Source organism: Paralimibaculum aggregatum, from assembly GCF_030270585.1.
GTDB classification, from domain to species: Bacteria; Pseudomonadota; Alphaproteobacteria; order Rhodobacterales; family Rhodobacteraceae; genus Thermohalobaculum; species Thermohalobaculum aggregatum.
This window is the reverse complement of sequence record NZ_BSYI01000006.1, coordinates 1-115,343: the sequence shown is the minus strand read 5'-3', so window position 1 is coordinate 115,343 and position 115,343 is coordinate 1. Positions and strand designations below refer to the sequence as shown.

Below are 115,343 nucleotides of genomic sequence, written 5' to 3'. Positions count from 1 at the left end.
CGCCGGCGAGGCGCAGGAAGGCGTCCTCCGGGCAGGCAAGGGTGACCGTGTTGGCGCGCCCGGCCCCGGCAAAGCGCCCGGCGCCGCCCTGGAACAGCCCGGCCGTCAGCCAGCCCGGCGCGCCGCTGCCGGCGAGATCGAGCGCGAGCCGCGCGGCCGCGCCCGGCGCGGCTCCCGGCAGCGCGAGCTGCGCGCCCTGATGCACCAGCCGGTGCCGCGCATCGGCCCAGTCGAGACAGAGGCTGACCGCCCCCTGCCCGTCGGCCGGCCAGGCGCTGCGGGCGTGGTTCTCGGCGCGAAGCGTCACGCTGGAGCCCGCCCGGCTCTCCGCCACCAGCCGCCCGGTGAGCGCGCGCGGATCGCCGTGATAGACCGCCGCCGGCACCGGGCCCGGGCTGCCCGCCTTGCGGCCGAGCCAGAAGATCGTCTCGCCGCGCAGATGCAGATCGCCGCGGGGCCCGAGCAGCGCCGCCGCCTCCGGCTCGACCCGGCGGTCATAGACATCCGCCGTGGTCAGCCGCACGGTCTCGAAGCCCGCCGCCTCGCCGAGCGCCGCGACCTCGCGCGGCACGTATTCCCGGTTGTGCCGGCCATGCACCCCGCCGACCGGCACGAAGAGGCCGAAGCTCTGCGGCGCCTCGCCGCGCAGCGCCTTCAATGCGTTGCGGTGGCTCGCGATGTTGGGCGTGGTGACGAGGACATGCCCGCCCGGGCGCAGCACCCGCGCCGCCTCCTCGAGGAAGAACAGCGGGTCGATGGCGAGATGCTCGAGGATCTCCATGGCAAGCACCAGGTCGCGGCTCGCGCTCTCCACCGGCAGGGCGTCGCGCTCGACATCCGCCGGATGCAGGCGGATCGTGAGGTCGCGCCCCGGCTCGGCCCTGGCCCGCACCTGCTGGGCATGGGGGCGGGGGTCGGACCAGATGCCGTCGATCTCCGCCTCGGGGAGCGCCGCCGCCAGCAGCCCCTGAAAGAGGAAGGGCGGCACGATGCCGATATCGAGCACGGCGCGGGGCGAGAGCCCCTCGAGCAATGCGAGGGTCGAGCAGTAGCGCTGCCAGTGGCTCTGGAAATAGGGCCGGTGCAGCGGCTCATGCGCCGCCCATTCGCCGGGATAGGTGCCGAAGTCATAGGCTTCGAGCAGCGCATCGAGGCTGGCGAAGGGCAGATGCTCCGGCATCGGCGGCGCGACGGCGGCGGCGATCGCGCCCGTCTCCGCCCGGTCATCGACGCTGCGGGTCTCACCAGAGGGGGGCACGGCGAGCGACGCGGGCTCGGCGCCCTCCTCCGGCTCGGCGGGATGCGGCAGGGGCTCGCCGGTCAGCGTCTCGACCACAGCGTCCCAGCCGATGCGCTTGTCGTGATAGGCGGCGCGGGCGGCGGAGCCCATGGCCTCGGCATCGGCCTCCATGGCGCGGCAGAACGCTGCCCCCAGCGCCGCCGGCTCCGGCGCCACCACCCAGCCCTCCTGGCCGTCGCGGATGAACTCGAGCGGCCCGCCCGAATCATGCGCCGTGACCACCGGCTTGCCCGAGAGCATCGCCTCGAGCGTGATGTAGCCGTAATCCTCGTCGATCGGCACGAAGACCACCGCCCGGCACTCGGCATAGAGCCGGATCATCTCGGCATCGCTCACCGCGCCGAGCACCTCGCAGCGGTCCTCGACCCCGAGATCGCGGGCGAGCTGGCGCAGCTCGTCGTCATAGCCCGGCGCATCCGGCGGTCCGGCCAGCTTGAGCCGCACCCCCGGCGCATGCGGCAGCGCCTCGATCATCAGCCGCTGGCGCTTGTTCGGCCCGAGCCGCGAGGGCGCGTAGAGATAGTCTCCGAAGCCGCCCTGGCGCAGCCGCCTGGCATTCGGCGGCGGATGGTAGAGCGGCGTCGAGCCGATCCCGAGATAGCGCTGCAGCCGGTCCGCCACGTTGCGGCTGTTGGCATAGACCCGTGCCCCCGGCGCGCCGATCGCCGCCCGGTCCTCGGCGCGGATCAGCTCGCGCACCGCGGCGCCGTCCGGGTCGCGCTGCAGCTCGGAGGTGCCGGCCTCCCAGATGTCATAGGCCTGGCGGTGCTGGTGCAGGATCCAGAACACCCGGTTCGGATGGCGCGCCAGATAGGCGGGGAACTTCAGCCCGACCATCATGTCCACCGGATAGCCGAGATCGGCAAGGTCGATCAGCTTGGCGGCCAGCACATGATCGACCAGCGCGCTGCCGGGATACCACTTGTAGGGGATCGAGATCTCCACCGCCTCGTGCCCGCGCGCCTTCAGCGCCGCCACGAGATTGGCCGAGTGCCGCTCGGCGCCGCCGATGATGAACGGCGCCTGGGTCGTCACCACGCCGACGCGCATCAGCCGAGTCCCGGCTTGGTGGCGATGGCGGCGAGGTCCTGCGGGCCGAACAGCAGCTCCGCCAGGTAGGGATCGGCGCGGTTGTCTCGGGTGAAGCTGTCGAGCGTCTCGGAGGGATGCAGCGGGCGCATCTCCACCGGGTGGAAGCCGACGCTGTCGAGCAGCACCGAGAGCAGCTCCGAAGGCAGCGGCTTGTTGTGCGTCGGGTCGATGTTGAAGGTGCGCGCGCCGACGATCAGGTTGTGGCAGTTCGGCGTCTCGTAGATCAGCACGCCGCCGGGCGCCAGCGCGCGCAGCGCCTCGCGGGTCATCCAGGTCACGCTCTCGAAGGGCAGGTGCTCGATCAGGTGATGCGCCGTGATCGCGGAGAAGCTGTCGTCCGGCGCCTCGGCCAGCGCCTTCAGCGCATCGCCGACCTCGACATCGAGCCCCGCCGCCCTGGCCTCGGCGATCTGCACCGGGTTGAGGTCGATGCCGCGGCCCGGATGCCCGGCCTCGCGCACCACCTCGAGCCATTCGCCGCGGCCGCAGCCGAGATCGAGCACCGGCTTGCCGCCGGTCGCCTCGGCGGCGCGGGCGAGATCCGGCAGATAGACCGTGAGGCGGCGTCGGATCTCCTCGCGCGAACCGCGATAGCGGTCCTCGAGCCGGCCGTAGAAGGCATCGAGCAGCGCCTCGAGCCCCTCGCGCGGCGGCCTCGCCTCGGCCGGGGGCGTGTCCCCGGCCGCCTCAGAGGCGCCGCGGAAGCGCATCAGGTCGATCCGCCGGGTCAGCTCGGCATAGGCGCGCCCGGCCTGGGCGATCTCGGCAGTGGCGCGCGTCGCCTCGCGCACCGCCCGCTCGGTGCCGGGGCGGATATGCGCGGACATCTCGCCCTCGAGATCGTCGAGCCGGCGCGAATTGGTCTCCTTGGCGTCGCGGAACGCCTCCTCGAGCCGATAGAAATAGCGCTCATAGGCGGCGAGCCGGCCCGACAGGCTCTCCAGCGCCGCGAGATGCGGCTCGGCCGACTGCATCCACTGCTCGAAGCTGTCCATCCGGCCCTGCAGCGCGTCGAGCTGGCGCTCCACCGCATCGAGCCGCGTGCCGTTCTGGGTGCCGGAGACGCCGTCGCGCAGCGCCCGCGTCTCGCCCTCGACCCGGCGCACCATGTCGCCGATCTCGTAGAGATCCTGGGTCAGCCCGTCGATGCGCGGCTCGATCACCGAGATGCTGTGCGCCGTGGCCTTGGTGGTGCGCGCCAGCCGCCCGAGCTTGAAGAAGGCGGAGAAGTAGCGCTCGAGCCGCTTGAAGGGGTTCAACCGTTTGGCCTCCGGGCTGGGTTGGGGCGCCGGGCCGGAACGGGCCTGCGGCGAGGATGCGCCGCCACCCGCGCCCGCAGACGGGGCGCCGGCGGCGAGCCGGGTCGCCATGTCGGGGCGCTGCACTCGGAGCACCGCTTTGTCATCGCTGGGCATGCAGGCTGCGCGGTCCGGACGGGGCTTGGTGCGGCGGCGCGACGGCTCAGACGAAGCCGTCGAAATCCGCCGCGTGGCTGTAGAAGGTCAGCTTGGTGTTGTCCTCGAGATAGATGTACTCGGCATGCAGGTTCTGCGAGCCGAAATTCACGCTGCCGCGCTCGTAGAGCGAGCCGTCGAAGAAGGTGGTGTCGTGCCCGCTGGCCAGCAGGCCCTCGATCAGGTCGTCGAGATCCTCGGCGCCGGCGACCGACTTGCCGTCGGCCGTGAAGATGCCGGTGTCGCCCACCGCCTCCATGAACTCGAAGACCAGCGCCTTGGCCTCGTCGACCGAGACCACCCGGTCGCTGTCGAGCGGCTCGGGCCGCGCCAGACCGCCGCCCGCATACTGGCCGGGCATGACGCCGTGGCCGCCGGCATGGGCGCCGTCGCCGCCGCTGACGGCATCGTCGGTTCCCTGCAGGGGCGTATCGAGGTCATCGACCACCACCCCGTCGATCGCATCGGCAAGCGCCAGATCGGTGTCGCCCGAGATCTGCTCCAGCAGCGCCGCCTCGAAGCGGGCGAAGACCGGCTCGGTCAGCAGCACCACCTCGATCTCGACCACCCGCTCGCCCATGGCATAGGCGAGGCTCTCGAGAAACTGGACACCGGGCAGCTCGGCAAAGAGCTGGAACAGCTCGCCCCCGATGCTGTCGGAGAGCGAGCCCTCCGCGGTGCCGCCGTCGCCGGCCTCGGCGATACGGGTCTCGTCGGCCAGCGTGGAGAAGAGATCGAAGGCCGCCGAGGGCATGATCGCCGCGAGCATCGAGCCCGCCGCCTCCGACATCTCGGCAAGCCCCGTCAGCATCGCGTCGATCTCGAGATCCGCCGCCTCGCTGAGCGCCATGGCTCGCGCGCTCGCATCCTCGGCCTCGGCCTCGGCCTGCTCGGCGCCGCTCAGCGCCGCGAGATCCGCATGCAGGCGCGATTGCTGGTCGTCCTCCGCGGCGGGGTCGGTCTCGGCATCGGCGACGGCGACGACCGGGGTCTCCTCCTCCGCCCTGCGATTCTCGAGCGCCAGCAGCGTCTCGTCATCCTCGAGGAACTGGCCCGTCTGCTCGGCATGGGCGAGATCCTGCGCGATCGCGATCACCGCGAGCGCCATGCCCGCCGGAATCGCCGCCAGCGCCGGGTTCACATAGCCCTGGCCCTGCTGGTTGCCGCCGCTCTCGGAGGAATGGGCGAACTCCGCCACCTGCTGCGCCAGCGCCTTCAGCTTGATCGCGAAGGGATTCGCCGCGGTGACCGGGGCGTCCGGATCGTCGGCATCCACCGCGTCGGCCTCGAACAGCGGCACCTCGGTCGTCGCCTGCGCATAGAGCAGCACGGTGATGAAGAGGCTCGCGAGCAGCGAGGCGGGATGCATGTAGACGCGGCCCTTGCGATCGGACAGCGGCATCGGCAGCGACACGTCCTCGAAGAAGCGCTCGGCGCAGCGCTGGAAGCTGGCACCCTCGATCGGCCGCGGCAGCGTGGTGCTGTCGAACATGAAGCGGCCGTCGATGCAGGCGACATGGATGATCACGTCGCCGGTGATCGCCGAACAGAAGACGCACCAGGGCTCGCCCTCGTCGGAAAGCCCGTGCTCGACATCCACCGCGAAGCCGGCATCCTCGAGGATGCGCTCGATGCGGGCAAACTGGGCCCGCTCCTCGTTGGTCCAACCATGCCGAGCCTGGAACAGCGAAACGAGCGATGCGGTCATCCGGGCCCCCTATGGTCTAGCCTGTATGTCGTCGGCCTTCAGGTCTCTCGTCGTCACGCCCCGGGCCGCAAGGCCCCGGCCGCCACGTCGCGTCCGCCGGTCCGTCCCCTCGGCCGCCATGCGGGGCCCGGGGCCTGCCGACACGACGTTCCGACCCTCAGGACAGGATCTCGAACCGCTCCGCCTGATTAGCGTATTCGCCGTCCTTGCCAAACAGGATTTCGAAGGTCACCGGGTCATAGAAGCGCATAATGTTGAAGACAAGAGTCCAAACGGGCACACCCAGCGCCTCGGCCCACTGGTTGTAGCGGTCCGGCGGGATGCGGCCACGGCCGTTCTCCAGCTGGGAGATGAAGGTGTAGTACTCCGCGCCCACCGCCGTGGCGAGCTCGCGCTGCGACAGGTTGCGCTTGTTGCGAAGCGCCTTGAGCCACTGGCCGCCGGCCCGACGCAGCGCCTGGACATCGGCTTCGCTGGTCTTCTGGTTGTGCATGTACATGTGTTTCGGCCCGCATCCCCGGGAATCGTACAAAAAGGGTGTCGGACTCACGCTACACGAATTTGCGCCGGTGTAAAGTTCACTGTATCAAGTTTCCGAGAGAGCGCCGCGGCGGCGATCGCTGCCGCGCGCGATTGAGCTTGGCCCGGCGAAGGGCTAGAGGTCCGCTGACTGTCAGCGGCGAAGGAGACACCGATGTTGGCGCAAGAGGCGATCCTGTCGGAGCGGGAGGTGCGCGATGCCTTCCGCCTGATCCTCGGGCGGGAGCCCGAGACCCCCGAGGTGCTCGCCTTCCATCAGCGCTACGAGAGCGAGGCGGCGCTGCGCCGCACGCTGCTGAAGAGCCGCGAGTTCGCCACCCAGTTCGCCCAGCTCGCCGCCGAGGACCTGACCCGCCGGGTCGTCGCCGCGCCGGAGACGCCCTCGGACGAGGACCACGCCAAGCATCCGGACGAGCGCCCCGGCACCGTGCCGCTGATGCTGGCCCGCGGCATCCTGCCCGAGATGGGGCCGGTGGAGACCCGCGCCGAGGGGCCGCAGGCCAGCCAGCTCTGGGCCCGCGTCGAGGAGAGCTGGCGCGCCATGGGCGAGACCGCGGCGCACTGGTCGGTGCTGACCCATGATCTCTTCCGGCCCGAGAGCCTCGAGGAGAACCGCGCCGCCTTCGAGGCCACGGCGGAGGTCGAGGGGGTGCTGGTGGATGCCGCGCTCGAGCGCGTCGGCAACCCCGCCCCGGACGGCATGCGCGCGGTGGAGATCGGCTGCGGCGTCGGCCGCGCCACGCGGGCGCTGGCGCGGCGCTTCGCCCATGTCACCGGGCTCGACATCTCCGCCACGCATCTCGCGGTGGCCGAGCGCGAGCTCGCCGCCGCCGGAATCGACAACGTCACGCTGCGCCGGGTTGCGGCGGTGGAGGACTATGCCGGGCTGGAGGACTACGACTTCGCCTTCTCGCGGCTGGTGCTGCAGCACAACCCGCCGCCGGTGCAATGCGCGATCCTGGCGCAGATCTTCGGCGGGCTGGCCACCGGCGGCCTCGCGCTCTTCCAGGTGGTGACCTATGCCCGGCACTACCGCTACGGCTTCGCCGAGGATCTCAAGACCGGCTCCGGCGCGATGGAGATGCATGCGCTGCCGCAGCCCGAGGTGTTCCGCCTGATGTCGGAGTGCGGCATGGCGCCGCTCGAAGTGCAGGAGGACTTCGCCGCCGGGCGCGACGGGCCGTTCCGCTCGCATCTCTTCCTGGGCCGCAAGGAATGAGCTCTCCGCCCCGGAGACCGCGCAACCGCGCCGCGCCGCGACGGCACGCACCAGGGCGCACCGGCGGCAGCCGGGCGGTTGACAGCGGGGCCGGGGCGGCCTCAACTGCTTCCGCACCGCCGCAGCGATGCATCGGGCAGGGCGAGACAATGAACATGCCGCCGCACGCGCACCCAGCCGCCGAGCCTGGCTCGCCGCACCCCGCCGCTGCGCCGGGCGTGCGCGGCGTGGCCCCGAGCCCGGTCCGGGCCCCGGCGCGAAGGGCGGCCGCGTGCTGATGGCGCGCCCCGATGCCGCCGCAGCGCCCGACACGGCCGGCCCGCCCGCCGCGGAGGCGGAACGCCCGCGGATCGCGCTCGTCGCGCCGCGAAACATGCGCTTCTCCCCCACCGCCGCGACCTCGATCGACCTGCACATCCACGAGACCGCCCGCTGGAGCGGGTTCCGCGCAAACATCACCGTCTTCGCCGAGGAGGTGGAGGCGCCCTTCACCGATGTCCGCACGCGGTTCTGGCCGCAGGGCCGCTCCAAGGGCCATCTCGAGCGGCTGCTCGAAGCGGAGAAGCCGGACCTGATCGTCGCGCATCAGCACCTGCCCACCGCGGCGCGCCTCGCCGCGCGGTTCCGCCAGGTGCCGGTGGCACTGGTGCGGCACAACTTCCAGAACCCGCCGCGCAACTTCGTCTCGGGCTGGTGGAAGCGGCGGGTCTTCAACCGCCTCTCGGCGATCGCCTTCGTCTCCCAGCGCTGCCGCGAGAGCTTCGAGGCGCACTGGCCCGGGCTGAAGCCGCCGGTCTGGGTGACGCCGAACGGCGTCGACAGCCGGCTCTGGTCGCCGGCACCGGAGAAATCGCCGATCCTGCTCTTCGCCGGGCGGCTGGCGCCGGAGAAGGGCGTGCTGGAGGCGGCGCTCGGCATCGAGGCCGTGCTGGCCGAGCGGCCGGACTGGCGCGCGGTGTTCATCATCGCCTCCTCGCCGGACCATGCCGACTATGCCGCCGAGGTGCACCGGGTGCTGGCCCGCGCCGGCGACCGGGTCGAGATCGTCGAGGATGCCCGCCACGAGCAGGTCCGCCGCTGGATGGCGCAGGCGGCGATCGCGGTGGCGCCGACGCAGGGCGAGGAGAGCTTCGGCCGCGTCGCGGTGGAGGCGATGGCGAGCGGCGCGGCGGTGGTGGCCTCCCGTGCAAGCGGCTTCATCGAGGTGGTGGGCGATGCCGGCATCCTGCTCGAGGCGCCGCAGGCCGAGGCGATCCACACCGCATTGCGCGCGCTGATCGACGACCCGGCGCGGCGCGAGGCGCTCTCGGCGGCGGGGCGCGCGCGGGTGGCCGAACGCTACGACCTCGCCCGCTCGGTGGTGGCCTTCGACCGCATGGCCGAGGCGCTGCTGGTGGCCTCCGGCGCCCTGCCCGCGCCGCCGCCCGGCACCGCGCCGGAGGATTGAGGCCGGCGCTGCGGCGCCTGCGCCACACTGCGGCACATGCCCCACATGCCGGCGGCAGGCCCTTGCGCGGCGGGGGCTTTCGCCGTAAGGCCCCCTCACGCACTGCGCCGCATTGAACGGACCGAGCGCTTGACCGAACCGACCGACGATCCCGAGCGCATCTTCCGCCGCTGGCCCCGTGTCCGCGCCCGGTGGACGCTCACACAGCTCTGGCGCCGCGTGCGCATGCCCGCCCGTCGCCGCCGCTGGCTGCGCGAGAACACCCAGCGTCTCGCGCCCTATGCCAAGCCGGCCGCGCCCACCGGCACCGGCCCGGCGCTGGCGCTCGGCGACTTCTCGGGCTGCAGCGGGCTCAGCCGCGCCGCGCTCTACGAGCTCGACCGGCTGCGGCATGACTATCCCGATCTCACCACCCTCGACCTCGCCGCGGTGAAGCGCGGCGGGCCGAAGCCGCTGGCGGTCGACGGGCCGGAGATCGGCACGCTGATCCTGCTCTCGCCGCCGGACAGCTACGCCACGCTGCTCTCGGCGGTGCCGCCGGCGCGCATCGCGCGGGCCCGGCGCATCGGCCTCTGGGTCTGGGAGACGCCGATCTTCCCGGCGGACTGGCGCTTCGGCCTCGACATCGTGCACGAGATTTGGACGCCGTCCGAATACAGCCGCCGCGCCATCGCCGATGCGGCGGGCGACATCCCGGTGCTGCTGCGCCCCCATGCGGTGACCGCGCCCACCAGGGTGCAGCCCTTCGACCGCGCCGCCTACGACGTGCCGGAGGACGCCTTCCTCGGCGTCGCGATCATGGATCTCTGCTCCTGCCCGGCGCGCAAGAACCCCTGGGCCCATGTCGCGGCCTGGCAGGCCGCCTTCGGCGACGATCCCAGCCGCGTGCTGCTGATGAAGGTGCGCGTCTCCAAGCGCACCCGCTGCGTGCGGGCCGAGCTCGACGAGATGGTCGCCGGCGCGCCCAACATCCGCGTCTTCGAGAAGGAGATGGAGCCTGCCGAGATCGCCGGGCTGCAGGCGGCGGCGGATGTCTATCTCTCGCTGCACCGCGCCGAGGGCTACGGGCTGAACATCCGCGAATGCCTCGAGGCCGGGGCCGAGGTGCTGGCCACCGATTTCTCGGCCAATGCCGAATACGGGCCGGCCTATCCCAACTATCACCCCCTGCCCTACCGGCTGACGCCTTATCGCGACTGGACCGGACACTACCCGGACGGCGAGTTCGAATGGGCCGAGGTGCGCATCGACGCGGCCGCCGAGGCGCTGCGCGAGCGCGCCGCGGCCTGGGCGGCGGCCGAGCGCGCCGCCCCCGCCACGCCGCCGGCCGCCCGGCACGCCTGAGATGGGCGTGGAGCCGCCCGAACCGCCACGCCCGCCCGAGCCGCCGCAGCCGCCCGGGCCTGCCGCCGGCGCCGGAGCGGTGCCAGGTGGTCAGCCGGATGGCCAGCCGGGCGAGAAGCCGAAACCCGATCTCGAGCGGCAGAAGCGGGTGCTGACCCGGCTCTTCCTCGAGAACGGGCTGCAGCACTGGAAGGGCTATGGCGTCGCCCTCGCCTTCATGAGCGTGGTGGCGGGCATGACCGGGCTCTCGGCCTGGATCATGCAGGACGTGATCAACGACATCTTCATCGACCGCAAGCCCGACATGGTCTGGAAGATCGCCGGCGCGGTGGCCGGGATCTTCATCATCAAGGGCATCGCCAGCTATGTGCAGCAGGTGATCCTCAGCCGCATCGGCAACCGCATCGTGGCGGAGATCCAGATGCGGCTCTTCGACCATGTGCAGCGCCACCGGATCGACTTCTACGAGAAGATGAACACCGGCCAGCTCGCCATGCGCTTCAGCCAGAACGCGCGCTCGGCGCGGGAGGCGCTGAACCTCGTCATCACCTCGATGGGGCGGGACATGTTCTCGCTGGTGGCGCTCTGCATCGTGATGATCGTGCAGGACCCGCTGCTCGCCGGCATCGCGCTGCTGGTCGGCCCGCCGGTGGCCTATGGCGAATGGATCCTGGTGCGCAAGGTCAAGGCGGTGGCGCGGGCCGAGCTGCTCTCGATCGCCAGGATCATCACCACGATCCAGCAGACCGCGCAGGGCGCCCGGGTGGTCAAGGCCTTCGGGCTCGAGCCGGTGATGCGCGCCGAGATGGACGCCGCGGTGCAGGACGTGCGCCAGCGCGCCGACCGCATCGCCCAGGTCGGCGCGGCAACCAACCCGCTGATGGAGAGCTTCGGCGGGCTGGCGATCGCCGGGGTGATCCTCTATGGCGGCTGGCGGGTGATCTATGGCGGCGGCGACCCGGGCGCCTTCTTCTCCTTCATCACCGCGCTGCTGATGGCCTATGACCCGGCCAAGCGGCTGGCCCGGCTCAACATCCAGCTCCAGGCCAGCCTCGTCGGCGTCGAGATGCTCTATGCCCTGCTCGACCGCAAGCCGGCGATCGAGGAGGCCGAGGACGCGGTGCCGCTGAAGGTCGGCGCCGGGCGGGTGCGGCTGCGCAACATCCGCTTCCGTTACGGGCGCAAGGCGCCGGCGCTCGACGGGCTCGAGCTGATCGCCGAGGGCGGAAAGGTCACCGCGTTGGTCGGACCGTCGGGGGCCGGCAAGTCCACCGTCTTCGCGCTGATCGAGCGGTTCTACGACCCCGACCACGGCAACGTGCTGATCGACGGGCAGAACCTGCGCGGGGTGACCTTCGAGAGCCTGCGCCGCAACATCGCCTATGTCGCGCAGGACGCCTTCCTGTTCGAGGGCACGGTGGCGGAGAACATCCGCATGGGCCGGCTCGACGCCACCGAGGAGGAGATCCGTGCGGCGGCGAAGGCGGCCAATGCGCATGCCTTCATCATGGCGATGCCGCGAGGCTACGAGACCGAGCTCGGCGAGAACGGCGCGACCCTCTCGGGCGGCGAGCGCCAGCGCATCGCGATCGCCCGGGCGATGCTGCGCGGCGCGCCGATCCTGCTGCTCGACGAGCCGACCTCGGCGCTCGATGCCGAGGCCGAGGCCGCCGTCGGCGAGGCGCTGGCGCGGCTGATGAAGGGGCGCACCACCATCGTCATCGCGCACCGGCTGGCCACCGTGCGCCATGCCGACATGATCCACGTGATCGAGGGTGGCAAGGTGGTCGAGAGCGGCAGCCATGGCGAGCTGCGCGAGGCCGGCGGGCTCTACAGCCGGCTCTACGACCTGCAGTTCCGCGACTGACGCAGGCCGCTTGAGCCGGCTGTCGCGCAGGTCTAGGCTCATGGAAAACCATACCCATGGGAGAGCGCGCGATGAACCACATCCTGCCGAGGGCGGAGGGTGTCCGCCTGCCGGTGGTCGCCGGCGGCGAAGGCTGCTACCTGATCGACACGGAGGGCAGGCGCTATCTCGACGGCTCGGGCGGCGCCGCGGTCTCCTGCCTCGGCCATGGCGACCCAGACATCATCGCCGCGATCAAGGCGCAGCTCGACCGGGTCGCCTTCGCCCATACCGGCTTCTTCACCTCCGAGCCGGCCGAGGCGCTGGCGGATCTGCTGGTCGAGACCGCGCCCGGCGATCTCTCGCGGGTCTATTTCCTCTCCGGCGGCTCGGAGGCGGCGGAGACCGCGATCAAGATCGCGCGGCAGCACTGGGTGGCCCGCGGCGAGCCCGGCCGGCACCGGCTGATCGCCCGCGAGCAGAGCTATCACGGCAACACCCTCGGCGCGCTCGCCGCCGGCGGCAACCCGGCGCGCAAGGCGCCCTATGCGCCGCTGCTGGCCGAGATGCACCACATCCCGCCCTGCCACCACTACCGCCACGGCGAGCCCGGCGAGAGCGCCGAGGACTACGGCCGCCGCGCCGCCGACGCGCTGGAAGCGGAGATCCTGCGACTCGGGCCGGAGACGGTGATGGCCTTCATGGCCGAGACGGTCTCGGGCGCCACCCTCGGCTGCGTGCCGCCGGCGCCGGGCTATTTCCGGCGCATCCGCGAGATCTGCGACCGGTACGGCGTGCTGCTGATCCTCGACGAGGTGATGTGCGGCATGGGCCGCACCGGCACCCTCTGGGCCTGCGAGCAGGACGGCGTGGCGCCGGACATCGCGACCATCGCCAAGGGCCTTGGCGGCGGCTACCAGCCGATCGGCGCGATGCTCTGCACCGAGGCGGTCTATGCCCCCATTGTCGAGGCCCATGGCGCCTTCCAGCACGGGCACACCTATATTGGCCACCCCACCGCCACCGCGGCCGGGCTCGCGGTGCTGACCAAGCTGACCCGCGGCGGGCTGGCGGCGCGTGCCGCCGAGATCGGCGCGGTGCTGCGCGAGAAGCTCGAAGCGCGCTTCGGCCAGCATCCCAATGTGGGCGACATCCGCGGCCGCGGCATGTTCCAGGGCATCGAGATCGTCGCCGACCGCGAGAGCAAGGCCCCCTTCCCCCGCGCCAGGGGCGTGGCGCCGAAGATCAAGAAGGCGGCGATGCGCGCGGGGCTGATCTGCTATCCGGCCCAGGGCACCGCCGATGGCCAGGCCGGCGACCATGTGCTGCTGGCCCCGCCCTTCATCATCGAGCCGTCGCAAATCGATGAATTGACCGACAAGCTGGAGACCGCCATTACCGAGGCGATCTGACTTCGGGGCGCGCCTCAGGGGGGCGGGCGCGCGCCCGTCCGCCGCTGCCTGCCCCCTCGGGGCGCGGATCCGAAACCATACCGGACCCATTCCGAAACCATACCGAATCCATATCCGTCGACCCGCCGCCCGGAGGCGCGCCGCGACGGAACCCGAGGAGGGACCGCCCGTGGAGTTCCTGGCCCGCCACCAGCGCTACGGCTTCTTCGCCGGCACCGTGCTGCTCGCCGTCATCGCCGCCATCGCCAGCGCCATCACGCTCTGGGCGCTGCCGCTCTTCCTGGCCTTCGCCGCGCTGTCGCTGGTCGGCGTCTGGGACCTGACCCAGCCGAAGCATTCGATCCTGCGCAACTACCCCGTGCTGGGGCACATGCGCTTCATCTTCGAGGGCATCCGCCCGGAGATCCGGCAATATCTGCTGGAGGGCGACGAGGACGAGCTCCCGTTCTCGCGCGAGCAGCGCTCCATCGCCTATCAGCGCGCCAAGGATGTCGAGGACAAGCGCCCCTTCGGCACCCGCGAGGACGTCTATGCCGACGGCTATGCCTGGATCACCCACTCGATGAACCCGGTGCACATCACCGACACCGACTTCCGCGTCGCCATCGGCGGGCCGGACTGCAGGAAGCCCTATGCCGCCTCGGTCTACAACATCTCGGCGATGAGCTTCGGCTCGCTATCGGCCAATGCGATCCTGGCGCTCAACACCGGGGCCAAGGCCGGCAGCTTCGCCCATGACACCGGCGAGGGCGGCATCAGCCGCTATCACCGCCAGGGCGGCGGCGACCTGATCTACGAGATCGGCTCGGGCTATTTCGGCTGCCGCGGCGAGGACGGGCTGTTCTCGCCCGAGCGCTTCGCCGAGCAGGCGGCGGAGGACCAGGTCAAGCTGATCGAGGTCAAGCTCTCGCAGGGCGCCAAGCCCGGCCATGGCGGCATGCTGCCGGCGGCCAAGATCACGCCGGAGATCGCCGAGGCCCGCGGCATCCCGATGGGGGTGGACTGCATCTCGCCGGCCGCGCATTCGGCCTTCTCGACCCCGATCGGCCTCGTCGAGTTCCTCGGCCGGCTGCGCGAACTCTCCGGCGGCAAGCCGGTCGGCTTCAAGCTCTGCATCGGCCACCGGCGGGAGTTCATGTGCATCGTCAAGGCGATGCTCGAGACCGGCATCACCCCGGACTTCATCGTGGTCGACGGCAAGGAGGGCGGCACCGGCGCCGCGCCGCTCGAATTCGCCAACCACATGGGGATGCCGCTGAACGACGGGCTCAACTTCGTGCACAACACGCTGCGCGGTGCCGGGCTGCGCGGCCGCATCCGCCTCGGCGCCAGCGGCAAGCTGATCTCCGCCTTCGACATCGCGCGGGCCTTCGCGCTGGGGGCCGACTGGTGCAACTCCGCCCGCGGCTTCATGTTCGCCATCGGCTGCATCCAGGCCCAGGCCTGCCACACCAACAAGTGCCCGGTCGGCGTGGCGACGCAGGACCAGGTCCGCGCCCGCGCCATCGACGTGCCGGACAAGGGCGCCCGGGTGGCCAATTTCCACCGCAACACCCTGCGCGCGCTCGGCGAGCTGGTGGGCTCGGCCGGGCTCGACCACCCCGCCCGGCTCACGCCGCGCCATTTCAACGTCCGCTCGCGCAAGGGCGACACGGTGGAGGGGCACCTCGTCTTCCCCTGGCTGCCCGAAGGCTTCCTGATCGAGGGGCGCGATCTCGGCCACGGGCTGCTCGACCGCTGGGGCCGCGCCCGGCCCGACAGCTTCGAGACGCCGGCGGACATGCCGCTCTCCTGAACCCTGCGATGCCCGCCCCCGCCGCGCGACCGCCGAGCAGGGCGCGGGGTGGGCGGGTGGGCGCGCCCTGCGAGCCGGTCGCGCGGCGGGGGCGGCCCGCAGATCAGGCCCGCGATCAGGCGCAGCGCACGCAGCGCGCGGCATGGGGCACCGCCTCGAGCCGCCCCGGCGCGATCGCCTCGCCGCAATTGACGCAATAGCCGTATTCGCCAGCCTCGATCCGCCCCAGCGCCGCCTCGATCATCCGCAGCTCGGACAGCCCGGCGCTGCCGAGATCCTCGAGCACCTCGTCGCCCTCGCGCTCGCTGGCACGATCCTCCCAATCCTGCGGCGGGGTCTCGTCGAGGGCATGCTCGATCTTGCCGAGCCGCCTGTTGAGCTCGTCGCGCCGCGCCAGCAGGCGCGCCTTGAACTGGGCGATATCCATTCGGGCTGTCCTCCCTGATCTGCAGCCATCCGGTCAGTCTGAGCGTAGCCCGAGCAAAGCGCAACGCCGCCGCGTCCTGCGCTGACCCAGATCAAGCGGCCCGAATCGGGCGCAGCCGCCGGCGAGCGTTGCCAGCGGCCGACAAGGCGGCTAGCGTCTCACCCTCAGGGACAATCACAGCCAACAGGGAGACACCCGATGCGCCTTACCCGGAGACTGGCCGGACTCGCGCTCGCCGCGGCCGCTGCCATGCCCTTCGCGCTCGCGCCCGCCCCGGCGAGCGCCGAGACCCCGCCGAACATGCTCGTGATCGCGGCGACGATCGACGATATCGTCTCCCTCGATCCGCAGGAGAGCTTCGAGTTCTCGGGCTCCGACATCCTCAACAACATGTATGGCTCGCTGGTCAGCTTCGACCCGGCAGACCTCTCCAAGGGCTATGTGCCCGACATCGCCGAGAGCTGGGAAATCTCCGGCGACGGCAAGGTCTACACCTTCAAGATCCGCGATGGGCTGAAGTTCCATTCCGGCAACCCGGTCACCGCGAAGGACGTGGAGTTCTCGCTGCGCCGCGCGGTCGCGATGAAGAAGACCCCGTCCTTCATCCTCACCCAGTTCGGCTTCACCGAGGACAACATGGGCGAGACGCTGGTGGCGGTCGACGACAGCACCTTCCAGCTCACCACCGACAAGAAATACGCCACCTCCTTCGTGCTCAACTGCCTGACCGCGACGATCGCCTACATCGTCGACAGCGAGACGGTTAAGGCCAACGAGCAGGACGGCGACTGGGGCAACACCTGGCTGAAGACGAACTCGGCCGGCTCCGGCGCCTACAAGCTGGTGAACTGGAAGCCGAACGAGGCCTATACCCTCGAGGCCAATGCCGACTACTGGCGCGGCGCGCCGGCGATGCAGCGCGTGATCGTGCGCCACATCCCCGAATCGGCGACCCAGCGGCTGCTGCTCGAGCGCGGCGATGTCGATATCGCGCGCAACCTCAACCCCGAGGACATCGCCGCGGTCGAGGGCGCCGAGGGCATTGCGGTCGACAGCGACCTGCGCGGCCGGATCATGTATTTCTCGATGAACCAGAAGCACCCGATCCTGAGCAAGCCGAAGGTGCGCGAGGCGCTGAAATATCTGGCCGACTACGAGGGCATGGCGAACAGCTTCCTGCGCGGGCAGTACACCGTGCACCAGGCCTTCCTGCCGCTCACCTACATGGGCGAGCTGAAGGACCAGCCCTATTCGCTGAACGTCGAGAAGGCCAAGGCGCTGCTCGCCGAGGCCGGCCATGCCGACGGCTTCGAGGTCGAGATCATCGTCCGCACCGCGCAGGAGCGCGTCGAGATTGCCCAGACCCTGCAGCAGAACTTCGCCAAGGCCGGGATCACCGCGACGATCTCGCAGGCCACCGGCAAGCAGACGCTGGCGAAATACCGCTCGCGCGAGTTCGACATCTATGTCGGCGCCTGGGGCCCGGACTATCCCGACCCGCATACCAATGCCGACACCTTCTCGCACAACCCGGACAACTCCGACGAGGCCGGCCTGACCGGCAAGCTCGCCTGGCGCAACGGCTGGGACATCCCCGAGATGACCGCCATGACCGAGGCGGCGCTCGTCGAGGGCGACCGCGAGGTGCGCGCGCAGATGTATGTCGACATCCAGAAGGAGTGGCAGCGGACCGCCCCCTTCGTGCCGATGTTCCAGAAGATCGAGCAGATCGCCCGGCGCGACAGCGTCTCGGGCTTCGTGACCGGCTCGGCGATCACGGCAGCCTTCTACTGGTCGGTGACCAAGTAACCGGCCGGCTCAGGTGAGCGACACCGACAAGATCGGCGGACAGGGCGGGGCCGGCGCTGCGGCGCGGGTCTCGCCCTGGCTCGTAACCCGGGGCGGCGGGCTGCTGAGCGCGCTCGCCTCGGTGCTCATCACAATGGTGGGGCTGCTCTTCATCACCTTCATCATCGGGCGGGTGATGCCGATCGACCCGGTTCTGGCGGTGGTCGGCGACCGTGCCAGCCAGGAGGTCTATGACGCGGCCTACAAGGAGATGGGCCTCGACAAGCCGCTGCTGGTGCAGTTCGGCATCTTCCTGCAGGACGTGGTGCAGGGCGATTTCGGCCGCTCCAACCTCACCGCCCGGCCGGTCTCCGAGGACATCGCCCGGGTCTTCCCCGCGACGCTCGAGCTGGCCACGCTGGGGGTGCTGATCGGGGTGGTGCTCGGCGTGCCCTTCGGGGTGATCGCCGCGGTGCATCAGGGCCGCTGGCCCGACCACCTGGTGCGCCTCTTCGGCCTTTTCGGCTATTCCATGCCGATCTTCTGGCTCGGGCTGATCGGGCTCGTGATCTTCTACCGCCAGCTCGACTGGGTCGGCGGCCCGGGCCGGCTCGACATCTTCTATGTCGACATGATCCCCTCGGTGACGGGGATGATCCTGATCGACAGCCTGATCGCCGGCGACATGACCATCTTCCGCAATGCCGTGCACCACATCGTGCTGCCGGCCTCGATCCTCGGCTATTACAGCCTGGCCTACATCTCGCGCATGACGCGGAGCTTCATGATCGAGGAGCTCGGCAAGGAATACATCACCACCGCGCGGGTGAAGGGCCTCTCCGAGGGCGCGGTGATCTGGCGCCATGCGCTCGGCAACGTGCTGATCCCGCTGATCACGGTGATCGCGCTGTCCTATGCCAACCTGCTGGAGGGCTCCGTGCTCACCGAGACGATCTTCGCCTGGCCCGGGCTCGGGCAATACATCACCACGGCGCTGCTCTCGGCCGACATGAACGCGGTGCTCGGCGGCACCGTGGTCGTGGGGCTCTGCTTCATCCTGCTCAACAAGCTCTCAGACGTGCTCTACCGCGTGGTTGACCCCCGTGCCCGCTGACACCGGGGCCGAGATGGGCTGGCGCGACTGGCTGACCGCGGAGGCGCCGACCTCGCGGCTGCAGGCGCGGCTCGGGCAGTTCTGGCTCGGCTGGAAGAACTTCTCGGCGAACCCGCTGGCGATGGTCGGCTTCGTCATCATCGTGGCGCTGGTGCTGATGGCGGCGCTGGCGCCGCTGCTGGCCACCCATGACCCGCTGCAGCAGGACCTTCAGGCCCGCCTCACCGCCCCCGGCGAGGGCGGCTTCCTGCTCGGCTCCGACGAGCTCGGGCGGGACATCTGGTCGCGCATCGTGCACGGCGCCTCGATCACCCTCCTGATCGTCGGGCTGGTGGCGGCGACGGCGCCGGTGATCGGCCTGCTGGTGGGCACCGCCGCGGGCTATCTCGGCGGCTGGATCGACACCGTGCTGATGCGGGTCACGGATGTCTTCCTCGCCTTCCCGCGGCTGGTGCTGGCGCTGGCCTTCGTCGCCGCGCTCGGGGCCGGGATCGAGAACGCCATCCTGGCGATCACGCTGACCGCCTGGCCGCCCTATGCCCGCATCGCCCGGGCCGAGACCATCACCATCCGCAATGCCGACTACATCGCCGCGGTGCAGCTTCAGGGTGCCGGGCCGATGCGCATCATCACCGGCCATATCTGGCCGCAATGCATGAGCTCGATCATCATCCGCGTGACCCTCGACATGGCCGGCGTCATCCTCACCGCCGCCGGGCTCGGCTTCCTAGGCCTCGGGGCGCAGCCACCGACCCCGGAATGGGGTGCGATGATCTCGTCGGGCCGCAAGTTCCTCGATGCCTGGTGGGTGGCGACCATCCCCGGCCTCGCGATCTTCATCGTCTCGCTCGGCTTCAACCTGCTGGGCGACGGGTTGCGCGACGTGCTCGATCCGCGGAGCAAGGGCCGATGAGCGCGCCGTTGCTGAGGGTGGAGGATCTCTGGGTCCGCTTCGCCAAGCCCACCGGCGGCGAGGTCGAGGCGGTGCGCGGGCTGTCCTTCGAGGTCGGCCGCGAGCGCGTCGGCATCGTCGGGGAGAGCGGCTCCGGCAAGTCGATGACCGGGCGCGCGATCCTCCGGCTGATCCGCCCGCCGGGGCGCATGACCGCCGCGGCCATGCGCTTCCAGGACACCGACCTGCTGGCCGCCTCGGAGCGGCAGATGCGCCGGATCCGCGGGCGCCGCATCGCCATGGTGCTGCAGGACCCCAAGTTCTCGCTCAACCCGGTGATGACCGTGGGACGGCAGATCGCCGAGGCCTACAGCATCCATACCGGCGAGGGCCGCGGTGCCGCCGAGGCCAAGACCCTCGAGATGCTGGAGGCGGTGCAGATCCGCGAGCCCGAGCGGGTCGCCGGCCTCTACCCTCACGAGGTCTCCGGCGGCATGGGCCAGCGCATCATGATCGCGATGATGCTGGCGCCGGGGCCGGAGCTGCTGATCGCCGACGAGCCGACCTCGGCGCTCGACGTCACCGTGCAGATGCGCGTGCTCCGGATCATGGACCGGTTGGTGCAGGACCGCGGCATGGGGCTGATCTTCATCTCCCACGACCTCAATCTCGTGGCGAGCTTCTGCGACCGGATCCTGATCATGTATGCCGGGCGGATCGTCGAGACCTGCCGGGCAGGCGAGCTCGCCAATGCCCGCCACCCCTATACCCGCGGGCTGCTGAGCGCGCTGCCGCGGCTCGACGAGGGCCAGCAGCGGCTCTCCGCCATGACCCGCGACCCGGCCTGGAAGGAGGCGCCCAGTGTCCCCGCCTTCCTCTGACGCACCGGCCTCGCCGGAGGCGCCCGAGCTCGCAGTCTCCGGCCTCACCGTCACCTTCGGGCGGGGCGCAACACGCACCGTGGCGGTGGACGACGTCTCCTTCGATATCCCGCGCGGCGGCTCCTTCGGGCTGGTCGGCGAATCGGGCTCCGGCAAGTCCACCGTGCTGCGCGCCATCGCGGGGCTGGTGCCGGCGGCGGCGGGCACGATCGCGATCGCCGGCAAGACTCTCGGGCCGCGGCGCGACATGAACTTCTACCGCACCGTGCAGATGGTGTTCCAGGACCCCTACGGCTCGCTGCACCCGCGCCACACCGTCGACCGCACGCTCTCCGAGCCCGCGCGGCTGCACCGCGCCGGCGACACCGATGCGCGCATCGAGGCGGTGCTGGAGCAGGTCGGCCTCGGCCACGGCTTCCGCTTCCGCTACCCGCACCAGCTCTCCGGCGGGCAGCGCCAGCGTGTCGCCATCGCCCGCGCGCTGATGCTGGAGCCGGAGATCCTGCTGCTCGACGAGCCGACCTCGGCGCTCGACGTTTCGGTGCAGGCGGAGGTGCTCAACCTGCTCGCCGATCTGCGCGCCGAGCGCGGGCTGACCTATCTGATGGTGAGCCACGATCTGGCGGTGGTCGCGCATATGTGCGACAGGGTGGCGGTGATGCGCCAGGGCCAGGTGCTGGAGGTTCTCGGGGTCGAGGAGCTGCGCGCGGCGCGCCCCGCCCATGCCTATACCCGCGACCTCATCACCGCGAGCCGGGGCTACAGCCAGGAGGAAGGGGCCTGATGTCCGACCATTCCGTCACCCATCCCGGGATCGCCGCCGAGACCATCGACGAAGCCCCCGTGGCCGTCTTCGACGGGCACAACGACACGCTGCTGAAGCTCGAGCTCGAGGCCCGCGGCGGCCGGCTGCTGGATTTCGCGGGCGGCGCCGGCGGGATCGACATCGACCTGCCGCGGGCGCGCGCCTCGGGCTTCGCCGGCGGGCTCTTCGCGATGTATACCCCCTCGCGGCCCGAGCGCTACGAGGCGGGGCGCCCGCGGCGCGACGAGGAGACCCGCTACGACCCGGTGGACCAGCCGGCGGCGCTCGCCTTCACGCTGGCGCTGTTCGCGCGGATGCGGCGGCTGGCCGAGGCCGCCCCCGACAGGCTGGCGATCTGCCTCTCGGCGGCGGAGGCGCGGGCGGCGATGGCGGCGGGGCGGCTCGCCATGGTGCCGCATGTCGAGGGGGCGGAATGCATCGACCCCGACCTGAATGCGCTCGAGGTGCTGCATGCGGCGGGGCTGCGCTCGCTCGGCCTGGTCTGGTCGCGGCCCAACCAGTTCGGCCACGGCGCGCCGATGGCCCGGCAGGACGAGCCCGAGCCGGGCGAGGGGCTGACCGAGGCCGGCCGCCGGCTGGTGGCCCGCGCCGAGGAGCTCGGCATCATGGTGGATCTCTCCCATCTCAACCCGGCCGGCTTCTGGGAGGTGGCGAAGATGGCGACGAAACCGCTCGTCGCCTCGCATTCCAACGCCCATGCGCTCTCGCCCAATGCCCGCAACCTGACCGACCGGCAGCTCGACGCGATCGCCGAGTCCGGCGGGCTGGTGGGGCTCAACTTCCACGTGGCCTTCCTGCGGCCCGACTGCGCGACCGACCGCGACACCCCCCTGATCCAGATGCTGCGCCATCTCGACCACCTGATCGAGCGGCTCGGCGAGGACGGCGTGGCGCTCGGCTCGGACTATGACGGCTGCGAGCTGCCCGCCGAGATCGGCGATGTCACCGGCCTGCCGCGGCTGATCGCGGCAATGCGCCAGGCCGGCTATGGCGAGGCGCTGATCGCCAAGATCGCCCGCGAGAACTGGCTCGCCGCGCTCGAGCGCGCCGCCGGCTGAGCCGCGCCCCGAGGAGACGTCGCGAGGAGACCGCCCCGATGCCCGATCCCGAGACTGCATCCGAAACCCCGGTGGGGACGCCCCGCGGCGCCACGCCCGAGCCGCCCGCCCTCGCCCCCGAAGCGCCGGAGGCCCTGCCGACGCCGGAGCCGCGGGAGCGCTACATGCCGGTGCGCAAGCGCGCGCTGCTCGAGGCGGCGCTCTCCGATCCGGCTCTGGACGCCGCCGAGCGGGACAAGCTCCGCGCCCTCGGCCGCCGGCTGGCGCTGCTGTTTCACGTGGTGTTCTTCGCGCCCCGCGAGCAGCTCAAGGATCTCTACGTGCATTTCAACCCGGACCAGCCGGGAACAGCGCCGATCCCTCCCGCGCCGGAGGAGCGCCAGGCCTTCCTCGAGGCGCTCGACACCGCGCTGAAGGCCGCCAATTTCCGGCGCATCGAGGCGCAGGACCTCGAGCCGGAGGCGGAGTCCCGCGGCCGGGTGCGCGCCAAGGTCGACGTGCCGGTGGATGTCTTCGACGAGGTGCGCTTCTACGGCCGCGGCCGGCGCGAGCGGGAGTTCACGCTCTCGAGCTGGTTCGGCTTCCGGAAGGACGAGATCCGCGCCCAGTTCTGGGACCATGTGGTGTTCCTCGCGGCGCTGCAGGAGGAGATCCCGCGGCGCGCCCGGCGCGACGGCCGGCTGCGCCCCGGCGCGATCTATCTCAAGCTGTTCCGCGACATCCCGCGCGCCGATCTCAAGACGCTCTACCCCAATGCCCGGGTGGTGATGGGGCTGAAGGACAAGCTGATCCTCGGCGTGCCGGCGGTGGCCGGCGGCATTCCGATCCTGCTCAACATCATCCCCGCGCTCACCGTGCTGTTCCTGGTGATCGGCGCCTATCTCGGGATCACCGGCGCGGTGGAGGAAGACCAGACCAAGAAGGCGCTGGCCGCGCTGTCCGGCCTCGCCGCGCTCGGCGGCTTCCTCGGCCGCCAGTGGATCAAGTATGAGCGGCAGAAGTTCAAGTACCAGAAGCAGGTGGCCGAGAACGCCTATTTCAACAACCTGAACAACAACGCCGCCTTCTTCGACTACCTGATCGGCGCCTCGGAGGATTCGGAGGTGAAGGAGGCGTTCCTCGCCTATCACTTCCTGCACCGCGCGGGGGCGCCAATGACCCGCGAGGCGCTGGACGGCGAGATCGAGAGCTGGCTGAAGGCGACCTTCTCGGTGGATGTGGATTTCGAGATCGAGGATGCGCTGGCCAAGCTCGAGCGTTTCGACCTCGTGGTCGAGGACGGCGAGGGCCGGCTCGCCGCCCGCCCGCTCGACGATGCGCTGGACGCCGCCGAGGCCGCCTGGTCGGAGCTCGCCCGCGAGAGCTTCGGCTGAAGCCGGGGGGCGCCACCCCAGGGCGGCTCAGATGAAGATGTCGCCGAACACCGTGATGTCGTCGGCAAAGGAGGTGTTGTTGGCCTCGTTCGACTCGGTGATGTCGTCGATGTCGTCGGCGATGGCGGCGATCCAGTAGGTGCCGGGCGCCAGCCCGTCCGGGATGTCGAAGGCGACCTCGCCGTCGAGGATCGGCGGGTTGGCGGTGTCGATCGAGCCGAACTCGCCCGGCCCGACCACGCCGACATCGACGAAATCGAGGAAGATGTCCGAGGTGGTGACATTGGCATCCGGGGAGAGGTAGAAGCCGATCTCCAGATCCCCCGGCTCGCCGCCGAGATTGCCGTAACTCATGGTGAGGAAGACCGGGTCGCCGGGGAAGAAGCTGTCGCCGCTGGTGCCGTCGGTGATATCGAAGAAGTCGATCACCATGTCGGCGAGGCCGCCGCCCGCGCCTTCCACCGCCACCACGACACTGGCCTCCTCGATGGTGAAGCCGTCGGTCACGGAATAGCTGAAGCTCTCGAAGATCACCTCGCCGGGGGCCAGGAAGTCGAAGGCGTCCTCTGTGTCGTAGAGGATCGTGCTGCGATCCTGGCTGATCGAGATGGAGCCCAGGAGCCCCGAGCCGTCGACGCCGATCACCGCAAGGTCGAGGAAGTCGGCACCGGGGAGATCGTTGGCCAGCACGTCGAGCGCGAAGACATTGCCGGCGACCAGGGCAAACTCGTCCTCGATCGCCTGCACCGGGGAATCGGGCAGCGTCAGGAAGACATCGGCGAATTCCAGCAGCTCGATGCCGATCAGCTCGTCGAAGCCCGAGGGGCCGTCGATCAGCGCGAGGCTCGCGGTGCCGACCACGATGTATTCGGAAAAATTGCTGGCAAAGACCGCGGTATCGAAACCGGAGCCGCCGTCGACGGTGTCGTCTCCCTCGGCACCAACCAGCGTGTCGCCGCCGCCGAAGCCGAGCAGCACGTCGTTGCCCGCAAGCCCGTTCAGGAAATCCGCACCGCTGGTGCCCTGCAGGGTGTCGTTGCCGTTGGTGGCGCCTTGGCCGCCGGAGCCGATCTCCCAGGTGCCGGGCTCGACTTCCTCCAGCGCCAGCGGATCGAAGGGCGGGTCCACGGTCTGGTTCTCCGGCGATTTGGCGAACTCGGCGAGCACGACATGCCGCGGCAGCCCGGCATCGAGCGCGCTCAGCCAGAAGGCCCGCCCCAGCGGTTCCGGCTCGCGGCCGAGAATGTTCTCGTAGAGCAGGTCGAGATACTGCGCATTGCTGATGTTGTCCGGCGTCGCGTTCAGGCCGTAGGCATCGCGTACCAGGGCAGCGAACTCGGCCGAGTCGAAGAAGAACAGCGCGATCGCGTTGAAGCTCAGCCCCTGGCCGTGGAGGTTCGTCTCGGCGACATAGTCGCCCTCGAAGACATCGATCCAGAAATTGAGCCCGCCGGAGTCGATCGCGCCGTTGCGGTTCAGCCCCGCCTCGTAGAGGAAGGCGATATCGACGGCGCCGATCTCGCGGTTTGCCTCGGCATCGACGAGGCTGAAGCCGGAGCGGATCCGCGCCGTGGTGAGGAAAACGGTGGCGCCGTCGGCAAACTCCAGCGTGTCGACACCGGTCAGCGTGTCGATGCCGCCGGGGCCGGCGACGGTCACCGAGCCGCCCGCCTCGGTGATGGTGAAGGCGCTGCGCGCGCCGTCATAGACCACCGCATCGCGCCCGCCGCCGCCGTCGATCACCTCGTTGCCGATGAAGCTGAGCGGGAACATGAGGATCTGGTCGTTGCCGTTGCCGGCCAGCACCGTGTCGGACCCCGGGCCGCCGTCGAGCACGTCGTTGCCGTTTCCCCCCAACAGACGGTCGGCCTCCGACTCGCCGAGCAGGGTGTCGTTGCCGTCGCCGCCCTCCAGCGTGTCGGCGCCGCTGAAGCCGAGCAGCGAATCGTGGCCGCCGCCGCCGCGCAGGAGGTCGTTGCCGGTCCAGCCGTCGAGCGTGTCGGCCCCGTCGCCGCCGAGCAGGGTGTCGTTGCCGTTGTCGCCGTCGATGAAATCGTTGCCGCCGCCGCCGTCGAGGCTGTCGAAGCCATCATTGCCGTCGAGAAAGTCGTTGCCGGCACCGCCGAACACGGTGTCCGCGTCGGCGCCGGCAAAGATCGCATCCGCGCCGCCCTGGCCGAACAGCGTGTCGAACCCGGCACCGCCGTCGAGAGTGTCGGCGCCATCGCCGCCCTCGAGCCGGTCGCCCCCGGCCGAGCCGAAGAGCTGGTCGTTGCCGGCCTGGCCGCGCAGGGTGTCGCGGCCGTTGCCGCCCTCGAGCCGGTCATTGCCGCCAAGGCCCTCCAGCGTGTCGTTGCCGTCGAGCCCGCGCAGCGTGTCGTTGCCCGCGGTGCCGTGCAGCAGGTTCGGCCCGGCATCGCCCTCGATGCCGCCGTCCACGCTCATGCGGCCGTCGACCACCACCCGCGCCGTGCGCCCCTCGCCGCCGACGCTCTCGCCGTTGGGATCCCACTCGCCGAGATAGAGATAGGTGTTGGGCGCCAGCACCAGCGGCGCCGGGAAGGTGATGGTGATCTCGCCGCCGCGCCCGAGGCTGAGGAAGCCCGAGTCGCTGGCATTGCCGAGATCGCCGAGCCGGATCTCGCCGAGCAGCAGGTTGCCCTCGGCATCCGTCCCGACCAGCGGGCCGGGATCGGGGCCGGGCACATTCTCGCCGGGCCGGAAGACGACATCGGATGCGGAGAGGTTGCCGGGGAAGATCGAGCTGCCCTCGATGCCCTCCACCGCAGCGGCGCTCTGGACCAGCGCCGTGCTGATCACCAGCCCGTCGAGATCGAAGCCGGAGAAGCGGCCGATGCCGGTGTTGGTGGCGCCGGTATCGGTGATCGTGATCGAGGTGACCGTGGTGAAGCCGGTGGCCGAGAGATTGGTGCGGAAGACCTGCGTCACCCCGCCCTCGGGGCCGGTGGCCATGTTGATGCCACCCGGCAGGCGAACGAAGTTGGCAAGCTCGATCATGGGCCGTTCTCGCTCCTGGCCGCACGCATGATGGCTGGCCGGCCGTCAGCCTAGATCGACGAAATCCCAGTCACCCGGTCGGACCTCCTGCAGCGTTTCCGGGTCGAATGGCGGCTCCGTCGTCTGGTTCTCGGGCGATTTCGCGAACTCGGCGAGCACGATGTGGCGCGCGAGCCCGTCGTTCAGCACGTCGAGCCAGGCCTGGCGCCCGGCGGCATCCGGCTCGCGCCCGAGGATGTTGCCGTAGAGCAGGTCGAGATACTGCTCGCTCGTGATGTTCTCCGGGGTCGCGGCGGGGCCGAGATCGTCGCGCACCAGGGCGGCGAATTCCGGCGAGTCGAAGAAGCTCTTCGCGATGGCGTTGAAGCTCTGGCCCTTGGCGTGGAAATTCGTCTCGGCGACGTAGTTGCCTTCGAAGACGTCGATCCAGAAGTTGAGTCCGCCGGCGTCGATCGCGCCGTTGCGGTTCAGCCCGGCCTCGTAGAGGAAGGCGATGTCCACCGCACCGATGACCCTGTTGGCCTCCGCGTCGGTGGCGCTGAAGCCGGTGCCGATCCGCCCCGCGGTGAGGAAGACGGTACGCCCCTCGGCAAATTCCAGCGTATCGACGTTGAACAGCGTGTCGGTCTCGCCGCCCGGGCCTGCCACGGTGACGCTGCCGCCGTTCTCGGTGATGGTGTAGTCATCCCGCGCGCCGTCATAGACCACCGCGTCGCGGGCGCCGCCGCCATTGATCTCGTCGTCCCCGGCGCCGCCGAGAATCTGGTCGTTGCCGGCCTCGCCGTTCAGCGTGTCGTTGCCGGCACCGCCATCGATGGTGTCGCGCCCGTTGCCGCCGAAGATGACGTCGTCGCCGGGCGTGCCGGAGAGCGCGTCGTCCCCCGGCGTGCCGAGGATCGGCGGCGGCTCCTCCGGCGCTTCCTCGATGGTGACGGTGAAGGCGGCATCCGGGCCGGTCAGCTGCTCGCCGGCATTGTCCCATTCGCCGAGATAGAGATAGGCGCCCTCGGGGATCTCCAGCGCCTCCGGGAAGGTGATGGTCAGGCTGCCCTCGATGCCGAGCGAGAGGAAGCCCGATTCCAGCGGGTTGCCGATGCGCCCGAGCTCGATTTCGCCCAGCAGCGGATTGCCGGCGCCGTCGGTGCCGACGAGATCGCCGCCGAAGGCCCCGACCCGGGTATCGCCGGCGGCGAATGCGACATCCTGCGGCGTCAGCGCGGCGAAATCGGCGGCGAAGGGCGAGGTGTCCTGCAGCGGGCGCGCCAGCGGCGCAGTCGTGGCCAGGTCGGGGCTGATGATGAAGCCATCGAGATCGATCCCGGTGAAGCGCCCGGTGCCGGTGCCCTCGTCGCCGTTGTCGGTGATGGTGATCGACTGGATCGTGGTGATGCCGAGCGCCATCAGGTCGGCGCGGAGGACCCGGGTCTCCTCGCCCCCCTCACCGGTGACGATGTTGATCACGCTCGGCAGCAGGACGAAATTGTTGACCACAACCATGTGCATTCAAGCTCCGATAGCGTCCGGGGGCCACCAGCGCCCGGACCGGAGAGCGCCCTGTCCGGGGTCCGGCAATCTCTCCTCCCGGCAGACAGGATTGCCGCCGCGCAGGCGGGCTGGCGCGCCTGTCTCCCCCATCAATCTGCGCGTTGTGAAGTTTCCTTGTCAAGAAAAGCGCCCCTGCGTCACGCATTGCCGGCTGGCGAGCACTGGTGCGGCGCCGGCAGGCGCAGGGAAGGTGGCGTCGGGGAAGTTGATCCTTGCATGCAGCCGATCCCATGCCGTACCTCTAGGTAAGGACGAGCGGATAGGGTTTGCTGTCATGGTTTCTCGGCCTTGCACAGGGCGTGCATCCTTCCGGCTCGGTCCTCCTCCCAAAGCATGGCACCGGCTGTCGCGGCAGGTTGCGGCGCTTCTCGCCATCGCCCTCGCCGCCGCGCCGCAGATCGCCCCGGCCCAGACCGCGGAGGATCCGCTCGTCGATATCGCGGTGGAGTTCCGCGACGCCCTTGCCGAGCAGGACGTGACCATCGCCGGCTGCGACGGCGGCCTGGTCGGCCCCCTGCCGAACGGCACCGAGGTGCTGTTCCGCTGCCGCTCGCGGGTGATCTACGCCCTGTCGTCCGGCGGGCGGACGCTGTTCCACGGCTACCAGCGGCTGCGCGACCCGACCGAACGCTTCACCCGCGGCGACGACGGTTATGGCCCGGCCGAGCTGCCGCTGCGCCAGATGCGCCTTGCCGCCAGCCGGGCCGCTGCCGAGGCCGCCTATGACGCGCTGCCGGGGGCGGCGCGCCCCGAGGGGCTGCCGGCGCGGGCCCGCGATGCCGGGCCCGGGCTGCTCGCGCTGGCTCCCGGAGAGGCCGCCAGCGCCGATGCCGGCAGCGCGGGCGGGCCGGCCGAAACCCTGCCCCAGCCGGCCGCCCCGCCGCAGCTGCTGCGCCTCGTCACGCCCGCCGCCCTCGGCGATATCGAGGTCTCCCACGGCTCCGTCGCGCGGGCCGAGGGCGCGAGCGCCGACAGCCCGAGCCTCGCCTGGGAGTGGCGGCTCGACCCCGGCGCGATCCCGCAGGTGAGCCGCATCACCCTCGCCCGCCGGGCAGACTGCGCGGTCGATGTCTCCCCCGCGCTGATCGCCCAGAGCTCGGGTGACATCGCCTTTCCCTGCGGCCCGCGCAGGGTGCTGCCGCTCGCGGATTTCCGCCCGGCGAGCGGCCCGGCCTGCCGGCGCCTCCGCGACGAGACCTTCGAATGCATCCTCAAGGCCAATGAGCGGGATGTGCAGATGTTCTCCGAGAGCTGGGCGCCGACGCGGGCGGTGCTCGCGCCTTCGGGGTTCCTCGAGATCGACCGGGGAAGCCTCCGGCCGCGGATACCGCTGGTGAGCGCCGCGGCGGCCTCGAAGGCAAATGTCGGGCGCTGCGCCGCGCCGCTGGTGAGCGCGCGGCTGGTCGGCTACTGCGCCGATGGCGGCGAGCGCTGCATGCCGGCCGGGGCGCCGCCGGCGGAGGAGCGCGGCGCCGATCCCCCCGAGGGCGGGCTCTTCATCCCCGATGAGACCGGCTCGCCGGAGCCCGAGCCGGAGCCCGAGCCCGCCGGCCTGCCACTCGCCGGGATCGCCGACCGCCCCTTCGCCGGGCCGAGCCTGGCCGAAGCCGGCTGGAGCGACGACGAGGCGCTGCCGGACAGCGCCGCGGTCGAGCTGATCGGCCCGGACGGCACGGCGGTGCCGACGCTCGTGCCCTTCGACGGCGCGGAGATCGAGATCCTCGCCGCGCTCGGCCTCGAGATGCCGACGCGCCGCCTGCCGCTGCTGGCCCGGCTCTCGGAGGAGAGCCGCTACAGCCTCGACCGCGACCTGCGCTTCTTCGCCGACGGGAACTGCACCGTGCCCTTCGAGGACGTGCCGCCGAAGCTGCTGTATTTCCCCGACACCCCAGACCCGGAGGTGCCGGTCTGCGGCCACTACCAGGCCTATGACGGCGGCTCGCCGGCCTCGGTCTGCTCGCCGCTCGGCGTCGATGCGGCGGGGGCCCGGGCGGTCGCCGAGGTCGATATCGTCAATTGCGGCGACAAGCGGCTGGTGGTGCTGGTGGTGGAGAACGGCAGCTTCAGCAACCAGATTGGCGAGTCGGTGGTCCGAGCTGTACGCGGGCTCGCCACCGCGCTGCGCGAGGCCGAGGCCTGCCTGCCGGTGGACATCGCCGTCAGCCGCGGCACCGATCGCGAGGTGCTGCTGCGCGCCGAGCAGATCCGCATGAGCCCCGATCCGGAGGCGCTCTGGCGCGAGCGGGCGCGGTTCAAGTTCATCACCCCGACCAGCCAGCCCTTCCAGGACTTCACCTGGATCGAGCAGGAATGGGGCGACGCGCTCGGCGGGCTCGTGGTGGTGCTCGACGCCACCCGGCCGGCACCGAGCTCGCGCCTCGACGCGCCGGCGGCAATGGCCTGGGCCGCAATTGGCCACTTCCGCTGGGTATTGAACACCGCAGGCGGTTCGGGCTGTGACAAGTATCAAAGCCTGCTGCGCATGGAGAATTGCGAAGGCATCGACGACAGCTTCTCGGCCGAGCGGCTGCGCGCCGTGGTCGAGAAGGGCCTGGCGGAGATCGGGGCCGGGCAATGATCGCGCAGCATCCCGATCCCGCCTCGGTGCCACGCAAGCCAAGGGAGCGGCCCTGATGCGCTTCACACATCTCCTCATCCTGCTCGGTCTCGCCGCCATGCCGGGGCTCCTGCCCGGCGCGGCCGGCGCCGCGGTCCACGGCTCCTGCGCCGCCTATGATTTCGACGGCGAGGATGCGGTCGGCAGCATCGACGCCTCGGGCTTCATCATCCGCCGCGTCCAGGTTCCGGTGATCCGCGCCAATGCGCAGATCCTGCAGGAGCCGCGCCCGGGCGCCGCGCCGATCGGCGCGCTGCGCTTTGCCCAGCGGGTGGCGCTGCACCGCCGCGAGGGCCCCTATATCGAGATCAAGAACGACCAGCGCGAGGCCAGCACCATCGGCTGGGTGCATGGCGACGACCTGCTCTGCCAGGCCAAGCCGCTGGTCAGCAACACCACCGGGCTCGAGCAGAAGTTCTACATCAAGACCCGCGCCACCCTGCAGGGCGACCAGGTGCAACCGGTGCGCGCCATGCCCTCGGTGGAGCAGACGAGCTGTGATCCGGCCGACGAGGGCTGCTCCGACCTCACCCGCTTCAGCCTCTATTATGTCCATGCCGTCGATCCGGCGACCGAACGGCTGCTGCTGCTCGGCAAGTATCTCGCCGACGAGACCGCGCCGGTGATCGGCTGGGTCGATCTCAAGGACGGCTATCTCTGGGAGACCCGCTTCGGCCTGCGCCCGCGGCCCGATCTCGTCACCGCCGAAGGCCAGGAGAGCTATATCTGCGTCCACGAGACGCCGGAGGATGCCCGCATCGGCGGGCGCGACTGCACGCTGCCGGTGCTCGGCGGCGAGCGCTGGTTCAGCTACCCGATCCGCATCCCGGTGATCGAGCGCATCGAGGGCTCGCCGGCGGTCTACAACGTGATCCTGCCGGTGGCCGGCGTCGGACAGGGGGTGAGCGCCGACATCTTCACGCAGGAGCTCGGGCTCGAGAAGGCGCTCGGCAAGCTGCAGCAGCTGCGCAAGCTCGACGTCTTCTTCCTGATCGACGGCACCCAGTCGATGGAGCCGCATATCGACGCCATCGTCGGGCGCAACGGCGTCGGCCCCGGCATCCTCGGCGCGATCACCGAGGCCTTCGCCACCGATCCGCGCTTCAGCGGCACCCAGGTGCGCTTCGGCTACCGCGTCTACCGCGACCTCTATGACGGCCAGGGCGGCATCGGCGAGGGGCTGCCGCTCTCCAGCACCTGCGATCTCGACGAGCAGGCCCAGGCCGCCGAGCACGACCGCTTCCGCCAGGGCGTGCGGAGCATCACCACCACCGTGCCGCAGGCCCAGCGCGTCGGCCGCGACCCGGACCACGAGGAGAACATGTTCTTCGGCCTCTACCAGGCAGTCGACGACATGAGCACCTGCGACGAGCATGTGAAGCTGCTCTTCGTGATCGGCGACACCGGCTACAGCGGCGAGAGCCAGATCGCCCAGGGCGGCACCGCGATCACCACCGACGACGTTGTGGATTTCCTCACCCTCAACATGGACGACACGATCGACCCGATCATCCCGTTCTTCGTGCAGGTGCCCGAGGCCCGGCGCAGCGGCGACTATGCCACCGCCTACGCGACCTTCGTGCCGCAGGCCGAGGACATCACCGGCCGGGTGGTCGATCACCTGCTCTCGCGGCTCGACAGCGACCGCGGGCTGACCGCCGAGCAGCTGCTGTTCTCGATGCAGGGCCGCTCGATCCGCGAGGCGCAGGACGAGCTGATCGACCGCATCCTCGGCATCGCCTCGGTGTTCGGCGACCAGACCCCAATCAACGAGATCATCGCCGAGCTGAAGGGCGGCGAGGCGCTGGTCAACATCATCACCCAGCTCCAGGGCCAGGGCGGCTACGAGGAGTTCGGCAACCTTCCGGGCCTGCGCCTCGCGCAGATCGAGGGGCGGCTTTGCGAGGAGCTCGGGCCGGCCTGCCGCGAGCGCGTGTTCAACGAGATCGCCACGGGATATCTGGTGGACGACGCCGATGTCGTCACCGATGTCTGGATGACCTATGACGAGTTCTCCCAGTGGCGGACCATGCTCGAGGTGTTCCGCGACACCTCCAACGCCTCGGCCGACGAGCTCTCGCGCCTGATCCTGCAGCAGATGCTGCGCGCGGTGCAGGGCGGCATCGGCACCGAGCTGTCGCCGGATGTGGTGAACCAGCCAATCGCCAGCTTCCTCGAACGGCGCCACGGGCTGCCGGTGGGCCGGCTGACACCGCTGCTCAACTACACCTTCGCCGACATCATGGGGCTGCGCGACAGCGACGAGGCGCTGCAGGCGCAGGGCCAGATCTCGGTCTGCGAGCTCAACCTGCTGGGCAACTGGCTGGAGCGCCACCGCGAGATCTTCGACAGCGTCTCCAGCGGCAACATCCCCGAATTCGAGGAGCTGCAGCAGGTGGTCTGCCCCAATGCGCGGCACCAGACCCCGATCATCCGGCTCGAGGGCTACAGGCAGTTCTCCAAGCCCGGCATGGATTTCAAGCACGTGCTGGGCGGGCGGACGATCTTCTGGGTGCCGAGCAACTACATCCCATGATCTAGCGGGAAGGCCGAGGGAACCATGTGGGGGGTGAGGCTCAGCGGGATCGAGCTCGACAGGGGCAACGGCGCCGCGGCGCCCTTCCACCTCGAGGTCGCGAACCTCGCCATCCTCGCCGGGCCCGGCCGGCCCAACCGGGTGCCGATCATGGGGCCGAGCGGCGCCGGCAAGAGCACGCTGCTGAACCTCTTGGCCGGCGTGGTCTGGCCGACCGGGCGCGGCGGCGAGATCGCCTGGACCTTCCCGGACGGCGCCAGCTTTTCCTGGGGCGCGGGGCCGCCGCGGCCGGCCGACCTGATCCGCCTGCGCCAGCGCTATTTCGGCTATGCCTTCCAGACCGCGACCTTGCAGCCGCATCTGACCATCGGCGAGAACCTCACCTATCGCCTCGAGATCGCCGGCACCGAGCGGGCCCGGGCACAGGCGCAGGCGAAGGCGCTGCTCGCCTCGGTCTTCGGCGGCGACGAGGGCTATGCCCGGCACATGCTCTCGCGCTTCGACAGCCAGGTCTCCGGCGGCGAGAAGCAGCGCATCGCGCTGATGCAGGCGCTGATCCATGACCCCTACGTGCTGTTCGCCGACGAGCCCACCGGCAGCCTCGACCACATGACCCGGCACGAGGTGATGGACGTGCTGCACTACTGGCTCGACGACGCCCCCGACGAGCGCCTGCTGATCTGGGTCACGCATCACGAGAACGACCCCGTCGACAACGGCACCGATCTGCGCGTGCAGGTCGATGGACAGGGCTGCGGCTGGCAGCGCCTCGACGCCTCGGGCTGGGCCGACTGCGCGCTGCCGGAGCCCGCGTGATGGGACTGGCCGGGCTCGCCCTCACCGAGTATGCCCGCGCCTTCCGGCGGCGCTTTGCCCCCGGCGGACGGGACTTTCTCTGGTTCACGCTGCTGCTCGCCGGGCTGCAGCTGCACGGGCTGGTGATCCTCGCCGCGCGGGAGGGCATTCTCGAGCAGTCGGTTAACGCCTTCCTCGGCTATGAGGAGGGCTATGGCGTGCCGGTCTGGGTGCTGCCGAACTCGCTGCGCAGCAATTATGCCGGCACCATCGACCGCGACATGGTGGAGCGTGTCACCGCGGCGGGCTTCGCCATGGAGCCCTATCGCCGCTTCCGCGCCGAGGCGCGGTTGCGCCTGCCCGGCCCCGGCATCTGGAAAGGCGGCACGGCGATGGCGGCCGGCAACCTGCCGGCCTTTGCCGGGCTGGCGGTGGACCCTGCCGGCCCGATCTGGCCCACGCCGCCGCCGGCGGCGGCCCCCGGCCCCTGGCCCATCGTGCTCAACCGGACCCTCTTCGCCCGCTATTTCGAGCTTGGCGCCTATCGCGAGGCGCTGGCCGGCCGCCTGCCCGAGGCCGAGCGCGCCCGCATCCCCACCGACCCTGCACGGCTCGGCGAGATCGACCGGCTCTGGCTCGACATCCGGGTGCACCGGCGCACCCTCGCGCCCTTCGCCGTCACCTGGGCCGACCACATCACCATCGGCGCCGAGCAGATCGCCTTCGTCGCGCCGCTGGCGCTCTGGCACCTGGCCGAGGAGGCGGTCCGCAATCCGCAAAATCTCTGCCTGTTCCTCGAGGCCGGGCCGGAGCCGGGCCGGCGCATCACCATGCTGCGCTCCGAGCGGCTGATGCCGAAGGCCGACCGCGCCGCCATCAGGGCCGGCTTCGAGCGGCTCGCCGAACGGCTCGGCGGCGAGGCCCGGGCGCGGCCCACCCAGGTGCGCATCACCTTCGGCACCGAGGAGGAACGCGCCGCCTACAAGCCCGGCAACCGCTGCGATCCCGGCCTGCCGGAGGCGCTGGTGCTGGCCCATGCCGAAGAGCTCGGCCTGCCGGTCGACCCGGCGAATCCCGGCGTCACCATCGCCAGCACCGCGCCGGTCAGCTTCGAGGGCGACAGCCTGCTCCTGCCCTGCGACGCGGTGGCGACCGACCGCGCCGATCGCGGCACCCGCATCGACGCCGAGGGGCGATGCCTGCTGCGCCTGCCGCTCGCCGAGCGCGACACCGGCTTCGAGGAGGCCTTCGTCTATGCCCCCTCGCGGCTCGAGATCGGCCGGCTGCTCGACTTCCTGCTCTGCCGCCCGGCGCCGGGCCTCGTCCCCCCGGAGGAGCGCGTGCCGCTCTGCATCGACCCGGTGGTCGATCGTGCGGGCACCGAGCCGGAATCGCGCCTGCGCATCGACGAGGTCTACGAGGACGCGCTGACCCGCTACAACTTCCTCACCGACCTGATCGACCATCTCCGCGGCCCGATCGGGCTCGGCCTCGGCGCGCTGCTGCTGGTGATCCTCTGGGTGCAGATCGGCACCATCCTCGGGCACCGGCGGCTGCGCTATGCCATGCTGCTCTGCAGCGGCACCACCTGGTGGCAGATCCGCGCCATGCTGGTGGTGCAGGCGGTGGCAGCCGGGCTCGCCGCGCTGGTGCTGGCGCTCGGCGCCTTTCTCGCGGTGCATGCGGTGCTCGACCGGCTGACCGCAGGCTTCGCCGAGCGCTATCCGGTGGTGGCCGCCGGCGTCGAACTCAACCCGCTGCCGGTGGGCCTCGACAACATCGCCCTGGTCGCCGGGCTCGCGATTCTGACCTCGATCCTCCTATTGCTGGTGCAGGCGCGGCTCTACGGCATCTCCGAACAGGAACCGGTCGAGACTCTGATGCGCTGAGTCGCCGGTCCCGGAGCCGCAGCTATGAATGAAGAGGCGCCTGCGCTATAGTCGGGCGAACCACACGAGGTGCGGCTGTGTTCAGGATTGTATTCGGATTAGCCCTCGGTCTTCTGCTTGCCGCGCAGGCGGCGATTGCGTCAGAGCGGGTTGCGCTGGTGATCGGCAACTCGGATTACGCCCACGCTCCGCGGTTGGAGAACCCGGTGAACGACGCGGCCGACATCGCCGCTGCGCTCAAGGCGGCCGGCTTCGAGGTCGAGACGCTGATCGATCTGGAATACGACGAGACCCGCCATGCCCTGACCTCCTTCGGCGACCGCGCCGAGAAGGCCGAGGTGGCGGTGATCTATTTCGCCGGCCACGGCATCGAGATCGACCGGCAGAACTATCTCCTCCCCGTCGATGCCGCGATGAAGGACGCCCGCGACGTCAGCTTCCAGGCGATGCCGCTCGACCTGCTGCAGCGCGCCGCCGAGCCGGCCGGGCGCATGAGCCTCGTGATCGTCGATGCCTGCCGCAACAACCCCTTCGCCAAGCAGCTGGAGACCGGCACGCGCTCGATCAGCCGCGGGCTCTCCATGGTGGTGCCGCGCGGCAAGAACCGCCTGGTGGCCTTCGCCGCCAAGGAGGGCACCATCGCCGAGGACGGCGAGGGGCGCAATTCCCCCTATGCGGCGGCGCTGAAGCAGACGCTGGTGGAGCCGGGGCTGGAGATCGGCAAGCTGTTCCGCAAGGTGCGCGACGACGTGATGCTCCGCACCAAGGGCCGGCAGGAGCCGGCCTATTACGGCTCGCTGACCTCGGAGGACTTCTACTTCGTCGCCTCGGCGGGGAGCGGCGGCCCGGCGCCGAAGCCGGCCGACGACCCCGAGGCCATGGCCGAGATCGCCTTCTGGCTCAGCATCGCCGACAGCGAGGACCCGCGCGACTTCGCCGAGTATCTCGACAAGTATCCCGAGGGTCAGTACGCCTCGGTCGCCGCACGCCGGCTGACCCTGCTGCTGCGCACCCCCGTCAAGCCGGACCCGAAGGAGGCGGTGCCCGCGCCTGTCGCCGGCAACCCGGCCCCGGTGGAGGGCGGCGCGGTCGAGCCGGTCGCCATGGGCCAGCCGAAGGAGGGAACCGCAGGCGGCGCCTTCCTGCCCCGGCCGGCGCCGGCCGCACAGGCCGCAGCGCCGCCCGCCGCAGCGCCAAGCGCGCTGCTGCCGCGGATCGCGCCGGGCGTGCAGGCGCCTCCCGGGCCGGACCAGATCCCGGCCGCGGTCGATGGCCCGGCGGTCGGCGAACTCGACAGCAGCCACCCGGAATTCCCCTGCGTGGTGGTGGCGCTGGCCGGCCCGAACGGGGCCGCCCCGGCGCAGGGATGCGTCCGCCCGGTGCCGGTGAGCTACGACGATCTCAGGCGCTTCATCGACGAGGCGGGCCGGCGCGACCGCGGCATCAGGGCCGCGGCGGACAGCGTCGAGCGCGGCTTCGGCGGCGTCGCGGAGGGCGTCTCGCACTGGCTCGCCACGCGCTACGCCGCCTGGCTCGGCGAGCGGCTCGACCTGCCGCTCTGCATCGCCCGGGTCGATGCCATGGAGGCCGGCGCCCGCCATGCCGCGGACCGTTTCGAGCCGGCCACCTTCCGCGAGCTCTCCGGCGATGTCTGCCGACGCTACGAGAACTACGTCGCCAATCTGGTGGTCGAGATCGGCACCGACGGGAGCGAGACCCGGCGCTGCATCAACGAGTTCACGCCGCTGAAGGGCCAGGTCTTCCGCCTGATGCGCTCGGCCGATGCCTGCCGCTGAGCGCGCCCGCCGGCCGGATCACAGCTGAGGAGTGCCCGCGCAATGCCCCGCACCCTGCCCCGTGCCAGGTATCGCCGCTTCGCCGGAGCCTGCCTGCTCCTGCTTGCCGCCAGCACCGGCCCCGCCGCGGCCCAGCAGGCAGAGCCGCAGCGGATGCCCACGAAAGCCGAGATGGCGCTGCTGTCCGGGGCCTATGACGCGCTGCTGGCCGGGCGGCACGACGAGGCGATCCAGCGCTATGACAGGGCCCGGAACGAGCTCGACGGCGCCGCCCGGCGGGCGGCGATCATGGGGCAGTTCCTCGCGGCGCTGGCCAGCCTGCGACCGGGCGCGACACAGCGCGAGGTGCAGGTGCTCGCGCCGAACGGGCTGCGCTATGTCGAGCGCGCCCTCGGCGATGGCCGCGGCGGGGCCTATGTCGACCATGCGCTCGCCGTGGCCAAACAGATCATGGGCAAGCGCGACGATGCCCGCACGCATTTCGAGGCCGCGCTCGGGGCCGATCCGGAATACCGCCGCCTGTCCGCCCGCCGGCCCGAGCCGGCACGGCCGGCGTCAGCGCCGGAGCCCGCGCCGCAGCCCAGCCGGCGCCCGCAGGTGCCGCTGCCCGGCGCCGGGTCGGAGGCAGCCAGCCTGCCACCGCAACGGCCCGATGACGGCCCGGTGCCGATCCGGTGGCACGAGCCCCTGGTCCGCTATGCGACCACGGCAATGAATGTCCGCAGCGGGCCCTCCACCGCGCACAGCACCGTCGGCGGGCTCAGCCGCAACCAGGAGATCATGCAGGTCGGCACCGTGGCCGGCTCCGACTGGGTGCTGATCCGCTACAACCGGCGCGAGGTCTATGTGCATGGCGGCTTCCTGAGCCGCACGCCGGTGCCGGAGTATACCCGCCCGCGCCGCCAACCCGCGCCGGCGCCGGCGCCCGAGGGCCAGGGCGCCGCCCAGCCGCCCGCGGGCGCCGCCGCGCTGCCGCGGCCGGGAGGCCCGGAGGCCAACCAGACCGTCGGGATCGTGCCGAACCAAGGTGGAAGCGCCCCCGCGCCGACCTCACCGGGAACCCCCGGAACCTCGCCCCGCACCAGCTTCACGCTCGGGGCCAGCCGCGATGGCGGCGGCGGTGGCGGTGGCGGCGGTGGCGGCGGCAGCGGCAAATAGCCTACGCCGCGCCAGTCAGTCGCCCGGGTTGCTCGGCTCGAAGCCCTTGTTGCTGTTCTTCAGGAGATCCTTGAAGCTGAACCCGCCGCCGGATTTCGACTGCGGCGCCTGCTTCGGCGCGCGATACTGGTAGACCTTGCTCGATCCGCCGGCCTGGGCGCGCGGCTTCGGCACCTCCTTCGGCTTGCGGTACTGGTAGACCTCACCGCCCTCCGCGCTCGGCTTCGGCCGGCTGGCGACGCGCGGGGTCGTCACCGGCGAGGTCTGCAGCAGATTGGCGTAGATGAAGGCGGGCCGGCCCTCATGGGTGAAGCGGACCCAGCCATCGACCTTGCCGGTGGCCTCGATCTTCGTGCCCACGGTCACGCCGCCGACACGGCTGTGGCTGGTGCCGGGGCCGGACCGGACATTGCTGTTCTGGTTGACATAATAGGTGCCGCTATGCGCCAGGGTGCCGAAGCTGTCCGCAGCAGAGGCCGGTGCGGGTGCCGGCTTGGCAGCGGGCGCCGGCGCAGTCTCGCCCCCCTTCGGCGCAGGAGCCGGCGCGGGTTCGGGCGGCTGGGCGCTACCGGTCGCCGGGCCCACGGCGGCCTGCTGGCTGGCGCCTGCCGCACCGGGCTCGCCCTTGCAATGCATGCCGATGCCGATCCCCTTCAGGCGCAGCTTGGCCTTGCGGATGTTGGGATCGTCGCCGCATTGCGCGATGAACCCCTCGATCTCGGACAGGGTGCAGCTCTGCGAGACCCGCGGCCAACGCGACGTGCAGGCCTCGGCGGCGGCGCGGGTTTCGGCCGCAGCCTCCAGCGAGGCGAGCTGCGCCTCCGCCTTCCCGACATAGGGGCTGTCGGGATAGCGCGAGACGAAGCGGCGAAGCTGCGCCGGATCCTGCGCGCCGTCGATGGCCCGGAAGGCATCGTCATCCGCGGCGCCGTAGGGATCGGCGGGCTGCGCCGGCTGGCCCGTTTCGTCCTGCGGCACGAGGCGGCCGAGCAGCCCCTGGGCCGATGCGGCCTCGGCCCCGACCGCAAGCGCCAGGACCGAGCAGCAAAGCAGGCGGCGGACACGCGGATCGCGGAAGACAGGCATGGGCAGACCTCGGTTTGGCGTCTCGGGTTCGGTGTCGCTCTGCACGTCGGGCGGCGGCGGGGCCGCAGCCCGGACCATCATAGCCCACATGCGCCCGGACCGACACGCCTTCGCGGCATCGGCGGCAATGCAATGGCAGCGGCAGGGCGCGAATTGCGCCGCCATCCCGGCGCGGCCCGGCATGCGGCTCGACCGATGCGGATCGCCCGCCCCGTCATCCGCGCCGCCTCGGTGGCGAAACTGGCGCCCAGCAGCGCCATCCGTCGCCGGGCCGCCGGAGCCGTAACGAGCCCGCCCGGTTGCGCAGGAAGGCCCGGGCCGAAGGGATCTAAGCGGGGGCCATCTCGCCGTGTGCCGGCGGGTCGGGTGCCCAGATAGGGCGCCACCCGTCCGGCGCCCCGGCCAGCCAGCCATCGAGAACCGAAACCGTGGCGGCGGCGGCGATGGTCTCCAGGAACGCGCGCCCGCGCGGCGCGGCGGGGTGGTCATGCCCGTGAGCGCGCGGAACGGGCCATCCTACGCCGCCGCCTCGCCGGTGCCGCCAGCGCCGCCAACGCCTCCGTCATCGCCGCCATCGCCGCCACCGTCGTCGTCGATCCCGGTCACGCCGGCGCGCAGGAAGCGCGGGAAGAAGGTGCGGATCGCGTTCGGCCGGTTGTCGAGCGCATGCAGGTCGAGCCGGTATTCGGCGCCGTTGATCCGGGTGATCTCGCCCTCGCGGGTGCGGCAGCGCACGAGGCCGAGCGCGATCAGCCCCTCCGGGCTGCAGCCGACGAAGAAGCCGCCGATCGGCTTTCTCAGCCGCGTGATCCCGTCCGGGTCAGCGCCGGCGCGGTCGGCGAAGGGTGCGGCCCAGGCGAGCTGCAGCGTGACGATCTCGGGCACGAGGATGCCCCTTTTCGGCTCCGCGGCCTTGTGATAGCGCGTGCCGAGATACTCGATCCGGTCATCGCCCGCCACCGTGCGCTGGCCGCGGCCGCCCTCGTCGAGGTGGTATCTGTACCAGAAATGGTAGCCGCCGATCTCGTTCGCACGGCTGGCCTGCTCGCCGACGAAGACATGCTCGAACCCCGAGGCCCCGCGCTGGCTGCCGGAGCTGCCGGTCTCGAACCAGGTCTCCCGGATCATCGCGGCCATCGCATTGTCGGTGATCGCGGTGTCGAGCGCGCGCGCGAGATGCGCCCGCGCGAGCCGGATAACCGGGCTCGGCAGGATCGCCTCGATGAAGTCGCGCTCCTCGCGGGCCTCCGCCGCGTCGGTCTCCTCGCGGGCCCGCCGCGCGAAGGCGTAGTTGTCGAAGAGCCGCTCGCAGAGGCGGTAGGTCTCCGCCTTGGCCTCGGGGATCGACACCTCCGCCAGCACCCTGTGATCGGGGTCCACCGGTGCCTGCCGCTCATCGACCACCACGAAGCCGCGGGCCGGGTCGCGCAGCTCTCCCGGGCGCAGCGCCGGCACGCCGTTGCCCGCCTGGTCGGCATCCCAGAGAGCCTGGAAGATCCGGGCCATGTCGGTGCCTCCCTGCGCTGCCGATGTCCGGACCGATGCCCGCAAGGCGGCGGCCACGGCCCGAGCGGTCCCGATGCCGCCGAGCATGCCCGAAACGGATCCGGGCGTCAGCGCGCAACATCGCGGGGGAGGGGAAATGGTGGGCGGTGACGGGCTCGAACCGCCGACATCCTCGGTGTAAGCGAGGCGCTCTACCAGCTGAGCTAACCGCCCTCGCCGCCCCTGATGGCAAGCCGCAGGGGGCGCGTCAAGCGCCGGCGCCCGCATTCGCGGCGCGCCCGGCGGCATGAAAACGGCCCGCGCCGGGGAAGGCGCGGGCCGCTGTTCTCGGGATCCGTGTCCGGCTCAGTGCGCGAGCGAGGCCGAGGGCCCGTCATCCGACTCGCGGCCCGGCTTGGCGAGCTCTGCGTCCCAGTCCCACTCCACCGGCTCGGGGGTCTCGGTCAGCGCGACCTCGAGCACCTGGGAGACGTTCTCCACCGGGATGATCTCGAGCCCGTCCTTCACGATGTCCGGGATCTCGCGGAGATCCTTCACGTTCTCCTTCGGGATCAGCACGGTCTTGATGCCGCCCCGGAGCGCCGCGAGCAGCTTCTCCTTGAGCCCGCCGATCGGCAGCACGTTGCCGCGCAGCGTCACCTCGCCGGTCATCGCCACGTCCTTCCGGACCGGGATCTGGGTCAGCACCGAGACGATCGAGGTCACCATCGCCACGCCCGCCGAGGGGCCGTCCTTGGGCGTCGCGCCCTCGGGCACGTGGACGTGGATGTCCATCTTCTCGAAGATCGGCGGATGCACGCCGAAATCGGTCGCCTTGGCGCGCACGAAGCTCGCCGCCGCGTCGATCGATTCCTTCATCACGTCGCCCAGCGTGCCGGTGGTCTTCATCCGGCCCTTGCCCGGCAGGCGCAGCGCCTCGATGTGCAGCAGGTCGCCGCCCACTGAGGTATAGGCGAGGCCGGTGGTCACGCCGACCTGGTCATGCTCCTCGGCCAGCCCGTGCTTGTGCCGCGGCACGCCCAGATAGTCCTCGAGCTTCTCCGGCTTGACCGTGATCGTCTTGGCATCGCCCTTGACGATATCGGTCAGCGCCTTGCGGCAGAGCTTGGCCAGCTCGCGCTCGAGGTTCCGCACCCCCGCCTCGCGGGTGTAGCGGCGGATCACCTCGGACAGCGCCTCGTCGGTGAGGGCGAACTCCTTGGCCTTCAGCCCGTGCTCGGCCATCTGCTTGGGCAGCAGGTGGCGCCGCGCGATCTCGACCTTCTCCTGCTCGGTATAGCCGGCGAGCGGGATGATCTCCATCCGGTCGAGCAGCGGCTGCGGCATGTTGTAGGTGTTGGCCGTGGTCAGGAACAGCACGTTGGAGAGGTCGTACTCCACCTCGAGATAGTGGTCGGTGAAGGTCGCGTTCTGCTCCGGGTCCAGCACCTCGAGCATCGCCGAGGCCGGGTCGCCGCGGAAATCGTGGCCCATCTTGTCGATCTCGTCGAGCAGGATGAGCGGGTTCGTGGTCTTCGCCTTCTTCATCGACTGCACGATCTTGCCGGGCATCGAGCCGATATAGGTCCGCCGGTGGCCGCGGATCTCCGCCTCGTCGCGCACGCCGCCGAGCGAGATGCGGATGAACTCGCGCCCCGTGGCCTTGGCGACCGACTTGCCGAGCGAGGTCTTGCCGACGCCCGGCGGGCCGACGAGGCAGAGGATCGGGCCCTTGAGCTTGGCGGAGCGCTTCTGCACCGCGAGAAACTCGATGATCCGCTCCTTGACCTTGTCCAGCCCGTAATGGTCGGCGTCGAGCACCTCTTCGGCCTTGCGCAGGTCCTTCTTGACGCGCGACTTCACCCCCCACGGGATCGACAGGATCCAGTCGAGATAGTTGCGCACGACGGTGGCCTCGGCCGACATCGGCGACATCTGCCGCAGCTTCTTCAGCTCGGCGCGCACCTTCTCCTCGGCCTCCTTCGAGAGCTTGGTGTTCTCGATCCGCTCCTCGTACTCGTTGAGCTCGTCGCGGCCGTCGTCGCCCTCGCCCAGCTCGCGCTGGATCGCCTTCATCTGCTCGTTGAGGTAGTACTCGCGCTGGGTCTTCTCCATCTGGTTCTTGACCCGGGTCTTGATCTTCTTCTCGACCTGGAGCACCGAGATCTCGCCCTGGATCATCGCCAGCACCGCCTCGAGCCGCGCCGCGACGTCGGGCTCCTCGAGGAGCTTCTGCCGGTCCGCCAGCTTGACGCCGAGATGGCCCGAGATCGTGTCCGCCAGCTTGGCCGGGTTATCGGTGATCTCGGCGATGTTGGCCAGCGCCTCCTCCGGCACGTTCTTGTTGAGCTTGACGTAGCGCTCGAACTGGTCGCGCAGCGAGCGCGCCAGCGCCGTGACGGTGGCCTCGTCGGCCGGCTGCTCGGGGATCTCCCGCGCCTCGGCCTCGAAATAGTCCTCGTTGTCGATATAGCCGGTGATCTCGGCCCGCGCCTTGCCCTCGACGAGCACCTTCACGGTGCCGTCGGGCAGCTTCAGCAGCTGCAGCACATTGGCCAGCGTGCCGACGGTGTAGATGTCGTCCGCCTCCGGATCGTCGTCGCTCGCATCCTTCTGGCTGGCGAGCAGGATCTGCCGGTCGTCCTTCATCACCGCCTCGAGCGCCTTCACCGATTTCGCGCGCCCGACGAAGAGCGGCACGATCATGAAGGGGAAGACCACGATGTCGCGCAGGGGCAGGACCGGGAAGACCTGGCTGGCGGTGGGAGTGTCGGTCGGGGTATCAGTCATGTGAAGCAGCCTCACTATAGCACCGTGCGCGGAGCCCTAAGGGCCTCCACACCGCCGAACCGGGCCGAAGCCCGCCGATCTGATGGGGTGCCGGGGCAGCAACGCCCCGTTGCACGGCCTTGTGTCAGGAGGCAGTGGCGCCCGCCCCTGCCTTTTCCGCGTAGATATAGAGAGGCTTGGCCTCGCCGCCAATGACCTCCTCGTTCACGACCACCTCGCGCACCCCCTCGAGGCCCGGAAGATCGAACATCGTGTCGAGGAGGATGTCCTCCATGATCGAGCGCAGGCCGCGCGCCCCCGTCTTGCGCTCGATGGCCTTCTTGGCGATCGAACGCAGCGCCTCGTCGGTGAAGCGCAGCCCGACGCTCTCCATCTCGAACAGGCGCTGGTACTGCTTCACCAGCGCGTTCTTCGGCTCGGTGAGGATCGTGACCAGCGCGTCCTCGTCGAGATCGCGCAGCGTGGCGATCACCGGCAGACGGCCGACGAATTCCGGAATGAGGCCGAACTGCAACAGGTCCTCGGGTTCCAGCTCGACCAGCAGGTCGCCGATGCGCTGGTCGGCCTGGTCGCGCACATCGGCGCCGAAGCCGATGGCCGAGCCCTTGCCGCGCTTGGCGATGATCTTGTCGAGCCCGGCGAAGGCGCCGCCGCAGATGAACAGGATGTTGGTGGTGTCGACCTGCAGGAACTCCTGCTGCGGATGCTTGCGCCCGCCCTGCGGCGGCACGCTGGCAACCGTGCCCTCCATCACCTTGAGCAGCGCCTGCTGCACGCCCTCGCCCGAGACGTCCCGAGTGATCGAGGGGTTGTCGGATTTGCGGCTGATCTTGTCGACCTCGTCGATGTAGACGATGCCGCGCTGCGCCCGCTCGACGTTGTAGTCGGCCGATTGCAGCAGCTTGAGGATGATGTTCTCGACATCCTCGCCGACATAGCCGGCCTCGGTCAGCGTGGTCGCGTCCGCCATGGTGAAGGGCACGTCGAGGATGCGCGCCAGCGTCTGCGCCAGCAGGGTCTTGCCGCAGCCGGTCGGGCCGATCAGCAGGATGTTGGATTTCGAGAGCTCCACATCCGAGGACTTGCCAGCATGGTTCAGCCGCTTGTAGTGATTGTGCACCGCAACCGAGAGCACGCGCTTGGCCATGTCCTGGCCGATCACGTAGTCGTCGAGAATCTTGCAGATGTCGCGCGGCGTGGGCACCCCGTCGGAGGACTTGACCAGATTGTTCTTGGTCTCCTCGCGGATGATGTCCATGCAGAGTTCGACGCATTCGTCGCAGATGAACACCGTCGGCCCGGCGATCAGTTTGCGCACCTCGTGCTGGCTCTTGCCGCAAAACGAGCAGTAGAGGGTGCTCTTGCTGTCCGAACCGCTGTTGCTCTTCGTCATTCCAGTCTCCCGACGGGGGCGTCCGCCGCTTTTACACGGGCATCGTTAATGCTTCGGTAGCGCGCGAATCCGATGCGATTTTCAAGCTAGCCCGAGAGCCAAACGCTGTCACTACGGCGCGCGTACCAGATCCGTCAACCCTCGGACGGAACCTCCCGCTTTGTGACAATCGTGTCGATAAGGCCCCAGTCGCGGGCCTGCTCGGCGGTCATGAAGTTGTCGCGGTCGAGCGCCGCCTCCACGGTGTCGTAGTCCTGCCCGGTGTGGTGGACATAGATCTCGTTGAGCCGCTTCTTGAGCGACAGCACCTCCTTGGCGTGGATCGCGATGTCCGAGGCCTGGCCCTGGAAGCCGCCGGAGGGCTGGTGCACCATGACCCGGCTGTTGGGCAGCGAGAAGCGCATGTCCTTCTCGCCGGCGCAGAGCAGCAGCGAGCCCATCGAGGCCGCCTGGCCGACGCAGAGGGTCGAGATCTTCGGCCGGATGTACTGCATCGTGTCGTAGATCGACAGGCCGGAGGAGACCACGCCCCCCGGGCTGTTGATGTACATCGCGATCTCCTTCTTCGGGTTGTCCGCCTCGAGGAAGAGAAGCTGCGCCACGATCAGCGTCGACATCACGTCGTGCACCGGGCCGGAAACGAAGATGATCCGTTCCTTCAGCAGTCGCGAGTAGATGTCGTAGGAGCGCTCGCCCCGCGAGGTCTGCTCGACCACGATGGGCACAAGGGTGTTCATGTAGGTGTCGATCGGATCGCGCATGGGTCTTGCCTTGTCTGAAGAAGCCGCCCGGAGAGGGGTACAGGACGAGTCCTAATCACTCGCCCCCCCACCGGCAAGCGGCGCCCCCCGTTTTTGCGCGGTGTGCGGCGCCCGGACACCCTGCGGATTTGTGCGCCGGCCAGGCTCTGCCAGGCGCTGGCGGCCGGGGCCAGATACGGCGGGGCAGGCCGGGAGGCCGGAATGAAACCCCATCTCGCATGGCCCGCGGCCGGGGCGCTCCCGTGGCCGGCCGCCGGCGCCGCGCCCGCGCCGGCCGGGTGCTGCGTGCCGGCCGGGATCAGCCCGGCGCCGCGGCCTCCGCGAGGCGGTGATAGAGCGCCATCGCCTCCGGGCTCACCGTGCGCCCCCGCGGCAGGCCCAGCCAGTAGCCATAGCCGGTCTCCAGCGGCTCGGGCCCCAGCGCCACGAGCCGGCCCGCCGCGAGGTGGCGTGCCATCAGCCCGAGGCTGCCGAGCGCCACGCCGTCGCCCTCCAGCGCCGCCTCCACCGCCAGCCAGTAGCTCGAGAAGGTCACCCGCGCGCGCTGCGGCGCGAGGCCCTGCGCCTCGGCCCAGTCGGCCAGCGAGACCCAGTGCGCGTTGAAGCGCTCGTAGTCCACGAGATCGAGCGCCGCGATCTCCGCGGGCGCCAGCGGCGGCGTCAGCCCGCGCGCCGCGAGATAGCCGGGCGAGGCCACCGGCACCAGCCGCTCGGGGAAGAGCTCCACCAGGTGCCAGCGCGGATGCGCGCCGCGGGTGTAGAGCACGGTGAGGTCGTGCCGGTCGTCGGCGAGGTCGCGCAGCGCGTCCGAGGTGACCAGCCGCACCGCCGCCTCCGGATGATCGCGGGCGAAGGCGCGGATCTCGGCGCCGAGCCAGAGATGGCTCACCGAGCCCGCCGCCACCACCGAAACCGGCGCACCGTGGCGCATCGGCGCGAAGGGCTCGAGCGCCTCCGCCAGATAGTCGAGCGCCCCGGTGGTGCGCCGGTGCAGGTCGCTGCCGTCGGCGGTGAGCGCGATGTGCCGCCCGCGCCGGGTGAAGAGCGGCCGGCCAAGCACCGCCTCGAGCGCCTGGATGCGCCGGCTTACCGCGGCCTGGGTCACGCCGAGCTCGCGCGCCGCGGCGGAGAAGTTGCCGTGCCGGGCGGCGGCCTCGAACACCCGGAAGGTCTCGAGCGGCAGCTTGCGGAGCATTCAGCCCTCCATGATCTGACATCATGGAGAATGCCAAGAAACTGGGGGATTTGGCCAGACAGACATGTGGGTAAAGCTCATCCGATCCGAGTCACGCGCTGGAGCCGCCGATGGACAGCCCCGACGTCAGCCTCCCCGCCTTCGCCGCGGCCGCGGTGCCGCCGATCACCCTGCGCCCCGGCGCCGTGGACGACCTCCCCGGCCTCGCGGCGCGCCTCGCCCCCGGCGGCCGGGTGCTGCTGGTGGCCGACCGTTTCCTCGCCCTGTCCGGCCGCGCCGGCCGGATCGCTGCGGCGCTCGAGGCGGCGGGTCACGCCGTCACCCTCGAGGCCGGCATCGCCGGCGAGCCCGGCATCGGCGATATCCGCCGCGCCCATGCCCACGCACAGGGCGCCGGTCTCGTGGTCGGCATCGGCGGCGGCTCGGCGCTGGATGTCGCCAAGTCCGCCGCGGCGCTGGCCCACGGCGCGGACGACCCGCTCTCCTATGCATGCGCCGCCCGCCCGCTGCCCCCTTCCGGCGCCCCGCGCGTGCTGATCCCGACCACTGCCGGCACCGGGGCCGAGAGTTCCTCCACCGCCGTCTTCGCCGGCCCGGACGGGCGCAAGCTCTGGATCTGGGGGCCCGAGACCAAGGCGAGCCATATCCTGCTCGACCCCGAGCTCACCCTCAGCCTGCCGCCGGCGCTGACCGCCTGGTGCGCGATGGACGCCTTCGTCCATGCCTTCGAGGCGGCGACGAACCGGCACGCCCATCCCGGCGCGCAGCTCTATGCCCATGCGGCGATGGCGATGATCGCGCGCGCGCTGCCGCGTGCGGTGGACGAGGGAACGGATCTCGCCGCGCGCACCGAGCTGCTGCTCGCCGCCTGCTATGCCGGCACCGCGATCGACAATTGCGGCTGCGCCGTGGCGCACAACATCAGCCATGCGATGGCGGGGCTGGCGGAGGTTCCGCACGGGCTCGCCACGGCGCTGGCCTTCGAGGCGACGCTGCCCTGGCTGGTGGAGGCCGGGACCCCGGCGCTCGCCGCCGCGGCGGCGGCGCTCGGCCTCTCCGGGCCCGCGGCGCTGCCCGCCGCGGTCACCGGGCTGATGGACCGTGCCGGCATCGCCCGCCGGCTGCCGCCGGCGCTGGCAGAGGCCGGGGCGGAGGCGCTCGCCGCGGCGATGCGGGCGCCCGAGAACGCGCCGATGCGGCTCGCCACCGCGCGCGAGCTCGACGACGACGCCATCGACCGTTTCGCCGCCGCCATGGTCGCGCTCGCCGCGCCCGTTCGCCAGGATGCCTGAGCCCATGCCAGAGACCCCCAGCATCGCCGCCATCGAGATCAGCCACCACCGGCTGCCGCTCGACCCGCCGTTCCGCGCCAGCTGGGACGGCCGGCCGCGCACCGCGTTCGACGCCACCATCGTGCGCGTGCGCGACAGCGAGGGGCGGGTCGGCATCGGCTCGGGCGACCTGATGCTGGGCTTTGCCGGGCATGAGGGGCTGTTCCTCGGGCAGGACCCGCGGGCGCATGACCGGCATTACGAGGTGCTCTCGCACATCGCCTTTCACTACGGCCGCTGCTGGCCGCTCGACCTCGCGCTCTGGGATCTGGCCGGCAAGATCGCCGGCGCCCCGGTCTGGCGGCTGCTGGGCGGGGCGAGCGGGCGGGTGAAGCTCTATGCCTCCTCCGGCGTGCTGCGGTCGCCGCAGGCGCTGGCCGACCGGGCCGAGCAGGCGCTGGCCGAGGGCTTCGCGGCGATGAAGATCCGCTTCTCCTCGGCCGGCGAGGGCCGCGGCGGCTGGCGGGCCGACATCGCCGCGCTGGAGGCGGTGCGGGCCCGCATCGGCGACCGGATGGCGCTGATGGTCGACTGCAACCAGGGCTGGCGCATGCCCTGGGACACCGCCGCGCCCTGGGGCTTCAAGGACGCGCTCGAGGTCGCCCGCGCGCTGGAGCCGCTCGGCATCTTCTGGATGGAGGAGCCGCTGCACCGGGCCGACATCGCCGGCATGGCGGCGCTGCGCGCGGCCAGCCCGATCCGCATCGCCGGCGGCGAGATGACCCGCGAGGCCGCCGCCTTCCGCCAGATCGTCGAGGCCCGCGCGCTCGACATCCTGCAGCCCGATGCGGCGCTCACCGAGGGCATCACCGGGCTCGCGCGGGTGGCGCGGATGGCGCGGGCGGCAGGGCTCGGCTTCACCCCGCACAGCTGGACCAACGGCATCGGGGTGCTCGCCAACGCGCATCTGCTGGCCGGCACCGGGGCGGATCTCTGGCTCGAGTTTCCCCATGATCCGCCGGAATGGAGCCTCGAGCGGCGCGACTTTCCGATGGCCGCGCCCCTCGCCGCCGCTGCCGGCACGCTCGAGCTCGGCGAGGCCCCCGGGTTCGGCCTCGCGCTCGACGAGGCGCGGCTCGCCGCCACGCGCATCGGCTGAGCCCAAGCGGCCGCCCCTTCCCGCGCCTTATCCCGGCACTGTGCCCGCCGCGCCTCAGTTCCGCCGCACTGGTATGGCAGAAACCGCTTCATAAACATCATCCGTGATGTATGGTCCCGGAAAGCGGATTCATGGGGAAGCGGATATGGGCAGATTGTTCGGACTGATCGCGGTTCTTCTGGTATTTGGTGCGGTTGCGGCGATCTCGGTGATCGAATCACGTTCGAATCAGCCAGGTTTCAACAGCGACGGCAGCGGGCTTCTGATGCGGGGCTACGACCCGGTCGCCTATGGCATCGAGGGCCGCGCGGTGAAGGGCGTGCCGGCCTATGCCCATCGTCATGGCGAGGTGGTGGTGCATTTCGCATCGGCCGCAAACCGCGACCGGTTCGCCGCCGAGCCCGAGCGCTACCTGCCGGCCTATGGCGGCCACTGTGCCTATGGCGTGACCCAGGGACAGCGTCTTGACTCCGACCCGGAGGCCTGGCGTATCGTCGACGGCGAGCTACATCTCTTCCTCGACCAGGGCACACGCAGCCTCTGGATGCTCGAAGAGGTTGGCCACAAGGCCACCGCCGACAGGCTCTGGCAGGAGAGCGTCGGTCGACCCACACCGCTCGCGGCCAACTGACTCGGCCAGGAAGTCCGGCACATGCTGCTCAGACCGCATCACTGGCCGATCCGCCTGAAGTTCTTCGCGATCGTCGTGCCGCTGATGGTCACGGTGGTGCCGAGCATCACGTTCTACGCGCATTATCATTCCTACGGGCAGATCGTGAAGGAGATCGACGCCCGCGCGCAGCACCTCGCGACCAGCCAGTCGATCCTGCTCTCGCGCATCATCCAGGTTCCCGATCCGGAGCTGCTGACCCTGCTCGGCGCCGGCATGATCGTCGATCCGGATGTCGAAAGCGTCGGCTTCTACGACCGCGCCGGCCGCCAGATCGCGCTGGTCGGCCAGGTCTCCGAGGCAACGCAGGTCATCAGCCGCCGGATCAACGCCTATGGCAGGGATGATGGCACCGTCATCGGCCATTTCGAGCTCGGCATCAGCCATGCCCGCGCCGAGCAGATGCTGGCCGGGAGCTGGCTGCATGCCGGGCTGCTCTCCGTCATCGCGGTGCTGACCATGCTGATCGGCGGCTATGTCGCCTTCCACCGGCTGGTGGGCCGCCCGCTCGACAAGGTGCAGCGGGCGATCGAGGGCTGGCGCGCCGGGGCGCCGGTGCCGCGGCCCTGCGACATGGCGACAGACGAGATCGGCCGCCTCGCCCGCGCCTTTCACGAGCTGCAGACCCTGCGGATCGAGCGCGAGGCCGAGCTCGAGGCGATCAAGCAGGAACTCGAGGACCGGGTCGTCCGGCGCACCGCCGATCTGCAGAAGGCCCGCGACGCGGCCGAGGCGGCGGATCGCTCGAAGGCCAGCTTCCTCGCCGCGATGAGCCACGAGATCCGCACCCCGATGAACGGCATCCTCGGCATCGCCTCCGCGCTGGCGGCCGACGACCGGGACCCGGAGGACCGCGAGAAGGTGCTCACCATCCTAGAAAGCGGGCGCAGCCTGATGGAATTGCTGAACGACATCCTCGACCTCTCCAAGATCGATGCCGGCCGCATGGACATCGCCGAGACCGAGGGCGATCTCGGCAGCCTGATCCGCCAGATCGGCAAGCTCTGGCAGCCGCTGGCGCGCGAGAAGCAGCTGTCGTTCCGGCTGGAGATCGCGCCCGAGCTGCCGGCGCGGCTGGTCTTCGACCCGACCCGGGTGCGCCAATGCGCGACCAACCTGATCTCCAATGCCGTGAAGTTCACCGACAGCGGCGGCGTCGAGATCTCGCTCCGCCCGCTCGGCGAGCCCGATGCGAACGGCCGGATCAGCCTCGCGCTGATCGTGCGCGACACCGGCATCGGCATCCCCGAGGCGGCGCGCCCGCGGCTTTTCGAATCCTTCACCCAGGCCGACGATTCCACCACGCGGCGCTTCGGCGGCACCGGCCTCGGCCTCGCGATCACCCGGCGGCTCGCGGGCATGATGGAGGGGGATCTGCGCTTCGCGAGCACCGAGAATGTCGGCACCGTCTTCACCCTCACCTTCCGGGCCGGCGTTCCGGCCGCAGGCAGCCTGCCCGCGCCGGTGCCGGCGCCGCCGTCCGGTTTGCCGGAGGCGCCGCCGCCCGTCGATCTGCAGGGCCGGCGGATCCTCGTCGTCGACGACGTGGCGACCAACCGCCTGGTGGCCCGCCTGATGCTGGAGCCGACCGGCGCCGAGGTGATCGAGGCTGCCGATGGCGGCGAGGCGCTGGAGACGCTGGGGCGCGAGGCGATCGATCTCGTGCTGCTCGACCTGCACATGCCGGTGCTCGACGGGGTGGAGACCATCTCGCGCATCCGCCGGTTCTCCGGGCCAGTGGCGGAGGTGCCGGTGATCGCGCTCACCGCCGATGCGCGGCCCGAGCGCCAGGCCGAGCTCGCCGCCCTCGGCGTCGCCGGCTACGTGACCAAGCCGATCTCGCTGCAGCTCCTCTATGCCGCGGTGGCCGAGGCGCTTCCGGCACACGAGGCGCCCGAGGCACCGGCGCGGCAGCGCGGCAAGGCCATGGGCGCCTGCTGACGCTCTCCTCCCACCTTTCGGCCGGTTCCTGAACCCTTCGGTGCGATCGGGACGAGACGGGCGCCGCGCATCCGCCGGGCGAGCCGCAGCCGCAGCGGGCGCAGACCCGCAGCCCGCAGGCGCGGCGGCCCGCCCGCATGATCGCTGCCGCTGCAGTCCCCGGCTCGCAATAGTGCCGACCGGCCTTGTCGTGCGGGCCGACCCGTCTGCCGGACGAGTTCCGCCACGATCCCGCACGCGGCCCCGCCGAGGCCGGGGCTGCCGCATATGGCCGGTCCGCCTACCCGGCCAAAGGCACGCCAGCGCAGCGCCGCGCTCGCCGCCTTCGACCGAACAGCCGGGCCGCCGCGGCGCCCCCCCTCAGGGGAAGAAGATGCGGAAGAAGGTCGAGGCCAGCCAGCCGGCCGCGAGCGCGATGGCCAGCGAGAGCAGGCCGTAGATCAGCGCATGGTCCTTGGCCATCACGTAGATCCAGCGCTCGAGGCCGATCTTGCGCACCGCGATGGTCTTCTCGACGTGATCGACCACCGCCTTGTCGCGGGTGATGAAGATGCGCGCGCGGTAGTCGCCCTCGATGAGCTGCGCCGGCAGCCGGATCGAGGTGCTGAACAGCGTCGCCTCCGCCACCGACACCGCGCCCGACTGCTCGGTATAGAGCCCGCCCTGCCGCCGGAGCCGCATCACCGCCGCGCGGTAGTCCTCCGGGTAGCGCTCCGCCTGGGTGTCGCCGATCAGCCTGACCGCATGGTCGATCGAGATCCGGTGGCGCAGATCGTCGGTATAGCTCAGCGCCTCGCGCAGCGGCCGCGTGCTCGCCACCGCATAGAAGCTCGGCGCCGCGTCCACCTGCACGCCCGGGTCGTTCACCCAGATGCCGAACTGGCGGATCTTCTTGCGCACCACCACCGGCGCCGAGGGGCCGATCAGCGTGATCACCACGTTGAGCTCGCCCTCGGCCTCCGGCGCGTCGCGCTTGATCGCGCCATAGATGAAGATCTCCGAGCCGTCGAAGCTCGTGGTGATCGCCACCCGGGTCTGGTTGAGCGCGGCGACAACCTCCTCCGCCGCCGCGGGCCAGGCCGCGACCAGGGCCAGGAGAAACGCCGCGAGCCGAATCAATGCAACGGCTCCGCCAGGCTGAAGGGCTCGTCCGGGGTGATGATGAGATCGACCCCCAGCTTGGTGCAGACCACCAGCACCAGGAGCGCCAGCAGGATGCGCAGCTGCTCCGCCTTCAGCCGCGGCGCGAGGCGCACGCCGATCTGCGTGCCGACCACGCCGCCCACCAGCAGAACCAGCGCCAGCAGCGCGTCCACGGTCTGGTTGGCGATGGCGTGCATCAGCGTCGTCGCCGCGGTGACGAACATGATCTGGAACAGCGAGGTGCCGACGACCACGGTGGTCGCCATGCCGAGCAGGTAGATCATCGCCGGCACCATGATGAAGCCGCCGCCGACCCCCATGATCGCCGCCAGCACGCCCACCAGCAGCCCGACCAGGAAGGGCGGGATCGCGCTGATGTAGAGGTTGGAGGCGCGGAAGCGCATCTTGAAGGGCAGGCCGTGCATCCAGCCGTGGCGTTTGCGGTTGCGCCGCACCACGCCCCGGCGCGAGCGCATCAGCGCCTGCACGCTCTCGACCAGCATCAGCGCCCCGACGATGCCGAGGAACACCACGTAGCAGAGCGAGATCAGCAGATCGACCTGGCCGAGGGTGCGCAGCAGCGCGAAGAGCTGCACCCCGATCGCCGAGCCCACGAGGCCGCCGACCAGCAGCACCAGGCCCATCTTGAAGTCGACCGTGCGCCGCCGCCAGTGCGCCAGCATGCCCGAGAACGAGGCGGCGCAGATCTGGTTGGCGCCGGTCGCCACCGCCACCGCGGGCGGGATGCCGCAGAGGATCAGCAGCGGCGTCATCAGGAAGCCGCCGCCGACACCGAACAGTCCGGAAAGCAGACCGACCCCGCCGCCAACCCCCAGCAACAGGGTGACGCTCACTGAGACCTCGGCGATGGGGAGGTAGATGTTCATTCCGGCGTGTCTTGGCTTTTGACAGTCCTTAGCCGGCTGCGCCGCGGTATTCCAGCGCCACCTCGGCCGCAGCGATGGAACCAGAGCAAAGGCGGGCTTTGGCCAGCGATTGTCGCCCTCGCGCAACAGTCCGGCGCGGAACCGGAGGGCGGACCGGGGCCGAGCGGCGCTGCGGCGGCGGAATTAACGCTTCGTCAACACCTGCGCCGGACCCTGCAACAAGAGGCCCGTCCATGCGGCTGGCCGTCTCACAGAAAGGAGCAGGACGAAGACCCGGCACGGGGCCGCTCCCCGTGTGACGCTGGACGCGCGGCAGCCCGGCACGATCCCGTGGCTGCCGCAACTCCGCGGCAACAGGCAGAAGGAGGCGCCACGGCGCAGTGATATGCTGACGACTCCTACGATTTCCTCAACGCCGCTTCACCATGCGCGGTTTCATGCCCGCCCGCCCGGCGGGGTCGAGCCGCAGCTGGCCCCGGCGCTCGAGCGCGCCGTCCGCGATCAGGAGCGCGAGACCGACCGGCCGCGCCTGCGCCGCGTCGATGCGCCGAGATCGGCGGAGCAGAGCCGGATCGGCGGCCGCGGCGCGGCGCAGGCGCGGCCGCAGTCGCAGGCGGCGGGCCGCGCCGCAACCGCGGGCAGCCCGGCCGCCGCCGACGCCGCGGGCGAGCCGCTCGCCAGCCCCGCCGAGGCCGCCGGTTTCAGCCCCGAGGAGCTCGCCGTCCTCGCCGAGCTCGCGGCGCGGGACCGCAAGGTCCGGGCGCACGAGACCGCGCATGCCCGCGTCGGCGGCCGCCATGCCGGACAGCCGCGCTACGAGTTTGCCGTCGGGCCGGACGGCAAGCGCTACGCGATCGGCGGCCAGGTGCAGATCGACGTCTCCACCAGCCCGCAGGACCCGGCCGCGACCATCGCCAAGATGCAGGTGGTCAGGGCCGCCGCGCTGGCGCCGGCGGATCCCTCGCCGGCAGACCGCCGCGTCGCCCAGCTGGCCGAGCGCCTGATGCGCGCGGCGCAGGCCGACCTGCACGCGATGTCGGAGATGGCGCGGGCCGAGCAGACGGGGCCCGAGACCGCCCGGCTGGCCCGGCTGACGGCGCTCTTCATGCAGACCGTGGTGCTGCCGGCGCCGGATCCGGTACACGACCGCGCCGCCTGAGCGCCATGCCCGGGCCGGGCCGTCGGCGCTTGATCCAGAGCAAGGCCGCGCCGGCGGCTGCCGTGCCAGCCTGCCTCTCGCCGGACATCCGTCCGCAGCGCAAGAGGAGGACCCCAGGCCCATGACGCACACGCCGCACGAGCTCGCCGAGCAGTTTCCCGACGACCACGACCGGCTGCACGAGCTCAAGCTCTCGGACGCCCATTTCGCCCGTCTCGAGGCGGACTACCACCGGCTCAACCGCGAGATCCACCGCGCCGAGACCGATCTCGAGCCGGTGGCCGACCATGTGCTCGAGGAGATGAAGAAGCGCCGCCTAGCCCTGCTGGACGAGATCGCCGCCAGGCTGCAGGCGGCCTGAGCGCGGGCGGCAGGCCGGGCCGCGGAGCCCCGGCGGGAGGAGGCGCCGCGCCGGGCCGCCCGCCACTGGCAACCGCCACGCCCGCGGCGCGTGCCGAACCGTCGCGCCGGTCGCAACCGGGCCCGGTGGCCACCGGCACCGCCATCGGCAGCGCGCCGCGAGCCCGGCGGCCGCCACCGGGTGCCCGGGCAGACGCGGCGCCCCCTCCGGCCAGACGCGGCGCGCGCTGCCGGCCGGCAGCGGGGCTCAGCGGTCGTCCACCGGGCCGCGCGCGCCGCCGGCCATGGCGAGGTTCTGCTCCCCCTCGATCACGTCGAGCGCGTTGCGGGTGCCGGCGCCGACCGCCCGCGCCTCGGTGTCGGAGAGCGGCCGGTCCTGCGGCAGGTCGGGGATCCGCACCGTCACCTCGCGATGCGCGAAATGGATGCCCTCGCGTTCGAACAGGTCGCGGATCTCCTGGAACACCCGCTTGCGGATCACCCATTGCTCGCCGGGCTTGGTCATGAACTTCACCCGCACGATCATCGCGCTGTCCTGCATCTCGATCACGCCCTGGCTCTTCAGCGGCTGCAGGAACTTGTCGCCGATCACCGGGTCGTCGAGCAGCTGCAGCCCGAGCTTCTTGACCAGCTTGCGCACCCGCTCGACATCGGTGTCGTAGGTCAGCCGCAGCGGCAGCTTCATCATCACCCAGTCGCGCGAGAAGTTGGTCAGGTGCCGGATCTCGCCGAACGGGATGGTGTGCAGCATGCCGAGATGGTGGCGCAGCTGGAACGAGCGCAGCGAGATCTTCTCCACCGTGCCCTTGACCTCGCCGACATCGATGTATTCGCCGCGGCGGAACGCGTCGTCCATCAGGAAGAAGGCGCCGGAGAGGATGTCGCGCACCAGGGTCTGGCTGCCGAAGCCGATGGCGAGGCCGAGGATGCCGGCACCGGCGAACAGCGGCGCCACGTTGAGGCCGATCTCGCTGGCCACCGCCAGCAGGATCGCGATCACGATCAGCCCGAGCACGAAGCTGCGCACCAGCGGCAGCAGCGTCGCCAGCCGCGACGCGCCGGTGCCGCCGCCCTCGCCCTCGCCGGGCTCGACGGGCAGCTCGTCCGCCCCCTCCTCGGCGATGCGCCGGTCGATCCAGATCCGGGTGGCGTGGAACAGGATGTAGCCGACGAAGGCGAGGTCGATCACGTCCTCGGCGATGCCGAGCAGCATGTTCTCCTGGAACAGCGAGGCGCCGCCCCAGAAATACAGCAGCCCGTAGGCGCCGGCGCCGATCGCGAACAGGCTGGCGACCCGGCGCGCGAGGTCCTCGAAGCTCTGCATCGCGCGGCGCGAGAAGACGAAGCGGGTCGGCTGCTCGATCCCCATATGGCTGCGGATCGCGCTGCCCTCCTCGGAGCCGTCGCCGTCGATATCGCCGGAGGAGCCGAATTCCTCGCGCTGCATCTCCACCTCGAGCGGCGGCGGCCCGGCGCGCATGGCGGCCTCCGGCGGGCTGCCCGCGGCACCGTCCGGCGCCCCGGCGCCGTCGCCCGCCCCGGTGTCCCCGGTGTCCCCGGTGCCCTCGGTGTCCTCGGCGGCGGAGGCGGCCTCGGCCCCGGCATTGAGCTCGGCCATCGCCCGGCGGCGGATGAAGATGCGCTCGATCACATAGCAGGCCACGGCATAGAGCAGCGTGCCCCCGAGCACGACGAAATAGGGCACGGTGAGCGCCAGCGGCTGCGCCGTGCCGCCCATCACCATCTCCACCGCGAACTTGCCCCAGGAGGCGACCAGATAGGCCACGCCGAGCGGCGCCCAGAGCGTCAGCGCGAGCAGCGTCACCCAGCTGATCTCGGTCCGCGGCTGGCCGTCGAGGATGATCCGGTTGATGATCGGCGCATTGGCCCGCATCAGGACCACGATGGCGACGACGAGCAGCGCCGTCAGGCTCACGGTGAACAGCACGACGATCTCGTTCGGCAGGCCGAGCGCCTGCACCCAGTAGCCGAAGCCGACCGCGCAGATGCCGAAGGTGCTCACCGCGTAGAGCCAGCGATAGAGCCGGCGCGCCGAGGCGGTGTCGATCGCCGGCAGGCGGTAGTTCGGCAGCAGCGGGCAGAGCACCATGCGCCAGATCGTGTCGATCAGCATCACCCCGGCATAGCAGGCGAAGATGATGATGACGGTGTTCAGCGTGTGCTCGTGGCCGTCGTGGAAGAAGATCCCCACGGCCGAGGCGGCGGAGACCGAGAGCGCCACTCCGATCACCGTCAGCAGCACGCGATAGGCCAGCACCGGCAGCTTGTCGCGATAGCCCTGCGGCTCCGGCTTCTGCATGTTGACGAAGATCGGCCGCGCGATGAAGGCGGCGAAGAGCTGCGCCACCGCCCGGCCCACCGCCAGCAGCACCAGCGCGAACACCGCGACGCCGAGGAAATAGGCCGGCTCGCCGGTCCGGCTCGCCGCCTTGAGCGTGACCCAGAGCTCGGGGAACGCCTCCGGCGCCTCGACGACGATCGCCACCAGCCGCTCGCGGAAGGCATCGACCACGCGCTGCGCCCGGCCGAACATGCCGGTATCTACCGGCTGCCCGGTCAGCGCGCCATAGGCCTCGGCCGAGGGCACGGCCATCGGGTCGAAGATCGGCCGCGACTGCGGCGACTGCGGTGACTGCCGCGTCTGCTGCGACTGGCCCGAAGCCGGCGGCGCCGACCCGGCCTCCCCGCCGGCATCCTCCGCGGTGCCGGCGGCGCCGCCGAAGAGCCTGCCATAGTCGAAGGCCGCCTGTGCCCCGGCAGGCAGCGCGCCGCCAAGGCAGGCGAGCAGCACGAGGCAGGCGATCAGTCGCGACATCTGGCGATCCTCCTCCGGTCCCCGTTGAAATCCTGCCCCCCGGCAGCGCGGCAGGGGCCCGCGCCGCCTCGTCGCATCCGCCGGACCCCGGGTTTCCGGCAGGCGACGAATTAAAATAGTCCGCCGGAGCCGGGAGGTCACCCCTGGGGCGAAAATCGCGTGTTGCAGGGCACACAAGGTTGACGCAAGCGTCGGCCTGGGCTTGCGAAATCCGGCTCTCGCCGGGGCCGAAACGGCCCGCCGGGGAAGACGGGGCTTGCCCGCCCCGGCAAGATGCGGCAGGTGTTAGACCGATCCTTCGGGCAGGGGGAACCGAATGGGACTGCCAGATCCCGCTCCGGGCGGGGAGAGCGAGCGCCGCGTACTGCTCTACAGCCACGACACTTTCGGGCTCGGCCATCTGAGACGCTCGCGAACCATCGCCACCGCGCTGATCGAGGCCGATCCCGGTCTTTCGGCGCTGATCGTGACGGGCTCCCCCATCGCCGGGCGCTTCGACTTTCCGGAGGGCGTCGACCATGTCCGGCTGCCCGGCGTGGTGAAGCTGACCGATGGCAGCTACAGCTCCTCGAACCTGCGCCTCGACATCGACGAGATGGTCCGCCTGCGCGGGCAGATCATCGCCGCCGCCGATGCCGAGTTCGCGCCCGAGCTGGTGATCGTCGACAAGGAGCCCTGGGGCTTCCGCCACGAGATGGCCGCCGCGCTGGCCGCCGCCCGGGCCCGCGGCGCGCGCATCGTGCTCGGCATCCGCGACGTGCTCGACGAGGAGGACGCGCTGGCCCGCGAATGGGAGCGCAAGGGCGCCATCGAGGCGATCGAGCGCTTCTACGACGAGATCTGGGTCTACGGCATCCCGGAGATCTGCGAGCCGCTGGCCGGGCTCGGCCTCTCGGCGCGGATGGAGCGGCGGGTGGTCTATACCGGCTATCTGCGCCGCGAGATCCCGGAGAGCCCGTCGCTGCCCGAGGGCGAGCTGCCGGCGCCGCCCTATGTGCTGGTGACCACCGGCGGCGGCGGCGACGGCGCCGGGCTGGTGGACTGGGTGCTCTCGGCCTACGAGGCCGATCCGCGGCTCGTGCCCCATGCCGTCGTGGTCTACGGCCCGTTCATGACCGCGCAGCTCCGCGCCGGCTTCGATGCCCGCGTCGCGCGGCTCGGCGGCCGGGTGACGGCGGTGACCTTCCACGGCCATCTCGAGGGGCTGCTGGCGCGCGCCGCCGGGGTCGTGGCGATGGGCGGCTACAACACCTTCTGCGAGATCCTCTCGATGGACCGGCCGGCGGTGATCGTGCCGCGCACCCGGCCGCGGCGCGAGCAGCTGATCCGCGCCGAGAACGCCGAGCGGCTCGGGCTGCTGCGCATGCTGACCCCGGAGCGCGACGGCGCCGCCCCGGCGGTGATGGCGGCGGCGATCCGGCGGCTGGCGGCGCAGCCGCGGCCCAGCGAGGTGCGCATCGCCGGGCTGCTCGACGGGCTCGAGGTGATCGCCGCGCGCACCACCGCCGCCGAGCGGCCGCAAGCCCGCTTCGGAAGCTGACCCCGATGGCCGCCGCCATGCCCCCGCGCGAGGCCCCGCCCGCGCCGCCGCTGGCGGTTGTGGTCAAGGGCTATCCGCGGCTCTCGGAGACCTTCGTCGCGCAGGAGCTGAAGGCGCTGGAGGACCGCGGCTTCGTCTTCGAGATCTGGTCGCTCCGCGCGCCCTATGACGACCGAACCCACCCGATCCACGGCCGGATCCGGGCGCGCCCGCGCTACCTGCCGGAATATCTTCATGGCGAGCCGCTGCGGGTGCTGCGCGGGCTGGCGCGGGCGGCGCGGCTGCCCGGCTTCGGCCGGGCGCTGCGGGCCTGGCTCGGCGATCTGGCGCGCGAGCCCGGCCGGAGCCGCATCCGCCGCTTCGGCCAGGCTGCGGTGCTGGCCGCCGAGCTGCCCGCCGGCACGCGTTTCCTCTATGCCCATTTCCTGCACACGCCGGCATCGGTGGCGCGCTATGCGGCGATGATGCGCGGGCTCGGCTGGGGCGTCTCGGCCCATGCCAAGGACATCTGGACGACGCCGGACCGCGAGAAGGCCGACAAGCTCGCCGATGCCGCCTTCGCGGTGACCTGCACCGCCTCCGGGGCGGCGCATCTGGCCGCCCTGGCGGCGGAGCCGGAGCGCGTCGCGCTGGCCTATCACGGGCTCGATCTCACGCGCTTTCCCCCGCCTCCCGCGGCGCGGGCGAAGGGCGCCGCCTTCCGGCTGCTCTCGGTCGGGCGGCTGGTGGAGAAGAAGGGCTATGACGACCTGCTGGCGGCGCTCGCCGCGCTGCCGGCGGAACTCGACTGGCACCTCACCCATATCGGCGGCGGCAAGCTCGCCGGGCCGCTCGCGGCGGAGGCGGAGCGGCGCGGCCTCGCGCCGCGCATCGACTGGCAGGGCAAGCGCGACCAGACCGAGGTGATCGCCGCCATGCGCGCCGCCGATCTCTTCGTGCTGCCGGCCAAGATCGCCGGGGACGGCGACCGCGACGGGCTGCCCAACGTGCTGATGGAGGCGGCCTCGCAGAAGCTGCCGATCCTCTCGACGCGGGTCTCGGCGATCCCCGAATTCCTGCCGGATGCCGGCCATGGCTGGCTCGTCCCTCCCGGCGAGCCGGCGGCGCTGGCCGGCGCCATCGCGGTGCTGGCGGGCGATCCGGCGACCCGGGCGGCGATGGCGGAGGCGGCCCATGCCCGGCTGATCCGCGATTTCGCGATGGAGCCGGGGATCGACCTGCTCGCCGCGCGCCTCGCCGCCGGGCTCGGCGATGCCGCCCCGGCGCCGCGCCCGGCCCCGGCGCTCGACCGGGCCGCGTCATGACCATCGCGGCGCGCGACATCGCCGCCCGGCCCGGCCCGGCGGAGCCGCCTCGCATCGCGGTCTACGCGCCGATGAAGCCGCCGGACGACCCGGTCCCCTCCGGCGACCGCGAGATCGCCCGGCTGACCATGGCAGCGCTCGCCGCGGCCGGTTTCGCGCCCGAGCTGGTCTCGCGGCTGAAGCTCCGCGACGGCGAGGGCTCGGCCGCGGCGCAGGCCCGCCTGGTCCGCGCCGCCGAGGCCGAGGCCGACCGGCTGGCCGCGGCGCTGGCCCCGGCGCCGCCCGCCGCCTGGCTGACCTATCACTGCTACTGGAAGGCGCCGGACCTTCTCGGCCCCGCGGTGGCAGACCGGCTCGGCATCCCCTATGCGATCACCGAGCCCTCGATCTCGCCGAAGCGGCGCACCGGGCCCTGGGCCGGGTTCGCCGCCCGCGCCGAGGCCGCCATCGCCCGCGCCGACCGGCTGTTCTGGAGCACCGCGCGCGACCGCACGGCGCTCGAGATGGCCGGGCATGGCGGCGCGATGGTCCATCTGCCGCCGTTCCTCGAGGCCGGGCCGCCGGTCGCCCCGCGCCCGGCGCGGCCGCGGCTCCGCCTGCTGACGGTGGCGATGATGCGCCCGGGAGACAAGCTCGAGAGCTATCGCCGCCTCGCCGCCGGCCTCGCGCATCTCGCGGGCGACTGGCAGCTGCGCATCGTCGGCACCGGCCCGGCGGCGGATGCGGTGGGGGCGCTCTTCGCGCCGCTCGCCGCGCGGGTGCGCTGGCTCGGCCCGGTCGCCGACCCGCTGCGGCTGCGCGCGGAATATGCCGCGGCGGATCTGCTGCTCTGGCCCGGCGTCGCGGAGGGCGTCGGCATGGCCTGGCTCGAGGCCCAGAGCGCCGGGCTTCCGGTGGTGGCCGAGGACGGCCCCGCCGCCCGCGCCTGCGTCGCCGCGCCGCTCGCCCCGCCGGACGACGCCCCCGCCTATGCCGCCGCCATCGCCGCCGCTGCCGCCGGCCGCGAGGCCCTCTCCGCCGCCGCGCGGGCACGCATCGAGGCCCGCCACAGCCTCGAGGCCGCCGCCCGGCTCCTCGGCGCCGAGCTCGGCGCCCTGATCGCCCGGCGCTGAGCGCCTGCCCCTCACCGGAAACCCCCGAGATGCCCGCCGACAGCACCGAGATCGCCCTGATCCGCCATTTTCCGACCGACTGGAACCGCGAGCAGCGCCTGCAGGGCCGCGCCGACCGGCCGCTCACCGCGGATGCCCGGGCACGGCTCGCCGAGCTCCGCCTGCCCCGGCCCTGGGACCGCGCGGCGATCGTCGCCAGCACCCTCTGCCGCGCCCGCGAGACCGCCGAGAGCCTGGCCGAAGGCCGCCCGGTGCAGCTCGATGCCCGCCTCGTCGAGCAGGACTGGGGCGATTGGGAGGGGCTGATCGGCGAGGCGCTGCTGGCCGATCCGGCCTCGGGCTTCGTCGCGACCCACCTGATGGGCCCGGATTTCCGCCCGCCGAACGGCGAGACGGCGCGCGACGTGCTGGCCCGGGTGCGCCCGGCGCTGGCCGGGATCGGCGGCAGCGGGCGGCGCACGCTGCTCGTCGTGCACAAGGCGGTGATGCGGCACCTGATGCGCGAGGCGCACGGGCTGCCGGCCGAGGCCGAGGCGCCGGAGATCAAGCGCGCGCGGCTCTACCCGATGCGCTGCGACGCGCAGGGCCGGCTCTCGGATCCGGCGGCGCCGATGCGCCTCGTGCCGCGCCGCGAGGCAGCCCGGGACGGCGCCGCCCCGTGACGCGGGTCGCGCTCCTCGTCACCCATCTCTCCGGCAGCGGGCATCTGGTGCGCATGGCGGCGCTCGGCCGGGCGCTGGCGGCGGCGGGGGCGGAGGTGCTGCTGCTGAGCGGCGGGCGGCCACTGCCGCAGCTGCCGCCGGAGGCGCTGGCGCGGGACCGGATCGGCTTTCACCAGCTGGCGCCGCTCTCGGTGCCGGATTTCGATTTCTCGACGCCGCGCCGCGGCGATGGCGCGCCCGCGACCGAGGCCGACCTCGCCGCCCGGCGGGCCGATCTCTGCGCCCGGCTCGGCGGCTTCGCGCCGGATCTGCTGGTGACCGAGACCTTCCCTCTCGGCCGGCGCCGGCTGGCGGCGGAGTTCGCGGCGGCGATCGCGGCGGCGCGGGCCGCCCGCCCCGGCGCCCGGGTGGTCGCCTCCCTGCGCGACGTGCCGGAGCCGCCCTCGCGCCCGGAGCGGCTGGCCGTGGCGGCGGCGCGGCTCCGGGCCGATTATGCCGCGGTGCTGGTGCATGGCGAGGCCGCGGTGCTGCCGCTCGCGGCAAGCTGGCCGCTGCCGGCGAATCTCGGGGTTCCGGTGCTGCACACCGGCTATGTCGGGGCGGCGGAGGCACCGGCGGCGCAGCGCGGCGAGACGGTGCTGGTCGCCGGCGGCGGCGGGGTGCTCGGACGGCGGCTGCTGGCGCTGGCGGCGGTGGCCGCGGCGGCGAGCGCCCGCCCCTGGCACCTGCTCGTGGGCGGCGCGGCGGCGGCGGCCGAGGCGGCGGCGCTCACCGCGCGGCACGGCCATCCCCGGCTCGCCGCGGAGCCGGTGCGGGCCGACTATCCGGCGCTGCTGGCGGCAGCGGCCTGCTCGGTCAGCCTCGCCGGCTACAACACCGTGATGGATCTCGCCGCCTGCCGCACGCCGGCCCTGCTCGTCCCCTTCGCCGAGCATGGCGAGCGCGAGCAGTCGATCCGCGCCGCGGCGCTGGCCCGGCTCGACGGCATCTCGGTGCTCGATCTCGACGGGCTCGACGCGCCGGCCCTCGCCCGAGCCGCCGAGGCCGCCGCCCGCGCACCGCGGCGCCCGCCCTGGCCCTGGCCGCGCGACGGCGCCGCCCGCGCCGCCCGCGCCCTCCTGGAGCTTGCCCGATGACCGACCCCGAGAACACCGCCCCCGATGCGACGGGACCCGTGGACGCTGGCCCCAGGAGCGCCGGCCCCGGAAAGACCCGCCTGCACGACACCGCCGGGATCAAGGAGCGGCTCGAGGCGATCACCCGCCGGGTCGCCATCGACCTGCGCCACCTGCACCGCGACCGCAGCCGCGAGCAGATCCTCGAGGCGACCCGCACGGCGACCCGCATCCTCGATGTCGGCGCCTCGATGCGCACCCATCTCGGCGCCCTCGGCGACCGGGTGGAGACCCTAGACATCAACGATTTCGGCGACTACCCGGACCTTCTCGGCGATGTCTGCTCGCCGTTTCCGGACTGGATGCACGGCCGCTACGACGCGGTGATCGCGCTGGCGCTGCTCGAGCATGTCTACGACCCGCCCGCCGCGGTCGCCAACCTGCGCGCGGCGCTGCGACCCGGCGGGCGGATCTTCCTCTATGTGCCGTGGATCTACCGCTACCACGCGCCGCCGGACCTGATGTTCCAGGACTACCAGCGGCTCTCGCGCGACGGGCTGGCCTATCTGCTGCGCGACTTCGACGAGATCACCCTGCACCCGATTCGCGGAAAGTATTCGGCGATGGCGAACCTGATGAAATGGTGGAAGAAATCGCTGGAGCGCCGGCTCGGCACCTGGCCCAACCGGATGCTCGACGCGCGCGTCAGCCGCTGGCGCAACACGGTGCAGGCGAGCGGCTATTTCGTGACCGCCCGCCGCCCCTGAGGCCACGCCGTTCCCCGCTGCCCCCGTAGCGCCCCGCTGCTCCGGTGCCCGGGCGCCGCGCTGCCCGGCCGGCCCGCGCCCGCCGATCGGCAGGCCGGATGCCCGCCGGCCGGCAGCTCCCAAGCCGGCGCCAGATGCCGGGCGCGACGCCCCGCCGCCTCCCATGGGTGGGCCACGCTGCCCGGGCAGCCGCCGCGACATCTCAGGGGTGGGGGAGGCGGCGGGCCCGGCCTCAGCCGGCGCCGGCGCCGCCCACCGTGAGCCCGCCGATCAGCAGCGTCGGCTGGCCGACCCCCACCGGCACGCCCTGGCCGTTCTTGCCGCAGGTGCCGACGCCGGGATCCATCGCCATGTCGTTGCCGACCGCCCGGATCCGCCGCAGCGCCGAGGGCCCGTCGCCGATCAGCGTCGCGCCCTTCACCGGATGCAGCACCCTTCCGCCCTTCACCCGGTAGGCCTCGGTGCAGGAGAACACGAACTTGCCGTTGGCGATGTCGACCTGCCCGCCGCCGAAGCCGACGGCATAGATCCCGTCCTCGACCTCGGCGAGCACCGAGCCCGGATCCGCCTCGCCGCCGAGCATGATGGTGTTGGTCATCCGCGGCATCGGGATATGCGCATAGGACTGGCGCCGCCCGTTGCCGGTGGGCGCCACCCCCATCAGCCGGGCGTTCTGCCGGTCCTGCATGTAGCCGGTGAGCACGCCGTCCTCGATCAGCACGGTGCGGCCCGAGGGGGTGCCCTCGTCGTCGATGGTGATCGAGCCGCGCCGGTCCGGGATGGTGCCGTCGTCGATCACCGTGATGCCCTTCGCCGCGACCTCCCGGCCCATCAGCTCGGTGAAGGCCGAGGAGCCCTTGCGGTTGAAGTCGCCCTCCAGCCCGTGGCCGATCGCCTCGTGCAGCAGGATGCCGGGCCAGCCCGGGCCGAGCGCCACGTCCATCACCCCGGCCGGCGCATCCTCGGCCTCGAGATTCACCAGCGCGATGCGCAGCGCCTCCTCGGCGGTGGCGCGCCAGGCCGCGGGCGCGATCAGCCGGGCGAGGTCGTGCCGCCCGCCGCCGCCGGCCGAGCCGCTCTCGCGCCGGCCGTCCTTCTCGACGATCACCGAGACGTTGAGCCGCGCCATCGGGCGGTGATCGGTCAGGCGCAGGCCCTCCGGCCGCAGGATCTCGACCTCCTGCACGCCGTTGGCGAGGCTCGCCGAGACCTGCACCACCCGCGGGTCGCGTTCGCGCAGGAAGGCGTCGATCTCGCGCAGCAGCGCGATCTTGGCCGCCACCGGCTGCTCGGCGACCGGGTCGAGCGGGCGGTAGCGCGCCGCATTGGTGCCGGCCGGCGGCGGCGCCAGCACGCCGCCGCCGTCGCGCGCCGCCAGCCGTGCGGTCTCCGCCGCACGCTTCAGCGCCGCCTCGGAGATCTCGGTGGAATGGGCATATCCCGCCGTGGCGCCGGCCACCGCGCGCAGGCCGAAGCCCTCCGCCGCATCGTAGCTCGCGGTGCGCAGCCGGCCATCGTCGAAGCCGAGGACCTCGGCGCGGCGCCGCTCGAGGAACAGCTCGCCATCCTCGGCGCCGGCCACCGCGTCGCGCAGGATGGCCAGCGCCCGGTCCGCGTCGAGCGCCGTCTCGAACGGCTGGAATCGGTCGGTGTCGTGCATCTGGTCCTCCGTCGCCCGAACGGGCCTTCTTTCCACGTCTGCACTGACCTCGGTCAAGCGCATCGAGCCTCGCGGCGACTTGCCGCGCAGCGCTCGCTTGTTGCAGTTGGTCCTCTAGGTGATACAGCATAGCTGAAAAGGCAAACGGGCCGGGGGCAGGATTCCCTGCGGCCCCGATCCCTCACGCGACCGGAGCGACAGGACGATAGCGATGATCATGCGAAAACTTGCCCCCACCGTTCTCGCCGCCGCGGCGGCCCTTGCCGCCCTTCCCGCGCTCGGCCAGGAGCCCACGGGCAAGCCGCATGCGCTCGGCACCGGACTGCAGCGCCCGGTCACCAGCCACGCCGCCGACCTGGTCTGGCTCGACGACATGCTGCTGGTGATCATCGGCGTGATCGTGGTCTTCGTCACCGGGCTGATGGCCTACACCATCTGGCGCTACCGCGAGAGCCGCAACCCGGAGCCGGAGACCTTCACCCACAATGCCGCCGTCGAGGTGGTCTGGACCGCGGTGCCGGTGCTGATTCTGGTGGTGATCGCGATCCCCTCGCTGCGCCTGCTCGACGCGCAGATGACCGTGCCGACCCCGGAGCTGACCATCAAGGCCACCGGCAACCAGTGGTACTGGGACTACGAGTATCCGGACGAGGGCATCGAGATGTCGGCCTACATGATCGGCAGCCCGGCGATGGACGGCCAGAACATGCTGACCGACGAGGTCCGCGCGCAGCTCAAGGAATACGGCTATTCCGAGGACGAGTTCCTGCTCGCCACCGACACCCGCATCGTCGTGCCGGCCGACACCAACGTGCACCTGCTGGTGACCGGCGCCGACGTGATCCACAACTGGGCGATGCCGGCCTTCGGCATCAAGATCGACGCGATCCCCGGCCGCATCAACGAGGCCTGGTTCAACGTCAGCGAGCCCGGCACCTATTTCGGCCAGTGCTCGGAGCTCTGCGGCCTCGCCCATGCCTACATGCCGATCGTCGTCGAGGTGGTGCCGCAGGAGGAGTATGACGCCTGGGTCGCCGAGCAGGTCGCCCGCCGCGAGGAGAGCTCGCGCGTCGCCCAGGCCCCGGCCGTGACCGCCGCCGACTGATCCGCGCCTTCCCCGGGGCCGCGCCCGCGGCCCCCTCCGACACGCAACCCCGAGGCCCCCGTTGACCGACGCCAGCACCCAGCTCGCCCAGGACTACGACATCGCAACCACCGGCGAGGCGCAGTTCGGCGACTACATCGCCCTCCTGAAGCCCCGCGTGATGCGGCTCGTGGTGTTCACCGCGCTCGCCGCCATGGCCGCGGCGCCGGCGGGCGAACATCCGGTGGTGGCGCTGGCGGCGCTGATCTGCATCGCCGTGGGGGCCGGCGCCTCGGGCGCGCTCAACATGTGGTGGGACGCCGATATCGACGCCGAGATGTCCCGCACCGCCGGCCGGCCGATCCCCTCGGGCCGGGTCGGGCCGGAGGAGGCGCTCGGCCTCGGCATCGGGCTCTCGATCCTCTCGGTCGGCACGCTGGCGGTGGTCGCCAACCCGCTCTCCGCCGCGCTGCTGGCCTTCACCATCTTCTTCTACGCGGTGATCTACTCGATCTGGCTGAAGCGCGCGACGCCGCAGAACATCGTGATCGGCGGCGCCGCCGGCGCCTTCCCGCCGGTGATCGGCTGGGCCGCGATGACCGGCGAGGTGACGCTGGCGCCGGTGCTGATGTTCCTCGTGATCTTCCTCTGGACGCCGCCGCATTTCTGGGCGCTGGCGCTGTTCCGCAACGACGACTACACCCGCGTCGGCGTGCCGATGATGCCGGTGGTGGCGGGCGAGCCGGCGACGCGCCGGCTGATCTGGCTCTACAGCCTGGTGCTGGCGCCGCTGCCGGTGCTGCTGGCGCTGACCGAGGCGGGCGGGCCGCTGACCCTCGCCGCGGCGCTGCTCGGCAACCTGGTCTTCCTGCTGCGCGCCCGGGTCGTGGCGCAGCGCAGCGCCGAGGCCGCCGCCGCCGACCGCTATGCCGCGGAGAAGCGCCTCTTCGGCGTCTCCATCGCCTATCTCTTCGCCATCTTCGCTGCCGTCCTGGCCGATGCGGCGCTGGCCGCGCTGCTGCCCGGCCTCGACTGGCCGGCCTGGATCTGACCCCGGAGGCTGCCCATGCAACGCGACCACGAACTGCACAAGCGCCGGCGCGGCCGCAATCTCGGCGTGCTCGCGGTGCTGCTCGGCTTCGCGGCGCTGCTGTTCATCGTCACCATCGTCAAGATGGGCGGCAACAGCGCCAATCCCTGGGGATGAGCCGATGACCGAGACCCCGAAGCCCGGGAAACCGGAGGCCCGGCCCGAGCCGCCCCGCCAGCGCCCCGATCTCCGCAAGAAGGCGCTGCCGCTGTTCGGCGTGGCGCTCGGCATGCTCGGCATGGCCTATGCCGCGGTGCCGCTCTACGACCTGTTCTGCCGCGTCACCGGTTTCGGCGGGCGCCCGATGGAGCGCACCGAGGCCGCCGCGGAGGTGCTCGACCGCACCATCACCGTGCGCTTCGACGCCTCCACCGCCTCGGACATGCCCTGGGAGTTCCGCCCGGTGCAGACCACCACCGAGATCCGGATCGGCGAGACCGGGCTGGCCTTCTACGAGGCCTACAACCCGACCGACCGGCAGATCACCGGCACCGCGAGCTTCAATGTCGCGCCGTTCTCGATGGGCGGCTATTTCGTGAAGATCGACTGCTTCTGCTTCACCGAACAGACCCTGGCCCCCGGCGAGCGCGTCTCGATGCCGGTGACCTACTATGTCGATCCCGAGATGCTCGATGACAGCGAGACCGAGGGGGTGAGCACCGTCACCCTGTCCTATACCTTCTACGAAACCGAGCCCGCCGAGGATGACGACGGCCGGCGCGCGGCACTCGACTGAGACGAAAACCACGGGCCTGCGGAGCCAGCGGAGGACGAGCCATGGCACATGAGAAGAATCACGACTACCACATCCTGGAACCGAGCCCGCTGCCGCTGCTGGGCGCCATCGGCGCGCTCATCATGCTTTCGGGGGCGGTGCTGCTGTTCCACGACGTGACCCCCTGGGTCTTCGTCCTCGGCTTCCTGGTGGTGGGCTACACCATGTATTCCTGGTGGTCGGAGATGGTGCGCGAGGCGCATCAGGGCGACCACACGCCGGTGGTGCGGATCGGCCTGCGCATGGGCTTCATCCTCTTCGTGATCTCGGAGGTGATGTTCTTCTCGGCCTGGTTCTGGTCGTTCTTCAAGCACGCGATCTTCCCGATGGTGGGCGATATCGGCGATCTGACCATGGCAACGGCGGATGCGCCGGACGGGGTCTGGCCGCCGGTGGGGATCACCACCTTCGATCCCTGGAACCTGCCGCTGATCAACACGCTGATCCTGCTGCTCTCGGGCTGCACCGTGACCTGGGCGCACCATGCGCTGATCGAGGGCAAGCGCCCGCCGCTGCTCTACGGGCTGCTCGCCACGGTGCTGCTCGGCGCGCTGTTCACGATCTTCCAGGCCTACGAGTACAGCCACGCGGCGTTCAGCTTCTCGGGCAACATCTACGGCGCCAACTTCTTCATGGCGACGGGCTTCCACGGCTTCCACGTGATCGTCGGGACGCTGTTCCTCTTCGTCTGCCTGATCCGGGCCAGCCGCGGGCACTTCACCGCCGAGCAGCATGTCGGCTTCGAGGCGGCGGCCTGGTACTGGCACTTCGTCGACGTGGTCTGGCTGTTCCTGTTCGCCGGCATCTACATCTGGGGCGGCTGAGCCCCGACGGGCGGCGGGGCGCGGGCGCGATCGCCCGCAAGCCCGCCACCTCCCCCGCCCACCCACCCGGAGGCGGCGGGCTTGCGGGCGCCCGGCCTCGGCCGCGGCGCCCGTTTCCTTGCCGCCAGAGGAGCCTCGATCATGGCTGTGAACCGCCGGGCGATCGCGCCCATCCTGCTCGGGGTCGTCGGCGTCGCGGTGCTGCTCGGGCTCTCGGCCTGGCAAGTGCAGCGGCTGGCTTGGAAGGAGGGGCTGATCGCCCGCCTCGAGGCGCGCCTCGCCGCCGCGCCGGCGGCGCTCCCGGCAGCGCCGGACCCGGAGCGCGACGCCTTCCTGCGGGTGGCGCTGGAGGGGCGGCTGGCGCCGGGCATGGCGCGGGTGCTGACCACCAGGCGGCCGCATGGCCCCGGCTACCGGGTGATCGCGCCGGTAGAGACCGCGGACGGGCGCCTGGTGCTCGCCGATCTCGGCTATGTGCCGGAGGCCGAGGCGGCCGGGGCGCTGCCCGCGCCGGGCACGCCGATCACGCTTACCGGCGCGCTGTTCTGGGCCGCCGGCGATGCCTTCACCCCGGAGCCGGACGCGGGGGCCGGGCTGTTCTTCAGCCGCGAGGTCGCGCCGCTCGCCGCCGCGCTCGGCACCGAGCCGCTGCTGGTGGTGGCGGAGCGGCATTCGCTGGGCGCCACGCCGGAGGCCGAGAGGCTCGGCGTCAACCTGCCGAACGACCATCTCGGCTATGCCCTGACCTGGGGCGGGCTGGCGCTGGTCTGGGGGGTGATGAGCGTGCTCTGGCTGCGCCGGGCGCGCCGCGGCGCCTAGCGCGCCGGCCCCTTCGACGGGCCGTCCCCCGCTCCGCCGGCGAGCCCGCGCGGGTCGAGCCGGGCCGCGACCTGCTGCGCCTGCGGCGACAGCGCCCGCGCCGCGGCGAGCTGCTCCGGCGCCGCCCGGCTGGCGATGCGGGCGAGCGCGGTGGCCGCCGTCGCCGCCTGGGTCAGCGCCAGCAGCGCGAACAGCGCCCAGGGGCCGAACGCGCCGATCACCAGCGGCCCGCCGCCGGCGCCGAGGAAGGTGCCGAGCGACATCGCCATCACCAGCGTGCCGCTGGCCGGCACGAACTGCCCGGGGGTGAGCTGGTCGTTGGCATGGGCGATGGCCAGCGAGTAGATCGGGAAGGTCAGCGCCGCCACCCCGGCCACCGCCAGCGCCAGCCAGCTCTCGGCCAGCCCCGCGGCGATCAGCGCCGCGAGCAGCGCGCCGCCGCCTGCGAGCCCGGCCAGCACGCGGCGCCGGTCGGTCCGGTCGGAGAGCCAGCCGGCCGGCACCTGCACCGCGGCGCTGGCCAGCGTCGCCGTGGTCAGCAGCAGCCCGGCCTCGGCCACGCCATAGCCGCGGGCCAGCGCGAACAGCGGCACCGCGACATAGAACGCGCCCTGCGCCACGCCGTTCAGCATCGCCCCGGTCACCGCCATCGGCGAGATCCGGTAGAGCGCGCCGAGGCCCATGCGCTCCGGCACCTCGAAGCGCGGCACCGGCGAGGCCACCGCCAGCACCGGCACCAGCGCCAGCGAGATCAGGATCGAGACCAGCCCGAACAGCAGCGCGCCGGAGGGGTCGGGGATGCCGACCATCGCCTGGCCGATCGCGCCGCCGAGGGTCTGGGTCACCACATAGATCGACAGCAGCGCGCCGCGGCTGCGGTTCTCGGCGGCGGCGTTCAGCCAGCTTTCGGCGACGATGTAGAGGCCGGGGAAGCAGAACCCGGCCAGCGCCCGCATCGCCCCCCAGCTCCAGGGATCGGCGGTGACCAGATGCACCACCGCGGCGGTCGAGCAGAGCGAGGCCAGCGTGCCGAAGGCGCGGACATGGCCGACATGGATCACCAGCCGCGGCACCAGCGCCGCCCCGGCCAGCGCGCCGAGCGGATAGCAGGCCTGCATCAGCCCGATCGCGGTCTCCGAGAAGCCGAGCGTGGTGCCGCGGATCGAGAGCAGCGTCACCAGCAGCCCGTTGGACAGCATGATGAGCAGGGTGCCGAGGAACAGCGGCCAGTTGGAAATGCATGCGCGCCACATATATCCGCCCCTATCAGTCCGGCATCGGCACTGCCATCGCGAATGCGACACCCGCCGTCGCAGGCGTCGCTGCGGCGGCCTCGGCGATTGCCGAGCCCCTCGGCTTCGCGCTAAGCACGGGGAAACGCCGAGACCCATTTCCAGACCGAGGCCCCGGGCCGCACCGCGGGCCACGCCCGGACCGACACGGACCACGCAGAACCAGGACCCTCGCCAAATGCGCTACATCAGCACCCGCGGACAGGCTCCCGCGCTGCCCTTCGAGGAGACCATGCTCACCGGGCTCGCCCGCGACGGCGGGCTCTATGTGCCCGATGCGCTGCCCCGCTTCACCGCGGAGGAGCTGCAGGCGATGGTCGGACTGCCCTATGAGGAGGTGGCGCTGCGGGTCATGCTGCCCTTCGTCGAGGACAGCATCGACGCGGCGACGTTCCGCACCCTGATCGGCGAAGCCTACAGCGGCTTCGGCCATGCGCTGCGCTGCCCGCTGGCGCAGACCGGCCCGAACGACTGGGTGCTCGAGCTGCATCACGGGCCGACCCTGGCCTTCAAGGACGTCGCCATGCAGCTGATCGGCCGGCTCTTCGAGTTCGTGCTGAACCGGCGCGGCGAGCGGGTCACCATCGTCGGCGCCACCTCGGGCGACACCGGCTCGGCCGCGATCGAGGCGTTCCGCGGCAACAGCGCGGCGGATGTCTTCATCCTCTTTCCGCATGGCCGGGTCTCGGAGGTGCAGCGCCGGCAGATGACGACGCCGGCGGATGCCAATGTCCACGCGCTCGCGGTCGAGGGGGATTTCGACGACTGCCAGGCGCTGGTGAAGGCGATGTTCAACGATTTCGCCTTCCGCGACGAGGCCGGGCTCGCCGCGATCAACTCGATCAACTGGGCCCGCGTGATGGCCCAGACGGTCTACTACTTCACCGCGGCGCTGGCCCTCGGCGCGCCGGGCCGGCCGGTGTCGTTCTCGGTGCCGACGGGCAATTTCGGCGATATCTATGCCGGCAACGTGGCCCGCGGCATGGGCCTGCCGGTGGAGAGCCTGGTGATCGCCACCAACGAGAACGACATCCTGCACCGCTGCATGCAGACCGGCGAGTATCGCCGCTCGGAGGTGGTGCAGACCACCGCGCCCTCGATGGACATCCAGGTCAGCTCGAACTTCGAGCGGGCGATCTTCGACGCGCTGGACCACGACGCCTATGCCGTGGCCGAGCTGATGCAGGCGCTCTCCTCCGGCGGCTTCACGCTGGGCGCCAACGCGATGTCGCGGCTGCGCGCCAGCTATCACAGCGCCCGGGTCAGCCAGAGCGAGACCGCCGAGACGATCGCCCGCATCCATGCCGAGACCGGGCAGATCCTCGACCCGCATTCCGCCATCGCGGTGCATGGCGCGGCGCAGGTCCGCGGCAATCCGCAGACCCCGATGATCGCGCTGGCCTGCGCCCATGCCGCCAAGTTCCCCGATGCCGTGGAGGCCGCCTGCGGCATCCGCCCGCCGCTGCCGCCGCGGCTCGCCGATCTCTACGAGCGCGAGGAGCGCATGACCGTGATCGCCAACGACCTTGCCCAGATCCAGTCCCTGATCCGGGAGCGCCGCCAGCCATGACCCTGCCCACCACCGTCGAGACCACCCGGCTCGCCAACGGCTTCCGCATCGTCACCGAGCACATGCCCGGGCTCGGCTCGGCAGCGCTCGGGATCTGGATCGAGGCCGGCGCCAACCACGAGCGCGTCGAGGAGAACGGCATCGCGCATTTCCTCGAGCACATGGCCTTCAAGGGCACCGCCCGGCGCAGCGCGCTGGCGATCGCCGAGGAGATCGAGGATGTCGGCGGCTATCTCAACGCCTACACCTCGCGCGAGCGCACCGCCTATTACGCCCGGGTGCTGCCGGACGACGTGCCGCTGGCGCTCGACATCCTGGCCGACATCCTGCGCGAGCCGGCGCTGGCCGAGGGCGAGATCGAGACCGAGCGCGGCGTGATCCTGCAGGAGATCGGCCAGTGCCTCGACACGCCGGACGACGTGATCTTCGACTGGCTGCAGGAGACCGCCTTCCCCGACCAGCCGATGGGCCGGGCGATCCTCGGCCCGCCGGAGCGGGTGCGGGCGTTCTCGCGCACCGATCTCTCGGGCTTCATCGGCCGCCACTACCGGCCCGGGCAGATGATCCTCTCGGCCGCCGGCGCGGTCGACCATGACGCCATCGTCAGGCTCGCCGAGAGCCTCTTCGCCGACATGGCGCCGCAGCCGCGCAGCGCCCGGGCAGAGGCCCGCTATGGCGGCGGCGAGCGGCGCGTCGAGAAGGAGCTGGAGCAGGCGCATTTCGCCCTCGCGCTGCCGGCCCCGGCCTATGCCGACCCGGATTTCCACGCCGCGCAGATCCTCGCCACCACCCTCGGCGGCGGCATGTCCTCGCGGCTCTTCCAGGAGGCGCGGGAGAAGCGCGGGCTGTGCTACGCGATCTTCGCCCAGGCCGCCGCCTGGGCCGATTGCGGGCTGTTCATGGTCTATGCCGGCACCGGCGCCGAGGATGTCGGCGAGCTCGCCAACCTCACCGCCGACGAGCTGGCCCGCGCCGCCGCCGATCTCTCCGAGACCGAGATCGCCCGCGCCCGCGCGCAGACCAAGGCGGGGCTGGTGATGGGGCTCGAGAGCCCCTCCTCCCGGGCCGAGCGCATGGCCGCGATGATGTCGATCTGGGGCAAGGTGCTGCCGCTCGAGGAGACCGTGGCGAAGATCGACGCGGTGGATGCCGCCGCCGCCCGCGCCGTCGCCGCGCGCATCCTCGCCGGCCCGCCGAGCCTGGCGCTCTATGGCCCGGTGCAGCGGGCGCCGGATGCCGCGGCGCTGGCCCGGCGCCTCGCCGCCTGACGCCGATGTTCGTGCGCCGCCAGCGCTCCGAGCCGGAGATCGAGACGCCGCGGCTGCTGCTGCGCCCGCCGCGGCTCGCCGATTTCGAGCCCTGGATGACGCTGCGCAACGAGAGCCGCGATTTCCTCGTGCCCTGGGAGCCGGCCTGGGCGCGCGACCATCTCTCGATCCGCGCCTTCCGCAACCGCGTCGCCTGGGCCGAGCGGGCGATCCGCCACGGCGAGGCGTTCCCGCTGTTCCTCGTCGGGCGCGAGAGCGGCGAGATCATCGGCGGCATCACCCTCTCGAACATCCGCCGCCAGCCGGCGCAGGCCGGCACCCTGGGCTACTGGACCGGCCAGCGCCACGCCCGCCGGGGCTACATGACCGAGGCGCTGGCGGGGCTGCGCGACCATGCCTTCGGCGTGCTCGACCTCTCCCGCCTCGAGGCCGCCTGCCTGCCGGACAACGCCGCCTCGCGCCGCCTGCTGGAGCGCTGCGAGTTCAAGTATGAGGGGGTGGCGCAGTCCTATCTCCAGATCAACGGGCGCTGGCGCAACCACGTGCTCTATGCCGCGCTCCGGGCCGACCGGCGCGGCCGGGTCGAGCGCTGAGCCGCGACCGCCGCCGGCGCGGGGCCGGAGCGGGCGGGGTGGGCGGGCGGGAGCCCGGTCCGGCCCCGCGCCGGCCGCCTCAGGCGCGGCCGCCGGTCGAGAGCAGCGCCGGATCGACCCCGATCTTGGCCATCGCGCGCGTCCATTTGGTCTCGTTGTCGGCGTCGAACAGCAGCTCCTCGTCCGGCGCGCAGTAGAGCCAGCCATTGCGCTGGATCTCCGCCTCGAGCTGGCCCGGCGCCCAGCCGGAATAGCCGAGCGCCACCATCGCCCGCTCCGGCCCCTGGTCCTCCGCCATGGCGTGCAGGATGTCGAGCGTCGCGGTCATCGAGGTCTCGTCGTCGACCTTCAGCGTGGCGTTCTCGGAATGGTAGTCGGCGCTGTGCAGCACGAAGCCGCGCCCGGTCTCCACCGGCCCGCCGAAGCGCACCCGCTCGGTGGCGATCTCGCCGGTGGCCGGGATCGAGAGCCGCTCGAACAGGTCCTTCAGCGCCAGCGTCTCGGCGGGCTTGTTGACGATCAGCCCCATCGCGCCGTCGTCGGAATGCGCGCAGAGATAGACCACCGTCTTGTGAAAGCGCGGGTCCTGCATTCCGGGCATGGCGATCAGCAGCTGGCCGGCGAGGAAATCCGTCCGCACGGCGGGCCCGGTTTCCGGGCCGGTCATGGAGAGCGGATCAGGGTCCGTCGGGGGCATGCGGCTATGTTTGCTCCATCCCTTGCAAGGCGCGACGTCGGGGCGCGCGGCCTGTCGCGAATATGTTATCCTCACGCATCTCAGCGTTGCATATATCGGGATCATGAGCACGCAAAAAAAGATCCTCCGCGCGGCGGCCGCGGCCTGTCTCGGGCTGTGCGCGCTGCTGTCGGCGCCGGCCGCCACGGCGCAGTCGCTGGTCTCCACCGGCCGCTCCTTCGTGCTGCCGGACCTGCTGCCCGGCCGGCTCGAGGGCGATACCCGCCTCGCCGGGCTGCGGCTCGCCATCGCGCCGGGCTGGAAGACCTACTGGCGCGCCCCCGGCGAGGCCGGCGTGCCGCCGCGCTTCGACTGGTCCGGCTCGCGCAACCTCGCCCGCGTCGAGGTGCTCTGGCCGCGGCCCGAGATGTTCGAGAGCTTCGGCATGCGCACCATCGGCTATTCCGGCGAGGTGGTGCTGCCGCTGCGCCTGGTGGCCGAGGACCCGGCGGCGCCGATCACCCTCTCGCTCGGGCTCGAGCTCGGCGTCTGCCGCGACATCTGCGTTTTCGAGCAGACCCGGCTCGAGGCGCATTACCCCGCCGCGCTGGTCGCCGGCGATGCCGCGATCGCGCTGGCGCTGGCCGAGGTGCCGCGCGGCGGCACGGCGGCCGGGGTCGAGGGCGCGGTCTGCCGCATCGAGGGCGCCGGCAAGGAGCGCCGCTTCTCCGCCGATCTCGCGCTCGCCGACACGCCGCGCCATCCGGTGGTGGTGATCGAGGGGCCCGAGGAGGCCTGGTTCCACGACATCGCGCTGGCCCCGGCGGGCCGGCATCTCGGCGTCGAGGCGGCGGTGTCGCTGCCCGAGAGCGCCTGGCTCTCCCGCAGCGACATCCGCATGACCGTGCTGGCCGACGGCTATGCCGCCGATATCCGGGGCTGCACCGCGCCGGCCGGCTGACCTGCCGGCACGCCGCCGCGGGGCAGGGCGGCGCGGGGCCGGCGCCCCGGCCGCTCAGACCCGCGCCAGCATGCCCTTCTCGCGGGCCAGCTCGCGCATCTTCTTCTGCAGCTTCTCGAAGGCGCGCACCTCGATCTGCCGGATCCGCTCGCGGCTGACCTTGTATTCCTGGCTCAGCTCCTCGAGCGTCACCGGGTCCTCGCGCAGCCGGCGCTCGGTGAGGATGTGCTTCTCGCGCTCGTTCAGCCCCTCCATCGCCGCGATCAGCAGCTCGTGGCGGGCCTCCATCTCCTGGCTCTCGGCATAGGCCAGCGCCTGGTCGGCATCGTCGTCGGCCAGCCAGTCCTGCCACTCGCTGGTGCCGTCGCTGTCGCCCTTCAGCGGCGCGTTCAGCGAGCTGTCGCCGCCCGAGGAGAGCCGGCGGTTCATGTTGACCACCTCCTCCTGGTTGACGCCGAGATCCTTGGCGATCTTCTCGACATGCTCGGGCCGCATGTCGCCGTCCTCCAGCGCGCCGATCTTGCCCTTGGCCTTGCGCAGGTTGAAGAACAGCTTCTTCTGCGCCGAGGTGGTGCCGAGCTTCACCATCGACCACGAGCGCAGGATGTATTCCTGGATGCTGGCGCGGATCCACCACATGGCATAGGTGGCGAGGCGGAAGCCCTTCTCCGGGTCGAACCGCTTGACCGCCTGCATCAGCCCGACATTGGCCTCCGAGATCACCTCCGCCGTCGGCAGCCCGTAGCCGCGATAGCCCATGGCGATCTTGGCGGCGAGGCGCAGATGCGAGGTCACGAGCTTGTGTGCCGATTCCCGGTCGCCCCGGTCGGCCCAGGCCTTGGCCAGCATGTACTCCTCTTCCGGCTCCAGCATCGGGAACTTGCGGATCTCCGAGAGATACCGGCTCAGCCCCTGCTCCGGAGACGGCGCAGGAAGGTTGGCATAGGTATTCGACATAAACTGCGTCCCCTTTCCAGTGCGGGCTGTCGCGGCAGTGCAACCGCCGCGGCCCGGTCAAGGCTTAACGTAGGCCGGCGCGGTTCCGGCGCAATATGTCGAGCAGCGCCTGCATGTCGGCCGGCGGCGGCGCCTCGAAGGCGAGCGCGGCGCCGGTGACCGGGTGCTCGAAGCCGAGCGCCGCGGCGTGCAGCGCCTGCCGGCCGAAGCCGGCGAGCGCCGCGGCCAGCGCCTCCGGGGTCTCCTTCGGCAGCGGCTTCGGCCGGCCATAGACCGGGTCGCCGATCAGCGCATGGCCGATATGCGCGGCATGGACGCGGATCTGGTGCGTCCGCCCGGTCTCCAGCCGGCACTCGGCGAGGCTGGCGAGCGGCGCCGCCCCGGCCGGGCCATAGCGCTCGAGCACCCGCAGATGGGTCACCGCCCGGCGGCCGCCGCCGCGCACCACCGCCATGCGCTGGCGGTCATGCGTGTGGCGCGCGATCTGCGTCTCGATCCGGATCCCCTCGGCCGAGAAGGAGAGCCCCGGCAGCCCGGCGAGGCGCGGCTCCTCGCGCCCCGGCGCGCCGCGCAGCACCGCGAGATAGCGCCGCTGGGTGCTGTGCGCGGCGAACTGGCGCGCCAGCCCCTCATGCGCCGCCTGGGTCTTGGCGACCACCAGCAGCCCGGAGGTCTCCTTGTCGATCCGGTGCACGATGCCGGGCCGCGCGGTGCCGCCGATGCCGGCGAGGCTGTCGCCGCAATGCGCCAGCAGCGCGTTGACCAGCGTGCCGGTCTCGGCGCCCGGCGCGGGGTGCACGACCATGCCGGCGGGCTTGTCGACCACCACGAGATCGGCATCCTCGTGCAGGATCGCGAGCGGGATCGCCTCGGGCTGCGGCTCCGCCGGGGCCGGCGGCGGCAGGTGCACGGTGAAGCGCTCGCCCGCGGCGGGCTTGCGCCGCGGCTCGCGCGCCGGGCTGCCATCCGGCCCGATCACCGCGCCGGCGGCGATCAGCTGCGCGAGGCGCGAGCGCGACAGGCCGGGAATGTCGCCGGCGGCGATCGCCAGCGCGCGGTCGAGCCGGAGCCCGGCGCCGTCGGCACCGATCTCGAGCGTCACGGGCGCCGCTGCGGACGGCGCGGAAGGGTCCGGCATCGCGGCGCTTTCGCCCGGCGCCGGATTGGCATAGAGAGGGCCGGTCATGATCGATCCCCAGTCCGTGTCGCCGGCGCGCGGCGCCCCGCCCCCGCCCGATGACGAGGCCCCGGAGCCGCCCGCGCTGCGGCGCCTGCGGCTGCTCGTGAGCCTGCTGATGGCGGTGCTGATCCTCGGGACCATAACGGTCTCCGGCGCCCTTGTCATGCGTCTCGGCATGATCGGCCCGGGCGCCGCGCCGGAGCCGGCCGCGGGGGCCGGGGGCGCCGCCGCGGTTGCCCCGCCGGCGATGGACCCGGTGGCGGTTGCGGCGGAGGCGCTGGCGCTGCCGGAAGGCGAGCGGGTGGTGGCGGTCGGCCGGGCCGGGCCGGAGCTGCTGCTGGTCACCGAGGATGCATCCGGCACCGAACGCCTCCGCGGCTACGATGCCGCGACCGGGGCGGCGCGCTCCGTCACCCGTCTCGAGCGCGGGCCTGCCGGAACCGACTGACCTGGCGCCGGCCGGTCCGGCAGCAACCGATCGGGCAGCAACCGATCCCGCAACGGCCGATCCGGCGCCGGCCGACCGGGCGCCGACCGAGCAGACGCCGACGGACCGGAGGCCAACCGAACGGGCGCCAACCGGCCGGGCGCCGACCGATCAGATGCCGACTGACCGGGCGCCGGCCGGTCCGGCGCCGGCCGGTCCTGCGGCGCGCGCCCGCTCAGGCCGCCGCAATCAGCCGCCCGGCGCTGCGCCGGCCCTCGTGCTCGGCGATCCAGCCCGGCAGGGCGGCCGCCGGCATCGGCTTGCCGATCACGAAGCCCTGCAGGTCGTCGCAGCCCATCTCGATCAGCAGCCGCCATTCGTTCTGGCTCTCGATGCCCTCGGCCATGGCGGAGATGTCGAGCGCCTTGGCGAGGTGGATCATCGCCTGGGTCATCTTGCGCAACTCCGGGCGCAGATGCAGGTCGCGGATGAAGGAGCGGTCGATCTTCAGGCGGTCGACGCTGAGATGGCGCAGATAGGAGAGCGCCGCGTGGCCGGTGCCGAAATCGTCGAGGTCGATATGGTGCCCGGCCCGCGACAGCGCCGCGACATTGGCGAGGATCGGGTCGGTCTCGTCCTCGATCAGCGCCGATTCGAGCACCTCGATGGCGAGATCGCGCGGCGCCAGCCCGACCCGCTCGAGATCGAAGGCAAGGATGTCGGCGAGCTCGGGGCTGCGCAGCTCGCGTGCGCCGAAATTGATCGAGACCCGCGGCACCTCGAGGCCCTGCGCGCGCCAGGCCGCCAGCGCCTCGAGCGACTTGCGGATCATCACCAGCGTGATGCGGTGGCCGAGATGCGCCTGCTCGGCGATGTCGAGGAAGAAATGCGGGTTGAGCACCCCGCGCTCGGGGTGGCGCCAGCGGGCCAGCGCCTCGACCCCGGTGATCCGGCCGGAGGCGGCCTCGATCTGCGGCTGGAAGAAGGGCTCGATCTCGTCGCGCACCAGCGCCTGCAGCAGCTCCTGCGCGGTCTGGCGCCGGGCCGCGAGGCGCTCGCGCATGCCGACGGAGAAATACACCGAGCCGCCCTCCTCGCGGGCCCGGGCGCGGGCGATGTCGGCATTGGCCAGCAGCTTCTCGGGATCCTCCCCCGGGGCGCTGCGCGCGGCGATGCCGATCACCGCCTCGAGCGAGACCTGGTGGCCGTCGATCTCCACCGGCTGGGCGAGCTGCTCGATGATCTCGACGGCGAGCTCCTGCAGCTGCTCGGGATCGGTGCGCCGGCCGGTGACGAGGACGAACTCGTCGGTGCCGGTCCGCGCGAGGATGTCGGCGGTCATGGCGATCTCGCCGAGCGACTCGGCGGCATAGCGCAGCAGCTGGTCGCCGGCCTCGCGGCCCAGCGTGGTGTTGATGGCATGGAAGCCGGCGAGGTCGATATGCAGCAGGCCGAGCGGCGCGCCCGGCGCGATGCGGGCCAGGCTCTCCTGCAGGTTGCGGCGGTTCGGCAGGTTGGTCAGCCCGTCGAACAGCAGCGAGCGCTCGACCCGGCTGTTGGCCTCGAGCAGCGCCTCGGTGCGCGCCTCGACCTCGCGCAGCACCGGCCGGCAGGACCAGAGCCACTGCGCCAGCAGCAGCAGCAGCGCGCCGAGGCCGAGCGCCAGCCCGGCGCCGCGGATGTTCCCGGCCAGCTGCTCGGCGCGGCCGCGCTCGATATCGATCAGCGCGCCCATCCGGTCCGAGAGCTCGCGCTGGGTCAGCAGCCGCAGCCGCCGCGACGCGGCGCGCGTCGCCGCCGTCGCCGGCGCGGCGCCGAGCACCGCCATCTGCGCCGCGATCTCGTCGAGCAGGGCGCGCACCGGCCGCGGCCCGTCGTCGAGCGCCGCGATCAGCGCCGGATGCGAGACCGCGCGCAGATCGCCGAGCGCCGTCTCCGCCTTGCCGTGGAACCTGGCATAGAGGCCCTGCAGCCGGCCGAGGATGATCACCCGGTGCTCCGGGCTGCCGGCGCGCTGCAGGCGCACCGCCTCGATCCCGACCCGCTCGCCGAGCACCCGCGCGCGCTCGAGCTCCAGGGTCACGGTGCCGTGCCGGTCATAGGCCGCCACCAGCAGGCTCAGCGCCACCGCGCTGGCGACGAAGATCGCCGCGCTGATCGCCACGCTGGCGAACATCGACACCCGGATCCGCACGAACAGGCGGCGATCCTCCCAGTCGGAGCGGCCCGGCGACATCTCTGCGGCGCAATCCTGCATGCGGCCATGCTCGCCGCGGCAGGCTTAAGAAGCCGTTAAGATGCCGGATCCGCGCCGCCGCGCAGCGCCGGAATGCCGGCAATGCCGCGCGCCTCGTGGGCGCCGCGCATCACCGCGCGGGCCAGGCAATCCGCCGCCAGGGCACCGATTCGGGCGATCTCGGCCGGCTCCGACACCGTCTCCCGCACCGCGCCGCGCCCGGTCGCCAGGGCAAACACCACATCGCCGTCGAGCGGCCCGTGCACCGGGCGAATCGCCCGCGCCAGCCCGTCCTGCGCCATCGCCGCCACCCGGGCCAGGCCGTCGCGGTCGAGCGCCGCATCGGTGGCGACGACGCCGAGCGTGGTGTTGCCGGGCATCGCCGCGCCGCCCTGCCCCGGCCCCGGTCCTGGCCCCAATCCCGGTCCCGGCTCCGGCTCCGGCGCCGCCGCGGGCGGGCGCAGGCCGCCGAGCTCGCCCGCCATCTCGAGCCACCAGGCCCAGTAGCAGCCGCTGCCCGGCATGGTCACCCGCCCGGCCGGGTTCACCGCCGCCAGCGCCCCCACGGTGAGCCGCCCGTCGGTGACCGAGGCGCTGCCGAGCCCGCCCTTCACCGCGGCCGGCCCGTGCCCCACCGTGGCGCCGCGCCCGGCGCCGGCATTGCCGAGCGCGAAATCCGGCCCCGCCGCGGCACAGGCGGCCTGCCCGAGCCCGCGCCAGGGCGGCTCGTCCCAGTCCATCGGGTCGGCGCGGCGCTCCGCCAGCAGGTCGAACAGCACCGCCGCCGGCACGATCGGCACCAGCGCCGCGCCGAGCCGGAAGCCGCGCCCGGCGCGGCGCAGCCAGTCCATCGCCCCGTCCGCCGCCGCGAGCCCGTAGGCCGAGCCGCCGGAGAGCACCAGCGCATGCACCGCGCGCACCGTGCGGCCGAGCGCCAGCAGGTCGGTCTCCCGCGTGCCCGGCCCGCCGCCGCGCACATCCGCCGCCGCGGCGCAGGGGCCGTCGGGCAGCACCACCGTGGTGCCGGTGAGGCGGGCGGGGTCCTCGGCATTGCCGACGGCCAGCCCGGCCACGTCGGTGATCAGGTTGCGCGGGCCGGGCCGCAGCATGCCCGCCCCCGTTCCTGCCGCCGTCCCTGCCCCCGCCGCAATCGCCGCCGCCATCGCCGTCTCCCCGCCTGTCCCCGCCGGCGCCCGGGCACCGGCGTCACCCGCCGCTTGCCAGCGCGCGCGCCTCGCCCCTAGGCTGTGGCCAAGAACAAGAACAGGATCGGGAGGATCGGACAATGCCCCGCGCATGCGCCGCGGCCGCGGTGGCCCTCTGGGCCGGGCTCGCGGGACCCGGCGGACCGGCTCCGGCCGGTGCCGAGGACTGGGCCCCGGGCGAACGCCTCACCTATGTCAACTGCGGCCGCTGCCACGTGATCGGCCCGCGCAACCGGATGGGCGGGATCGGCTCCACCCCCGGCTTCGCGGTGATCCGCACCTGGGCCGACTGGGAGGACAAGATGCGCGGCTTCTACGCCTACAACCCGCATCCCGCCTTCACCCAGGTCGCCGGCGTCACGGCGCCGTTCCCGGAGCACCGCCCCTCGCCGATCCACCCGATCGAGCTGACGCCGCAGGAGATCGAGGTGATCGTGGACTATGCCCGCGGCGTCGAGCCGGCCGATCTCGGCGCACCGATCCGCTGAGCCGCCCGCGCGCCGGGTCGCAGAGCGCATCGGCGGACGCAGTCGCCCCTCGCGGCACTCGAGCCAGCCGATCGAGCTGACGCCGGAGGAGATCGAGGTGGTCGTGTACTGTGCCCGCGGCATCGAGCCCGACGGTCTCCGCAAGGCCACCGCCCGCCGCCCGCCCGGCGCCGCCTGCACCGCCGCGCCCGTCACCGCAGAGGTTGCCGCGCCAGGCATCCCGCCCACGACCATGGCCACTGGCACGGACGTCACCGCGGATGCCGCCGTGTCCGACATTGCGCCCTCCAACACGCCAGCCGCCGCACCCGCCACTGCGGACGTCACCGAGGACGCTGCCGCGCCCACCACCACGGCCATCACCGCGTCCGACATTGCGCCCGACACCGCGCCATCCGCCGCACCCGGCACCGCGGACGTCACCGCACCCATCGTCGTCCCCGCGCCCGTCGCCGTCCCCGGCACCGCGGACGTCTCCGCGCCCGACATCGTGCCGACCGCCGCGCTCGACACCGCTTACCCTACCGGTGCCCGCGTCACGGACCTGCCGCCGCTGACGTCACCGAGACCCGCCGCCCGAACCCGGCGCGGCAGGTGAGGATTGCGAAACCGGATCGCCCAAGTCTGCCCGGCCGCCAGGCACGCCGCCGCAGGTGGCGGCCGCAATGCCGGGCGCACCCCCCGATGACCGCGATCCCGACAGCGCCAGCCACGACGGGCGTCCGGCGCACCCGGGCCGACGCCGCCAGCGCAGCGCTCCCCCACCTCCGCAAGGCCCGCGGTCGCCTGCCGCCTTGGCCGGCGCCGCCGCCGTCACCACGGCGCGATCCCGGAGTTCAACCCACACGGCAAGCGTCCGGCGCGGGAGCTGCCGGCCAGTTCCTCCCCGGTGACAGTCCCGGCACCGCAAACGACGACGCCGCCGACATGCTGGGCCGCAATGGGCGCCCATCAGAAGGCCCACAGCCCGCGCGGCGCTCACCCGCATCCGCATGGCCGGCAAACGCCCGAAGCCCTGTCCGGCGCGGCCGTCACTCACGGCGCTGTGCCTGGGACCGGCGCCGCAGGACGGTAATCGGGCGAGGGGGCTGCCGGCCCGCTCGTCCCCGGGAGCAGTCGCGGCACCGCAGATGGCGACGCCGCCGACATGCCCGGCCGCGATGGGAGCCCATCAGAAGCTCCACAGCCCGCGCAGCGCTCGCCCGCATCCGCATGGCCGGCATACGCCCGAAGCCCTGTCCGGCGCGGCCGCCATCCACGGCGCTGTGCCTGGGACCGGCGCCGCAGGACGGATATCGAGCGAGGGGGCTGCCGGCCCGCTCGTCCCCGGGACTAGTCGAGGCACCGCAGATGGCGACGCCGCCGACATGCCCGGCAGCGACGGGCGCGCGCCAGATGGTCCGCAACCCGCGCGGCGCCTGACCGCGTCCGCATGGCCGGCATGTGCCCGGAGCCTTGCCCAGCACAGCCGCCTTCACCACGGTGCAGTGCCCGAGAACGGCGGCGCAGGACGAGCATCCGGCGCGGGAGCGGCCGGCCCGCTCGTCCCCGGGAGCAGTCGCGGCACCGCAAACGACGACGCCGCCGACATGCTCGGCCGCAACGGGCGCGCGCCAGATGGTCCGCAACCCGCGCGGCGCCTGACCGCGTCCGCATGGCCGGCATGTGCCCGGAGCCTTGCCCAGCACAGCCGCCTTCACCACGGCGCAGTGCCCGAGAACGGCGGCGCAGGACGAGCATCCGGCGCGGGAGCGGCCGGCCCGCTCGTCCCCGGGAGCAGTCGCGGCACCGCAAACGACGACGCCGCCGACATGCTCGGCCGCAACGGGCGCGCGCCAGATGGTCCACAGCCCGCGCGGAGCTTGCCCACATCCGCACGGCCGGCGAGCGCCCGAAGCCTTGTCCGGCGCGGCCGCCATCCAAGGCACAGTGCCCGGGACCGGCGCCGCAGGACGGATATCCGGTGCGGGAGCGGCCGGCCCGCTCGTCCCCGGTAGCAGTCGCTGTACCGCAAATGGCGGCGACGCCGACACCGCCAGCCGCCATGAGCGCCGACCCGCAGGGCATGGCCTGCGTGGCGCTTGCCCGGCATCCGCAGGACCGGCGAACGCCCGCAGCCATGCCCCGCGTCGCTGGTGACGCCGATGCCGACGGGCCATCCGACATGAGCGGCCCACCGGCCGACCGCGGCCCAGGCGGCGCCCGCCAGCGCCCACATGGCCGACATTCCCGCTGCCCCGGCCGGCGCCGCTGGTGGCAACGATGCCGACTGGCCATCCGGCATGGACGCCACGCCGTTCGGGCGCGGCCTGCGCCGCGCCCGCTCGATTCCACGGCGCAGAGGATGGCCCTGGGCCTTGGCTGGCGCAGCAGCCGTCGCCTGAGCGCGGCGCGCGGGAACGGCGGCACTGGGCCGGCCGTCATGGCAGCTGTCACCCCTGCGACGGGCCGATGCCACGGGTGGAGACGATCCCGCGCGGCGATCCGGCCTCGCCCCCCGCGGACGGAGCCTGCGCGCCGGCCGTCCGCGCCCGCATGGCAGGTGTTCGTCCAAGGTCTTGGCCGGCGCTGCGGCCTTCACCCCGGTGCAATGCCCGGGATCGGCGCCGCAAGGCGGGCATCTGGTGCAGGGAGCTGTCCGCCGGGCCGCCCTCGGTGACGGGCGCGGCGATGCTGGTGGCCACGATGCCGACATGGCCGGCCGCGATGGGTGACCCGTTGATCGGGCACGGCCATTGCGGCGCCCGCTCGCCTCGGAGGGGCGGTCGATGGCCCGCAGCCTTGGCTGGCGCCGCGGATGGCGGCGATCCGACGCGGGTATCCGGCATGAGCGCCCGGCAGATCGGGGGCAGCCTGCGCGGAGGCCGTCGGCATCCACCTGGCCGGCGATCGGCCGCAGTCTCGGCTGGCGCTGCGGCCGTTGCCCCGGCGCAGTGCCTAGGTCAGGCGGCGCGGGGCGGGTGTCCGGCGCGGATGCCGTCAGACGGGTCGTGACTTGCGGCGGGCGCGGCGGTGCGGGGGGCGGCGGGGCCGGTCTCGCCGTCGGGCATGGGTGTCGTGCCGGGAGGTCGGGGTTTGCGCGGGGCCCGGCCGGGGCCGCCGGCGGGGGGCGTGCGGCTCGGTCCCGCGGCGCGGCGGCGCGGGTGGGTGGTCGTTGGTCGCGCGGACGGGGCCGTGTGTCGGCACCGGGGCACGCGGCTCGGTCCCGCGGTGAGGCGGCGCGGGCGGGCCGGTCGTTGATCGCGTGGCCGAGGCCGTGCGCCGGCACCGGGGCGTGCGGCTCGGTCCCGCGGTGCGGCGGCGCGGGCCAGACGGTTGTTGATCGTGCGGCCGAGGCCAAATGTCGGCACCGGGGGGCCCGGCTCGGTCCCGCGGCGCGGCGGCGCGGGTGGGCGGTCGTTGGTCGCGCGGCCGGGGCCGTGTGTCGGCACCGGGGCGCGGCTCAGTACCGGGGCGCGCGGCTCAGTCCCGCGGTGCGGCGGCGCGGGCGAGCCGGTCGTTGATGGCGCGGCCGAGGCCGTGTGCCGGGACCGGGGCGACGGCGATCACGCCAGCTCCGCCCATCGCGCGGTCGAGCGCCCGCAGATGGCCGAAGAGATTGGCCGCCGCCTCGGCGAGATCGCCGCTCCCGGAGAGCGTCAGCGCCGGCCCCTCGAGCCCGGCCGGCAGCGGCCCGAAGCCGAGCCAGCCCTCGCCCGGCCGCGGCGCCGCCGCGCCGAGCCGGAGCCGCGCGCCCGGCGCGTAGTGGCTGGCGAGCTGGCCGGGCGCGCGGATCGCCGCCGCCTCGCCGGCGAGGCCGAGCGGCGCGCCGAGCGCCGCCTCCAGCGCCTCGAGCGACAGCCCGCCGGGGCGCAGCAGCACCGCGCCGCCATCGGGCTCCACCGCGACGATGCTCGATTCGAGCCCGACCGCGCAGGGCCCGGCATCGAGCACCGCGGCGATGCGCCCGTCGAGCCCCTCGAGCACATGCGCCGCGGTGGTCGGGCTGACCTTGCCGGAGGGATTGGCCGAGGGCGCCGCCACCGGCCGCCCGGCCGCGCGCAGCAGCGCCGCCGCCACCGGATGCGCCGGCACCCGCAGCGCCACCGTCGGCAGCCCGGCCATCACCGCCGGGGCCACCGGCGCCCCGGGCCGGAGCGGCGCGACCAGCGTCAGCGGCCCCGGCCAGAACGCCGCGGCGAGCCGGCGCGCGCCCTCCGGCAGCACCGCGATGCGCGCCGCCGCGGCGAGATCCGGCAGGTGCAGGATCAGCGGGTTGTGCCGCGGCCGGCCCTTGGCGGCATAGAGCCGCGCCACCGCCGCGGCATCGCCGCCATCGGCGCCGAGGCCATAGACCGTCTCGGTCGGGAAGGCGACGAGCTGCCCGGCGCGCAGCAGCGCCGCCGCCGCCGCGATGCCGCTCTCCTCCGGCCCGAGCCGCCGCGTCTCCATCGCCGATCCCCGTCCTTCGCTTGCCCTCCGCGACATGCGCGAGATATTCCCTCTAGACCCGCCGGGGACCACCGGCAAGCATGCCGCAGGGAGGACCGGATGAGCTACACCGCACCGATCGCCGAGATGGGCTTCCTCGCCGATCTGCTCGGCCAGCCCCGCCTCGCCGCGACCGCGCGCTTCGCCGAGGCCACCGCCGAGACCCGCCAGGCGATCCTCGGCGAGGCCGGCCGCCTCGCCGGCGAGCTGCTGGCGCCGCTCAACGCCGCCGGCGACCGCCACCCGGCGCGGCTCGAGAACGGCGTGGTGCGCTGCCCGCCGGGCTATGCCGAGGGCTACCGCGCGATCGCCGAGGGCGGCTGGATCGGCCTCGTCGCCGGGCCCGAGCATGGCGGCATGGCGCTGCCGCAGAGCTTCGCGGTGATGGTCAACGAGATGCTCGCCGGGGCCTGCCTGTCGCTCTCGCTCTGCCCGCTGATGAGCCAGGGCCAGATCGAGGCGCTGGAGGCGCATGCCTCGGACGAACTCAAGGCCCGCTTCCTGCCGCCGCTGATCGAGGGCCGCTGGACCGGCACGATGAACCTCTCCGAGCCGCAGGCCGGCTCCGATGTCGGCGCGCTGACCACCCGGGCCGAGCCGAACCCCGACGGCAGCCATGCGATCACCGGGCAGAAGGTCTGGATCTCCTGGGGCGACCACGACGTCGCCGAGAACATCGTGCACCTGGTGCTGGCGCGGCTGCCGGACGCGCCGGCCGGCACCAAGGGCATCAGCCTCTTCGCCGTGCCGAAGTTCCTGCCCACCCCGGAGGGCGCGCCGGGCCGGCGCAACGCGGTCCAGACCGTCAGCCTCGAGGAGAAGCTCGGCCTGCACGGCTCGCCGACCTGCGTGCTCGCCTATGAGGGCGCCACCGGCTGGATGGTCGGCGGGCCCAACCGGGGGCTGGCGGCGATGTTCACGATGATGAACAACGCGCGGCTCGGCGTCGGCGTCGAGGGGCTGGCGGTGGCCGAGGCGGCCACCCAGCGCGCCGTCGCCTATGCGCTGGAGCGCCGCCAGGGAACCACCCCGGACGGCAGCGCCGCGATCGCCGGCCATGCCGATGTGCGCCGGATGCTCTTCACCATGCGCGGGCTTACCGCCGCGGCGCGGGCGATCTGCTACGACTGCGCGCTCTCGATCGACCTTGCAAAGGCGGCGGAGACCGAGGCCGAGCGCGCCGCCCATGCCGCCCGCGCCGCCGCGCTCACGCCGATCGCCAAGGCCTTCGGCACCGATACCGGCATCGAGGTGGCCGGGCTCGGCATCCAGGTGCATGGCGGCGTCGGCTATGTCGAGGAGACCGGGGCGGCGCAGCTGCTGCGCGATGTCCGGGTCACCGCGATCTACGAGGGCACCAACGGCATCCAGGCGATGGATCTGGTCGGCCGCAAGCTCTCGCTCGACGGCGGCGCCGCGGTCGGCGCGCTGATCGGCGAGGCCGAGGCCACCGCCGCGGCGCTCGCGGCGGCCGGCGAGGCGGCGCTCGGGGCCGCGCTGGCCGATGCCGCCGCCGCCGCCCGCGAGGCCACCGCCTGGATGCTGGCGGCCGGCGCCATCAACGACCGTTTCGCCGGCGCCACCCCCTATCTCAAGATGATGGCGCTGCTGCTCGGCGGCCATCACCTCGCCCGCGCCGCGCTGGCCGAGCCGGGCCGGCGCCCGCTGGCGGCGTTCTTCCTGATGCAGCTGCTGCCGCGCGCCCGGGCCGAGGCCGCGGCCGCGGTGCAGGGCGCCGGGCCGCTCTATGCGCTGCCGGCCGAGGCGCTCGGGGCATGAGCGCCTCCGCCCCTGCTGCTGCCGCCGCCGTCACCGCCGCCAGCCGCCGCCTCGAGCTCGACCCGCCGGAGACCGGCGCCGCGGTGGAGATCGCCGAGGGCGTGCTCTGGGCCCGCCTGCCGCTGCCCTTCAAGGGGCTGCCGGTGATCAATGTCTATGCGCTCGACGAGGGCGACGGCTGGACCCTGGTCGATACCGGGCTCGACTGGGAGGCCGGCCGCGCGGCGCTGGCGGCGCTGCTCGCCGGGCCGCTGGCCGGGCGCCCGGTGACGCGGGTGATCCTGACCCACCACCACCCGGACCATATCGGCCAGGCCGGCCGCCTCGCCGCCACCGGCGCCGAGCTGCTCGCCAGCCGCACCGCCTGGCTGTTCGGCCGGATGCTGACCCTCGACGCGCAGGAGCGCCCGCCCGAGGAGGCGATCCGCTTCCGCCGCCGCGCCGGGCTCGACGCCGACCAGCTCGCCGCCTTCGTCGCCGAGCGCCCGTTCAACTTCGCCGACACGGTGGCGCCGATCCCGCTCGGCTTCCGCGCGCTGGCCGAGGGCGACCGGCTCGCCGCCGGCGGCCGCGACTGGCGGGTGCGGATCGGCCAGGGCCACGCGCCGGACCATGTCACGCTGTGGTCGGAGGACGGCGCGCTGATGCTGGCGGGAGACCAGATCCTGCCGGCGATCTCGCCCAATATCGGCGTCTATCCGACCGAGCCCGAGGCCGATCCGCTGACCGGCTTCCTCGATACCTGCGCCCGCTTCCGCGCGCTCGGCGAGGCCGGCGCCGACCCGCTGGTGCTGCCCGGCCACCAGCGCCCGTTCCGCGGCGTCGGGCGCCGCGCCGGCACGCTGATCGAGGGCCATGCCCAGGCGCTGACGCGCATCGAGGCGGCGCTGGCCGAGGCGCCGCGCTCCGCCGTCGGGCTGTTCGGCGCGATCTACCGCCGGCCGATCGCCGCCGCCGAGACCGGGCTGGCGCTGGCCGAGGCGGTGGCCCACTGCAATTACCTCTGGCATTCCGGCCGGGTCTCCCGCAGCCTGTCCGCCGAGGGTGCCTGGCTCTACGCCCTCGAGGAGGCCGCATGACCGATCGACCGACGCTGAAGCCCGAGGCCCGCGCCGTCCGCACCGATTGCAACGAGGGCGACTGCGCCGAGAACCAGCCGCTGCCGGAGGCCATCGCGCGCGGCCAGGCAAACCAGAAATCCCCTGCCGAATGGGCCTATCTGCGGCTCGCGCTCTACCTGCGCAAGTTCGAGGAGCAGCTCGATTCCGAGCACGAGGTCGGCATCGGCGTCGCCGGTTCCGAGGCCGGCGCGCTGCACATCCGCGGCGTCGGCTATTTCGCGCCGGATCTCGTCACCTTCTACGGGCTCGACCAGCACGGCGCGAAGACCCAGCTGATCCAGCATGTCAGCCAGCTCAACGTGATGCTGAAGGCGGTGCCGAAACAGGCCGAGACCGCCGAGCGCATCGGCTTCCAGCTCGCCAGCCGGATCGAGGCCGACGGCGAGGCCGAGGCAGCCGCGGCGGGCGGCGAGGGCGGGGCGGGCGGCGGGGAGGCCGGGGCGGCAGCGGGATGAGCGCGCCGCTCGGCTTCTGGTTCGAGTTCGCCTCGAGCTATTCCTACCCCGCCGCGATGCGCATCGGCGATGCCGCCGCCGCCGCCGGGGTGGCGCTGTCCTGGCAGCCCTTCCTGCTCGGCCCGATCTTCGCGGCGCGCGGCTGGCGCGACAGCCCGTTCAACATCTACCCCGACAAGGGCCGCTACATGTGGCGCGACCTCGAGCGGATCTGCGCCGCCGAGGGGCTGCCGCTGGCCCGGCCGGCGCGCTTCCCGGCGAACTCGCTGCTTGCCGCCCGGGTCGCCGTCGCCGGCGCCGGCGCGGCCTGGCTGCCGGGCTATGTGCGCGCGGTCTATGCCGCCGGGTTCGGCCGCGGCGCCGACATCGCCGATCCCGCCGTGCTGGCCGAGGCGCTGGCCGAGGCGGGCGCCCCGGCGGCGCTGCTGGAGGCCGCGGAGGACCCCGCGGTGAAGGGCCGGCTGCGGGCGCAGACCGCCGCGGCCGAGGCGTGCGGCATCTTCGGCGCGCCGAGCTTCACCGTCGGCGAGGGCGCCGCGCCCGAGCTGTTCTGGGGGCATGACCGGATGGCCGACGCGATCGCCTGGGCCGGGCAGGGCGAGATGCCGCATCGCGCGCCCCGGTTGCAGCCCGCGCCGCCTCGGGTATAACCCGGAAGACAGGCACCGCCGCGCAGCAGGGGAGACGAACATGGCCGCCTACCAGCACGGATCGCAGGACCCGACGCCGCATCAGAAGGTGTTCGAGGGCTTTCTCAAGGCCGCGGCCATCGTCGCCGCCGCCAGCATCTTCATCCTGATCGTGCTCGCCTTCGTCGGCACCTGAGCCGGACCGGCCCGCCGGCGGCGGGCGCGGTCCCGGCCCGGCAGGCTGGCGGCGATGACGGTCGTCAATTTCGACTTCGCGGTGCGCGGCAAGCGCTCGCCCCGGCTGGTCAGCCCGGCCGCGGTGGCGCGCGCCAATGCCAGGGCGAGGATCCCCGGCAAGCGGGTGCTCGGCTTCACCCGCGTGCGGTTCGGATACTACGACCCGCAGCTCAGCTGGAGCGTGGCCCGGACCGCCGATCCGAAATGGATCATGATGTCGCTGGTGCAGGTCAACTGCGCGGCGGAGCTGATGCTCGACATCCAGATCGCCGCCAACATCGCCCGCGGCTCGCCCTGCTTCGCCCATGTGCTGGCCCACGAGCGCCAGCATTTCGACATCTGGCGCCGCGGCATGTCCGGGCGCAAGGCGCGCATCGGCGCCGATATCCGCAAGCGGCTGCTGACCTATTTCAGGAGCCCGCGGCGGGTGCCGGCGGCCGACGAGACGATCATCCGCTCGGATTACCAGGGCATCGTCTGGCAGATCGCGAAGGACACTGTCGAGGCCCATGCCCGCAAGGTGCGCATCGCCTCGCTGAAGATCCACACCCCGGCCGAGCTGGCCGAGACCAACCGCATCTGCGCCGCCCACCTCGCCCCCTGAACGCCGCCGCCGGCGTGGTGCGCGCGCCGGAACCCCGGAACGCCAGACGCAGGACCGCGGGCGCCAGAACGCCGGATGCAGGACCGCAGGCGCAGCACGGCGGACGCAGGACGGCGGGTGCAGGGCCATGGGCGCAGGATGGCGGGCGCAGGACCGCGGGCGCAGGATCGCGGGCGCAACACGGCGGATGCAGGACGGCGGACGCAAAAAAGGCGGGCGCCAGGGGCGCCCGCCAGTCGGAACAGGGCTACTGTTCAGAGGGACATTGAACGCAGTCTGACAGGTCAGTGTGGCCGAAGAAAGACGCATACATGCCGAAATCGTGACGCACCCGCAGAAACCCCGGTCCGCCCCCCCCCGACAGCGCCGCCATCACCGCCGCCCAGGCGCCCGTCCGATCCCCCACCGGCACCGCCCACACCGCCGCCAGCGCGCCATCGAGCGGCACCCGACCCTGTGCCTCGAGCCGCAGACAGATACGCGACGGAAACAGGGCGCATCCGCCCACGTGCCGGTCCGGTCGCCCGCCCGCCGAAGCCGGCGCTCCCGCCGCCAGCGCACCATCGAACGGCGCCCGGTCGGCAGGCACCAGCCGCAGACAGATAGGCGCCGGAACGGGGCGCACCCGCTCGGGCGCACGTCCGGTCCCCAGCCGTGGTCAGCAGCACCGCCGCCGGCGCGGCGCCGAGCGACGCCCGCTCCGCCGTCCCCAGCCGCAGACAGCTGCGCGCCGGAACAGGGCGCTGGCCCCAATCCGGCCCCCGCCGGAACAGGGCGCACCCGCTCGGGCGCACGTCCGGTCCCCTGCCGTGGTCAGCAGCACCGCCGCCGGTGCGGCGCCGAGCGACGCCCGCTCCGCCGGCTCCAGACGCAGGCGTATGCGCGCCGGAAGCGAGGCACGCCCGGGCGGGCATCCGGTCTCCTGACGGCGCCCCCAGCACTGCCGCCAGCGCAGCGTCGAGAGGCGCCCGATCCTCCAGCACGGGCCGCAGGCGGACACCTGGCGGAAGCTGGGCGTGCCCGCTCGGGCGCCGGTCCGGTCTCCCAACGGCACCGCAAGCACCGCCGCCAGTGCGACATCAAGCGGCACCCGGTCCAACGGGTTCGGCCGGAGGCGGATAGACGCCGGAAGGAAGGCGCCGGCTCAGGCGCCAATCCGGTCCTCCGCCGGCACTGCCAGCACCACCGCCCGCGCGGCATCGAGCGTCGCGCGGTCCACCGGCGCCAGCCGCAGGCGGATACGCGCCGGAAGCGGAGCGCGCCCGCTCGGGCTCCGGTCCGGTCTCCCGACGGCGCCGGCAGCAGCGCCGCCGCCGTGCCATCGTGCGGCACCCGGTCCGGCCGCTCCGGTCGCAGGCAGATCCGTGCCGCAAGGAAGGCGCGCCCGCTCAGGTGCTCGTCCGGTCACCTGACGGCGCTGGCAGCAGCGCCGCCGCCGTGGCATCGAGCGGCGCTCGGTCAACCGGCCCGAGCCGCGGGCGGATGCGCGCAGGAAGCGGGGCGCGCACGCTCGGGCGCCGGGCCGGTCGCCCGCCGGCGCGGGCAGCACCGGCGCGGGGGCGGCGTCGAGCGGGGCCCGGTCCGGCGGCTCCGGTCGCAGGCGGAGCCGCGTCGGAAGCGGAGCGCGCCTGCTCGGGCGCCGGTTCGGTATCCCGACGGCGCCGGCATCACCAGCGCCAGCGCGGCATCGAGCGGGGGCGGGTCAGCCGGCTCCGGCCGCAGGTGGATACCTGCCGCAAGGCAGGTGCGTCCGTTCAGGCGCCGGGCCGGTCTCCCGCCGGGGCGGGCAGCACCGCGGCGAGGGCGGCGTCGAGCGGGGCCCAGTCCAGCGGCTCGAGCCGGACCGGCAGCGCCATCACCTCGCGGCGCCAGCGCTCGGGCAGGCGCACCGCGTCCTTCTCGGTGGTGACCAGCATCGCGCCCTGCCCGCGCGCCGCGCGCAGCAGCCGGCGCAGAACCGCCTCGGGATAGGCGTGATGGTCGGGGAAGCCATGCGTCTCGCGCAGCTCGGCGCCGAGCCCGGCCAGGGTCTCGAAGAACTTGGCCGGCCGGCCGATCCCGGCGAAGGCGACCACCGGCATGCCGCCGAGATCGAGCCCGGTATGGGGCGGGCGCAGCTCGGCCTCGGCGAGCGGCAGGCCGGCGAGCTCGGGCCAGGCGGCGCGGGCGGCGGCGCGGGCGCCCGGCGGCCCGATCAGCACCGCCAGCCCGGCGCGGGCGAGGCCGGTCTCGAGCGGCTCGCGCAGCGGCCCGGCAGGGATCACCCGGCCATTGCCGAAGCCGGCGCCGGCATCCACCGCGAGGATCGTCAGGTCCTTCGCCAGCGAGGGGTTCTGCGCGCCGTCGTCGAGCAGCACCAGCCCGGCCCCCGACGCCGCCGCCGCCGCCGCCCCGGCGCCGCGGTCGCGGGCGATCCAGGTCGGCGCGGTCTCGGCCAGCAGCAGCGGCTCGTCGCCGACATCCGCCGCGCTGTCGGCGCGCGGATCGACCCGGTGCGGTCCGCGGAGCCGCCCGCCATGGCCGCGGCTGACGATCGCCGGGGCATGGCCCGCCGCCGCCAGCCGCGCCGCCAGCGCCAGCACCAGCGGGGTCTTGCCGGCGCCGCCCGCGGTCAGGTTGCCGATGCAGATCACCGGCACCGGCGCGCGGCCGGGGCGCGTGCGCAGCGCCCGGAGCCAGCCGCCGAGGCGCCAAAGGAGGCTCGCCGGGGCCAGCAGCCGCGCCGCCAGGCCGGGCGCCCGGCGCGGGGCGGACCAGAAGCCGGGCGCCCGCATCAGCGCGCCGCCAGCGCCAGCAGCCGCGCCGCCAGCGCCGCCAGGTCCGGCGTCAGTTCGCGGCGCACCCGGCCCGCCGCGGCGGCCATCGCGCCGCGCGCGCCGTCATCCTCGAGCAGCCGCGCCACCGCCCGGGCCAGCGCCGGGGCACCGTCGACCGGCTCGGCCCCGCCGGCCTCGGCCAGCGCGGCATAGGCCGGGGCGAAATTGGCGGTGTCCGGCCCGTGCAGGATCGCCGCGCCGAAGGCGGCCGGCTCGAACGGGGTGTGCCCGCCGCGCGGCGCCAGCGAGCCGCCGACGAAGACCACCGGGGCCAGCGCGTACCAGAGCCCCATCTCGCCGAGGGTGTCGGCCAGCCAGACCCGGGTGGCGGGGCCCGGGGCCTCGCCGGCGCTGCGCCGCGCGGTCGCCAGCCCGGCCTCGGCGAGCAGCCCGGCCACCGCGTCGCCGCGCTCGGGATGGCGCGGCGCCAGGATCGCCAGCACGTCCTCCGGCAGCGCCTGCTGCGCCGCGGCCACCGCCGCCTCCTCGCCCTCATGGGTCGAGGCGGCGAGCCAGACCCGGCGCCCGGCCAGCGCCGCGCGCGCCTCGGCCAGCGCCTGCGGCGGCGGCGCCGGCGGCACCACCGCGCCCTTCAGGTTGCCGCCGGCGGAGATCCGCTCCGGCGCCACGCCGAGCCCGGCGAGCCGCGCCGCGCTGGCCTCGTCCTGGGTCAGCACTAGCGCATAGAGCCCGAGGATCCGCGCCGCCATGCCGCGCGCCCGCCCCCAGGCCCGGGCGCTCGCCGCCGAGACGCGGGCATTGACCAGCGCCATCGGCGTGCCGGCCCGCGCGGTCTCCAGCATCAGCCGCGGCCAGAACTCGCTCTCGAGCCAGATCGCGAGATCCGGCCGCCAGTGGGAGAGGAAGCCGCGCACCGCCGCGCGGGTGTCGACCGGGGCATACTGGTGCCGCGCCCGCGCCGGCAGCCGCGGGCCGATCGCCTCGGCGGCGCTGCGGGTGCCGGTGGTCAGCAGCACCTCGAGCGCCGGGTCGGCAGCCAGCAGCGCCTCGATCAGCGGCAGCGCCGAGGCCGCCTCGCCGACGCTGGCGCCGTGCAGCCACACCAGCCGCCCCTCGGGGCGCGGCAGGCCGGGGCTGCCGAGCCGCTCGCCGAGCCGGGCGATGTCCTCCTTGCCGCGGGCGGCACGGCGCGCCAGCAGGCGCCGGGCCAGCGGATCGGCCAGCACGCTGGCGGCGAGATAGAGCGGCAGGAACACCGAGACCCTCATGGCGCCGGCGGCCTCTTCGGCGCAGGCGCGGGCGGCGCAGGCTCGGCCGGCTCCGGCCCGGGCTCGGACGGCTCGGGCGCAAGCCCGGTCGGCGCGGGCCCGGTCGGCTCGGTCGGCACGGGATCGGGTTCGGACGGCTCGGGCGCAGGCTCGGGTTCCGGCTTCGGCTCGGGCTCGGGCGACTCGGGTGCAAGCTCGGGCTCCGGCTCGAGCTCTGGCTCGGTCGGCGCAGGCGCGGGCTTGGCCGGCTCGGGCTCGGCCGGCACGGGCTCGGTCGGCGCGGGATCGGTCGGCGCGGGATCGGTCGGCGCGGGATCGGTTTCGGGCGCAAGCTCGGGTTCCGGCTTCGGCACAAGCTCGGGTTCCGGCGACTCTGGCGCAAGCTCGGTCGGCATGGGTTCGGGTTCGGGCGCAAGCTCGGGCTCGGGCGGCTCTGGCGCAAACCCGGTTGGCTCGGGATCGGGTTCGGGCGCAAGCTCCGGCTCCTGCTCGGGCTCGGTCGGCCCGGACGCGAGCCCGGTCGGCGCGGGCTCGGACAGCTCGGGCGCAAGCTCGGGCTCTGGCTCGGTCGGCTCGGGCACAGGCTCCGGCTCGGGCACAGGCTCCGGCTCGGGCACAAGCTCCGGCTCGGGCACAGGCTCCGGCTTGGGCACAAGCTCCGGCTCGGGCACAAGCTCCGGCTCGGGCGCAAGCTCCCGCGCGGGCGGCTCGGGCGGCACCGGCGTGCGGCCGCAGAGCCGGTCGGCGCGGTCCGTCGCCTCGGTCAGCGCCGCCTCGATCGCCGCGAGGAAGCGCGCCTCGGCCGCCGGGTCCGCCGCCATCTCCGCCGCGCTCGGCGGGTGCTGCACGACGCCGTAGACCTCGACGCCGCGGGTGAAGGGCAGCGGCACCAGGAACCGGTCCCAGCTCGGCGCCAGCCAGCCGCGGCGCACCGAGAAGGCCAACGGCACCACCGGGCTCCGGGTCATCACCGCGAGCCGCGCGACGCCGGCCTGGGCGCGCATCCGCGGCCCGCGCGGCCCGTCCGGGGTGATCGCCACCACCGCCCCCCGGGCCAGCCCGTCGCGCGCCGCCATCGTCACCTCGACGCCGCCCTTGTCGCGCCGCTTGACCCGGTCATAGGTCGAGCCGCGGATCGAGACGACGCCGAAGCGCGCCACGATCGCCGCGATCAGCTCGCCGTCGCGGTTGTTGGAGATCACCGCCAGGGTCTCGCGCCCGGGCGGCGGCCAGGTCGGCGACAGGAACAGCCGTCCGTGCCAGATCGCCGCGACCACACCGACCGGCCGGTCGAGCTGGCCGGCGAAGCTCTCCCAGCCCTCGACCTGCCAGCGGCAGGTGGCGCGCACCAGGCGGATATAGCCGGCGCCGAGCCGCGCCAGCAGCGCCAGCCCGAGCCGCGAGCCCCGGATCCGGCGCAGCAGCCCGCTGCGCCGCCGCCGGCCGGGCGCGCTGCCGCCGGCGCTCACCGCGCGGCGCCCGCCAGGCAGCGGGCCGGAGCCGGCCGGCGCATAGCCCGGCTCAGCGCTCGAGCGCCTCGGGCTCGGCGCTGGCCTCCAGCTCCTCGTCGCGCAGGCGGTGCAGATGGGCGATGAAGTAGCGCATATGCGCATTGTCGACCGAGCGCTGCGCCGCGGCCTTCCAGGCGTCATGGGCGCTCGCATAGTCGGGATAGAACCCGACCACCTCGAGATCCTTGACGTCCTTGAACTTGGTCTTCGACGGGTCGACGAGCTCGCCGCCGAAGACGAGATGCAGGCGGGACGGCATGCGGGCCTCCATGTTGGCTTCGCGCGCACCCTAGCCGGCGCGCCCGGGCAGTCAAGGCCGTTGCTGCGGCGCAATGCGGCAGCGGCCGGTCAGAGCCCGGTCTCGGCCTCCTCGCGCGCCAGCCAGCCCGGGCCGCGGGCCGCGGCGCGCGCCCGCGCCGCCCGGGTCGGGCCGAGCAGCAGATAGAGCGCCAGCGCCAGCGGCGGCGAGATCAGCAGCGCCAGCGCCAGCGCCGCCCATCCATCGCGCCCGCGGGCCCGGGCGACGAGCCCGACCGCGGCGGCGCATCCGGCCCAGAGGGCGAGCGACAGCGGCATGGCGGCCTCCTGCATGGCGGTCTCCCCCGGACACTAGCAGCCGCAGCCCGCCCCCGTCACCGCCCCGCAACCGCAACAGGTCCGCTGCCGCCGGTCCGGCGCCGCAGGATCGGAGCAGCAGGACCTTGGCCGCAAGGCCATGGCCGCAGGGCCGCAGGCGCACGCTCGAAGCCGTGAGACGACGACGGCAGGCACCGAACCACGGCACCGGAACCGCAGGAGCGAAATCAAAGGGTCGAAGCCACAGCCCCGAGGCCACAGCGTCGGAACCACAGGGCCGAAACCGCAGGATCAGGGCCGCAGGACCGCGACCACAGGGTCGGAACCAAAGGATCGAAGCCGCCGTGCCAATACCCCAAAATCTGAACCATAGGCCGCAGCATCAGGCCGGAAGGGCCGCAGGATCAGAACCGCAGGGACGGAACCAAAGGGGCGAAGCCGCGCCGCCATGGCCACAAGGTCCGAACCACTGAGCCGGAACAGCAGGCTCGGTGCCGCAGGGCCGCGACCATAGACCCGGAACAGCAGGGCTGGAACTGCCGGACCGGGGACGCGGCATCCGGCCGGCAGGGCCGCAGCCGCTAGGCTGGCATCGCCAGGCCGCAACCGCGGCGCCCGAGCAGCAGGGTCGAGAACATGGCGCCGGCGCCGCAAGGCCCCGATCGAAAGGCCGGAGCCACAGGGCCAAAGCTCCGCCGCCGCGACCGCGGGATCCGGGCCGCAGGCGGCAGGATCGCAAGGCCGGAGTCCAAGCGCGGAAACCGCCGGATCGGGGCCGCGGAACCAGCGCAGCGGCACAAGGTCGGCCGGCCCGGCCCGCATGGCCCCGACCACAAGGCCGCAACCGCGGCGCCCGAGCTGCAGGGTCGAGAACATGGCGCCGGCGCAGCAAGGCCGGAGCCACAGGGCCGGAGCTCCAGCGCCGCGACCGCGGGATCCGGGCCGCAGGCGACAGGATCGCAAGGCCAGAGTCCAAGCGCGGAAACCGCCGGATCGGGGCCGCGGAATCAGCGCAGCGGCACAAGGTCGGCCGGGCCGGCGCCACAAGGCCCCGACCGCCAGGCCGCAACCGCGGCGCCCGAACAGCGCCGTCGGGAACGCAGGGTCGGAACCGGAGGGCCGGAACGCAAACGCAGCGGCCGCGGGATCGGGACCGCACAAGGCGAGACCGCAGGGCGACATCCGCAGAACCGGAGCCGCGGGATCACGACACCGGAGCCAGGACGGAAGAACCTTTGCCGCCGGGGCGGGGTCGCATGGCCGAAACCGCAACGCCAGAGCTGCACGGTCCGAAACCCGGCGGCGGGGCCACAGGGTCGGAACCATGGGGCCGGAACTCTGGCGCCGGGGCTGCGGGATCGAGACCGCACAATCAGGGCGGCAGGGCCGGTGCCCGGGCGCCGTGACCGCGGGATTGTGACCGCGGGATCGGGACCGCAGGGCATGCGCCGCAGGGGCAGGGTCGCGGGATCACTGCGGCTGGGCCGGTGCCGCCCGGTCGGGGTCGCAGCGCCGGAACCTCGGGGGCTGGGCCACAAGGTCGGGATGATAGGATCAGGGCGGCATGGCTGGAGCCGCAGAGACCGGGCTGCAGGGTCAGGGCGGCAGAGCCGGAACCCGAGGGGCGGGGCGGCCGGGCCGGTGACACATGGGCGGGACCGCAGGGCTGGAACCGCGGGACGGGGGCCGCGTCGCCAGAACAGGTGGGTCGAGAACGTAGGGCTAGGGCCCAGGCGCCAGCACCGCAGAGGGCGGTACCGCAAGGTTGGAACTTGAGGGGCAGGGCCGCGGGATCAAGGCACCCGGGCCGGCAGCACAGGGACGGCGTCGCAGCGCCGGAACCCGAGTGGCAGGGCGGCAGGGCCGGAACCGCAGGGGACGGGGCGGCGGAACCGGACTCTCGGGGGCGGGGCGGCTGGGACGGGACCGCAAGGTTGGAAATTGAGGGGCAGAGCCGCCGGATCAAGGCACCCGGGCCAGCGGCGCAGGGTCGGCGTCGCAGCGCCGGAACCCGAGTGGCGGGGCGGCAGGGGCGACACCTGGGGAGCAGGACGTTAGGGGCGACACCTGAGGAGCGGTGTGGCCGGGTGGAGCCTCTGGGACGGGGCGACCAGGCCGGGCCTGAGGGGCTGGGGCGGCAGGGTCTTGGCCGCAGGAGCGGGGCGTCAAGGCCGGACTCTCGCAGGCGGGACGGCAGGGGCCGGAGCCTCGGAGGCGGGGCGGTGGAGCCGGACCCTCGGGGGCGGGGCGGCGGGACCGGAGCCTCGAGGGCGAGGCGGCGAGGCCAGTCCTCGGAGGCGGGACGGCGAGGCAGGTCCTCGGAGGCGGGGCGGTGGAGCCGGAACCTCGGAGGCGGGACGGTAGGGGCCGGAGCCTCGGAGGCGGGACGGTAGGGGCCGGTTCTCGGGGGCGGAGGCGGCAGAGCCTCGGCCGCAGGAGTGGGGCGTCAAGGCCGGACCCTCGGGGGCGGGGCGGCGGGGATCGAACCCTCGGAGGCGGGGCGTCAAGGCCGGTCCTCCGAGGCGGGACGGCGGGGGCCGGAGCCTCGGAAGGCAGGGCGGGCTTTCGGGGGCTGGGCCCTCGGGGGGCCGGCGGCGGGTCAGGGTGCGCGGCGGTGGGTCATCAGCGCGGCGTGCAGGGCCGGGCCGGCGACGATCATGCCGGGCACCCGCGGCGGGGCGCCGTTGAAGGCCAGCGGGGCGCCCTGCGAATCGGTCACCCGGCAGCCCGCCTCCGCCGCGATCAGGCTGCCGGCGGCGATGTCCCATTCCCAGGCCGGCCGGAAGGTCAGCGTGACGTCGAAGCGCCCGGCGGCCACCAGGCAGAGCCGCCAGGCCAGCGAGGAGCGCATCCGCCGCACCAGCCCGGGCACGCCGCCGGGCCAGTGCTCCGGCGCCATGTTGGGCCGCGCCACCAGCGCCTCGGCGCCCTCCGGCCGGCCGCCGTCGCGCATCGCCAGCACCTGCCCGCCGAGCGCCGCGCCGCCGCCGAGATGCGCGGCATAGGTCTCGCGCCGCATCGGCAGATGCACCGCGCCGGCCACCACCCGGTCGCCCTCGACCACCGCCACCGAGATCGAGAAGCCCGGCTCGCCGGCGAGGAAGGCGCGGGTGCCGTCGATCGGGTCGACCACGAACAGCCGCGCCGCGCCGCCGCGGTCGTCGGGCTCCTCCTCCGAGAGCCAGCCGTATTCCGGCCGGGCCGGGCGCAGCCTCGCCTTCAGCGCCGCGTTGACCGCCAGGTCCGCCTCCGAGACCGGCCCCTGCGCCCCCGGCTTGTCCCATTGCCGCAGCGCGCCGCCCTGCATCCGGCGGGCGATGCGGCCGGCCTCCTCGGCCGCCGCGACGAGCAGCGCCCGGTCGGCGGCATGGCTCTGGAGCGCGGGCTCAGGCACCGATCGTCAACCCCTCGACCAGCAGCGACGGCACCACCACCGCCTTCTCCGGATCGGCATCGTCGGCCGGCACCATGCTGGCGACGATCTCCGGCAGCCGCCCGGCGATGGTGATCTCGTTGACGGCATGCACGATCTCGCCGTTCTCGACCCAGAAGCCGTTGGCGCCGCGGCTGTAATCCCCCGTGGTCGGGTTGATCGAGCTGCCGATCAGGCCGGTGACCAGGAGCCCGGTGCCCATCTCGGCGAGCAGCGCGTCGCGGCTCCGGTCGCCCTGGGCCAGCTCGAGATTGCCGAGCCCCGGGCGCGGCGGCCCGCCGGCGCCGCGCCGGGCATTGCCGGTGCTCTCAAGCCCGAGCTGGCGCGCGGTGGCCAGATCCAGCACCCAGCTCTCGAGCACGCCGTCGGCGATCAGCGCCCGGTCGGCGGTGGCCAGCCCCTCGGCATCGACCAGCCGGCTGGCGCGCCCGCGCCTGCGGTGCGGCCGCTCGCAAAGGTCGATGCCGCGCGGCAGCACCCGCTCGCCGAGCCGGTCGCGCAGCCAGCTCGCGCCGCGCGCCACCGCCTGGCCGTTGATCGCCCCGGCGACATGGCCGACCAGGCTGCCGGCGACGCGCTCGTCGAAGATCACCGGGAACGCCCCGGCCGGGCAGCGCCGGGCGCCCAGCGCCGCCACCGCGCGCGCGCCGGCGCGCCGGCCGACCGTCTCGGGCGCCGGCATGTCGGCGCCGTGCCGGCGCAGCTCGGCGGCGAAGTCGCGCTCGCGCCCGAGCCCCTCGCCGGCGATCGCCGAGGCGCTCACCGCCCAGTAGCTGCGCGCGATGGCGTGCGCGAAGCCGTTGCTCGCCGCCAGCGTCACCTGCTCCCGGCCCCAGCTCGCCCGCGCCTGCTCGATCTGCGTGACCCCGGCGACGCCGAGCCCGGCGGCCTCCGCCGCCCGCGCCATCGCCTCGAGCGCCGCCGGCGCCGGCGCCGGGCCGGGATCGGCGAGCTCGAGCGCATCGGCATCCGGGATCCGCGCCAGCTGCTCCGGCGCGGCGAGGCCGCAATGCGGGTCCTCCGGCGCCTCGCGGGCGATCGCCACGGCGCGTTCCGCCATCTCCGCCAGCGTGCCATCGGCGGTGTCCGAGGCGGCGACGCAGGCCTGCCGCGCGCCGATCAGCACGCGCAGCCCGAGATCGACGCTCTCGGCCCGCTCGGCCTCCTCGAGCGCGCCGCCGGCGACGCCGATGCTCAGCGCCGTCTCGCGGCCGAGCAGCACATCCGCCGCCTCGGCCCCGGCGGCCAGCGCGGTCTCGACCAGCCGCGCCGCCAGCGCCGCATCCGCGGCCCGGCTCATCGGGCGCCCCCGGGGCGCGCGCGGCGGGCGGCAGGGCGGGACGGCAGGCTCGGGGGCAAGATCGCGGACATGGGGAAACTCCGGCTCGGTGCGGCTGCCACAGACCTAGCGGCTCCACCCCGGCTTGGCCAGACCGCTGCCGGCCCGCCCCGCACCCGGCCCGCGCCCTCGCGCGCCCGCCGGCGCTCCGGCGGGCCCGCCGATGCGATATGCCCCCGCCAACGAGCCCCCGCCAACGAGCCTCTGCCGGGGGGCCTCTGCCGGGGGGCCTTTGCCGGGGGGCCTTTGCCGGGGGGCCTTTGCCGGGGGGCCTTTGCCGGGGGGCCTTTGCCGGGGGGCCTTTGCCGGGGGGCGGGGGTTTCGCCCTCGCGCCGGTGCCTGCGGCACCGCCGCTCGTGCGACCGGGGCCCGCCGCCTCCCCCGCCCCTGCGCCCGGTCACGGGGAGGCCGGACGGCGGGAATGCCCACCCATGGGAGGCGGCGGGCGGCAGAGGCCCGGGCGCCGGCACGCCGACCGCGGGCCGGCTGCCGGAACGGGCCGCCGCCGGCGGTCTCCGGACAGCGCAGCGGCAGCGGCGGCGGCACGCTCGGGACGCTCGGCCCGGCGGCCCGGCCGCCCCGGATCAGCCGGCGGCGCGGCGCATCCCGAGCCCCGCCAGCGCCGCCAGCGCCGCCAGCCCGAGCACCGCCAGGCCCAGCGGCGCCGGCAGCGGCACCGCGACCGCATCCAGCGCCACCGCGTCGAAATCGACCTCGCGATGGGCGCCGGGAGCGGCCGCGTCCACCAGGTTGAGATTGACCAGCCGGATCGTCAGCGCCTGCCCGAGCAGCCCGGGCGCCGCGCCGCGGCTGTCATAGGCCAGCACCGAGGGCCGGAACTCCGCCTCGGGGATGCTGCCGGCGAGGCCGTTGTCGTCCGAGGCGAGCACCGTCGTCCCGGCCAGCAGCTCGACCCGGTAGCCCGGAAACCCGTCGAGATCGAAGAACACCGGCCCGCCGCCGAGATCCGAACTGCCCGAGGCGATGTTCCCGATCGCCACCGAGAGGCGGTAGAGCCGGTCCGCCTCGAGCACCGCGGCGAGGGTCTGCTGCAGCCCGAACGCCACCCCCGCGGTGCCCCCGGCATCCATGTAGGCGATGCCGACATTCGCCCCCGCATGCTGCCCCGGCGCGAAATAGCTGCTGAGGGCGGGGTTCAGCGTGCCCACGGTCTCGCCGGTCACGGCATCGAGATTGTAGCCGTCCCAGCCGGTCGGCGGGCCGAAGGTGAAGCTGTTCGGCCCGTGCACCTCCGCCTCGAAGCCGGGATTGAGCACCGCCACCGGCGCGGCACCGGCCGGCGCGGGCAGCAGGAGGGCGGGCAGCACGAGGGCAGACAGCGCAAGCGCGGCGGCGCGGATCGCGGGTCTCGTCGGCATGGCGGCTCCCGATGGCAGCGCCCCCGCCGGTCCGGAGGCGCGGCGATCCTGCCACCGCGATGTATCAGTCGGATGTCGCGCGGAGCCGGAGCCAGGGCGCCGGCCCGCCGCCTCCCATGGGTGGGCTTTCCCGCCGTCCCGCCTCCCCGCGACCGGGTGCAGGGGCGGGGGAGGCGGCGGGCAGATCCGAGGGCGCCAGCGGCGCTCCCGGCCCGGGCGCCATGGCGGGCCTCGACCATCATCGCTCCGCCGCCGGGACCGGAGGACCACGGGTCGGCTGCGCGTCGCAAGCAACGCCCTCCCGCCCCGCCGCTCCGCCCGACGCCCCGACAGACCGCCGCCGTCCCCGGCGACGGCCCCTGGCAGGCACCGCCGCGAGGGCGCGCAGATCGGGCCGGCGCCGCCAGACGCGGCTGCCCGCGCCGCTCCCACTGGCGGCGGCTCCGCGCGCCGGAAAGCAGCGCCGCCCTGCCGCCGCACACTTTCCGCCGGATGCCGCACGGCACCGGAACCAGCGCGCCGGCCCGGCACCTCCCGTGGGCGAGCCTCCCCGCGACCCGGCGCAAGGGCGGGGGAGGCGGCGGCCTGAACCGAGGGCGCCAGCGGCGCTCCCGGCAGGGGCGCCCCGGCAAGCCTCGACCATCTTCGCTCCGCCGCCGGGACAGCAGACCCACGGGCCGACCGCGAAGAGCAGGCAACGCCGCCCCATGCCGCTCCCACCGAAGCCCCGGCAGACCACCACCGGCCCCGGAGACGGACCCCGCGGGCGCCGCCGCGAGCCACCCCCGAGGAAGGTGCGGTTTCGCGTCGTCGACGGACCCTTGCGGGCACCGCCGCAAGGTCGCGCCGATCGGAGACGGCGCCGCCAGACGCGGCCGCCGTCGCCCGCGCCGCTCCCGCCGGCGGCGTCCCCGCGCGCCGGAATACAGCGCCGCCCTGCCGCCGCACGCCGTCCGCCGGATGCCGCACGATACCGGAACCAGCACACCGGCCCGCCGCCTCCCATGGGTGGGCATTCCCGCCGTCCCGCCTCCCCGCGACCGGGCGCAGGGGCGGGGGAGGCGGCGGGCCCCGGTCGCGCGAACCCCGGTGCCGCAGGCGCCGGGGCGAGGGCGAAACCCGCCTGGGCGCGGGGAACTGGGCCCCACCCCGGATCGGCGGGCCGGAACTGATCCTGCTCGCCTGGCAGCGAGGAACGGCGGTTTTCATGCGGGCCGGTGTGTCGGGGGTGAAACCGCCCCCGGCCAGCAGCGGAATCGGGCGGTCCCACCGCAGGCCGAGAGGAGCCGCCCCACCCGCTTCCGGAAGCCGCCGACGCAATGAGCGGGTCCGCGAAGCGCCGGGGAAGCCATCCCGCTCGGCTCAGGAACCCGCCCCCCCCCGCAGGACAGTGAGCCGGGGGGGAATCGCCCCGCCTCGCCAGGCTCCGAAGGTGCGCCGGCGGCGGCTGCGGTAGAGAGGGGGAAGCCCTTCCGATCGGCTCCGGGACCGGGCGCCCGCCGCAGGACAGTGAGCCGGGGGGGGGAATCGTCCCGCCTCGCCAGGCTCCGATGGTGCGCCGGCGGCGGCTACGGCGGCGAGGGGGATGTCCTCCCGCTCGGCGCCGGGACCGGGCGCCCGCCGCAGGACAGTGAGCCGGGGGGGGAATCGTCCCATCTCGCCAGGCTCCGGTGGTGCGCCGGCGGCGGCTACGGCAGCGAGGGGGAAGCGCTCCCGCTCGGCGCCGGGACCCGCCCCCCGCCGCAGGACAGTGAGCCGGGGGGGGGAATCGTCCCATCTCGCCAGGCTCCGGTGGTGCGCCGGCGGCGGCCACGGCAGCGAGGGGGAAGCCCTCCCGCTCGGTGCCGGGACCCACCCCCCGCCGCAGGACAGTGAGCCGGGGGGGGAATCGTCCCGCCTCGCCAGGCTCCGATGGTGCGCCGGCGGCGGCTGCGGCAGCGAGGGGGAAGCCCTCCCGCTCGGCGCCGGGACCGGGCGCCCGCCGCAGGTCGGCAGGCCGGAGGGGAAATCGTCCCCCCGACCACGCTTCGAGGAACGTAGGCCCTCTTGGCGCGCCCGCTGCGGTGCCGGCGGCGATGGGGAAGCTCTCCCCGTTCGGCCCCGGAAACCGGCGCCCTGGCGCGGGCCGATCCTCCGGAGGCGATGTCGCCCCGCCCCCCGGGAGCCAGCGGCCCCTTGGCGGGCCGGCCGAGGCGACGGGAAAGCGCCCCCATTCGCCCCGGCGGACGGGCGCCCATCAGCGGGCCGGACGGGAAGCCCTGCCGCCTCGGCTTCGGAACCGGGTCCTCCGCCCCCTTGAACGGCAGGCCGGAGAGGAGGCCAACTCGTCCCGCAGGCTCCGGGGAACGGGGGCTCCCAGGGCAGGCCGACGGGAGTGCCCTGAATGCCGTCCCGACCCAGCGCCCGGCACGCCCCGCCGCCGGGGTCGGCAGGGGGGGGCGGACCCCGTCCCACCCGGTTACGAGGAACGGAGGCCCCGTGGCGGGCCGGCGGGGCAATGATTCCGGCTCGGCTCCTGGAATGGACCTCCTCGTAGCGGCTCGGAGGGTGGAGCGGCAACCGCCCGTCATCTCCGGCTTCGGCAGATGGAGGCCTCCATGGCACCGCCCCGAGGCGATGGGGAAACCCGGCCGCCCCGGCTTCGGGAACCGTCGGCTTGCCCCCGGAGTCCATGTGGGAAGGAAAGCCGTCCCATCCGGCTCCGGGGAACCACGGGGCCCCGGCGGGCGACGAAGGCGACGGGAGAACCGTCCCCGTTCCGCTCCCGAAACGGGCGAGCATCCACAGGCCGGACGGGAAGATCTCCCGCCTTGGCTTCGAGAACGGGCCCGCCGCCGCGGGTCGGTGGGCCGCGGGAGATCCTGCCCGCCCTGCTCCGGGAAACGGTGGTTCTTTCGGCAGGCCAGCGGGGGCGCCGTCCCACCCGGCATTGAAGAATGGGGAGCCTTGTGGGCCAGCGGAGGCGTTTGGAACCGCGCGACCCGCTCCCGGGCACGCGGGAGGAACGACAGGCGTCCCGCCCGGTCTTGAGAACCGGGGGGGTATGGTGGGCCGGCGGAGGCGACAGGAACCGCGCGCCCCGCCCCCCGGGGGCGGGTGTGGGAGCGGAGGCCGTCTCGCCCGGCCTTGGGGATCGGGAGTTCCCCTGTCGGGCCCGTGCGGCGAGGGGGAAGGCCGGCCGCATCGGCTTCGGGAACGGTCGGCTTGATGCGAGTTGTTGGAGATGCCGTCCTGTCCGGCCCCCGGCGGCAGGAGGCTGCGGCTCGCTGGGCGGGCCGGTGGAGGCGTGGAGGAAGGCCTGGCGCATCGGTCTCGGTGAGAGGGCCGCTGGTGCGGGTCGTTGCGGATGCCGTCCCGTCCAGCCCGGCGCCGGGTGACGGGGGTCTCCTGGCGGCCCGGTGGCGGTGCGGGGGAAGGCCTGTGCCGCATCGACTCCAGAAACAGGCGATCCATTGCGGGCTGGTTAGTCGGTCGGGATGTCGTCCCATCCGGTGCGTCGCCGGGGTCCCGCGGCTCGCTGGGCGGGCCCGTGGCCGCGCGGGGGAAGGCCCGCCGGATCGGTTGCGGGGATGGGTGGCCCGTTGCGGGGTGGCGGGGATGCCGTCCCCTGCGGCACGGCGCCGGGGTGCAGCGGCCTTGCTGGCGGGGCGGCGGAGCTGGCCGGGGCGGCAGGGGCGACGCGTGGGCGGCGGGGGTGACGCGGGCCAGCAAGGGCGACGCTGAGCGGCGCGTCGGCGGGGCGTGGTTCCGGGTCAGCTGCGGGAGTAGACGTCCTCGTAGCGGGTGATGTCGTCCTCGCCGAGATAGGCGCCGGACTGCACCTCGATCAGGTGCAGGTCGAGCTTGCCGGGGTTCTCCAGCCGGTGCACCGCGCCGAGCGGGATGTAGGCGCTCTCGTTCTCGGACAGGAGCCGCACCTCCTCGCCCACCGTCACCCTGGCGGTGCCGGCCACCACCACCCAGTGCTCGGCGCGGTGGTGATGCGACTGCAGCGAGAGGATGCCGCCCGGCTTCACCATGATCTGCTTGACCTGGAAGCGGGGGCCGTGGGCGAGCCGCTCGTACCAGCCCCAGGGCCGGTAGCAGCGCGGGAACTCGGTGGCCTGCGGCGCGCCCTCGGCCTTCAGCAGCGCCACCGCCTCGCGCGCCTCCTGGGCGCGGTCCATGTCGGCGACCAGCACCGCGTCGCCGGTCGCCACCGCGACGATCCGGTCGAGCCCGATGCCGACCAGGCGCTGGTCCGGGTGCTCGGCGCGCAGCAGCGTGTCGCGGCAGCCGATCGCCAATGCCGGGCCGGTGGTGGCGACGCCGTCGCCGTCCGGCGCGCTCTCCGACCAGACCGTGCGCCAGGAGCCGAGATCGTTCCAGCCGCCGTCGAGCGGCACCACCATGCCCTGGCTGCGCTCCATGATGGCGTAGTCGATCGAGATGTCGGGATTGTCGAGATAGGCCTCCGGCTCGGGCCGGAAGAAGCAGAGATCCTCGCGCCCTTCGCCGCGGGCGCGGGCGCAGGCGGCGCGGATCTCCGGCGCATGGGCGTCGAAGGCGGCGAGGATCGCGGCGGCCGAGAACACGAACATCCCCGAGTTCCAGAGATAGCGGCCGGAGGCCAGCATCTCGGCGGCGCGCGCCGCGTCCGGCTTCTCGACGAAGCCGCGGAAGGGCTGCGCCCCGGCCTCCGGCGCGGCGGCCAGCTCGATATAGCCGAAGCCGGTCTCCGGGCGGTCAGGGGTGACGCCGAAGGTGACCAGATGGCCAGCCTCCGCCGCCGCCGCCGCCGCCGTCACCGCGGCGTGGAAGGCGGCGCTGTCGGCCAGCAGGTGGTCGGAGGGCAGCACCAGCAGCACCCCCTCCGGATCCGCCGCGGCAACCTCGAGCGCGGCGAGGCAGATCGCCGGGGCGGTGTTGCGCCCGGCCGGCTCGAGCAGGATGCGGGTCGCCTGGAAGCCGGCATCGGAGAGCTGCTCGGCGACCACGAAGCGGAAATCCTGGTGCGTCAGCAGGATCGGCTCGGCATAGCCCTGGCCGGCCAGCCGCTCCAGCGTGCGCTGGAACAGCGAGCCGCCCGCGAACAGCGGGCAGAACTGCTTGGGATAGGATTTGCGGCTGACCGGCCAGAGCCGGGTGCCGGAGCCGCCGCAGAGAATCACCGGATAGATCGTCGCCATGGCTGCCCGTCCCGCCTGCAGATCGCTGGAAATCACGCCTCGGTGGCGAGACTTAGCCTGCAGGGCTCAGTGCGTCCAGTTGCCCCGGCGGTTGTGCGCGAAGTTGCCGGCATAGCCCATCGGGCGGATGTTGTGCCGGCGCGGCTTGGGCTCCTCGACGACGAAGGCGATGCCGTGGCGGCGGGCATAGCTCACCGCCTCGTCCTTGCTGTCGAAGCGCAGGCGGATCTGGCGGCGGGTGTCGCCGGAGCCGGTCCAGCCCATCAGCGGGTCGATCCGGCGCGGCTCGGCCGGGACGTATTCCAGCACCCAGCCGCGGGCATTGCCCTGGCCGCTGGTCATCGCGCTCTTCGACGGCTGATAGATCCGCGCCTGCATCGGTTCCTCCTGCTCTGTGCGCGCCAATATGCGCAAGCGCGGCCGCCGCGGCAAGCCGGGCGCGGCGCGGGAGACACTCCGCCGCAAGCGCGGCGCGGGTTGCCGGCCGGGTCCGCCGCCTCCCCCGCCCCTGCACCCGGTCGCGGGGCGGCGGGACGGCGGGAATGCCCACCCATGGGAGGCGGCGGGCGCCCTGCCCCCCGCGCATGGCCCCCATGGCGGATGCCGGACCGCCGGCCACCGATGGCGGCCTCCCCGATGGCCGGGCGGGGATGGCCGCCCCCCAGGGCGGGCAGGAACGGGATATTCAAGCCCGGCCGGGTCGGCCGCCCCCGATGGCCGCGACGGGACGGTCAAAGCACGACGGTCAGGGCGGTGCAGTCAGCCCAACATGGCGAGGCCGAGCGCCGCCCAGATCGGCAGGCCGATGCAGGGCGTTGCGAGCATCGCGGCGGCGGGCGCCAGGGCGATCCGGCGCCGGCTGCCGCGTTCGCCCTGACCGGGCCGCGGCGCGGTGGACGAGCTGGCAACCGGGGCAGCGGGCGGCACGGCGGATGGAGCAGCAGCCAGAGCAGCGGGCTGTGCGGCAGTCGGCGCGGAGGTCGGCGCGGCGGACAGCGGGGCGGTCAGGGCAGGACGGTCAGCCGAGGATGGCGAGGCCGAGTGCCGCCCAGATCAGGAGGCCGATGCAGGGCGCGGCGAGCATCGCGGCGGCGGGCGGCGGGGCGATCCGGCGCCGGCTGCCGCGATCGCCCCGACCGGGCCGCGGCGCGGCGGGCGGCGTGGCAGCCGGGGCGGCGGGCGGCACGGCGGATGGAGCGGCGGTCGGCACAGCAGCCGGCCTGGCAATCGACTCGGCGAGCGGCGCGGCGGTCGGCGCAGCAGTCGGCGCGCCGGGCGGCGCGGCAATCGACTTGGCAAGCGACACAGCAGCCGGCGTGGCAACCGGCGTGGCAATCGACTCGGCGGGCGGCGCGGCGGATGGAGCGGCGAGCGGCGCGGCGGCTTCGCCTCGCGGTGTGCGGCTTTGGTGGTCGGGTGATTCGCGGGGGCGGGGCTGCTGCGGGCGCGGGGTCATCGCGGGAGCGGGCCGCGGGCGGTGCGGGGCCCCAAAAACAAAGACGCCCGTGACCGGGCGTTAAGTCCGAGAATTCGGCAGTCTTGTTGGGGATCACGCCGCCAGCCCGGTGCAGGGAGCGAGGGTGGGGTGGGTGTCGCACCGGGCTGACGGCGATCTGCTGCTTGCATCGTCTGTATGACTCCCTCTGACCCTCGGGTCAATGGCCGTTGCCACATTTCGCCCAGATTTCTCCGCGTCCTGTCCACAGACTGCCCACAATTTCGTCACTCTTCCATGAACGGCGCCCCTGCCCGCCCCCGGAACCCTGCGGGGAGCGTGCTTGGACCCGGCGGGCCGAGCCCCTACACTCTCCGGCGAGCCCCCTGCCCCCTTCCCAGCCCGAGGCCCGGACCGCCGCATGACCGATACCGCCGCATGACCGACACCCTCGTCACCGTTCCCAGCCCCCGCCCGCAGGCCGAGAAGCTCGAAGGCGGCCGCCGCCTCGTGATGCGCACCGAGTTCGAGCCCGCCGGCGACCAGCCGCGCGCCATCGCCGAGCTCGCCGAGGGCGTCAGCGCCGGCGAGCGCGACCAGGTGCTGCTCGGCGCCACCGGCACCGGCAAGACCTTCACCATGGCCAAGGTGATCGAGGCGACCCAGCGCCCGGCCATCATCCTCGCGCCGAACAAGACGCTGGCGGCGCAGCTCTATGGCGAGTTCCGGTCGTTCTTCCCGGAGAACGCGGTGGAGTACTTCGTCTCCTACTACGACTACTACCAGCCGGAGGCCTATGTCCCGCGCTCGGACACCTATATCGAGAAGGAGGCGCAGATCAACGAGCAGATCGACCGGATGCGCCACTCCGCCACCCGGGCGCTGCTCGAGCGCGACGACGTCATCATCGTCGCCTCGGTCTCGTGCATCTACGGCATCGGCGCGGTCGAGACCTATGGCGCGATGACCCAGGACCTCGCCACCGGCAAGACCTACGACCAGCAGGCGGTGATGCGCGAGCTGGTGGCGCAGCAGTACCGCCGCAACGACGCCGCCTTCCAGCGCGGCGCGTTCCGGGTGCGGGGCGATTCGCTAGAGATCTGGCCGGCGCATCTCGAGGACCGGGCCTGGCGCTTCTCGTTCTTCGGCGACGAGCTCGAGGCGATCCAGGAGTTCGACCCGCTGACCGGCCAGGCGACCACCAAGCTGGAGCGGGTGCGGATCTATGCCAACAGCCACTACGTGACGCCGCGGCCGACGCTGAACCAGGCGGTGAAGGAGATCCGCGCCGAGCTGGCGCTGCGGCTCCGCCAGCTCGAGGCCGAGGGCAAGCTCCTCGAGGCGCAGCGGCTCGAGCAGCGCACCCAGTTCGATCTCGAGATGATCGAGGCCACCGGCTCCTGCGCCGGCATCGAGAACTACAGCCGCTATCTCTCGGGCCGGGCGCCGGGCGACCCGCCGCCGACGCTGTTCGAGTACATCCCCGACAACGCCATCGTGTTCGCCGACGAGAGCCATGTCTCGGTGCCGCAGATCGGCGCCATGTACAAGGGCGACTACCGGCGCAAGTTCACCCTCGCCGAGCACGGCTTCCGGCTGCCCTCCTGCATGGACAACCGGCCGCTCAAGTTCGAGGAATGGGACGCGATGCGGCCGCAGTCGGTCTTCGTCAGCGCCACCCCGGGCAAGTGGGAGCTGGAGCGCACCGGCGGCATCTTCACCGAGCAGGTGATCCGCCCGACCGGCCTGATCGACCCGCCGGTGGAGGTGCGCCCGGTCGCCAGCCAGGTCGACGACCTGCTCGACGAGTGCCACCGCCTCGCCGCCGCCGGCGGCCGCGCGCTGGTCACCACGCTGACCAAGCGGATGGCCGAGGACCTCACCGAATACCTGCACGAGCAGGGCATCAAGGTGCGCTACATGCATTCCGACATCGACACGCTGGAGCGCATCGAGATCATCCGCGACCTGCGGCTCGGCGCCTTCGACGTGCTGGTCGGCATCAACCTGCTGCGCGAGGGGCTCGACATTCCCGAATGCGCGCTGGTGGCGATCCTCGATGCCGACAAGGAGGGCTTCCTGCGCTCCGAGACCTCGCTGGTGCAGACCATCGGCCGCGCCGCGCGCAACATCGACGGCCGGGTCATCATGTATGCCGACCGCCGGACCGGCAGCATGGAGCGCGCGATCGCCGAGACCGAGCGCCGCCGCGCCAAGCAGATGGCGCATAACGAGGCGCATGGCATCACCCCGCAGTCGATCCGCAAGAATGTCGAGGACATCCTCGAGGGGGTGTTCGACGGCGCCACCGACGAGGCCCGGATCACCGCCACCATCGAGCGCCGCGTGAAGGCGGGGGCCAACCTGCAGGCGCATCTCGCGGCGCTGCGCAAGGAGATGATGACCGCCGCCGAGAACCTCGAATTCGAGGAGGCGGCGCGGCTGCGCGACGAGATCAAGCGGCTCGAGGCGGTGGACCTGGCGGTGGCCGACGATCCGCTGGCCCGGCAGTCCGCGGTGGCGGCGGCGGCCGAGGCGGCCGGCGGGCCGA

86 protein-coding genes and 1 tRNA gene (1 of these 87 running past the window's edge) are annotated in these 115,343 nt (G+C 72.9%); 51 read left to right on the top strand and 36 right to left on the bottom strand.

The window, feature by feature from the left end; translation table 11 throughout:
• The 4 genes from QSJ97_RS05370 to QSJ97_RS05355 form a co-directional block, all read right to left on the bottom strand.
• Window positions 1-2,350, bottom strand: the 5' portion of a protein-coding gene (locus tag QSJ97_RS05370; RefSeq protein ID WP_285670603.1) for a glycosyltransferase. 23 nt of this gene lie to the left of the window's left edge; only the first 2,350 of its 2,373 coding nucleotides appear in the window; the start codon lies at window positions 2,348-2,350; its stop codon lies off the left edge, out of view.
• Window positions 2,350-3,651 (bottom strand): class I SAM-dependent methyltransferase, encoded by a 1,302-nt coding sequence (locus tag QSJ97_RS05365; protein WP_285670602.1) that lies wholly within the window; start codon window positions 3,649-3,651, stop codon window positions 2,350-2,352. The genes QSJ97_RS05370 and QSJ97_RS05365 overlap by 1 nt, the downstream gene beginning before the upstream one ends.
• 202 nt (window positions 3,652-3,853) lie before the next feature.
• On the bottom strand, window positions 3,854-5,554 hold the full coding sequence (locus QSJ97_RS05360; protein WP_285670601.1) for a hypothetical protein: 1,701 nt from the start codon (window positions 5,552-5,554) through the stop codon (window positions 3,854-3,856).
• A 157-nt stretch (window positions 5,555-5,711) separates the two neighbouring features.
• Complete coding sequence (locus tag QSJ97_RS05355; protein ID WP_285670599.1) at window positions 5,712-6,047, bottom strand: helix-turn-helix domain-containing protein; 336 nt, start codon at window positions 6,045-6,047, stop codon at window positions 5,712-5,714.
• Between the two features lie 201 nt (window positions 6,048-6,248).
• Here QSJ97_RS05355 and QSJ97_RS05350 point away from each other — a divergent pair, with 201 nt between their 5' ends.
• The 6 genes from QSJ97_RS05350 (at window position 6,249) to QSJ97_RS05325 (ending at window position 15,157) form a co-directional block, all read left to right on the top strand.
• The gene (locus QSJ97_RS05350; RefSeq protein WP_285670597.1) at window positions 6,249-7,313 is read left to right on the top strand and encodes a methyltransferase domain-containing protein; all 1,065 of its coding nucleotides are present in this window, start codon (window positions 6,249-6,251) and stop codon (window positions 7,311-7,313) included.
• A 277-nt stretch (window positions 7,314-7,590) separates the two neighbouring features.
• The gene (locus tag QSJ97_RS05345) at window positions 7,591-8,760 is read left to right on the top strand and encodes a glycosyltransferase family 4 protein (protein ID WP_285670671.1); all 1,170 of its coding nucleotides are present in this window, start codon (window positions 7,591-7,593) and stop codon (window positions 8,758-8,760) included.
• A gap of 129 nt (window positions 8,761-8,889) precedes the next feature.
• Window positions 8,890-10,104, top strand: a complete 1,215-nt coding sequence (locus tag QSJ97_RS05340; protein WP_285670596.1) for a glycosyltransferase — start codon at window positions 8,890-8,892, stop codon at window positions 10,102-10,104.
• A 79-nt stretch (window positions 10,105-10,183) separates the two neighbouring features.
• Window positions 10,184-11,971 (top strand): ABC transporter ATP-binding protein, encoded by a 1,788-nt coding sequence (locus QSJ97_RS05335; RefSeq protein ID WP_285670595.1) that lies wholly within the window; start codon window positions 10,184-10,186, stop codon window positions 11,969-11,971.
• Between the two features lie 71 nt (window positions 11,972-12,042).
• The gene (locus tag QSJ97_RS05330; protein WP_285670594.1) at window positions 12,043-13,362 is read left to right on the top strand and encodes an aspartate aminotransferase family protein; all 1,320 of its coding nucleotides are present in this window, start codon (window positions 12,043-12,045) and stop codon (window positions 13,360-13,362) included.
• 169 nt (window positions 13,363-13,531) lie between these two features.
• Window positions 13,532-15,157, top strand: coding sequence for an FMN-binding glutamate synthase family protein (locus QSJ97_RS05325; protein WP_285670593.1), 1,626 nt, complete (start codon window positions 13,532-13,534; stop codon window positions 15,155-15,157).
• A gap of 115 nt (window positions 15,158-15,272) precedes the next feature.
• Here the strand turns inward: QSJ97_RS05325 and QSJ97_RS05320 are convergent, their stop codons facing one another.
• Window positions 15,273-15,584, bottom strand: coding sequence for a TraR/DksA family transcriptional regulator (locus tag QSJ97_RS05320; protein ID WP_285670592.1), 312 nt, complete (start codon window positions 15,582-15,584; stop codon window positions 15,273-15,275).
• Between the two features lie 198 nt (window positions 15,585-15,782).
• On the opposite strand from QSJ97_RS05320, the gene QSJ97_RS05315 reads away from it, so the two are divergent.
• Genes QSJ97_RS05315 through QSJ97_RS05285 form a run of 7 tightly spaced genes read left to right on the top strand, consistent with a single transcriptional unit; the run spans window position 15,783 to window position 23,516 of the window.
• Window positions 15,783-17,393 carry an ABC transporter substrate-binding protein gene (locus QSJ97_RS05315; protein WP_434220888.1) on the top strand — a complete coding sequence of 537 codons (1,611 nt, stop codon included), beginning with the start codon at window positions 15,783-15,785 and terminating at the stop codon, window positions 17,391-17,393.
• Window positions 17,394-17,406: 13 nt separating this feature from the next.
• Window positions 17,407-18,486: an ABC transporter permease gene (locus QSJ97_RS05310; RefSeq protein WP_434220887.1), complete on the top strand. Its 1,080-nt coding sequence runs from the start codon at window positions 17,407-17,409 to the stop codon at window positions 18,484-18,486.
• Window positions 18,487-18,499: 13 nt separating this feature from the next.
• A complete protein-coding gene (locus QSJ97_RS05305; protein WP_285670666.1) occupies window positions 18,500-19,399 on the top strand; it encodes an ABC transporter permease in 900 nt (299 codons plus the stop codon).
• Window positions 19,396-20,259 carry an ABC transporter ATP-binding protein gene (locus tag QSJ97_RS05300; protein WP_285670591.1) on the top strand — a complete coding sequence of 288 codons (864 nt, stop codon included), beginning with the start codon at window positions 19,396-19,398 and terminating at the stop codon, window positions 20,257-20,259. Before QSJ97_RS05305 ends, QSJ97_RS05300 begins: the two co-directional genes overlap by 4 nt.
• On the top strand, window positions 20,240-21,043 hold the full coding sequence (locus QSJ97_RS05295) for an ABC transporter ATP-binding protein (protein ID WP_434220886.1): 804 nt from the start codon (window positions 20,240-20,242) through the stop codon (window positions 21,041-21,043). Before QSJ97_RS05300 ends, QSJ97_RS05295 begins: the two co-directional genes overlap by 20 nt.
• The gene (locus QSJ97_RS05290) at window positions 21,043-22,143 is read left to right on the top strand and encodes a dipeptidase (protein ID WP_285670590.1); all 1,101 of its coding nucleotides are present in this window, start codon (window positions 21,043-21,045) and stop codon (window positions 22,141-22,143) included. Before QSJ97_RS05295 ends, QSJ97_RS05290 begins: the two co-directional genes overlap by 1 nt.
• 38 nt (window positions 22,144-22,181) lie before the next feature.
• Window positions 22,182-23,516 (top strand): DUF3754 domain-containing protein, encoded by a 1,335-nt coding sequence (locus QSJ97_RS05285; RefSeq protein ID WP_285670589.1) that lies wholly within the window; start codon window positions 22,182-22,184, stop codon window positions 23,514-23,516.
• Window positions 23,517-23,543: 27 nt separating this feature from the next.
• Here the strand turns inward: QSJ97_RS05285 and QSJ97_RS05280 are convergent, their stop codons facing one another.
• Both QSJ97_RS05280 and QSJ97_RS05275 read right to left on the bottom strand, forming a co-directional pair.
• The gene (locus QSJ97_RS05280) at window positions 23,544-26,534 is read right to left on the bottom strand and encodes a DUF4214 domain-containing protein (protein WP_285670588.1); all 2,991 of its coding nucleotides are present in this window, start codon (window positions 26,532-26,534) and stop codon (window positions 23,544-23,546) included.
• A 45-nt stretch (window positions 26,535-26,579) separates the two neighbouring features.
• Window positions 26,580-28,037 carry a DUF4214 domain-containing protein gene (locus QSJ97_RS05275; protein ID WP_285670587.1) on the bottom strand — a complete coding sequence of 486 codons (1,458 nt, stop codon included), beginning with the start codon at window positions 28,035-28,037 and terminating at the stop codon, window positions 26,580-26,582.
• A 484-nt stretch (window positions 28,038-28,521) separates the two neighbouring features.
• Here QSJ97_RS05275 and QSJ97_RS05270 point away from each other — a divergent pair, with 484 nt between their 5' ends.
• The 6 genes from QSJ97_RS05270 (at window position 28,522) to QSJ97_RS05245 (ending at window position 38,870) form a co-directional block, all read left to right on the top strand.
• On the top strand, window positions 28,522-30,657 hold the full coding sequence (locus tag QSJ97_RS05270; RefSeq protein WP_285670586.1) for a hypothetical protein: 2,136 nt from the start codon (window positions 28,522-28,524) through the stop codon (window positions 30,655-30,657).
• A gap of 55 nt (window positions 30,658-30,712) precedes the next feature.
• On the top strand, window positions 30,713-33,232 hold the full coding sequence (locus QSJ97_RS05265; RefSeq protein ID WP_285670585.1) for a hypothetical protein: 2,520 nt from the start codon (window positions 30,713-30,715) through the stop codon (window positions 33,230-33,232).
• A gap of 24 nt (window positions 33,233-33,256) precedes the next feature.
• Window positions 33,257-34,048, top strand: a complete 792-nt coding sequence (locus tag QSJ97_RS05260; RefSeq protein ID WP_285670584.1) for an ATP-binding cassette domain-containing protein — start codon at window positions 33,257-33,259, stop codon at window positions 34,046-34,048.
• Window positions 34,048-35,916, top strand: coding sequence for a hypothetical protein (locus QSJ97_RS05255; RefSeq protein ID WP_285670583.1), 1,869 nt, complete (start codon window positions 34,048-34,050; stop codon window positions 35,914-35,916). Before QSJ97_RS05260 ends, QSJ97_RS05255 begins: the two co-directional genes overlap by 1 nt.
• A gap of 77 nt (window positions 35,917-35,993) precedes the next feature.
• Window positions 35,994-37,712, top strand: a complete 1,719-nt coding sequence (locus QSJ97_RS05250) for a caspase family protein (protein WP_352231053.1) — start codon at window positions 35,994-35,996, stop codon at window positions 37,710-37,712.
• 153 nt (window positions 37,713-37,865) lie between these two features.
• The gene (locus QSJ97_RS05245) at window positions 37,866-38,870 is read left to right on the top strand and encodes an SH3 domain-containing protein (RefSeq protein ID WP_285670581.1); all 1,005 of its coding nucleotides are present in this window, start codon (window positions 37,866-37,868) and stop codon (window positions 38,868-38,870) included.
• 15 nt (window positions 38,871-38,885) lie between these two features.
• Here the strand turns inward: QSJ97_RS05245 and QSJ97_RS05240 are convergent, their stop codons facing one another.
• The 7 genes from QSJ97_RS05240 to QSJ97_RS05210 all read right to left on the bottom strand — a co-directional run bounded on the left by QSJ97_RS05240 (window position 38,886) and on the right by QSJ97_RS05210 (window position 47,580).
• Complete coding sequence (locus QSJ97_RS05240; protein WP_285670580.1) at window positions 38,886-39,956, bottom strand: SH3 domain-containing protein; 1,071 nt, start codon at window positions 39,954-39,956, stop codon at window positions 38,886-38,888.
• Window positions 39,957-40,472: 516 nt separating this feature from the next.
• Complete coding sequence (locus QSJ97_RS05235; protein ID WP_285670579.1) at window positions 40,473-41,462, bottom strand: hypothetical protein; 990 nt, start codon at window positions 41,460-41,462, stop codon at window positions 40,473-40,475.
• Between the two features lie 137 nt (window positions 41,463-41,599).
• Window positions 41,600-41,675, bottom strand: a tRNA-Val gene (locus tag QSJ97_RS05230).
• A 132-nt stretch (window positions 41,676-41,807) separates the two neighbouring features.
• A complete protein-coding gene (lon, locus tag QSJ97_RS05225) occupies window positions 41,808-44,231 on the bottom strand; it encodes an endopeptidase La (protein ID WP_285670578.1) in 2,424 nt (807 codons plus the stop codon).
• Window positions 44,232-44,355: 124 nt separating this feature from the next.
• Window positions 44,356-45,624: an ATP-dependent Clp protease ATP-binding subunit ClpX gene (gene clpX, locus QSJ97_RS05220; protein WP_285670577.1), complete on the bottom strand. Its 1,269-nt coding sequence runs from the start codon at window positions 45,622-45,624 to the stop codon at window positions 44,356-44,358.
• Window positions 45,625-45,758: 134 nt separating this feature from the next.
• Window positions 45,759-46,385 carry an ATP-dependent Clp protease proteolytic subunit gene (locus tag QSJ97_RS05215; RefSeq protein ID WP_285670576.1) on the bottom strand — a complete coding sequence of 209 codons (627 nt, stop codon included), beginning with the start codon at window positions 46,383-46,385 and terminating at the stop codon, window positions 45,759-45,761.
• A 298-nt stretch (window positions 46,386-46,683) separates the two neighbouring features.
• Entirely contained in the window at window positions 46,684-47,580 is an 897-nt protein-coding gene (locus QSJ97_RS05210) for a LysR substrate-binding domain-containing protein (protein ID WP_285670575.1), read from the bottom strand.
• A gap of 110 nt (window positions 47,581-47,690) precedes the next feature.
• Between QSJ97_RS05210 and QSJ97_RS05205 the strand changes: the two genes are divergently transcribed.
• From QSJ97_RS05205 to QSJ97_RS05190, 4 genes are all read left to right on the top strand, one after another.
• Window positions 47,691-48,872: an iron-containing alcohol dehydrogenase gene (locus tag QSJ97_RS05205; RefSeq protein WP_285670574.1), complete on the top strand. Its 1,182-nt coding sequence runs from the start codon at window positions 47,691-47,693 to the stop codon at window positions 48,870-48,872.
• 4 nt (window positions 48,873-48,876) lie between these two features.
• On the top strand, window positions 48,877-50,010 hold the full coding sequence (locus QSJ97_RS05200; RefSeq protein ID WP_285670573.1) for a mandelate racemase/muconate lactonizing enzyme family protein: 1,134 nt from the start codon (window positions 48,877-48,879) through the stop codon (window positions 50,008-50,010).
• 154 nt (window positions 50,011-50,164) lie between these two features.
• Window positions 50,165-50,641, top strand: coding sequence for a YHS domain-containing (seleno)protein (locus QSJ97_RS05195; protein ID WP_285670572.1), 477 nt, complete (start codon window positions 50,165-50,167; stop codon window positions 50,639-50,641).
• Window positions 50,642-50,662: 21 nt separating this feature from the next.
• Window positions 50,663-52,621, top strand: a complete 1,959-nt coding sequence (locus QSJ97_RS05190; protein ID WP_285670571.1) for an ATP-binding protein — start codon at window positions 50,663-50,665, stop codon at window positions 52,619-52,621.
• A 360-nt stretch (window positions 52,622-52,981) separates the two neighbouring features.
• Here the strand turns inward: QSJ97_RS05190 and QSJ97_RS05185 are convergent, their stop codons facing one another.
• Together QSJ97_RS05185 and QSJ97_RS05180 are read right to left on the bottom strand one after the other, a co-directional pair.
• Entirely contained in the window at window positions 52,982-53,740 is a 759-nt protein-coding gene (locus QSJ97_RS05185; protein ID WP_285670570.1) for a TIGR02186 family protein, read from the bottom strand.
• The gene (locus tag QSJ97_RS05180) at window positions 53,737-54,651 is read right to left on the bottom strand and encodes a sulfite exporter TauE/SafE family protein (protein ID WP_285670569.1); all 915 of its coding nucleotides are present in this window, start codon (window positions 54,649-54,651) and stop codon (window positions 53,737-53,739) included. The genes QSJ97_RS05185 and QSJ97_RS05180 overlap by 4 nt, the downstream gene beginning before the upstream one ends.
• 385 nt (window positions 54,652-55,036) lie before the next feature.
• Between QSJ97_RS05180 and QSJ97_RS05175 the strand changes: the two genes are divergently transcribed.
• On the top strand, window positions 55,037-55,810 hold the full coding sequence (locus QSJ97_RS05175) for a putative metalloprotease CJM1_0395 family protein (RefSeq protein WP_285670568.1): 774 nt from the start codon (window positions 55,037-55,039) through the stop codon (window positions 55,808-55,810).
• A gap of 121 nt (window positions 55,811-55,931) precedes the next feature.
• The gene (locus tag QSJ97_RS05170; RefSeq protein WP_285670566.1) at window positions 55,932-56,171 is read left to right on the top strand and encodes an HP1242/YdcH family protein; all 240 of its coding nucleotides are present in this window, start codon (window positions 55,932-55,934) and stop codon (window positions 56,169-56,171) included.
• A gap of 246 nt (window positions 56,172-56,417) precedes the next feature.
• Here the strand turns inward: QSJ97_RS05170 and QSJ97_RS05165 are convergent, their stop codons facing one another.
• Window positions 56,418-59,006, bottom strand: a complete 2,589-nt coding sequence (locus tag QSJ97_RS05165; RefSeq protein WP_285670564.1) for a mechanosensitive ion channel family protein — start codon at window positions 59,004-59,006, stop codon at window positions 56,418-56,420.
• Between the two features lie 316 nt (window positions 59,007-59,322).
• Between QSJ97_RS05165 and QSJ97_RS05160 the strand changes: the two genes are divergently transcribed.
• The 6 genes from QSJ97_RS05160 to QSJ97_RS05135 are packed head-to-tail and all read left to right on the top strand — an operon-like array spanning window position 59,323 to window position 65,506.
• A complete protein-coding gene (locus QSJ97_RS05160; RefSeq protein WP_285670561.1) occupies window positions 59,323-60,546 on the top strand; it encodes a glycosyltransferase family protein in 1,224 nt (407 codons plus the stop codon).
• A gap of 5 nt (window positions 60,547-60,551) precedes the next feature.
• Complete coding sequence (locus QSJ97_RS05155) at window positions 60,552-61,850, top strand: glycosyltransferase family 4 protein (RefSeq protein ID WP_285670560.1); 1,299 nt, start codon at window positions 60,552-60,554, stop codon at window positions 61,848-61,850.
• Window positions 61,847-62,962 (top strand): glycosyltransferase family 4 protein, encoded by a 1,116-nt coding sequence (locus QSJ97_RS05150; RefSeq protein WP_285670559.1) that lies wholly within the window; start codon window positions 61,847-61,849, stop codon window positions 62,960-62,962. Before QSJ97_RS05155 ends, QSJ97_RS05150 begins: the two co-directional genes overlap by 4 nt.
• A 29-nt stretch (window positions 62,963-62,991) precedes the next feature.
• Window positions 62,992-63,624 carry a histidine phosphatase family protein gene (locus QSJ97_RS05145; protein ID WP_285670558.1) on the top strand — a complete coding sequence of 211 codons (633 nt, stop codon included), beginning with the start codon at window positions 62,992-62,994 and terminating at the stop codon, window positions 63,622-63,624.
• Window positions 63,621-64,760: a glycosyltransferase gene (locus QSJ97_RS05140; RefSeq protein ID WP_285670557.1), complete on the top strand. Its 1,140-nt coding sequence runs from the start codon at window positions 63,621-63,623 to the stop codon at window positions 64,758-64,760. Before QSJ97_RS05145 ends, QSJ97_RS05140 begins: the two co-directional genes overlap by 4 nt.
• Window positions 64,757-65,506 (top strand): class I SAM-dependent methyltransferase, encoded by a 750-nt coding sequence (locus QSJ97_RS05135; RefSeq protein WP_285670556.1) that lies wholly within the window; start codon window positions 64,757-64,759, stop codon window positions 65,504-65,506. Before QSJ97_RS05140 ends, QSJ97_RS05135 begins: the two co-directional genes overlap by 4 nt.
• A 232-nt stretch (window positions 65,507-65,738) precedes the next feature.
• Here QSJ97_RS05135 and QSJ97_RS05130 read toward each other — a convergent pair whose 3' ends face one another.
• The gene (locus QSJ97_RS05130; protein ID WP_285670554.1) at window positions 65,739-67,166 is read right to left on the bottom strand and encodes a TldD/PmbA family protein; all 1,428 of its coding nucleotides are present in this window, start codon (window positions 67,164-67,166) and stop codon (window positions 65,739-65,741) included.
• Window positions 67,167-67,383: 217 nt separating this feature from the next.
• On the opposite strand from QSJ97_RS05130, the gene coxB reads away from it, so the two are divergent.
• The 6 genes from coxB (at window position 67,384) to QSJ97_RS05100 (ending at window position 71,758) form a co-directional block, all read left to right on the top strand.
• Complete coding sequence (gene coxB / locus QSJ97_RS05125) at window positions 67,384-68,271, top strand: cytochrome c oxidase subunit II (protein ID WP_285670552.1); 888 nt, start codon at window positions 67,384-67,386, stop codon at window positions 68,269-68,271.
• A gap of 61 nt (window positions 68,272-68,332) precedes the next feature.
• Window positions 68,333-69,301, top strand: a complete 969-nt coding sequence (locus QSJ97_RS05120; protein WP_285670551.1) for a heme o synthase — start codon at window positions 68,333-68,335, stop codon at window positions 69,299-69,301.
• 15 nt (window positions 69,302-69,316) lie between these two features.
• Window positions 69,317-69,457 (top strand): cytochrome c oxidase system small membrane protein, encoded by a 141-nt coding sequence (locus tag QSJ97_RS05115; RefSeq protein ID WP_285670550.1) that lies wholly within the window; start codon window positions 69,317-69,319, stop codon window positions 69,455-69,457.
• 4 nt (window positions 69,458-69,461) lie between these two features.
• Entirely contained in the window at window positions 69,462-70,076 is a 615-nt protein-coding gene (locus tag QSJ97_RS05110; RefSeq protein WP_285670549.1) for a cytochrome c oxidase assembly protein, read from the top strand.
• 41 nt (window positions 70,077-70,117) lie between these two features.
• Window positions 70,118-70,939: a cytochrome c oxidase subunit 3 gene (locus QSJ97_RS05105; protein WP_285670548.1), complete on the top strand. Its 822-nt coding sequence runs from the start codon at window positions 70,118-70,120 to the stop codon at window positions 70,937-70,939.
• 141 nt (window positions 70,940-71,080) lie between these two features.
• A complete protein-coding gene (locus QSJ97_RS05100) occupies window positions 71,081-71,758 on the top strand; it encodes an SURF1 family protein (protein ID WP_285670547.1) in 678 nt (225 codons plus the stop codon).
• Here the strand turns inward: QSJ97_RS05100 and QSJ97_RS05095 are convergent.
• Window positions 71,755-73,011 (bottom strand): MFS transporter, encoded by a 1,257-nt coding sequence (locus QSJ97_RS05095; RefSeq protein ID WP_285670546.1) that lies wholly within the window; start codon window positions 73,009-73,011, stop codon window positions 71,755-71,757. The two genes, QSJ97_RS05100 and QSJ97_RS05095, sit on opposite strands and share 4 nt — an antisense overlap.
• A 217-nt stretch (window positions 73,012-73,228) precedes the next feature.
• On the opposite strand from QSJ97_RS05095, the gene thrC reads away from it, so the two are divergent.
• The 3 genes from thrC to QSJ97_RS05080 are packed head-to-tail and all read left to right on the top strand — an operon-like array spanning window position 73,229 to window position 76,481.
• Window positions 73,229-74,620 carry a threonine synthase gene (gene thrC, locus QSJ97_RS05090; RefSeq protein WP_285670545.1) on the top strand — a complete coding sequence of 464 codons (1,392 nt, stop codon included), beginning with the start codon at window positions 73,229-73,231 and terminating at the stop codon, window positions 74,618-74,620.
• Window positions 74,617-75,888, top strand: a complete 1,272-nt coding sequence (locus tag QSJ97_RS05085) for a M16 family metallopeptidase (RefSeq protein ID WP_285670544.1) — start codon at window positions 74,617-74,619, stop codon at window positions 75,886-75,888. The genes thrC and QSJ97_RS05085 overlap by 4 nt, the downstream gene beginning before the upstream one ends.
• Before the next feature lie 5 nt (window positions 75,889-75,893).
• Complete coding sequence (locus tag QSJ97_RS05080) at window positions 75,894-76,481, top strand: GNAT family N-acetyltransferase (RefSeq protein WP_285670543.1); 588 nt, start codon at window positions 75,894-75,896, stop codon at window positions 76,479-76,481.
• Window positions 76,482-76,560: 79 nt separating this feature from the next.
• Here QSJ97_RS05080 and QSJ97_RS05075 read toward each other — a convergent pair whose 3' ends face one another.
• Entirely contained in the window at window positions 76,561-77,148 is a 588-nt protein-coding gene (locus QSJ97_RS05075) for a YqgE/AlgH family protein (RefSeq protein WP_285670541.1), read from the bottom strand.
• A gap of 133 nt (window positions 77,149-77,281) precedes the next feature.
• On the opposite strand from QSJ97_RS05075, the gene QSJ97_RS05070 reads away from it, so the two are divergent.
• Complete coding sequence (locus tag QSJ97_RS05070; protein WP_285670540.1) at window positions 77,282-78,118, top strand: protein-disulfide reductase DsbD domain-containing protein; 837 nt, start codon at window positions 77,282-77,284, stop codon at window positions 78,116-78,118.
• 54 nt (window positions 78,119-78,172) lie between these two features.
• On the opposite strand, the gene rpoH is transcribed toward QSJ97_RS05070, so the two are convergent.
• Complete coding sequence (gene rpoH, locus QSJ97_RS05065) at window positions 78,173-79,075, bottom strand: RNA polymerase sigma factor RpoH (protein WP_285670538.1); 903 nt, start codon at window positions 79,073-79,075, stop codon at window positions 78,173-78,175.
• A 64-nt stretch (window positions 79,076-79,139) separates the two neighbouring features.
• Window positions 79,140-80,213 carry an RluA family pseudouridine synthase gene (locus QSJ97_RS05060; protein ID WP_285670664.1) on the bottom strand — a complete coding sequence of 358 codons (1,074 nt, stop codon included), beginning with the start codon at window positions 80,211-80,213 and terminating at the stop codon, window positions 79,140-79,142.
• Window positions 80,214-80,259: 46 nt separating this feature from the next.
• On the opposite strand from QSJ97_RS05060, the gene QSJ97_RS05055 reads away from it, so the two are divergent.
• Window positions 80,260-80,703 (top strand): DUF6476 family protein, encoded by a 444-nt coding sequence (locus QSJ97_RS05055; RefSeq protein ID WP_285670537.1) that lies wholly within the window; start codon window positions 80,260-80,262, stop codon window positions 80,701-80,703.
• A gap of 214 nt (window positions 80,704-80,917) precedes the next feature.
• Here QSJ97_RS05055 and QSJ97_RS05050 read toward each other — a convergent pair whose 3' ends face one another.
• Window positions 80,918-82,918 (bottom strand): putative bifunctional diguanylate cyclase/phosphodiesterase, encoded by a 2,001-nt coding sequence (locus tag QSJ97_RS05050; RefSeq protein ID WP_285670535.1) that lies wholly within the window; start codon window positions 82,916-82,918, stop codon window positions 80,918-80,920.
• Between the two features lie 56 nt (window positions 82,919-82,974).
• On the bottom strand, window positions 82,975-84,081 hold the full coding sequence (locus tag QSJ97_RS05045) for a P1 family peptidase (protein WP_285670534.1): 1,107 nt from the start codon (window positions 84,079-84,081) through the stop codon (window positions 82,975-82,977).
• 122 nt (window positions 84,082-84,203) lie between these two features.
• Here QSJ97_RS05045 and QSJ97_RS05040 point away from each other — a divergent pair, with 122 nt between their 5' ends.
• Together QSJ97_RS05040 and QSJ97_RS05035 are read left to right on the top strand one after the other, a co-directional pair.
• Window positions 84,204-84,611 carry a hypothetical protein gene (locus QSJ97_RS05040; protein WP_285670532.1) on the top strand — a complete coding sequence of 136 codons (408 nt, stop codon included), beginning with the start codon at window positions 84,204-84,206 and terminating at the stop codon, window positions 84,609-84,611.
• Entirely contained in the window at window positions 84,565-85,209 is a 645-nt protein-coding gene (locus tag QSJ97_RS05035) for a hypothetical protein (RefSeq protein ID WP_285670531.1), read from the top strand. The genes QSJ97_RS05040 and QSJ97_RS05035 overlap by 47 nt, the downstream gene beginning before the upstream one ends.
• A gap of 2,864 nt (window positions 85,210-88,073) precedes the next feature.
• On the opposite strand, the gene QSJ97_RS05030 is transcribed toward QSJ97_RS05035, so the two are convergent.
• On the bottom strand, window positions 88,074-89,042 hold the full coding sequence (locus tag QSJ97_RS05030; RefSeq protein ID WP_285670530.1) for an L-threonylcarbamoyladenylate synthase: 969 nt from the start codon (window positions 89,040-89,042) through the stop codon (window positions 88,074-88,076).
• A 99-nt stretch (window positions 89,043-89,141) separates the two neighbouring features.
• On the opposite strand from QSJ97_RS05030, the gene QSJ97_RS05025 reads away from it, so the two are divergent.
• Genes QSJ97_RS05025 through QSJ97_RS05000 form a run of 6 tightly spaced genes read left to right on the top strand, consistent with a single transcriptional unit; the run spans window position 89,142 to window position 93,906 of the window.
• Window positions 89,142-90,860 carry an acyl-CoA dehydrogenase family protein gene (locus QSJ97_RS05025; RefSeq protein ID WP_285670529.1) on the top strand — a complete coding sequence of 573 codons (1,719 nt, stop codon included), beginning with the start codon at window positions 89,142-89,144 and terminating at the stop codon, window positions 90,858-90,860.
• A complete protein-coding gene (locus tag QSJ97_RS05020; protein WP_285670528.1) occupies window positions 90,857-91,939 on the top strand; it encodes an MBL fold metallo-hydrolase in 1,083 nt (360 codons plus the stop codon). The genes QSJ97_RS05025 and QSJ97_RS05020 overlap by 4 nt, the downstream gene beginning before the upstream one ends.
• Complete coding sequence (locus tag QSJ97_RS05015; protein WP_285670527.1) at window positions 91,936-92,436, top strand: DUF6173 family protein; 501 nt, start codon at window positions 91,936-91,938, stop codon at window positions 92,434-92,436. Before QSJ97_RS05020 ends, QSJ97_RS05015 begins: the two co-directional genes overlap by 4 nt.
• Entirely contained in the window at window positions 92,433-93,086 is a 654-nt protein-coding gene (locus tag QSJ97_RS05010) for a 2-hydroxychromene-2-carboxylate isomerase (RefSeq protein WP_285670526.1), read from the top strand. The genes QSJ97_RS05015 and QSJ97_RS05010 overlap by 4 nt, the downstream gene beginning before the upstream one ends.
• Window positions 93,087-93,126: 40 nt before the next feature.
• The gene (locus QSJ97_RS05005; RefSeq protein WP_285670525.1) at window positions 93,127-93,261 is read left to right on the top strand and encodes an aa3-type cytochrome c oxidase subunit IV; all 135 of its coding nucleotides are present in this window, start codon (window positions 93,127-93,129) and stop codon (window positions 93,259-93,261) included.
• Window positions 93,262-93,315: 54 nt separating this feature from the next.
• Window positions 93,316-93,906, top strand: a complete 591-nt coding sequence (locus QSJ97_RS05000; protein WP_285670524.1) for a hypothetical protein — start codon at window positions 93,316-93,318, stop codon at window positions 93,904-93,906.
• A gap of 1,754 nt (window positions 93,907-95,660) precedes the next feature.
• Here the strand turns inward: QSJ97_RS05000 and lpxK are convergent.
• From lpxK to QSJ97_RS04945, 11 genes are all read right to left on the bottom strand, one after another.
• Window positions 95,661-96,680, bottom strand: coding sequence for a tetraacyldisaccharide 4'-kinase (gene lpxK, locus QSJ97_RS04995; protein ID WP_285670523.1), 1,020 nt, complete (start codon window positions 96,678-96,680; stop codon window positions 95,661-95,663).
• A complete protein-coding gene (locus QSJ97_RS04990; protein WP_285670522.1) occupies window positions 96,680-97,951 on the bottom strand; it encodes a 3-deoxy-D-manno-octulosonic acid transferase in 1,272 nt (423 codons plus the stop codon). The genes lpxK and QSJ97_RS04990 overlap by 1 nt, the downstream gene beginning before the upstream one ends.
• Window positions 97,948-99,420, bottom strand: coding sequence for a lysophospholipid acyltransferase family protein (locus QSJ97_RS04985; protein WP_285670521.1), 1,473 nt, complete (start codon window positions 99,418-99,420; stop codon window positions 97,948-97,950). Before QSJ97_RS04985 ends, QSJ97_RS04990 begins: the two co-directional genes overlap by 4 nt.
• 52 nt (window positions 99,421-99,472) lie before the next feature.
• A complete protein-coding gene (locus tag QSJ97_RS04980) occupies window positions 99,473-99,721 on the bottom strand; it encodes a DUF4170 domain-containing protein (protein WP_285670520.1) in 249 nt (82 codons plus the stop codon).
• Between the two features lie 89 nt (window positions 99,722-99,810).
• The gene (locus QSJ97_RS04975) at window positions 99,811-100,053 is read right to left on the bottom strand and encodes a hypothetical protein (protein ID WP_285670519.1); all 243 of its coding nucleotides are present in this window, start codon (window positions 100,051-100,053) and stop codon (window positions 99,811-99,813) included.
• 2,584 nt (window positions 100,054-102,637) lie between these two features.
• On the bottom strand, window positions 102,638-103,432 hold the full coding sequence (locus QSJ97_RS04970) for a 3'(2'),5'-bisphosphate nucleotidase CysQ (RefSeq protein WP_285670517.1): 795 nt from the start codon (window positions 103,430-103,432) through the stop codon (window positions 102,638-102,640).
• Entirely contained in the window at window positions 103,425-104,771 is a 1,347-nt protein-coding gene (locus tag QSJ97_RS04965; protein ID WP_285670516.1) for a TldD/PmbA family protein, read from the bottom strand. The genes QSJ97_RS04970 and QSJ97_RS04965 overlap by 8 nt, the downstream gene beginning before the upstream one ends.
• A gap of 623 nt (window positions 104,772-105,394) precedes the next feature.
• Window positions 105,395-106,189 (bottom strand): hypothetical protein, encoded by a 795-nt coding sequence (locus tag QSJ97_RS04960; RefSeq protein WP_285670515.1) that lies wholly within the window; start codon window positions 106,187-106,189, stop codon window positions 105,395-105,397.
• 3,752 nt (window positions 106,190-109,941) lie between these two features.
• Window positions 109,942-111,357, bottom strand: a complete 1,416-nt coding sequence (locus tag QSJ97_RS04955; RefSeq protein ID WP_285670514.1) for a mannose-1-phosphate guanylyltransferase/mannose-6-phosphate isomerase — start codon at window positions 111,355-111,357, stop codon at window positions 109,942-109,944.
• A 66-nt stretch (window positions 111,358-111,423) separates the two neighbouring features.
• Window positions 111,424-111,735: an ETC complex I subunit gene (locus QSJ97_RS04950; protein ID WP_285670513.1), complete on the bottom strand. Its 312-nt coding sequence runs from the start codon at window positions 111,733-111,735 to the stop codon at window positions 111,424-111,426.
• Window positions 111,736-112,375: 640 nt separating this feature from the next.
• Entirely contained in the window at window positions 112,376-112,813 is a 438-nt protein-coding gene (locus QSJ97_RS04945; RefSeq protein ID WP_285670512.1) for a hypothetical protein, read from the bottom strand.
• A 417-nt stretch (window positions 112,814-113,230) separates the two neighbouring features.
• On the opposite strand from QSJ97_RS04945, the gene uvrB reads away from it, so the two are divergent.
• The coding region (gene uvrB, locus QSJ97_RS04940) for an excinuclease ABC subunit UvrB (protein ID WP_285670511.1) at window positions 113,231-115,343 on the top strand (2,113 nt) is incomplete at its 3' end.

Coding starts and splice junctions, on each gene's coding strand:
- QSJ97_RS05360 (WP_285670601.1), bottom strand. CDS start 5,554: ATGACCGCATCGCTCGTTTCGCTGTTCCAGGCTCGGCATGGTTGGACC.
- QSJ97_RS05355 (WP_285670599.1), bottom strand. CDS start 6,047: ATGCACAACCAGAAGACCAGCGAAGCCGATGTCCAGGCGCTGCGTCGG.
- QSJ97_RS05350 (WP_285670597.1), top strand. CDS start 6,249: ATGTTGGCGCAAGAGGCGATCCTGTCGGAGCGGGAGGTGCGCGATGCC.
- QSJ97_RS05345 (WP_285670671.1), top strand. CDS start 7,591: ATGGCGCGCCCCGATGCCGCCGCAGCGCCCGACACGGCCGGCCCGCCC.
- QSJ97_RS05330 (WP_285670594.1), top strand. CDS start 12,043: ATGAACCACATCCTGCCGAGGGCGGAGGGTGTCCGCCTGCCGGTGGTC.
- QSJ97_RS05320 (WP_285670592.1), bottom strand. CDS start 15,584: ATGGATATCGCCCAGTTCAAGGCGCGCCTGCTGGCGCGGCGCGACGAG.
- QSJ97_RS05315 (WP_434220888.1), top strand. CDS start 15,783: ATGCGCCTTACCCGGAGACTGGCCGGACTCGCGCTCGCCGCGGCCGCT.
- QSJ97_RS05305 (WP_285670666.1), top strand. CDS start 18,500: ATGGGCTGGCGCGACTGGCTGACCGCGGAGGCGCCGACCTCGCGGCTG.
- QSJ97_RS05300 (WP_285670591.1), top strand. CDS start 19,396: ATGAGCGCGCCGTTGCTGAGGGTGGAGGATCTCTGGGTCCGCTTCGCC.
- QSJ97_RS05290 (WP_285670590.1), top strand. CDS start 21,043: ATGTCCGACCATTCCGTCACCCATCCCGGGATCGCCGCCGAGACCATC.
- QSJ97_RS05285 (WP_285670589.1), top strand. CDS start 22,182: ATGCCCGATCCCGAGACTGCATCCGAAACCCCGGTGGGGACGCCCCGC.
- QSJ97_RS05280 (WP_285670588.1), bottom strand. CDS start 26,534: ATGATCGAGCTTGCCAACTTCGTTCGCCTGCCGGGTGGCATCAACATG.
- QSJ97_RS05275 (WP_285670587.1), bottom strand. CDS start 28,037: ATGCACATGGTTGTGGTCAACAATTTCGTCCTGCTGCCGAGCGTGATC.
- QSJ97_RS05265 (WP_285670585.1), top strand. CDS start 30,713: ATGCGCTTCACACATCTCCTCATCCTGCTCGGTCTCGCCGCCATGCCG.
- QSJ97_RS05260 (WP_285670584.1), top strand. CDS start 33,257: ATGTGGGGGGTGAGGCTCAGCGGGATCGAGCTCGACAGGGGCAACGGC.
- QSJ97_RS05255 (WP_285670583.1), top strand. CDS start 34,048: ATGGGACTGGCCGGGCTCGCCCTCACCGAGTATGCCCGCGCCTTCCGG.
- QSJ97_RS05245 (WP_285670581.1), top strand. CDS start 37,866: ATGCCCACGAAAGCCGAGATGGCGCTGCTGTCCGGGGCCTATGACGCG.
- QSJ97_RS05240 (WP_285670580.1), bottom strand. CDS start 39,956: ATGCCTGTCTTCCGCGATCCGCGTGTCCGCCGCCTGCTTTGCTGCTCG.
- QSJ97_RS05235 (WP_285670579.1), bottom strand. CDS start 41,462: ATGGCCCGGATCTTCCAGGCTCTCTGGGATGCCGACCAGGCGGGCAAC.
- lon (WP_285670578.1), bottom strand. CDS start 44,231: ATGACTGATACCCCGACCGACACTCCCACCGCCAGCCAGGTCTTCCCG.
- clpX (WP_285670577.1), bottom strand. CDS start 45,624: ATGACGAAGAGCAACAGCGGTTCGGACAGCAAGAGCACCCTCTACTGC.
- QSJ97_RS05215 (WP_285670576.1), bottom strand. CDS start 46,385: ATGCGCGATCCGATCGACACCTACATGAACACCCTTGTGCCCATCGTG.
- QSJ97_RS05210 (WP_285670575.1), bottom strand. CDS start 47,580: ATGCTCCGCAAGCTGCCGCTCGAGACCTTCCGGGTGTTCGAGGCCGCC.
- QSJ97_RS05205 (WP_285670574.1), top strand. CDS start 47,691: ATGGACAGCCCCGACGTCAGCCTCCCCGCCTTCGCCGCGGCCGCGGTG.
- QSJ97_RS05200 (WP_285670573.1), top strand. CDS start 48,877: ATGCCAGAGACCCCCAGCATCGCCGCCATCGAGATCAGCCACCACCGG.
- QSJ97_RS05190 (WP_285670571.1), top strand. CDS start 50,663: ATGCTGCTCAGACCGCATCACTGGCCGATCCGCCTGAAGTTCTTCGCG.
- QSJ97_RS05180 (WP_285670569.1), bottom strand. CDS start 54,651: ATGAACATCTACCTCCCCATCGCCGAGGTCTCAGTGAGCGTCACCCTG.
- QSJ97_RS05175 (WP_285670568.1), top strand. CDS start 55,037: ATGCTGACGACTCCTACGATTTCCTCAACGCCGCTTCACCATGCGCGG.
- QSJ97_RS05170 (WP_285670566.1), top strand. CDS start 55,932: ATGACGCACACGCCGCACGAGCTCGCCGAGCAGTTTCCCGACGACCAC.
- QSJ97_RS05165 (WP_285670564.1), bottom strand. CDS start 59,006: ATGTCGCGACTGATCGCCTGCCTCGTGCTGCTCGCCTGCCTTGGCGGC.
- QSJ97_RS05160 (WP_285670561.1), top strand. CDS start 59,323: ATGGGACTGCCAGATCCCGCTCCGGGCGGGGAGAGCGAGCGCCGCGTA.
- QSJ97_RS05155 (WP_285670560.1), top strand. CDS start 60,552: ATGGCCGCCGCCATGCCCCCGCGCGAGGCCCCGCCCGCGCCGCCGCTG.
- QSJ97_RS05150 (WP_285670559.1), top strand. CDS start 61,847: ATGACCATCGCGGCGCGCGACATCGCCGCCCGGCCCGGCCCGGCGGAG.
- QSJ97_RS05145 (WP_285670558.1), top strand. CDS start 62,992: ATGCCCGCCGACAGCACCGAGATCGCCCTGATCCGCCATTTTCCGACC.
- QSJ97_RS05135 (WP_285670556.1), top strand. CDS start 64,757: ATGACCGACCCCGAGAACACCGCCCCCGATGCGACGGGACCCGTGGAC.
- QSJ97_RS05130 (WP_285670554.1), bottom strand. CDS start 67,166: ATGCACGACACCGACCGATTCCAGCCGTTCGAGACGGCGCTCGACGCG.
- coxB (WP_285670552.1), top strand. CDS start 67,384: ATGCGAAAACTTGCCCCCACCGTTCTCGCCGCCGCGGCGGCCCTTGCC.
- QSJ97_RS05115 (WP_285670550.1), top strand. CDS start 69,317: ATGCAACGCGACCACGAACTGCACAAGCGCCGGCGCGGCCGCAATCTC.
- QSJ97_RS05110 (WP_285670549.1), top strand. CDS start 69,462: ATGACCGAGACCCCGAAGCCCGGGAAACCGGAGGCCCGGCCCGAGCCG.
- QSJ97_RS05105 (WP_285670548.1), top strand. CDS start 70,118: ATGGCACATGAGAAGAATCACGACTACCACATCCTGGAACCGAGCCCG.
- QSJ97_RS05100 (WP_285670547.1), top strand. CDS start 71,081: ATGGCTGTGAACCGCCGGGCGATCGCGCCCATCCTGCTCGGGGTCGTC.
- QSJ97_RS05095 (WP_285670546.1), bottom strand. CDS start 73,011: ATGTGGCGCGCATGCATTTCCAACTGGCCGCTGTTCCTCGGCACCCTG.
- thrC (WP_285670545.1), top strand. CDS start 73,229: ATGCGCTACATCAGCACCCGCGGACAGGCTCCCGCGCTGCCCTTCGAG.
- QSJ97_RS05085 (WP_285670544.1), top strand. CDS start 74,617: ATGACCCTGCCCACCACCGTCGAGACCACCCGGCTCGCCAACGGCTTC.
- QSJ97_RS05080 (WP_285670543.1), top strand. CDS start 75,894: ATGTTCGTGCGCCGCCAGCGCTCCGAGCCGGAGATCGAGACGCCGCGG.
- QSJ97_RS05075 (WP_285670541.1), bottom strand. CDS start 77,148: ATGACCGGCCCGGAAACCGGGCCCGCCGTGCGGACGGATTTCCTCGCC.
- QSJ97_RS05070 (WP_285670540.1), top strand. CDS start 77,282: ATGAGCACGCAAAAAAAGATCCTCCGCGCGGCGGCCGCGGCCTGTCTC.
- rpoH (WP_285670538.1), bottom strand. CDS start 79,075: ATGTCGAATACCTATGCCAACCTTCCTGCGCCGTCTCCGGAGCAGGGG.
- QSJ97_RS05060 (WP_285670664.1), bottom strand. CDS start 80,213: ATGCCGGACCCTTCCGCGCCGTCCGCAGCGGCGCCCGTGACGCTCGAG.
- QSJ97_RS05055 (WP_285670537.1), top strand. CDS start 80,260: ATGATCGATCCCCAGTCCGTGTCGCCGGCGCGCGGCGCCCCGCCCCCG.
- QSJ97_RS05050 (WP_285670535.1), bottom strand. CDS start 82,918: ATGTCGCCGGGCCGCTCCGACTGGGAGGATCGCCGCCTGTTCGTGCGG.
- QSJ97_RS05045 (WP_285670534.1), bottom strand. CDS start 84,081: ATGGCGGCGGCGATTGCGGCGGGGGCAGGGACGGCGGCAGGAACGGGG.
- QSJ97_RS05040 (WP_285670532.1), top strand. CDS start 84,204: ATGCCCCGCGCATGCGCCGCGGCCGCGGTGGCCCTCTGGGCCGGGCTC.
- QSJ97_RS05035 (WP_285670531.1), top strand. CDS start 84,565: ATGCCCGCGGCGTCGAGCCGGCCGATCTCGGCGCACCGATCCGCTGAG.
- QSJ97_RS05030 (WP_285670530.1), bottom strand. CDS start 89,042: ATGGAGACGCGGCGGCTCGGGCCGGAGGAGAGCGGCATCGCGGCGGCG.
- QSJ97_RS05025 (WP_285670529.1), top strand. CDS start 89,142: ATGAGCTACACCGCACCGATCGCCGAGATGGGCTTCCTCGCCGATCTG.
- QSJ97_RS05020 (WP_285670528.1), top strand. CDS start 90,857: ATGAGCGCCTCCGCCCCTGCTGCTGCCGCCGCCGTCACCGCCGCCAGC.
- QSJ97_RS05015 (WP_285670527.1), top strand. CDS start 91,936: ATGACCGATCGACCGACGCTGAAGCCCGAGGCCCGCGCCGTCCGCACC.
- QSJ97_RS05010 (WP_285670526.1), top strand. CDS start 92,433: ATGAGCGCGCCGCTCGGCTTCTGGTTCGAGTTCGCCTCGAGCTATTCC.
- QSJ97_RS05005 (WP_285670525.1), top strand. CDS start 93,127: ATGGCCGCCTACCAGCACGGATCGCAGGACCCGACGCCGCATCAGAAG.
- QSJ97_RS05000 (WP_285670524.1), top strand. CDS start 93,316: ATGACGGTCGTCAATTTCGACTTCGCGGTGCGCGGCAAGCGCTCGCCC.
- lpxK (WP_285670523.1), bottom strand. CDS start 96,680: ATGCGGGCGCCCGGCTTCTGGTCCGCCCCGCGCCGGGCGCCCGGCCTG.
- QSJ97_RS04990 (WP_285670522.1), bottom strand. CDS start 97,951: ATGAGGGTCTCGGTGTTCCTGCCGCTCTATCTCGCCGCCAGCGTGCTG.
- QSJ97_RS04980 (WP_285670520.1), bottom strand. CDS start 99,721: ATGCCGTCCCGCCTGCATCTCGTCTTCGGCGGCGAGCTCGTCGACCCG.
- QSJ97_RS04975 (WP_285670519.1), bottom strand. CDS start 100,053: ATGCAGGAGGCCGCCATGCCGCTGTCGCTCGCCCTCTGGGCCGGATGC.
- QSJ97_RS04965 (WP_285670516.1), bottom strand. CDS start 104,771: ATGAGCCGGGCCGCGGATGCGGCGCTGGCGGCGCGGCTGGTCGAGACC.
- QSJ97_RS04960 (WP_285670515.1), bottom strand. CDS start 106,189: ATGCCGACGAGACCCGCGATCCGCGCCGCCGCGCTTGCGCTGTCTGCC.
- QSJ97_RS04955 (WP_285670514.1), bottom strand. CDS start 111,357: ATGGCGACGATCTATCCGGTGATTCTCTGCGGCGGCTCCGGCACCCGG.
- QSJ97_RS04950 (WP_285670513.1), bottom strand. CDS start 111,735: ATGCAGGCGCGGATCTATCAGCCGTCGAAGAGCGCGATGACCAGCGGC.
- QSJ97_RS04945 (WP_285670512.1), bottom strand. CDS start 112,813: ATGACCCCGCGCCCGCAGCAGCCCCGCCCCCGCGAATCACCCGACCAC.